Annotated in this window: 103 protein-coding genes and 1 tRNA gene (2 of these 104 running past the window's edge); 44 read left to right on the top strand and 60 right to left on the bottom strand. The window is 71.7% G+C overall.

The features are described 5' to 3' along the window. The 16 genes from IE244_RS16440 to IE244_RS16365 all read right to left on the bottom strand — a co-directional run. Positions 1–1,196, bottom strand: partial view of a cytochrome P450 gene (locus IE244_RS16440; RefSeq protein WP_191874267.1) — the 5' portion only. The gene continues 277 nt to the left of window position 1, outside the view; the window shows 1,196 of its 1,473 coding nt (coding positions 1–1,196); it begins with the start codon at positions 1,194–1,196; its stop codon lies off the left edge, out of view. A 48-nt stretch (positions 1,197–1,244) separates the two neighbouring features. Further along, the gene (locus IE244_RS16435) at positions 1,245–1,865 is read right to left on the bottom strand and encodes a GTP-binding protein (protein WP_191874266.1); all 621 of its coding nucleotides are present in this window, start codon (positions 1,863–1,865) and stop codon (positions 1,245–1,247) included. Further along, the gene (locus tag IE244_RS16430) at positions 1,846–2,262 is read right to left on the bottom strand and encodes a DUF742 domain-containing protein (protein WP_031162067.1); all 417 of its coding nucleotides are present in this window, start codon (positions 2,260–2,262) and stop codon (positions 1,846–1,848) included. The genes IE244_RS16435 and IE244_RS16430 overlap by 20 nt, the downstream gene beginning before the upstream one ends. After that, entirely contained in the window at positions 2,259–2,663 is a 405-nt protein-coding gene (locus IE244_RS16425; protein WP_031162069.1) for a roadblock/LC7 domain-containing protein, read from the bottom strand. The genes IE244_RS16430 and IE244_RS16425 overlap by 4 nt, the downstream gene beginning before the upstream one ends. Further along, a complete protein-coding gene (locus tag IE244_RS16420; RefSeq protein ID WP_229854151.1) occupies positions 2,660–4,318 on the bottom strand; it encodes a sensor histidine kinase in 1,659 nt (552 codons plus the stop codon). Before IE244_RS16420 ends, IE244_RS16425 begins: the two co-directional genes overlap by 4 nt. A 338-nt stretch (positions 4,319–4,656) precedes the next feature. After that, a complete protein-coding gene (locus tag IE244_RS16415; RefSeq protein WP_191874265.1) occupies positions 4,657–7,464 on the bottom strand; it encodes a DEAD/DEAH box helicase in 2,808 nt (935 codons plus the stop codon). 147 nt (positions 7,465–7,611) lie between these two features. Continuing rightward, positions 7,612–8,556 (bottom strand): twin-arginine translocase subunit TatC, encoded by a 945-nt coding sequence (gene tatC / locus IE244_RS16410; protein WP_191874264.1) that lies wholly within the window; start codon positions 8,554–8,556, stop codon positions 7,612–7,614. Between the two features lie 47 nt (positions 8,557–8,603). Further along, positions 8,604–8,891, bottom strand: a complete 288-nt coding sequence (gene tatA / locus IE244_RS16405; protein ID WP_191874263.1) for a Sec-independent protein translocase subunit TatA — start codon at positions 8,889–8,891, stop codon at positions 8,604–8,606. 240 nt (positions 8,892–9,131) lie between these two features. Further along, a complete protein-coding gene (locus IE244_RS16400; RefSeq protein WP_191874262.1) occupies positions 9,132–9,326 on the bottom strand; it encodes a hypothetical protein in 195 nt (64 codons plus the stop codon). Between the two features lie 10 nt (positions 9,327–9,336). After that, positions 9,337–9,597 (bottom strand): hypothetical protein, encoded by a 261-nt coding sequence (locus IE244_RS16395; protein WP_191874403.1) that lies wholly within the window; start codon positions 9,595–9,597, stop codon positions 9,337–9,339. Positions 9,598–9,763: 166 nt separating this feature from the next. Next, on the bottom strand, positions 9,764–10,783 hold the full coding sequence (locus tag IE244_RS16390; RefSeq protein ID WP_191874261.1) for a helix-turn-helix transcriptional regulator: 1,020 nt from the start codon (positions 10,781–10,783) through the stop codon (positions 9,764–9,766). Positions 10,784–10,797: 14 nt separating this feature from the next. Beyond that, entirely contained in the window at positions 10,798–11,751 is a 954-nt protein-coding gene (locus IE244_RS16385) for a helix-turn-helix transcriptional regulator (protein ID WP_191874260.1), read from the bottom strand. 168 nt (positions 11,752–11,919) lie between these two features. After that, positions 11,920–12,291, bottom strand: a complete 372-nt coding sequence (locus tag IE244_RS16380; RefSeq protein WP_191874259.1) for an FKBP-type peptidyl-prolyl cis-trans isomerase — start codon at positions 12,289–12,291, stop codon at positions 11,920–11,922. An 85-nt stretch (positions 12,292–12,376) separates the two neighbouring features. After that, positions 12,377–13,381 carry an FKBP-type peptidyl-prolyl cis-trans isomerase gene (locus IE244_RS16375; protein ID WP_191874258.1) on the bottom strand — a complete coding sequence of 335 codons (1,005 nt, stop codon included), beginning with the start codon at positions 13,379–13,381 and terminating at the stop codon, positions 12,377–12,379. A 142-nt stretch (positions 13,382–13,523) separates the two neighbouring features. Then, the gene (pafA, locus tag IE244_RS16370) at positions 13,524–14,885 is read right to left on the bottom strand and encodes a Pup--protein ligase (protein ID WP_191874257.1); all 1,362 of its coding nucleotides are present in this window, start codon (positions 14,883–14,885) and stop codon (positions 13,524–13,526) included. 9 nt (positions 14,886–14,894) lie between these two features. Continuing rightward, the gene (locus IE244_RS16365) at positions 14,895–16,154 is read right to left on the bottom strand and encodes an MFS transporter (RefSeq protein WP_191874256.1); all 1,260 of its coding nucleotides are present in this window, start codon (positions 16,152–16,154) and stop codon (positions 14,895–14,897) included. A gap of 124 nt (positions 16,155–16,278) precedes the next feature. Between IE244_RS16365 and IE244_RS16360 the strand changes: the two genes are divergently transcribed. After that, positions 16,279–17,301 (top strand): LacI family DNA-binding transcriptional regulator, encoded by a 1,023-nt coding sequence (locus tag IE244_RS16360; RefSeq protein WP_191874255.1) that lies wholly within the window; start codon positions 16,279–16,281, stop codon positions 17,299–17,301. 106 nt (positions 17,302–17,407) lie between these two features. Here IE244_RS16360 and prcA read toward each other — a convergent pair whose 3' ends face one another. From prcA to arc, 6 genes are all read right to left on the bottom strand, one after another. After that, positions 17,408–18,160, bottom strand: coding sequence for a proteasome subunit alpha (prcA, locus tag IE244_RS16355; protein ID WP_031162099.1), 753 nt, complete (start codon positions 18,158–18,160; stop codon positions 17,408–17,410). A gap of 62 nt (positions 18,161–18,222) precedes the next feature. After that, on the bottom strand, positions 18,223–19,068 hold the full coding sequence (gene prcB, locus IE244_RS16350) for a proteasome subunit beta (protein ID WP_191874254.1): 846 nt from the start codon (positions 19,066–19,068) through the stop codon (positions 18,223–18,225). Beyond that, positions 19,020–19,196 (bottom strand): endonuclease domain-containing protein, encoded by a 177-nt coding sequence (locus IE244_RS16345; RefSeq protein ID WP_229854160.1) that lies wholly within the window; start codon positions 19,194–19,196, stop codon positions 19,020–19,022. Before IE244_RS16345 ends, prcB begins: the two co-directional genes overlap by 49 nt. 239 nt (positions 19,197–19,435) lie before the next feature. Beyond that, positions 19,436–19,654 carry a ubiquitin-like protein Pup gene (locus tag IE244_RS16340; protein ID WP_191874253.1) on the bottom strand — a complete coding sequence of 73 codons (219 nt, stop codon included), beginning with the start codon at positions 19,652–19,654 and terminating at the stop codon, positions 19,436–19,438. A gap of 184 nt (positions 19,655–19,838) precedes the next feature. Beyond that, on the bottom strand, positions 19,839–21,350 hold the full coding sequence (gene dop, locus IE244_RS16335) for a depupylase/deamidase Dop (RefSeq protein WP_373305749.1): 1,512 nt from the start codon (positions 21,348–21,350) through the stop codon (positions 19,839–19,841). Between the two features lie 232 nt (positions 21,351–21,582). Next, positions 21,583–23,349, bottom strand: coding sequence for a proteasome ATPase (gene arc, locus IE244_RS16330; RefSeq protein ID WP_031162109.1), 1,767 nt, complete (start codon positions 23,347–23,349; stop codon positions 21,583–21,585). 530 nt (positions 23,350–23,879) lie between these two features. Here arc and IE244_RS16325 point away from each other — a divergent pair. After that, positions 23,880–24,182, top strand: a complete 303-nt coding sequence (locus tag IE244_RS16325) for a ferredoxin (RefSeq protein WP_191874251.1) — start codon at positions 23,880–23,882, stop codon at positions 24,180–24,182. Between the two features lie 19 nt (positions 24,183–24,201). Here IE244_RS16325 and IE244_RS16320 read toward each other — a convergent pair whose 3' ends face one another. The 3 genes from IE244_RS16320 to IE244_RS16310 form a co-directional block, all read right to left on the bottom strand. Beyond that, positions 24,202–24,783 carry a hypothetical protein gene (locus tag IE244_RS16320; RefSeq protein ID WP_191874250.1) on the bottom strand — a complete coding sequence of 194 codons (582 nt, stop codon included), beginning with the start codon at positions 24,781–24,783 and terminating at the stop codon, positions 24,202–24,204. A gap of 230 nt (positions 24,784–25,013) precedes the next feature. Further along, a complete protein-coding gene (locus IE244_RS16315; RefSeq protein WP_031162116.1) occupies positions 25,014–25,916 on the bottom strand; it encodes a tRNA (adenine-N1)-methyltransferase in 903 nt (300 codons plus the stop codon). Between the two features lie 162 nt (positions 25,917–26,078). Continuing rightward, positions 26,079–27,869, bottom strand: a complete 1,791-nt coding sequence (locus tag IE244_RS16310; protein WP_191874249.1) for a site-2 protease family protein — start codon at positions 27,867–27,869, stop codon at positions 26,079–26,081. Positions 27,870–28,047: 178 nt separating this feature from the next. Here IE244_RS16310 and IE244_RS16305 point away from each other — a divergent pair, with 178 nt between their 5' ends. Further along, a complete protein-coding gene (locus IE244_RS16305; protein ID WP_229854149.1) occupies positions 28,048–29,190 on the top strand; it encodes a RecB family exonuclease in 1,143 nt (380 codons plus the stop codon). A 53-nt stretch (positions 29,191–29,243) separates the two neighbouring features. Continuing rightward, a complete protein-coding gene (locus IE244_RS16300) occupies positions 29,244–29,915 on the top strand; it encodes a response regulator (protein WP_031162123.1) in 672 nt (223 codons plus the stop codon). Between the two features lie 84 nt (positions 29,916–29,999). Here IE244_RS16300 and IE244_RS16295 read toward each other — a convergent pair whose 3' ends face one another. From IE244_RS16295 to metH, 4 genes are all read right to left on the bottom strand, one after another. Beyond that, on the bottom strand, positions 30,000–31,580 hold the full coding sequence (locus IE244_RS16295) for an ABC transporter substrate-binding protein (RefSeq protein ID WP_191874248.1): 1,581 nt from the start codon (positions 31,578–31,580) through the stop codon (positions 30,000–30,002). A 98-nt stretch (positions 31,581–31,678) separates the two neighbouring features. Next, positions 31,679–33,283, bottom strand: a complete 1,605-nt coding sequence (locus IE244_RS16290; protein ID WP_191874247.1) for an ABC transporter substrate-binding protein — start codon at positions 33,281–33,283, stop codon at positions 31,679–31,681. Between the two features lie 433 nt (positions 33,284–33,716). Next, positions 33,717–34,418, bottom strand: coding sequence for an HAD family hydrolase (locus IE244_RS16285; protein ID WP_191874246.1), 702 nt, complete (start codon positions 34,416–34,418; stop codon positions 33,717–33,719). Positions 34,419–34,684: 266 nt separating this feature from the next. Beyond that, entirely contained in the window at positions 34,685–38,200 is a 3,516-nt protein-coding gene (metH, locus tag IE244_RS16280) for a methionine synthase (RefSeq protein WP_191874245.1), read from the bottom strand. A 328-nt stretch (positions 38,201–38,528) separates the two neighbouring features. Between metH and IE244_RS16275 the strand changes: the two genes are divergently transcribed. The 6 genes from IE244_RS16275 to IE244_RS16250 all read left to right on the top strand — a co-directional run bounded on the left by IE244_RS16275 (position 38,529) and on the right by IE244_RS16250 (position 45,667). Next, complete coding sequence (locus tag IE244_RS16275) at positions 38,529–39,293, top strand: IclR family transcriptional regulator (RefSeq protein ID WP_191874244.1); 765 nt, start codon at positions 38,529–38,531, stop codon at positions 39,291–39,293. Positions 39,294–39,643: 350 nt separating this feature from the next. Next, positions 39,644–40,438: an MIP/aquaporin family protein gene (locus tag IE244_RS16270; protein ID WP_031162136.1), complete on the top strand. Its 795-nt coding sequence runs from the start codon at positions 39,644–39,646 to the stop codon at positions 40,436–40,438. 64 nt (positions 40,439–40,502) lie between these two features. Further along, on the top strand, positions 40,503–42,041 hold the full coding sequence (glpK, locus tag IE244_RS16265) for a glycerol kinase GlpK (protein WP_191874243.1): 1,539 nt from the start codon (positions 40,503–40,505) through the stop codon (positions 42,039–42,041). Between the two features lie 40 nt (positions 42,042–42,081). Beyond that, positions 42,082–43,698, top strand: a complete 1,617-nt coding sequence (locus IE244_RS16260) for a glycerol-3-phosphate dehydrogenase/oxidase (protein ID WP_191874242.1) — start codon at positions 42,082–42,084, stop codon at positions 43,696–43,698. 210 nt (positions 43,699–43,908) lie between these two features. Next, the gene (locus IE244_RS16255; RefSeq protein WP_191874241.1) at positions 43,909–44,580 is read left to right on the top strand and encodes a FadR/GntR family transcriptional regulator; all 672 of its coding nucleotides are present in this window, start codon (positions 43,909–43,911) and stop codon (positions 44,578–44,580) included. A 166-nt stretch (positions 44,581–44,746) separates the two neighbouring features. Continuing rightward, positions 44,747–45,667 carry a PAC2 family protein gene (locus IE244_RS16250; RefSeq protein ID WP_031162144.1) on the top strand — a complete coding sequence of 307 codons (921 nt, stop codon included), beginning with the start codon at positions 44,747–44,749 and terminating at the stop codon, positions 45,665–45,667. Positions 45,668–45,898: 231 nt separating this feature from the next. On the opposite strand, the gene mshC is transcribed toward IE244_RS16250, so the two are convergent. The 4 genes from mshC to IE244_RS16230 all read right to left on the bottom strand — a co-directional run bounded on the left by mshC (position 45,899) and on the right by IE244_RS16230 (position 49,410). Then, positions 45,899–47,128 carry a cysteine--1-D-myo-inosityl 2-amino-2-deoxy-alpha-D-glucopyranoside ligase gene (gene mshC / locus IE244_RS16245; protein WP_191874240.1) on the bottom strand — a complete coding sequence of 410 codons (1,230 nt, stop codon included), beginning with the start codon at positions 47,126–47,128 and terminating at the stop codon, positions 45,899–45,901. Between the two features lie 102 nt (positions 47,129–47,230). Continuing rightward, positions 47,231–48,058 carry an SCO1664 family protein gene (locus IE244_RS16240; RefSeq protein WP_191874239.1) on the bottom strand — a complete coding sequence of 276 codons (828 nt, stop codon included), beginning with the start codon at positions 48,056–48,058 and terminating at the stop codon, positions 47,231–47,233. Beyond that, positions 48,022–48,612 (bottom strand): DUF3090 domain-containing protein, encoded by a 591-nt coding sequence (locus IE244_RS16235; protein WP_191874238.1) that lies wholly within the window; start codon positions 48,610–48,612, stop codon positions 48,022–48,024. The genes IE244_RS16240 and IE244_RS16235 overlap by 37 nt, the downstream gene beginning before the upstream one ends. Before the next feature lie 111 nt (positions 48,613–48,723). Further along, positions 48,724–49,410, bottom strand: coding sequence for a histidine phosphatase family protein (locus tag IE244_RS16230; RefSeq protein WP_191874237.1), 687 nt, complete (start codon positions 49,408–49,410; stop codon positions 48,724–48,726). A 62-nt stretch (positions 49,411–49,472) separates the two neighbouring features. Here IE244_RS16230 and corA point away from each other — a divergent pair, with 62 nt between their 5' ends. Continuing rightward, positions 49,473–50,468, top strand: a complete 996-nt coding sequence (gene corA / locus IE244_RS16225; protein WP_191874236.1) for a magnesium/cobalt transporter CorA — start codon at positions 49,473–49,475, stop codon at positions 50,466–50,468. 47 nt (positions 50,469–50,515) lie between these two features. Here corA and IE244_RS16220 read toward each other — a convergent pair whose 3' ends face one another. Continuing rightward, on the bottom strand, positions 50,516–51,304 hold the full coding sequence (locus IE244_RS16220) for a ferritin-like domain-containing protein (RefSeq protein WP_191874235.1): 789 nt from the start codon (positions 51,302–51,304) through the stop codon (positions 50,516–50,518). A gap of 245 nt (positions 51,305–51,549) precedes the next feature. Further along, positions 51,550–52,605 (bottom strand): LLM class F420-dependent oxidoreductase, encoded by a 1,056-nt coding sequence (locus tag IE244_RS16215; protein WP_191874234.1) that lies wholly within the window; start codon positions 52,603–52,605, stop codon positions 51,550–51,552. Positions 52,606–52,799: 194 nt separating this feature from the next. Between IE244_RS16215 and IE244_RS16210 the strand changes: the two genes are divergently transcribed. Continuing rightward, on the top strand, positions 52,800–53,783 hold the full coding sequence (locus tag IE244_RS16210) for an aldo/keto reductase (protein ID WP_191874233.1): 984 nt from the start codon (positions 52,800–52,802) through the stop codon (positions 53,781–53,783). After that, on the top strand, positions 53,780–56,125 hold the full coding sequence (locus tag IE244_RS16205; protein WP_191874232.1) for a helix-hairpin-helix domain-containing protein: 2,346 nt from the start codon (positions 53,780–53,782) through the stop codon (positions 56,123–56,125). The genes IE244_RS16210 and IE244_RS16205 overlap by 4 nt, the downstream gene beginning before the upstream one ends. Before the next feature lie 120 nt (positions 56,126–56,245). Here the strand turns inward: IE244_RS16205 and IE244_RS16200 are convergent, their stop codons facing one another. Continuing rightward, positions 56,246–56,983: a hypothetical protein gene (locus tag IE244_RS16200; RefSeq protein WP_191874231.1), complete on the bottom strand. Its 738-nt coding sequence runs from the start codon at positions 56,981–56,983 to the stop codon at positions 56,246–56,248. Positions 56,984–57,030: 47 nt separating this feature from the next. On the opposite strand from IE244_RS16200, the gene IE244_RS16195 reads away from it, so the two are divergent. Further along, positions 57,031–57,219, top strand: coding sequence for a DUF5703 family protein (locus IE244_RS16195; RefSeq protein ID WP_043407302.1), 189 nt, complete (start codon positions 57,031–57,033; stop codon positions 57,217–57,219). Between the two features lie 101 nt (positions 57,220–57,320). On the opposite strand, the gene IE244_RS42985 is transcribed toward IE244_RS16195, so the two are convergent. From IE244_RS42985 to IE244_RS16180, 3 genes are all read right to left on the bottom strand, one after another. After that, positions 57,321–58,307 (bottom strand): chaplin family protein, encoded by a 987-nt coding sequence (locus IE244_RS42985; RefSeq protein ID WP_191874230.1) that lies wholly within the window; start codon positions 58,305–58,307, stop codon positions 57,321–57,323. A 193-nt stretch (positions 58,308–58,500) separates the two neighbouring features. Then, positions 58,501–58,734, bottom strand: a complete 234-nt coding sequence (gene chpH, locus IE244_RS16185; protein WP_031162172.1) for a chaplin ChpH — start codon at positions 58,732–58,734, stop codon at positions 58,501–58,503. A 146-nt stretch (positions 58,735–58,880) separates the two neighbouring features. After that, positions 58,881–60,206 (bottom strand): M20/M25/M40 family metallo-hydrolase, encoded by a 1,326-nt coding sequence (locus tag IE244_RS16180; protein ID WP_191874229.1) that lies wholly within the window; start codon positions 60,204–60,206, stop codon positions 58,881–58,883. Positions 60,207–60,421: 215 nt separating this feature from the next. Between IE244_RS16180 and IE244_RS16175 the strand changes: the two genes are divergently transcribed. The 6 genes from IE244_RS16175 (at position 60,422) to polX (ending at position 71,206) form a co-directional block, all read left to right on the top strand. Beyond that, a tRNA-Leu gene (locus IE244_RS16175) sits at positions 60,422–60,509 on the top strand. Between the two features lie 75 nt (positions 60,510–60,584). After that, a complete protein-coding gene (locus IE244_RS16170; protein WP_191874228.1) occupies positions 60,585–62,693 on the top strand; it encodes a DUF8426 domain-containing protein in 2,109 nt (702 codons plus the stop codon). Beyond that, positions 62,677–63,960, top strand: a complete 1,284-nt coding sequence (locus IE244_RS16165) for an McrC family protein (RefSeq protein ID WP_191874227.1) — start codon at positions 62,677–62,679, stop codon at positions 63,958–63,960. Before IE244_RS16170 ends, IE244_RS16165 begins: the two co-directional genes overlap by 17 nt. A gap of 208 nt (positions 63,961–64,168) precedes the next feature. Next, on the top strand, positions 64,169–68,029 hold the full coding sequence (locus tag IE244_RS16160; RefSeq protein ID WP_191874226.1) for a Pls/PosA family non-ribosomal peptide synthetase: 3,861 nt from the start codon (positions 64,169–64,171) through the stop codon (positions 68,027–68,029). Positions 68,030–68,137: 108 nt separating this feature from the next. Beyond that, on the top strand, positions 68,138–69,475 hold the full coding sequence (locus tag IE244_RS16155) for a M1 family metallopeptidase (protein ID WP_191874225.1): 1,338 nt from the start codon (positions 68,138–68,140) through the stop codon (positions 69,473–69,475). A gap of 9 nt (positions 69,476–69,484) precedes the next feature. Then, a complete protein-coding gene (polX, locus tag IE244_RS16150) occupies positions 69,485–71,206 on the top strand; it encodes a DNA polymerase/3'-5' exonuclease PolX (RefSeq protein WP_191874224.1) in 1,722 nt (573 codons plus the stop codon). A gap of 16 nt (positions 71,207–71,222) precedes the next feature. Here the strand turns inward: polX and IE244_RS16145 are convergent, their stop codons facing one another. Further along, positions 71,223–71,534 carry a dsRBD fold-containing protein gene (locus IE244_RS16145; RefSeq protein ID WP_031162187.1) on the bottom strand — a complete coding sequence of 104 codons (312 nt, stop codon included), beginning with the start codon at positions 71,532–71,534 and terminating at the stop codon, positions 71,223–71,225. 154 nt (positions 71,535–71,688) lie between these two features. Between IE244_RS16145 and IE244_RS16140 the strand changes: the two genes are divergently transcribed. Next, the gene (locus tag IE244_RS16140; protein ID WP_191874223.1) at positions 71,689–72,063 is read left to right on the top strand and encodes a YchJ family protein; all 375 of its coding nucleotides are present in this window, start codon (positions 71,689–71,691) and stop codon (positions 72,061–72,063) included. A 14-nt stretch (positions 72,064–72,077) separates the two neighbouring features. On the opposite strand, the gene IE244_RS16135 is transcribed toward IE244_RS16140, so the two are convergent. Then, positions 72,078–72,779, bottom strand: a complete 702-nt coding sequence (locus tag IE244_RS16135; RefSeq protein ID WP_191874222.1) for a FadR/GntR family transcriptional regulator — start codon at positions 72,777–72,779, stop codon at positions 72,078–72,080. Between the two features lie 141 nt (positions 72,780–72,920). Between IE244_RS16135 and IE244_RS16130 the strand changes: the two genes are divergently transcribed. The 4 genes from IE244_RS16130 to IE244_RS16115 are packed head-to-tail and all read left to right on the top strand — an operon-like array spanning position 72,921 to position 76,693. After that, a complete protein-coding gene (locus IE244_RS16130) occupies positions 72,921–73,439 on the top strand; it encodes a gluconokinase (protein ID WP_191874221.1) in 519 nt (172 codons plus the stop codon). Between the two features lie 38 nt (positions 73,440–73,477). Continuing rightward, positions 73,478–74,875 carry a GntP family permease gene (locus IE244_RS16125; RefSeq protein WP_191874220.1) on the top strand — a complete coding sequence of 466 codons (1,398 nt, stop codon included), beginning with the start codon at positions 73,478–73,480 and terminating at the stop codon, positions 74,873–74,875. A 10-nt stretch (positions 74,876–74,885) separates the two neighbouring features. After that, positions 74,886–75,644, top strand: coding sequence for an SDR family oxidoreductase (locus IE244_RS16120; RefSeq protein ID WP_191874219.1), 759 nt, complete (start codon positions 74,886–74,888; stop codon positions 75,642–75,644). A gap of 14 nt (positions 75,645–75,658) precedes the next feature. After that, positions 75,659–76,693 carry an L-idonate 5-dehydrogenase gene (locus IE244_RS16115; RefSeq protein WP_191874218.1) on the top strand — a complete coding sequence of 345 codons (1,035 nt, stop codon included), beginning with the start codon at positions 75,659–75,661 and terminating at the stop codon, positions 76,691–76,693. Here IE244_RS16115 and IE244_RS16110 read toward each other — a convergent pair. From IE244_RS16110 to IE244_RS16100, 3 genes are all read right to left on the bottom strand, one after another. Beyond that, positions 76,690–77,316: a cytochrome b/b6 domain-containing protein gene (locus tag IE244_RS16110; protein ID WP_191874217.1), complete on the bottom strand. Its 627-nt coding sequence runs from the start codon at positions 77,314–77,316 to the stop codon at positions 76,690–76,692. The genes IE244_RS16115 and IE244_RS16110 overlap by 4 nt on opposite strands. Continuing rightward, positions 77,300–78,028 carry a molybdopterin-dependent oxidoreductase gene (locus tag IE244_RS16105; protein ID WP_191874216.1) on the bottom strand — a complete coding sequence of 243 codons (729 nt, stop codon included), beginning with the start codon at positions 78,026–78,028 and terminating at the stop codon, positions 77,300–77,302. The genes IE244_RS16110 and IE244_RS16105 overlap by 17 nt, the downstream gene beginning before the upstream one ends. 118 nt (positions 78,029–78,146) lie before the next feature. Continuing rightward, complete coding sequence (locus tag IE244_RS16100; protein WP_191874215.1) at positions 78,147–79,124, bottom strand: hypothetical protein; 978 nt, start codon at positions 79,122–79,124, stop codon at positions 78,147–78,149. Between the two features lie 329 nt (positions 79,125–79,453). Here IE244_RS16100 and IE244_RS16095 point away from each other — a divergent pair, with 329 nt between their 5' ends. The 4 genes from IE244_RS16095 to IE244_RS16080 are packed head-to-tail and all read left to right on the top strand — an operon-like array spanning position 79,454 to position 81,630. Continuing rightward, positions 79,454–80,350 (top strand): DMT family transporter, encoded by an 897-nt coding sequence (locus IE244_RS16095; protein ID WP_191874214.1) that lies wholly within the window; start codon positions 79,454–79,456, stop codon positions 80,348–80,350. Positions 80,351–80,377: 27 nt separating this feature from the next. Further along, positions 80,378–80,893 (top strand): NUDIX domain-containing protein, encoded by a 516-nt coding sequence (locus IE244_RS16090; RefSeq protein ID WP_031162213.1) that lies wholly within the window; start codon positions 80,378–80,380, stop codon positions 80,891–80,893. A 21-nt stretch (positions 80,894–80,914) separates the two neighbouring features. Beyond that, positions 80,915–81,307 carry a YidH family protein gene (locus tag IE244_RS16085; RefSeq protein ID WP_191874213.1) on the top strand — a complete coding sequence of 131 codons (393 nt, stop codon included), beginning with the start codon at positions 80,915–80,917 and terminating at the stop codon, positions 81,305–81,307. After that, positions 81,295–81,630, top strand: coding sequence for a DUF202 domain-containing protein (locus tag IE244_RS16080; RefSeq protein ID WP_191874212.1), 336 nt, complete (start codon positions 81,295–81,297; stop codon positions 81,628–81,630). Before IE244_RS16085 ends, IE244_RS16080 begins: the two co-directional genes overlap by 13 nt. 4 nt (positions 81,631–81,634) lie before the next feature. Here IE244_RS16080 and IE244_RS16075 read toward each other — a convergent pair whose 3' ends face one another. Further along, a complete protein-coding gene (locus tag IE244_RS16075; RefSeq protein ID WP_191874211.1) occupies positions 81,635–82,597 on the bottom strand; it encodes an NADP-dependent oxidoreductase in 963 nt (320 codons plus the stop codon). Between the two features lie 145 nt (positions 82,598–82,742). Here IE244_RS16075 and IE244_RS16070 point away from each other — a divergent pair, with 145 nt between their 5' ends. The 3 genes from IE244_RS16070 to IE244_RS16060 all read left to right on the top strand — a co-directional run bounded on the left by IE244_RS16070 (position 82,743) and on the right by IE244_RS16060 (position 85,456). Further along, positions 82,743–83,042: a hypothetical protein gene (locus tag IE244_RS16070; protein ID WP_191874210.1), complete on the top strand. Its 300-nt coding sequence runs from the start codon at positions 82,743–82,745 to the stop codon at positions 83,040–83,042. A 170-nt stretch (positions 83,043–83,212) separates the two neighbouring features. Next, positions 83,213–84,235 carry a phosphotransferase family protein gene (locus IE244_RS16065; protein WP_191874209.1) on the top strand — a complete coding sequence of 341 codons (1,023 nt, stop codon included), beginning with the start codon at positions 83,213–83,215 and terminating at the stop codon, positions 84,233–84,235. A 6-nt stretch (positions 84,236–84,241) separates the two neighbouring features. Further along, positions 84,242–85,456, top strand: a complete 1,215-nt coding sequence (locus tag IE244_RS16060) for an acyl-CoA dehydrogenase family protein (RefSeq protein WP_191874208.1) — start codon at positions 84,242–84,244, stop codon at positions 85,454–85,456. Between the two features lie 55 nt (positions 85,457–85,511). Here the strand turns inward: IE244_RS16060 and IE244_RS16055 are convergent, their stop codons facing one another. From IE244_RS16055 to IE244_RS16045, 3 genes are read right to left on the bottom strand one after another with little or no spacing between them, the layout of a single operon-like run. Further along, complete coding sequence (locus IE244_RS16055) at positions 85,512–86,105, bottom strand: TetR/AcrR family transcriptional regulator (protein ID WP_191874207.1); 594 nt, start codon at positions 86,103–86,105, stop codon at positions 85,512–85,514. A gap of 26 nt (positions 86,106–86,131) precedes the next feature. Beyond that, the gene (locus IE244_RS16050) at positions 86,132–87,811 is read right to left on the bottom strand and encodes a class I adenylate-forming enzyme family protein (RefSeq protein ID WP_191874206.1); all 1,680 of its coding nucleotides are present in this window, start codon (positions 87,809–87,811) and stop codon (positions 86,132–86,134) included. Continuing rightward, positions 87,808–88,581 (bottom strand): SDR family oxidoreductase, encoded by a 774-nt coding sequence (locus IE244_RS16045; protein ID WP_191874205.1) that lies wholly within the window; start codon positions 88,579–88,581, stop codon positions 87,808–87,810. Before IE244_RS16045 ends, IE244_RS16050 begins: the two co-directional genes overlap by 4 nt. A gap of 104 nt (positions 88,582–88,685) precedes the next feature. On the opposite strand from IE244_RS16045, the gene IE244_RS16040 reads away from it, so the two are divergent. Both IE244_RS16040 and IE244_RS16035 read left to right on the top strand, forming a co-directional pair. Beyond that, the gene (locus IE244_RS16040; RefSeq protein WP_191874204.1) at positions 88,686–89,906 is read left to right on the top strand and encodes an exo-beta-N-acetylmuramidase NamZ family protein; all 1,221 of its coding nucleotides are present in this window, start codon (positions 88,686–88,688) and stop codon (positions 89,904–89,906) included. An 83-nt stretch (positions 89,907–89,989) separates the two neighbouring features. After that, the gene (locus IE244_RS16035) at positions 89,990–91,288 is read left to right on the top strand and encodes a serine-threonine protein kinase (protein WP_191874203.1); all 1,299 of its coding nucleotides are present in this window, start codon (positions 89,990–89,992) and stop codon (positions 91,286–91,288) included. A gap of 26 nt (positions 91,289–91,314) precedes the next feature. Here IE244_RS16035 and IE244_RS16030 read toward each other — a convergent pair whose 3' ends face one another. Continuing rightward, positions 91,315–94,101: a penicillin acylase family protein gene (locus IE244_RS16030; RefSeq protein WP_191874202.1), complete on the bottom strand. Its 2,787-nt coding sequence runs from the start codon at positions 94,099–94,101 to the stop codon at positions 91,315–91,317. Between the two features lie 208 nt (positions 94,102–94,309). Between IE244_RS16030 and IE244_RS16025 the strand changes: the two genes are divergently transcribed. The 3 genes from IE244_RS16025 to IE244_RS16015 all read left to right on the top strand — a co-directional run bounded on the left by IE244_RS16025 (position 94,310) and on the right by IE244_RS16015 (position 97,069). After that, complete coding sequence (locus tag IE244_RS16025) at positions 94,310–94,912, top strand: hypothetical protein (protein WP_191874201.1); 603 nt, start codon at positions 94,310–94,312, stop codon at positions 94,910–94,912. A gap of 109 nt (positions 94,913–95,021) precedes the next feature. Further along, positions 95,022–95,750 carry a 3-keto-5-aminohexanoate cleavage protein gene (locus IE244_RS16020; protein WP_191874200.1) on the top strand — a complete coding sequence of 243 codons (729 nt, stop codon included), beginning with the start codon at positions 95,022–95,024 and terminating at the stop codon, positions 95,748–95,750. 251 nt (positions 95,751–96,001) lie between these two features. Beyond that, positions 96,002–97,069 carry an RNA ligase (ATP) gene (locus IE244_RS16015; RefSeq protein ID WP_191874199.1) on the top strand — a complete coding sequence of 356 codons (1,068 nt, stop codon included), beginning with the start codon at positions 96,002–96,004 and terminating at the stop codon, positions 97,067–97,069. A gap of 106 nt (positions 97,070–97,175) precedes the next feature. Here the strand turns inward: IE244_RS16015 and soxR are convergent, their stop codons facing one another. Beyond that, positions 97,176–97,634, bottom strand: a complete 459-nt coding sequence (gene soxR, locus IE244_RS16010; RefSeq protein ID WP_191874198.1) for a redox-sensitive transcriptional activator SoxR — start codon at positions 97,632–97,634, stop codon at positions 97,176–97,178. A gap of 105 nt (positions 97,635–97,739) precedes the next feature. On the opposite strand from soxR, the gene IE244_RS16005 reads away from it, so the two are divergent. Next, a complete protein-coding gene (locus tag IE244_RS16005) occupies positions 97,740–98,201 on the top strand; it encodes a MaoC family dehydratase (RefSeq protein WP_031162250.1) in 462 nt (153 codons plus the stop codon). Between the two features lie 12 nt (positions 98,202–98,213). Here the strand turns inward: IE244_RS16005 and IE244_RS16000 are convergent, their stop codons facing one another. From IE244_RS16000 to IE244_RS15990, 3 genes are all read right to left on the bottom strand, one after another. After that, a complete protein-coding gene (locus IE244_RS16000; RefSeq protein WP_031162252.1) occupies positions 98,214–98,837 on the bottom strand; it encodes a TetR/AcrR family transcriptional regulator in 624 nt (207 codons plus the stop codon). A 73-nt stretch (positions 98,838–98,910) separates the two neighbouring features. Next, complete coding sequence (locus IE244_RS15995; RefSeq protein ID WP_031162254.1) at positions 98,911–99,198, bottom strand: YiaA/YiaB family inner membrane protein; 288 nt, start codon at positions 99,196–99,198, stop codon at positions 98,911–98,913. A 75-nt stretch (positions 99,199–99,273) separates the two neighbouring features. Continuing rightward, the gene (locus IE244_RS15990) at positions 99,274–100,425 is read right to left on the bottom strand and encodes an acyl-CoA dehydrogenase family protein (protein ID WP_191874401.1); all 1,152 of its coding nucleotides are present in this window, start codon (positions 100,423–100,425) and stop codon (positions 99,274–99,276) included. Positions 100,426–100,538: 113 nt separating this feature from the next. Between IE244_RS15990 and IE244_RS15985 the strand changes: the two genes are divergently transcribed. The 3 genes from IE244_RS15985 to IE244_RS15975 all read left to right on the top strand — a co-directional run bounded on the left by IE244_RS15985 (position 100,539) and on the right by IE244_RS15975 (position 103,131). Continuing rightward, entirely contained in the window at positions 100,539–101,180 is a 642-nt protein-coding gene (locus IE244_RS15985; RefSeq protein WP_191874197.1) for a TetR/AcrR family transcriptional regulator, read from the top strand. A 46-nt stretch (positions 101,181–101,226) separates the two neighbouring features. Next, on the top strand, positions 101,227–101,934 hold the full coding sequence (locus IE244_RS15980; protein ID WP_191874196.1) for an ArsR/SmtB family transcription factor: 708 nt from the start codon (positions 101,227–101,229) through the stop codon (positions 101,932–101,934). A gap of 258 nt (positions 101,935–102,192) precedes the next feature. Continuing rightward, a complete protein-coding gene (locus IE244_RS15975; RefSeq protein ID WP_373305748.1) occupies positions 102,193–103,131 on the top strand; it encodes a DMT family transporter in 939 nt (312 codons plus the stop codon). Between the two features lie 43 nt (positions 103,132–103,174). Here the strand turns inward: IE244_RS15975 and IE244_RS15970 are convergent, their stop codons facing one another. The 7 genes from IE244_RS15970 to IE244_RS15940 form a co-directional block, all read right to left on the bottom strand. Then, positions 103,175–104,257: a Zn-dependent alcohol dehydrogenase gene (locus IE244_RS15970; RefSeq protein WP_191874195.1), complete on the bottom strand. Its 1,083-nt coding sequence runs from the start codon at positions 104,255–104,257 to the stop codon at positions 103,175–103,177. A gap of 15 nt (positions 104,258–104,272) precedes the next feature. Next, positions 104,273–105,661, bottom strand: a complete 1,389-nt coding sequence (locus IE244_RS15965) for an aldehyde dehydrogenase family protein (protein ID WP_191874194.1) — start codon at positions 105,659–105,661, stop codon at positions 104,273–104,275. Between the two features lie 132 nt (positions 105,662–105,793). Beyond that, positions 105,794–106,477: a class F sortase gene (locus IE244_RS15960; protein ID WP_191874193.1), complete on the bottom strand. Its 684-nt coding sequence runs from the start codon at positions 106,475–106,477 to the stop codon at positions 105,794–105,796. Beyond that, positions 106,464–107,174: a hypothetical protein gene (locus tag IE244_RS15955; protein WP_191874192.1), complete on the bottom strand. Its 711-nt coding sequence runs from the start codon at positions 107,172–107,174 to the stop codon at positions 106,464–106,466. Before IE244_RS15955 ends, IE244_RS15960 begins: the two co-directional genes overlap by 14 nt. Positions 107,175–107,420: 246 nt before the next feature. Continuing rightward, the gene (locus IE244_RS15950) at positions 107,421–109,652 is read right to left on the bottom strand and encodes a molybdopterin oxidoreductase family protein (RefSeq protein ID WP_191874191.1); all 2,232 of its coding nucleotides are present in this window, start codon (positions 109,650–109,652) and stop codon (positions 107,421–107,423) included. 121 nt (positions 109,653–109,773) lie between these two features. Beyond that, a complete protein-coding gene (locus IE244_RS15945) occupies positions 109,774–110,391 on the bottom strand; it encodes a TetR/AcrR family transcriptional regulator (protein ID WP_191874190.1) in 618 nt (205 codons plus the stop codon). 64 nt (positions 110,392–110,455) lie between these two features. Next, positions 110,456–111,001, bottom strand: coding sequence for a hypothetical protein (locus tag IE244_RS15940; protein ID WP_191874189.1), 546 nt, complete (start codon positions 110,999–111,001; stop codon positions 110,456–110,458). Positions 111,002–111,164: 163 nt separating this feature from the next. Between IE244_RS15940 and hmgA the strand changes: the two genes are divergently transcribed. The 3 genes from hmgA to IE244_RS15925 all read left to right on the top strand — a co-directional run. Further along, the gene (hmgA, locus tag IE244_RS15935) at positions 111,165–112,475 is read left to right on the top strand and encodes a homogentisate 1,2-dioxygenase (RefSeq protein ID WP_191874188.1); all 1,311 of its coding nucleotides are present in this window, start codon (positions 111,165–111,167) and stop codon (positions 112,473–112,475) included. Positions 112,476–112,523: 48 nt separating this feature from the next. After that, positions 112,524–113,270: a GntR family transcriptional regulator gene (locus IE244_RS15930; RefSeq protein WP_191874187.1), complete on the top strand. Its 747-nt coding sequence runs from the start codon at positions 112,524–112,526 to the stop codon at positions 113,268–113,270. 72 nt (positions 113,271–113,342) lie between these two features. Next, positions 113,343–113,354 carry the 5' portion of a type ISP restriction/modification enzyme gene (locus IE244_RS15925; protein ID WP_191874186.1) on the top strand. It continues 1,143 nt past the right edge of the window, so the window shows 12 of its 1,155 coding nt (coding positions 1–12); its start codon is at positions 113,343–113,345; the stop codon falls past the right edge of the window.

Raw genomic sequence — 113,354 nt, 5'->3', positions numbered from 1 at the left:
TCCGGGCAGTCGAGTTGCACGTCTGGCAGCCGCATCAGCAGCGCGTCGACGCCGACGTCGGCGATGGCACGGCCGATGTCCTGGCCGGGGCACTCGTGCGGGCCGCCGCCGAAGGCGAGGTGGGAGCGGTTGCCCTGCATGCTCGCGGACAGGTCCGGGCGGATGCGCGGGTCGAGGTTGCCCGGCGCGGGTGCGAACAGCAGGCCGTCGCCCTTGCGGATGCGCTGGCCGCCCAGCTCGGTGTCCTGCTTGGCGTAGTAGCCGAGGACGGTGCTGAACGGCGGCTCGTCCCACAGGGACTGCTCGATGGCCTCCGGCACGGTCATCTGGCCGCCGCTGAGCTGGGCGCGGAAGCCCGGCTCGGTGAGGACCATGCGCAGCGCGTTGGCGAGGAGGTTCGCGGTGGCCTCGTAGGCCGCGAAGAGGACGAGCCGCAGGTGTTCGCGGACCTCGTCGTCGCTGAGTCCGGCCGGGTGTGTGACCAGGTGAGAGGTGAAGTCGTCCTCGGGCCGGGCGCGGCGCCGGGTGGTGAGCCGGCTCAGCGCGCCCATGACGTAGGCGTGGCTCTGGATGGCGGTCTCGGTGCCCTTCAGGGCGTCCCGCGCGGCGTGCACCATGCGGTCGTTGTACTCCTCGGGCATGCCGAGGATCTCGCACATGACGGCCATCGGCAGATGCTCGGCGAACTGGGAGACCAGGTCGGCCCGGCCGCGTTCGCAGAAGCTGTTGACCAGGCCCTGGGTGTAGCGGCCGATGTGGCGGCGCATGCTGCGGTGGTCGATGGTGGACATGGCCGCGGTGACCGCCGCGCGCAGCCGCTGGTGCTCGTTGCCCTCGGCGTGCGAGCAGATCGGCTGCCAGGCGATGTGCGGCATGAGCGGGTGGTCGGGCTTGACCATGCCCTCGGTGAGCGGGCTCCAGATCCGGCTGTCGCGGGTGTAGAGGGAGGGGCTGCGCACCAGGTGCAGATTCTCGGCGTGCCCGAGCACCACCCACATGGGCACGTCGTCGTGGAGCAGGACGGGGGCCACGGAGCCGTGCTGCTCCCGCAGCCGCTCGTAGAGGTCGCCCAGGTCCTGCGCGTCGGGGCCGTAGAGCCGGTGCAGCCCGCCGGGGCCGAGGCCCTGCGCCGGGCAGCCCGGCGGCGGGACGCGGGTGGGGTCTGTGTCGGGCAGGGACGTGAATTCAGACGTCACGGTGTCGCTCCGGAACGGAAAAAGGGTGTGGGGGCGGATCGGCTGAGGTCAGGTGAGGGCGCCGGTCAGGGCGATCGAGTGCAGGAAGCGCATCAACGTCATCAGGACCTCCTTGCTGGAGGCCCGCCGGCGTACGTCACACTCCATGATCGGGATCTCCGGGGTGAGGTCGAGCGCGGTGCGCAGTTCCTCGACCGGGTAACGGGGCGCGTCCGGGAAGGAGTTGACGGCGACGACGAAGGGCACACCGCGTTCCTCCAGCCGGCCCATGACGTCGAAGCTGACCTCAAGGCGCCGGGTGTCGACGAGGACGACCGCGCCGAGGGCGCCTTCGAACAGGCCGTTCCACAGGAACCAGAAGCGCTCCTGGCCGGGGGTGCCGAAGAGGTAGAGCACCAGCTTGTCGGTGACGCTGATGCGGCCGAAGTCCATGGCCACGGTGGTGGCGGTCTTGGATTCGGAGCCGTAGTTGTCGTCCACGCCGATGCCGGCCTGGGTCATGGTCTCTTCGGTGGTCAGCGGTCTGATGTCGCTGACGGAGCCGACCATGGTGGTCTTGCCGACACCGAAGCCGCCCACGATCACGATCTTCACCGCGGCCTGGGCCGTGTGCGGCAGGTGATCCTCGGTGCGCGGGCCGGGGATGGTGTCAGAGCCGTTGAAGTCCATGCATCACCGCTTCGAGGAGTGAACGGTCGGGTACCGCCCGACGGACGATCGGGGCGCGCACCTGCACCAGTTCGGCCGTGATCAGCTCGGTGATCAGGACGGTCATCGCGCTGAACGGCAGGTTCAGATAGGCCGACAGCTCGGCCACGGACAGGGGGTTGGCGCAGAGTCGCAGGACGGCGGCCTGCTCGGGTGAGGCGGCCGGCTGGGGCGCGTCGCGCGCCACGATCAAGGTCACGAGGTCGAGTTCGGCGCGTGCGCCGTCCTCGGATCCGGCGACGGTGTACAGCCGTTCGGGGTTCTTGGGCTCGGCCTCGCCGTCCGCCGGCTGGGGCGCGGGTGGCTGGGGAGGCGGCGGAGGCTTCGGCTCGCGCCGTTTACGTTGCGGAGGAGTCATACGGTCTGCCCGTTCCGCCGGGGCGGACTGGTGAGATGGGCGCCGATCCGGACGACGAGGTCGCGCATCATGCCGCTCATCCGGCCCGGCTCGCAGGTGACGTCGGCGAGTACGGCGAGGTAGGCGTTGTCGCCGGCGTTCATCAGGTAGAAGTAGCCGCCGTCGATCTCGAAGACGACGACCTTCATGTCACCGGCGCCGGGGAGTTCCTTGATGATGGCGCCGGCCAGGCTCTGCACTCCCGCGCAGGCGGCGGCCACCCGGTCGGCGGCGTCGGGGTCGCCGCCGTAGCGGGCGATGCGCAGTCCGTCGGCGGAGAGGACCACGATCATCTCGATGCCCGGTACGCCGTCGTTCAGCTGCTTGAGCATCCAGTCGATGTTGCCTCGCTGCTGGATCACTTGAGGTCCCCCTCGTCGTCGGCCCGGGTGGTGGTGTCCGAGTCGTTGAGCAGATGCACGTACTTTTCCGGGTGCAGCGTGAAGTCGGTCAGTTCGGCGGCGGTGGCGTCCTCCGGCATGCCCTTGCGCAGGCCGGCCCAGAACTCCTCGATCCCCAGGCCGGGCGGCCGCTCCCGGAGTTTCCTGATCTCGGGGTCCATCTCGGGCTCGGGCTTCGGTTCGGACCTGGTCTGCGACCAGACGGTGGGCCTGCCCTCGCGCTCGGCCCGCTCGACCTCCGCCGCTTCGGCGTAGCGCTGGCTCAGCGGGGTCTTCATCCGGCTGCGGCGCTGCGGCAGTCCGCCCGCCGTCCACTCGGTGACCTCGGGTACGTCGTCCTCCATGGTGATCCCGGCGGGGATCTTGGGGCTGGTCGGACGGCGCCTCTTCGGCGGGCGCTTGGGGCCTTCGACGGCGCCGAGCGCGGGCACCGGCGCGCCCGTCGCACCGATGCCGTGGGCGGCACCGACACCCGGCTCGGTGGTGGTCATCACGCGCGGCACGATGAGGATCGCGCGGACGCCGCCGTAGGCGGAGGCGCGCAGCGAGACCTCCATGTCGAAGAACTTGCACAGGCGGCCGACGACGGCGAGGCCGAGGCGCGGGTTCTCGCCGAGGTTGTGGGCGTCGTCGCCGTTCTTGGCGTCCTCGATCATCTGCTCGATGCGGGCGCGGGACTCCTCGCTGAGGCTGACGCCCGCGTCCTCGATCTCGATGGCGATACCGGCCTGCACCTCGGCGGCGGTGACGTGCACCTTGGTCGAGGGCGGCGAGTAGCGGGTGGCGTTGTCGAGGAGTTCCGCGGCGGCGTGGATGACCGGCTCGACGGCGGTGCCCTTGATGTTGATGTTGACGATGGAGTTCAGCTCGATACGGCGGTACTCCAGGATGCGCGACATGGCGCCGCGCAGGGTGCTGTAGAGGGAGACCGGCAGCGGCCACTGGCGGCCGGGGCGGCCGCCGCCGAGGACGGCGATGGTGTCGGCGAGGCGGCCGATCAGCGAGGTGCCGTGGTCGATGCGCAGCAGGTCGTCGAAGACCTCGGGGTTGCGGCCGTGGTCCTCCTCCATCTCCCGCAGTTCGTTGGACTGCTGGTGGACGATGGCCTGGACGCGGCGGGCGATGCTCACGTAGGAGCGCTCGGTCGCGTCGCGCATGTTGATCTCGTGGTCGGCACCGCGCAGCGCGACGCGGAACATCTCGCGGTACATCTCCGGCAGGCCGCGCAGTTCGGGGTCGGCGTCGTAGGCGTGGACCAGCACGTCCCGCAGTGGTTCGCCGGCGCGCAGCCGCTGCAGGCCGTACGGGATGACGTCGCCGGCGAAGCGTGCGATCAGCTGGTCGTGGGCAGCGAGCCGGTGCTCCAGATACGCGGTGTGACGGGCGTACTCGGCCTGTTCCTCGCGGAGCCTGCGGCCGCGGCGGGCGGCCTCCGCACCCGTGGCGAGGACCAGCAGCAGGGCCAGTGCCCCGAGCGCGCCGACGGCGAGCCGGGCCGACGCCGGCGCCAGGGCGACGGCGGCTCCGGTCGCGGCGGCCATCACTATGGCCGGGGGCAACAGGACGCGCGCATAGGGACGTTCACGGCCACCGGGAGGCTTCTGAACACTCACCATGGATGCCTTCTGAGACGAATCGGCTGGGTGTCGGGGGAGCTTTTGGGGGGAAGGTTCATGGAACTGATGGGATCTGTCGCATGTTTGGGAACAAGCGCACGAATTGCCTCAACTCGGTGCGCCGCGGGCGAGCTTAGTCCGACCGGATCATCGCCGTGTCATATTCGGCAAGCACCTGAAATCGCCCGCGCAACAGGAGTACGCTCAGATTCATTTATACGCTGAGCTGCCTTTCGAACACGTTCGGTTACGAGGTACGGACATGCGAAAGTGACTCACCGTGATAAGTGAAAGGGGGGCCGAAACGGCCCCCCTCACTGACACCGGACAGGTGCCGGTCAGCCCACCGACGAGTAGGCCACCACACCCCGCAGCAACTGATCAACGGCCTTGCGCGCGGCCTTGGCCACGGTCGAGCCCTCGACGGGAGCCGCTGCCGAGATCTGGCCCAGCACGTCGATGACCTGCTTGCACCACCGCACGAAGTCCCCCGCGGGCATCTCCGCCTCGCGCAGCACCTCGTCGAGCGCCTTGTCCGAGGCCCACATGTACGCGGCCCAGGCGAAGCCGAGGTCCGGCTCGCGCTGTCCGACACCCTCGGTCTGGTTGATCCGGAAGTCCTCCTCCAGAGCGTCGAGCCGTCCCCAGATCCGCACCATCTCGCCGAGCGCCGCCTTCGCCTTGCCGGAGGGCAGCTTGGGCGCCATCGCGTCGTCGCCGACCCGCGCCTCGTACACCAGCGCCGAGACGCAGGCGGCCAGTTCGGCCGGGCTGAGCCCCTCCCAGACACGCTCGCGCAGGCATTCGCTGGCCAGCAGGTCGAGTTCGCCGTACAGCCGGGCGAGCCGCTTGCCGTGCTCGGTGACCTCGTCGCCGCGCAGGTAGTCCAGCTCGGTCAGCAGGGCCACGATCCGGTCGAAGGTCCGCGCGATCGTGTTCGTACGGCCCTCGATCCGGCGCTCCAGCTGCGAGGTGTCCCGCAGCAGCCGGTGGTACCGCTCGGCCCAACGGGCGTGGTCCTCACGGTCGTTGCAGCCGTGGCAGGGATGGGCACGGATCGCGGTCCGCAGCCGGGCGATCTCGCGGTCGTCGGCCGCCTGCGAACGCTTCTTGCGGGCCCGCTCCGGCGGGATGTGCCCCGCCTTGGTGCGCAGCGCGGAGGCCAGGTCGCGACGGGACTGCGGCGAGCGCGGGTTGAAGGACTTCGGGATCCGCATCCGGTCCAGCGGCTCGACCGGCACCGGGAAGTCCATCGACGCCAGCCGCTTGACCTGCCGTTCGGCCGTCAGCACCAGCGGGCGCGGACCGTCGTGGTGGTCGAAGCCGCGGTGGCCGTTGGAACGGCCCGCGGGCAGGCCGGGATCCAGTACCAGGGCCAGCCCGGCGTACTTGCCCGTGGGCACGTGGATGACGTCGCCGGGCTTGAGCCTCTCCAGGGCGCCGGCGGCCTCGGCGCGCCGCTGGTCGGCGCCCTGCCGGGCCAGCTCGGTCTCCCGGTCCTTCAGTTCGCGGCGCAGTCGCGCGTACTCCTCGAAGTCCCCGAGGTGACAGGTCATGGAGGCCTGGTAGCCGGCCAGACCCTCCTCGTTGCGCTGCACCTGCCGGGAGATCCCGACGACCGACTTGTCGGCCTGGAACTGAGCGAAGGAGGTCTCCAGCAGCTCGCGCGAGCGATGCCGGCCGAACTGCTCGACCAGGTTGACCGCCATGTTGTACGACGGCTTGAAGCTGGAGCGCAGCGGGTATGTACGCGTGCCCGCGAGCCCGGCGAGGTGCTCGGGGCTCATCCCCCGCTGCCACAGCACGACAGCGTGGCCCTCGATGTCGATGCCCCGCCGGCCCGCCCGGCCCGTCAGCTGGGTGTACTCGCCCGGCGTGATGTCGGCGTGCTGCTCGCCGTTCCACTTGACGAGCTTCTCCAGCACCACCGACCGGGCGGGCATGTTGATGCCCAGGGCCAGGGTCTCGGTCGCGAACACCGCCTTGACCAGGCCGCGCACGAAGAGCTCCTCGACGACCTCCTTGAAGGTCGGCAGCATGCCCGCGTGGTGGGCCGCGATGCCCCGCTCCAGGCCCTCCAGCCATTCGTAGTAGCCGAGGACGTGCAGGTCCTCCTGGGCGATGTGGGCGGTGCGCTCCTCGACCAGGGCGCGGACCCGGCCCCTCGCCTCCTCGTCGTTGAGCCGCAGGCCCGCGTACAGGCACTGCTGGACGGCGGCCTCACAGGCGGCGCGGCTGAAGATGAAGGTGATCGCCGGGAGCAGGCCCTCGGAGTCCAGGCGCTCGATGACCTCGGGCCGGCCCGGCGTCCACACGCGCGAGCGCTGTCTGCGCTCGCGCTCCCGGTCGGCCTCACGCATCGCCCTGCCGCGCCGGCGGTCCTGGTACGACGGCCTCGACGCCTCCATGCGGGCCAGCCGGACGAGGTCGGGGTTGACGGCCTTCTTGTGGCCCTCGCCCTCCTCGAACAGGTCGTACATCCGGCGCCCGGCCAGGACGTGCTGGAAGAGCGGCACGGGCCGGTGCTCGGAGACGATCACCTCGGTGTCGCCACGGACGGTGTCCAGCCAGTCACCGAACTCCTCCGCGTTGGAGACCGTCGCCGACAGCGACACCAGGGTCACCGACTCGGGCAGGTGGATGATCACCTCTTCCCAGACGGCGCCTCGGAAGCGGTCGGAGAGGTAGTGCACCTCGTCCATGACCACGTAGCCCAGGCCGAGGAGGGTCTGGGAGCCGGCGTAGAGCATGTTCCGCAGGACCTCGGTGGTCATCACGACCACCGGGGCGTCGGAGTTCACACTGTTGTCGCCGGTCAGCAGGCCGACCTTCGCCGTGCCGTAGCGGCGGCACAGATCGGCGTACTTCTGGTTCGACAGCGCCTTGATGGGGGTCGTGTAGAAGCACTTCTTGCCCTGTTCCAGGGCGAGGTGGACGGCGAACTCGCCCACGATCGTCTTGCCCGAGCCGGTGGGGGCGGCCACCAGTACACCCTTGCCCGTCTCAAGTGCCTGGCAGGCCTCGATCTGGAAGGGGTCGAGGCCGAAGTCGTACATCTCGCGGAAGGACGCGAGCGCGGTGGCCTGCTCGGCTGCCCGACTGCGGGCCGCCGCGTACCGCTCGGCCGGTGAGAGGTCCTCTGTCATCGTGCTTTCGAGCGTACCGGCCCCACTGACAACAGGACGATCATTATCCGGAACGTGCGCTGATCGACAGCGCGGAACCCACGAGGGGGGCGTGAAGACGGATGCCCCCGCCCGGCGGGGGCGGGGGCATCGTGCGCGGGCTCGGGCTCAGGTGACGTCGTCGTAGCCGTTGACCCGGTCCGTGCTCGTCTGCTCGGGCAGTGCCCGGGCGGCCGGTACGGGCTCGATCTCGCCGATGTCCTCGGGGGTGAGGTCCAGCTCGGAGGCCTCGTCGTCGGACAGGCCGTTGCCATCGCGGCGGGCCCGGCGCCGGTCGTTGAGCAGCGAGAAGGCCACGGCGATGAAGAACAGTGCCCAGATCGGCGCCGCCAGCGCCAGCATCGTGCCCGGGTCGGGGCTGGGCGTGGCCACGGCCGCGAAGGCGGCGATGCCGACGACCATGCCGCGCCACCAGCCGAGCATGCGACGGCCGGACAGGATGCCGGTGAGGTTGAGCATCACCAGCAGCAGCGGCATCTCGAAGGCGAGGCCGAACACGACGACCATGCGCGTGACCAGGTCGAGCAGGTCGTCCAGCGGGAGCAGGTTCTCCGCGCCACCCGGCGTGAGGTCGACCAGGAACTTCGCCGTCACGGGCAGCACGTGGTAGGCGAGGTAGCCGCCGACCAGGAAGAGCGGGAAGCCGAAACCGACGAACGCGTAGGCGTACTTCTTCTCGTGGCGGTGCAGGCCCGGCGCGACGAACGCCCACAGCTGGTAGAGCCACACCGGCGCCGCCAGCACCACGCCGGCCGTCAGGGCGGTCTTCAGAGCCAGGGTGAACGGCGCCAGCAGGCCGCTGACCGTGATGTGCGCACAGTGGGCGTTCTTGGTCTTGGCCAGCTGCCCGAAGGACTGTCCGCAACCGACCGACTCAAGCACCGGCCGGGTGATGAAGTCGATGATGTCCTTGTAGAAGAAGGCGGACACCACCGCGACAACGACGATCGCCAGGACGCCCTTCGCGAGCCGGTTGCGCAGCTCACGCAAGTGATCCGCGAGCGGCATCCGCCCCTCGGGATCCTTCTCCTTATTGCGGGCAGACTTGAGCAACCCACATCCTCATCTCGTGCAACGGACCGGATGTCCCGGTCCTCGCGTCAGCGCTGGGTCGTGTCCGTCGGCTCGTTGACCGGCCGGGAGCTGGTCACGTCGCCGGGCGCGGCCTGGATGGTGCGCTGAGCCGGGGTCTGCTCCTCGGCGGGCTGGGCGGAGGTGGTGGACTGCTTGTTGCCCTCGTCCTTCATCGCCTTGGCCTCGCTCTTGAGGATGCGCGCGGACTTGCCCAGCGAACGTGCCATGTCCGGAAGCTTCTTGGAGCCGAACACAAGGACGATCACCAGAACCAGGAGCACCAGGTGCCACGGCTCAAGTGCGTTGCGGAACATAAAGTCTTCACCTTCTCACTGAGGCGGGGCGGCGGGGCGTGTACGACCTGTCGGACAAGTGTCTGACCATCGTGCTGGCAGCGATCGTAACGCCCGGGGGTGAACGCAGGACAATCCCCGTACGTACTCCCGCCGCCTCTGCGGACCGCGCCTCGTACTCCGGGCCGCGACCAGCAGCGTACCTGGCTGGCCCGGCAAGGTGACAGGGCGAAGTGACCCAAAGCGCATGAGGTAAGGCAATCACAACGCGTCCACGGCCCGGCCCGCACTGACGGCCGCCCGCTCCAGGTCTTCCGCCGCCCTGCTGATACGGCGCCCGGAGTCCGCCACCTGCTGCCCGAGGCGCCGTGCCTCCACGAAGACACGGGCGGCCAGCACCCCCAGCACCACGAGACCCAGGAAACCCAGCACTACCGCGCACATCGGCCAGAACATGACGTCGAGACTAGACGGTGGAGTACAGCCTGAGCGTGCGGACCCCGCCGCCGGTGAGCAGCTCGACGATGCGCTCCCCGGCGGGCTTGCGGACGGCGGCCCCGCACTCGGGGCAGGTGAAGGAGTAGAACGTCGTCCGGCTGCTGGCTCCGATGGCGAGGCGCAGCGCGCTCGCGGCGAGCTCGACACGGCCCCGGCAGTCGGGGCAGCCCGCCTTGAACATCACGGGGGCCACTCTCTTCATCCCGGCGAAGGCGGCCGCCACCGTCATCTCACCCACACCGGACACCGGAGAGTCGCTCACAGGCCTCGCTCCTTCTCGTGGTCGTTCGCCGGCCGGCGCCGCACCGTCCTCGTCCGCGGCACCGTGGTGGCCGGCCGGGCCCCGGGGCTCAGCCGCACCTCCAGCCCGGCCCGCGCCCCGTGGGGGCGCCGCCTCAGGGGCACTGCCCCGCTTGTCCGGCGCCCGCCGGCGGCTGCGTTTCATACGCCGCCAGGGCCTCTGCGGCCGCCCTGCGGGCGCTGTCGGCCAGCTCCGGCGGGGAGACGATCCGGCCGTCCCGGCCGAGCCGCAGCGCCAGCCGGCGCAGGGACGCCGGATCGGGCGTACGCAGAGTGATACGCAGCCCGCCGTCGGGAAGCTCATCGGCGCTGTCGTGCGGGTAGTACTCGGCGACCCAGCGGCCGCCCGGGCCGACCTCCACGACGACCTCCGGGTCCTCGGCGGCCGGCTGCACCAGGGCCTCGGACAGGTCCCGCAGCTCGATCTCGGGCGGCGCGGAGGGCTCGTCCAGGATCCTGATCTCCGCGACCCGGTCGAGCCGGAAGGTGCGCCGGGCCTCGGAGCGGCGGCACCAGGCCTCCACATAGGTGTGGCCGACGCTCACCAGACGGATGGGGTCGATCTCGCGCTCGGTGACCTCGTCCCGGGCCGGAGAGTAGTAGCGGATCCACAGCCGGCGCCGCTCGGAGATCGCCCGGTCCACATCGGCGAACACCCCGCCCTCGGACTCGAAGGTCACCGACAGCCGGGAGCTGGCGCCGGCGGTCTCGCCTGCGGCGGTCTCCACCTTGGCGGTGGCCCGCAGCAGCGCCTGGCGGTCGCCCTCGCGCAGCCCGGGCAGCGTGGCGACCGCGCGGGCGGCCACCAGCAGGGCCGTGGCCTCGTCGGCGGCGAGCCGCAGCGGCTCGGCCGCCTCCTCGCCGAGCGCGGCCGGGTTGTGCCACCAGATCCGCTCCCCGTCGGTGTCGATGTCCAGCAGATCGCCGCCGCGGAAGCTGGTGCCGCACATCGGCAGCAGATCGAGGTCGGCGACCAGCTCGTCCTCGGTGATGCCGAAGGCACGCGCGACGTCCGCGATCCGCGCGCCCGGCCGCTCCCGGAGGTAGGTCACCAGGGAGAGCATCCGCCGGGTCTGGTCGATGGCGTTCACCTGCCTGACCGGTTTGCCTGCCACAGTCCTGCTCCCCCTCAGCCCTTCGCCACGGCACGCAGCCGGTCCATCACGTCCGCGCGCAGCTCGGCCGGCTCCAGGACCACCACGTCCGGTCCGAACTCCACCAGCCAGGCGTCCAGGCCGTGCCCGTACGGAATCTCCAACTCGTCCCAGCCGTCGCCGAGTTCCCGCACCCCGGTGGCCTTCGCCCGAAGCGGGTAACCGGCGCCGGAACGCAGCCGGATCAGGGCCGTACCGTCGGCGATCTCACCGGCCCAGCTCGCGACGGTCTCGCGCACCGTGACGACGTCGGGCACGGGAGCGGTGAAGCCCGTACCGCGCGCACGCACCCGGCCGGTGATCCTCGACAGCCGGAAGACGCGCTCGGCACCCCGGTCCCGGTCGAAACCGGCCAGGTACCAGTGCCCGCGCCAGCACTCCAGCGCCCACGGCTCCACGTGCCGGGGCTCAGGGTGGACGGCGGAGGCCTTGCGGTAGTCGAAGAGGACCGGCCGGCGGTCCCGGCAGGCCAGCATCAGCGGCTCGAAGGCGGCCTCGTGCACGGGGATACGGGGCTCCAGGGCGCCGTGCGCCTCGTACGGGTCGACGTCCTCGGGGAGCCCCGCGGCACGCAGCTTCTGCAGGGCACCGCTGGCGGCACCGGCGAGGCGGGCCTGCTGCCACACCTTCGCGGCCAGCCCGAGTGCCGCCGCCTCCTCCGCGTCCAGGGTGATGGGCGGCAGCCGGTTGCTGTCGCGGCGGGCGAGATAGCCCACCTCACCGTCCAGGTTCTCCACCGTCGCGATGACCAGGCCGAGCTCGCGCAGGTCGTCCTTGTCCCGCTCGAACATCCGGTTGAAGGAGTCGTCGCTTCCCGCTTCGAGGTAAGCCTCGATGGACTCGCGCAGCTCACGCTTGCTGAGCGGCCGCCGTGTGCCGAGCAGACACAGCGCGAGGTTCATCAGCCGCTCAGCCTTGGCAATGGCCATCGACGCCCTTCGCCTTTCCTCCGGTGCTTCCGACCGATGACCGTACCGCTCCGCGGTGCGGTGGCAAAGCCGAGGGCCCATGCCCGAGCAGGCATGGGCCCCAGGTGATCGGATCCGGTCGCACCCGGCCGGTCGACCGGGCGGGAGGCGGCGTGGATCAGGCCGGCGTCAGACGCCGAGCAGGTCCACCACGAAGATCAGCGTCTCGCCCCGCTTGATCGCCGGGGTCGGGCTCTGGTCGCCGTAGGCGAGGTGGGCGGGGATCGTCAGCTGGCGGCGGCCACCGACCTTCATGCCCTGCACACCCTGGTCCCAGCCCGCGATGACACGGCCCGCACCCAGCGGGAACCGGAAGGGGGTGCCCCGGTTCCAGCTGGCGTCGAACTCCTCGCCGGTGCTGAAGGCGACACCCACGTAGTGCACGGTGACGGTCTGACCCGCCTGGGCCACCGGGCCGTCACCCTCCCAGATGTCCTTGATCTCCAGGTCCGCCGGGGGCTCGCCACCAGGGAAGTCGATCTCGGGCTTCTCGATGCTCACGTCAAAAGCTCCTGCTTGTGTACGACACGAAACGCGAACAGTCTTTCATCTCCGCACCCGCGCCGCCCGCCACAGACACCCCCGGCTACATCGCCGCGAGAATGTCCACCGTGAACACCAGCGTCGAACCCTTCTTGATGACACCACCACTGGGCGGAGTGTCGCCGTAACCCAGCTCCGGCGGCACCACCACCAGCACCCGGCTGCCCACCTTCTTGCCGGTCAGCCCCTGTGCCAGACCCTTGACCGCCTGCTGCATCTGCTCCAGCGAGAACTGGCTCAGCCGTCCCGAGCCGTACGTCCGCTGGAAGGTCTTCCCGCCGTCCCACACCAGCCCCTGGAACTGGCACAGCACCGCCTGGTCCGCCTTCAGCTCCGGGCCGTCGCCCTCCAGCACATACGTCGACACCAGCTTCTTCGGCGGATCCGTCTTCGGGACGGTCACCTTGGGCACATCGCCGTCGGTGTTGGTGCCCACCTTGGGCAGCGCGGCGTCGGTCTGCGGGACCGGCTTGCCCGTGGCCGAGCTCTTGGAGTTGAACGACTCGATCACGTCGATCACGAACACCAGTGTGTCCGTGCCCTTGATACCCGCCTGCGCGTTGCCCTGCTTGCCGTACCCCCAGGTGGGCGGCACCGCGATCTGGACACGGCTGCCGACCTTCTTGCCCGCCAGCGCATACCGCCAGCCGTCGATCACGGTGCCCTGGGCGAGCTGCAGCACCAGCGGGCGCTTCTTGTCGTAGGAGTTGTCGAAGACCTTGGCCGTGTCCCAGATCTGCCCCAGATAGTCCGCCCGGACGAAGTCGTTCTCCGCGATCGTCCGGCCGCTGCCCGCGATCACCGTCTTCACCGCCAGGTTCTTCGACGGCTCACCCGGCCCCTTGGCCACGGTCGGCTTCTCACCGAACTTCGTGCCCGCCGTGATCGCCGGCAACGGCCCCTCCACGATCTTCGGCGGAGGCGGCGTGGACACCGACGGCGACGGTGAGGCACTCGCCTTGCTGGAGTCGGACTTGCCGTCACCGCACCCGGCGACAGTGACCAGTCCTGCGGGTACGGCAGCGAGGAGGAGGGAGCGTCGGCGCACGGAAGAGCCTCGTAATCGGTCGATCCTGTGATGGCGTGCGCGCAACTCTACGGTGTGAGAAGGGCGCCGTACGGGAAACGTACGACGCCCGTGTGGCGTTCCGGCATTTCACACCCGAAACGCTTGACTCACCCGCTTTCCCCTACATTCCGGCGATCAGCTTCTCCACCCGGTCGTCCACCGAGCGGAACGGGTCCTTGCACAACACGGTGCGCTGCGCCTGGTCGTTGAGCTTCAGGTGCACCCAGTCGACGGTGAAGTCCCTGCGCTGTTCCTGGGCCCGCCGGATGAAGTCACCGCGCAGCCGGGCGCGAGTGGTCTGCGGCGGAACCGACTTGCCCTCGAAGATCTTCAAGTCGTTGCAGACCCGGGTCGCCTGACCCTTCTTCTCCAGCAGGTAGTACAGACCACGACGGCGGTGGATGTCGTGGTAGGCGAGGTCTATCTGGGCGACCCGCGGATGCGACATGGTCATGTTGTGCTTCGCCCGGTACCGCTCGATGAGCTGGTACTTCATGACCCAGTCGATCTCGGTGGCGATCCGGTCGAGCTCCTCGCTCTCGATCGCGTCCAGCGTGCGGCCCCACAGCTCCAGCACCTGCGCGACCGTGCCCGTGCGGATCCCGCGGCGGTCGCAGAAGTCCACGGCCTTGTCGAAGTACTCGCGCTGCACCTCCAGCGCCGAGGCCTCCCGCCCACTGGCCAGACGCACCTTACGGCGGCCCGTGATGTCATGGCTGACCTCGCGGATCGCCCGGATCGGGTTCTCCAGGGTCAGATCCCGCATCACGGTGCCCGCCTCGATCATGCGCAGCACCAGGTCCGTGGCACCGACCTTCAGCAGCATCGTCGTCTCGGACATGTTCGAGTCACCGACGATGACATGCAGCCGGCGGTAGCGCTCGGCATCCGCGTGCGGCTCGTCACGGGTGTTGATGATGGGCCTCGAACGGGTCGTCGCCGAGGACACGCCCTCCCAGATGTGCTCCGCGCGCTGACTGACGCAGTACACCGCACCGCGCGGCGTCTGCAGCACCTTCCCCGCCCCGCACAGCAGCTGCCGCGTCACCAGGAACGGGATGAGGATGTCCGCCAGCCGGGAGAACTCCCCGTGCCGCGCCACCAGATAGTTCTCGTGGCAGCCGTAGGAGTTGCCCGCCGAGTCGGTGTTGTTCTTGAACAGGTAGACGTCGCCCGCGATTCCCTCCTCGTGCAGGCGTCGTTCGGCGTCCACCAGGAGTCCTTCGAGAATGCGCTCGCCGGCCTTGTCGTGGGTGACCAGTTCGATCACGTTGTCACATTCGGGTGTCGCGTATTCCGGATGTGAGCCCACGTCGAGATAGAGCCGGGCGCCGTTTCGCAGAAAGACATTGCTGCTGCGGCCCCATGACACGACACGGCGGAAGAGGTACCGCGCCACCTCGTCAGGAGACAGGCGCCGCTGTCCCCTGAACGTGCACGTGACGCCGTACTCGTTCTCCAGCCCGAAAATGCGGCGGTCCATGACTGAACATTACGCCCGATCCCCTGAGCTGAAACGGGGTTCGACAGCACGATTTGGATCATTTTCCGATGAAGACGCAACGACCCCGCCCCGCGCGGGAGCTGCGAGGACCCGTCCCGTGCCGAGCAGCACCAGCAGCGACACGGCCCCCGCCGCACCCGGAACCGCGAAACCCCACACCGTGCCACCGGCCTGGACCACCGGCCCCGCCACCCCCGTACCCACCGACGCACCCACCGTGAACGTCGTCACGAGCCAGGAGAAAGCCTCGGTGACCGTGCCGCTCGGCGCGTGCCGGTCCACGATGATGAACGCACACGCGATACAGGGCGCCAGGAACACCCCCGACACCACCGCCAGCAGCACCATGGCCACCGGACCCGGTGTCAGCGTCAACGGCAGATAACACACCGCCAGAAGCGCCACCAGCACCCGCAGTCGCCGCTCGGGCACCCCCGCCCACTGACGAGCCCCGTACACCGTGCCGCCGACCAGCGCCCCGAGCCCGAGCCCCGCCAGCATCCAGCCGTAGACCGCGTCACCTCCATGACCGTCCGCGTACGACACCGACGCCACCGTGATCGAACCCAGCGCGATACCGACGAACACGAACGCGCCGAGCAGCGCCAGCAGCCCCGGTGAGCGCAGCGCACCCAGCCAGTGCGCCTCACGCGGAGCCGACCGCCACGCGCGCGAAGGCGGCGAGGCCACCACCGACAGCGCGCCCAGCACCCCCAGGAGGTTCAGCACCAGCAGGGCGGCACGCTCGTCCCACAGCGCCGCGCACAGCGTCACCAGCAGCGGTCCCACCATGTACATGATCTCCTGTGCGATCGCGTCCATGGCGTACGCGGTGTGCACCTGCTCGTCCCGGCGCAGCACCGACGGCCACAACGCGCGCAGGCCGCCCTCCAGGGGCGGCGTGAACAGACCGGCCGCCGCCACCGCCCCGTACGCGAGCGGCAACGGATCGGTGCCACAGCACGCGAAGAGCGTCATCGACAGCGCCGCCAGCACGGCCGCCGGCAACTGGACGCGGGGCTGGCCGTACAGGTCGACCAGCCGGCCCAGCACCGGCTGGCCCACGGCGTTCGCCACGCCGTAGACCGCGGCGAGAGCGCCGGCGAGGCTGTAGGTGCCGCCCTCGGCCCGGACGAACACCACCAGGGCGATCGCGGCGGTCGCGTTGGGCAGCCGGCCCACCAGCGTGCCGGTGAGCAGCCGCAGCGCGTGCCTCGCCCGGAGTATCTCCAGGTATCCCGTGGCCATGTGTGCTGCCCTCCAGCGACTCACCCCGGGGCACTGGCTCGCCCCGACGTTGTACGTATAACTTCCTCTCCCATACGTACCATGAGCGCTGTTCCCCGTCCAGACGAACAGGAGCAGGCCCACGGTGGCACGCAGCAGCACGCGCCCGACCAGCCGGGACGTCGCCCAGGCGGCCGGGGTCTCCCAAGCCGCCGTCTCACTCGTACTCGGCGACAAATGGCGCGGCCGCGTCTCCGAAACCACCGCCGAACGCGTCCGCGAAGCCGCGCGCGACCTCGGCTACCGCCCCAACCTCGCCGCCCGCAACCTCCGCCTCGGCCACACCCGCACCGTCCTGCTGGTCGTCCCCGCGCTGACGACGGAGTTCTTCGCCGGCGTCTACACCGGCGCCGCACGGGTCGCCGCCGCACACGGCTTCGGCGTCGTCCTCTACCCCTCCCCCGAGGGCATCGGCCCCGCCCGCGACCCCTTCGCCTCCGCACAAGCCGCCCTGGACGGCGTCATCGCCTCCTCCATGGCCGCCGACGCCCTCACCGCGATCCGCGGCGACCAGCTGCCCCTCGTCATGCTCGACAGCGACCCCAGGGGCAGCCTCGGCGCCGCCACCGTCAACCTCGACATCACCGACGGCGTCCGCCAGATCACCGAACACCTCCTCGGCCTCGGTCACCGCCGCATCCTCCACCTCGCCGCCGACGTCCCCTCATGGACCTTCGAGATCCGCGCGAGCGAACTGGCCGCGCGCATGGCGGCCGTACCCGGCACAGAGATCCGCACCGCCCGGGCCCCCATCTCCATCGAAGGAGCCCTGGCCGCCACCGAGACCGCGCTCACCACACCGGGCCCCCGGCCCACCGCCGTCGTCTGCGACGACGACAAACTCGCCGCCGGCGCCTACAAGGCCCTGCGCCGCCTCGGCCTGCGCATCCCCGACGACATCTCCGTCACCGGCTTCGACGACCTCGGCCTCGCCACCGCCATCGACCCGGAGCTCACCACCGTCCGGCTCGACGCCGAACTGTTCGGGGAACGCGGCATGCGCGCCCTCCTTGCCGTCCTGGAGGACCGCCGGCCCGAGGCCGGGGACATCCCCGTCGAGCTCGTCGTACGGTCCTCCACAGCCCCGCCGAGCGCCGGCCAGGCCTGACCGCCGCGCCCGCCGCCCCGCCGCCCCGCCGCCCCGCCGCCCCGCCGCACAGCATGGTGCCCCGGCCGAAGACCGGCCGGGGCACACAAACGGGCGAGACCCGGGACTACTCCTCCTCGGAGTTCTCCTCCTCGGAGCTCTCCGCCTCCGTCGCCGCACCGTCCGCCTCCAGCAGACGCGCCAGCTGACGGCCGACGATCCGCTTGAACTTGCGCTTCTGCGGACGCGTCCGATCCAGCACCGCCACCTCCAGACGCTCCGCGGGAATCTCCCGCTCGCTGCCGTTGGTGTCACGCGACAGGGACTGGACGGCCAGCTTGAGCGCCTCCGCCAGACTCATGCCGTCACGGTGACGCTGGTCCAGGTAACCGCTGATCTGCTCCGCGTTACCGCCCACCGCGACCGAACCGTGCTCGTCCACGATGGACCCGTCGTGCGGCAACCGGTAGATCTGGTCGCCCTCCGGGGTCTCCCCCACCTCGGCCACGACCAGCTCCACCTCGTACGGCTTCTCGGCCGCCGAGGAGAAGATCGTGCCGAGCGTCTGGGCGTAGACGTTGGCCAGCCCACGCGCGGTCACATCATCACGGTCATAGGTGTAACCACGCAGGTCGGCGTAGCGGACACCACCGATCCGCAGGTTCTCGTACTCGTTGTACTTGCCGGCGGCCGCGAAGCCGATCCGGTCGTAGATCTCGCTGAACTTGTGCAGCGCCCGGGACGGGTTCTCACCGACGAACACGATGCCGTCGGCGTACTGCATGACCACCAGGCTGCGGCCACGGGCGATGCCCTTCCGGGCGTACTCCGCCCGGTCGGCCATGGCCTGCTGGGGTGAGACATAGAACGGCGTCGACACCGGTTATCCGTCCCTTTCTGTCATGGTCACTGGATCACCTCGATGAGAAGCGGGGCCCGCACTCAGAGCAGGGCGGCCTTGGGGCCGTCGGGCTCCTCCAGGCGCTTCTGCAGCACCGCGCGGGCGAGCTCTGAGGACTCGTCGTCCGTCAGCCGGCGGAAACCGTCCTCGGTGATCACGGTGATGATCGGGTAGATCCGGCGGGCGACATCGGGACCACCGGTCGCCGAGTCGTCGTCAGCCGCGTCGTACAGGGCCTGCACCACCAGCGTGGTCGCCTGCTCCTCGGTCAGGTCGGCACGGTACAACTTCTTCATCGCACCACGCGCGAAGATCGAGCCGGAACCCGTCGCCGCGAAGTTGTGCTCCTCGCTGCGGCCACCCGTCACGTCGTACGAGAAGATGCGGCCCCTCTCCCGGTCCACGTCGAACCCCGCGAAGAGCGGCACCACGGCCAGCCCCTGCATGGCCATGCCCAGATTGGACCGGATCATCGTCGACAGCCGGTTCGCCTTGCCCTCCAGCGACAGCTGGGCGCCCTCGACCTTCTCGAAATGCTCCAGCTCCAGCTGGAAGAGCTTGACCATCTCCACGGCCAGGCCGGCGGTACCGGCGATACCGACGGCGGAGTACTCGTCCGCCGGGAACACCTTCTCGATGTCCCGCTGGGCGATCACATTGCCCATGGTCGCCCGCCGGTCACCGGCGAGCACCACGCCCCCGGGGAAGGTGACGGCCACGATGGTCGTGCCGTGCGGCGCCTCCAGCACGCCCTGCGTGGGCGGCAGCTGCCGCTTGCCGGGCAGCAGCTCGGGCTGGTGCTCGGAGAGGAAGTCCATGAAGGAGGAGGACCCTGGCGTCAGGAAGGCAGCTGGTAGACGCCCGGTGCCACGAGTATTGGCTTCCACGAGTTTCCTTCCAGATAGGCGGCGGCCCGGCACACGGGGCCGGGGTTGTCACCCAACTTGCCGATGGCCGAGTTGCAGTTGAAGCACAGTACGCCTCGGACCCTACCCGTCTTGTGGCAGTGATCCACATGCACGGGCCGGGCATCTCAACAGATCGCGCACAGGCCCCGCCGAGCGGCGGTCATCGCGTCACGCCCGGCTTCGGTGAGGCCGCCGTGCGCTCACGGCGGGAGACCTGCGAACGGTCACGCATCGCCTTGTGCCGCGCGAACGCTGCCCGCGGCCTGTGCTGCCTGCACCGCGAACAGCGCTTCACGCCATCTTCGCTTCCCAAGCCCAGATTCCCCCGCAACCTTCAATACGAAGGCTACTGACCGCCCTTCTGTACGAACGAGCGGACGAAGTCCTCCGCGTTCTCCTCAAGTACGTCGTCGATCTCGTCGAGGACGGAGTCCACGTCATCGCTCAGCTTCTCGTGGCGCTCCTTGAGGTCCTCCGAAGCCTGCGCGTCCTGCGTCTGCTCCTCGACCTGGTCGGTGGAGTGCGTCGCCTTCTGCTGACCGCCGCCGGTGTCCTTGGTTGCCATAACCCTCACCCCGCTCAGTTCGCCTGCCGATCGGTGATGATCAGACCCTACAAGCCGGGTCCGACATCGGCCCCGCAGTTTCCACAACGTGCGGGGGCCATCTCGATGATTCCCGGGCGGGGGGATTTCCACCCTGTCCGCCCGGGGCGGTACGAGTACCCGCTGGTCTCGCCGTTGATCGCGCTCAGCCGCCCGACAGGACCCTGACCAGGTCTTCCGCCGTGCGGCAGCGGTCCAGCAGTTCCTTGACGTGATTTCGCGTTCCGCGTAGTGGTTCCAGGGTTGGGACGCGCTGGAGGGAGTCCCGGCCGGGCAGGTCGAAGATGACCGAGTCCCAGCTGGCCGCGGCCACGTCGTCGGCGTACTGCTCCAGGCAGCGGCCTCGGAAGTAGGCGCGGGTGTCCTCCGGGGGCTTCGTACGGGCCTGGTCGACCTCGGACTCTGCCAGGAGGCGCTTCATGCGGCCGCGGGCCACCAGGCGGTTGTAGAGGCCCTTCTCGGCGCGTACGTCGGCGTACTGGAGGTCGACGAGGTGGAGGCGGGCGGCGTCCCAGTCGAGGCCGTCCCGGCGGCGGTAGCCCTCCATCAGTTCGCGCTTGGCCACCCAGTCCAGCTCGCCGGCGAGACTCATGGGGTCGTTCTCGAGCCTGGTGAGGGTGTCCTCCCAGCGGCTCAGGACGTCCTTGGTCTGTTCGTCGGCGTCGGCGCCGTAGCGTTCCTCGACGTATTTGCGGGACAGCTCGTAGTACTCCATCTGGAGCTGGACGGCGGTGAGGGTGCGGCCGCTGCGGAGGGTGACCAGGCGCTTGAGGCCGGGGTCGTGGGAGACCTGGTGGAGGGTGCGTACGGGCTGGTCCACGGCCAGGTCCACCGCGATGAAGCTGTCCTCGATCATGGACAGGACCAGGGCGGTCGTGCCCAGCTTGAGGTAGGTCGAGATCTCGGAGAGGTTGGCGTCGCCGATGATCACGTGCAGGCGGCGGTACTTCTCCGCGTCGGCGTGCGGTTCGTCCCGGGTGTTGATGATGGGCCGCTTCAGGGTCGTCTCCAGGCCGACCTCGACTTCGAAGTAGTCGGCGCGCTGGCTGAGCTGGAAGCCGTGTTCGTGGCCGTCCTGGCCGATGCCGACGCGGCCGGCTCCGGCGAAGACCTGGCGGGAGACGAAGAAGGGGGTGAGGTGGCGCACGATGTCCGAGAAAGGGGTTTCCCGCTTCATCAGGTAGTTCTCGTGCGTGCCGTAGCTGGCGCCCTTGTTGTCGGTGTTGTTCTTGTAGAGGTGGATGGGCTGGGCGCCGGGGAGCTGGGCCGCTCGTTCGGCCGCTTCGGCCATGATGCGTTCGCCGGCCTTGTCCCAGAGGACGGCGTCGCGGGGGTTGGTGACCTCGGGGGCGCTGTATTCGGGGTGGGCGTGGTCGACGTAGAGCCGTGCACCGTTGGTGAGGATGACGTTGGCGAGGCCGATGTCCTCGTCGGTGAGCTGGCTGGCGTCGGCGGCCTCCCGGGCGAGGTCGAAGCCTCGCGCGTCTCGCAGCGGGTTCTCCTCCTCGAAGTCCCAGCGGGCCCGGCGGGCCCGGTGCATCGCCGCCGCGTAGGCGTTGACGATCTGGGATGAGGTGAGCATGGCATTGGCGTTGGGGTGGCCGGGGACGGAGATCCCGTACTCCGTCTCGATGCCCATTACTCGCCGTACGGTCATGCGGCCCTCCTTGCCCGGCGGCACCCTCGGTCGAGGGCGCCGCTCACGTACCGCTGGCGCTCCGGTGCGTGTGCGGTGCCCGTCCCCGCACTGCGCGACTCGGCGGTAGGAACGAGCCTAGAACGCCTTTGCGCTGGTGGGGAGATCATTTGCGTCATTGCCTGCTCCGGTCGTGGCCAGAAAAACAGTCGGCTGCGGGTACCCGGCGAGGGCACCCGCAGCCGCCCTGCTTTTACAGGTACTGACCGGTGTTCGCCACCGTGTCGATGGAGCGTCCGGTGTCCGCGCCCTGCTTTCCGGTGATGAGGGTGCGGATGTAGACGATCCGTTCACCCTTCTTCCCGGAGATGCGGGCCCAGTCGTCGGGGTTGGTGGTGTTGGGCAGGTCCTCGTTCTCCTTGAACTCGTCCACGCACGCCTGGAGGAGGTGGGAGACGCGAAGGCCCTTCTGGCTCTTTTCGAGGAAGTCCTTGATCGCCATCTTCTTGGCGCGTCCGACGATGTTTTCGATCATGGCGCCGGAGTTGAAGTCCTTGAAGTAAAGGACTTCCTTGTCGCCGTTGGCGTAGGTGACTTCCAGGAAGCGGTTCTCCTCGGATTCGGCGTACATCTGCTCGACCGCCGTCTGGATCATGCTCTGGACGGTGGTGGCCTTGTCGCCGCCGTGCTCGCCGAGGTCGTCGGTGTGCAGCGGGAGGCGTTCGGTGAGGTACTTGCCGAAGATGTCCTTGGCGGCTTCGGCGTCGGGGCGCTCGATCTTGATCTTCACGTCGAGGCGGCCGGGGCGCAGGATGGCGGGGTCGATCATGTCCTCGCGGTTGGAGGCGCCGATGACGACCACGTTCTGCAGGCCTTCCACGCCGTCGATCTCGGCGAGGAGCTGGGGGACGATGGTGTTCTCCACGTCCGAGCTGACGCCGGAGCCCCGGGTGCGGAAGAGGGATTCCATCTCGTCGAAGAAGACGATGACCGGGGTGCCCTCGCTGGCCTTCTCCCGGGCACGCTGGAAGACGAGGCGGATCTGCCGCTCGGTCTCGCCGACGTACTTGTTGAGCAGCTCGGGGCCCTTGATGTTGAGGAAGAAGCTCTTGCCGGCGGCCTGGCCGGTGACCTCGGCGACCTTTTTGGCCAGCGAGTTCGCGACGGCCTTGGCGATGAGCGTCTTTCCGCAGCCGGGGGGGCCGTAGAGCAGGACGCCCTTGGGCGGGCGCAGCTCGTGCTCCTTGAAGAGGTCTGGGTAGAGGTACGGCAGCTCGACCGCGTCGCGGATGGCTTCGATCTGGTTGCCGAGGCCGCCGATCTGCTCGTAGCCGATGTCGGGGACTTCTTCGAGGACGAGTTCTTCGACCTCGCTCTTGGGGACGACCTCGTAGACGTAGCCGGAGCGGGGTTCGAGCAGGAGGGCGTCGCCGGGCCGGATGGTGACGTCCAGCAGCGGCTCGGCGAGCCGTACCACCCGTTCCTCGTCGGTGTGCCCCAGGACGAGGGCACGTTCGCCGTCCTCCAGGATCTCCTTGAGGGTGACGATGTCGCCGACGCGCTCGTACTCCATGGCTTCGACCACGTTGAGCGCTTCGTTGAGCATGACTTCCTGGCCGCGCCGCAGGTCGTCGAGGTCGACGCTGGGGCTGACGTTCACGCGGAGCTTGCGGCCGCCGGTGAAGATGTCGGCCGTGCCGTCCTCGTTGGCCTGCAGGAAGACGCCGAAGCCGGCGGGCGGCTGGGCGAGCCGGTCGACCTCTTCCTTGAGGGCCACGATCTGGTCGCGGGCCTCGCGGAGGGTATTGGCCAGCCTTTCGTTCTGGGCGGACACGCCGGCCAGGTTCGTCTGCAGCTCGACGATCCGCTCTTCGAGAATCCTCGTGTGTCGCGGAGAGTCGGCGAGCTTGCGTCGCAGGACGGCGATCTCCTGCTCAAGGTAGGCGATCTGCCCGGCCGGGTCGTCGGACCCTCGTCCCGGGCGGATGCCGCGGTTCATGTCGTCGTCGTGGGCTGCCACGGTCCTCACCTCCTCCAAGGGGAGCTGGACGCTTCCAGACCCTACCTGGGTGGGTGTCGATTGAAACCCCTAGATCACAAAGACTGTCAAGGTGTGTCGTCGGTCACCCGGTGCGCTCTCCCTCGCACGGAGGGGATACCCACTCAACGTGATGGGGAAGCAGCTTGTTCCGGGCATTGCGTGGTCAAAACCCTTCAGGACTGGCCGGAGTTGTCCGGTGGGGCGGGTTGGGCCGGTGTGCGGGCAGCACTCGGGGCGCTCGCGCGTTCCTCACGCAGAGCGACGGTTCGCACGGGCGGTGTCACGGCCGGCCCGGCTGGAAGTGGTGGGTGCCGGGGCGCGGACGCCCTTGTGCTGGTCGGGCGCTGGTACCCGAGTGGGGTGGGAGGGAAACCCGTGGCGGTGGAGTCCGGGTGGAGCGTGGGCGGAGAACGGCCGGAGGTAGGGTCGGGGGTGTTCAACAGCCGCTGGTGCGGACCCGGCTGGCCCGTGCGGCGCCGGTTCCGTCCGGCGATTCGACGGCAGGAGAGGTGACCGTGCAGCAGGAGGCCCCGGGTGGGGAGGCGCTGGAGGTCTGGATCGATCAGGACCTGTGTACCGGCGACGGGATCTGCGCCCAGTACGCCCCCGAGGTGTTCGAGCTGGACATCGACGGGCTGGCCTATGTGAAGGGCGCGGACGAGGAGCTGCTGCAGAGCGCCGGGGCGACGACGCCGGTGCCGCTGCCGCTGCTCGCGGACGTGGTGGATTCGGCCAGGGAGTGTCCCGGCGAGTGCATTCATGTGCGCCGCGTCGGGGACGGGGTCGAGGTGTACGGGCCCGACGCGGAGTGAGTCCGGGCCGGGCCCGCTGTCAGACGCTGTGGGCGTCGGCGGGGGTGGAGCGGATGAACGCGCTGCCGTTCCAGTGCCATTCGACCGGGGTTTTCAGGTCGGGGCAGCAGTTGGGGACGGCGTCGGAGGAGTAGCCGAGCAGGGTGGCGCCGACGGTTCGTGCCCGCAGGGAGAAGTCGGTGACGGTGAGCCGGTCCTTGGGGTCGACGAGGGTGGCGACGATGCGTGGTGTGCCGTTGTCGGTGGACCGGGTGAGGACGTAGACGCCGTCGGGCGGGGTGCCCATGGCGGAGTCGCAGTGCACGACCGCGACTGTTTCCGGTCTGCCGTCGCCGTCGAGGTCTCCGGTGGCCTTCTTGGCGACCACGGCTTGCACGGGTCCGCACCGGAGCGGGAAATCCACGCCGGTGGTGCCGGGCGGTGGGACGGCGGCGTGGGCGGATGTGGTGTGTGTGCCGGGGGCGGCCTGGGCGGCCGTGGCCGATCCGGGCTGTACGACGGAGGAGAGGGCCACGACACCGGCGACGGCTGTGGCGGTGGCGACCCAGTGGATGGGCCGGGTGTGGGTGTGGGCGAGCTCCGGAACGGCGGATTGCTGCACTAGGAGTGTCTCCTGTGAGGAGGGCTGTGCCGGTGGGGGGTGGCCAGCATGGTGCCACACGTCACAGTGCGGGGGAACGGCGGGGTCCGGGATTTCCGCAGGCGGGGGGGGCTCACCGGCGGGGGCTGGGCGTCCTGGTGCCGTGTCAACGTGCGGGCGCCGTGCCCGAGTTCCCGTGGGTGCGGGGAACTCGGGCACGGCGCCCGTGCGTTGTGCTGTGTGGGGGTCGGTCAGCGGCCGGTGCCGCCGTCGGCGTTGGGGCCGGCGTAGTCCTCGCCGTAGGCGCCCTTGGCGGGGCGGCGGCGGCGCATGGGGGGCTCGACGCCGTCGGCGAGGCGACGGGCGGTGAGCAGGAAGCCGGTGTGGCCGATCATGCGGTGGTCGGGGCGGACGGCGAGGCCCTCGATGTGCCAGTTGCGGATCATCGTCTCCCAGGCGGTCGGCTCGTTGAAGCAGCCGATCTCGCGGATGGACTCGACGGTCCGGGCGAGCTGGGTGGTGGTGGCCACGTAGCAGCAGAGGATGCCGCCGGGGACGAGGGCCTTGGAGACGGCCTCCAGGCATTCCCAGGGGGCGAGCATGTCGAGGATGACGCGGTCGACGTCGGTGTCGGACAGGTTGTCCTGGAGGTCGCCGACGGTGAGCTGCCAGGCGGGGTGCGGGCCGCCGAAGTAGCGCTCGACGTTCTGCTGGGCGATCTCGGCGAAGTCCTCGCGGCGCTCGTAGGAGTGCAGCATGCCCTGGTCGCCGATGGCGCGCAGCAGGAAGCTGCTGAGCGAGCCGGAGCCGACGCCGGCCTCGACGACGCGTGCGCCGGGGAAGATGTCGGCGAAGGCGAGGATCTGCCCCGCGTCCTTGGGGTAGACGACGGCTGCCCCGCGGGGCATGGACAGGACGTAGTCGGGGAGCAGGGGGCGCAGCGCGAGGTAGGCGACGTTGCCGGTGGTGCGGACAACGCTGCCCTCGGGAGCGCCGATCAGTTCGTCGTGCGGGAAGGAGCCCTTGTGGGTGTGGAAGTTCTTCCCGGCTTCGAGCGTGAACGTGTAGTGGCGACCCTTGGGGTCGGTCAGCTGTACCTGGTCCCCGACCTTGAAGGGCCCGCGCCTGCGGGCGGCACCGGTCGGTTCGGACATGTGACCAGACTACCGGTTCCCTGCGGGGGTCTCCGACCAGTGGAGGGGGGCGGGGGCCTGCGGTGCGTGCGGAGGGCGCGGGCCGTGGGTGGCCCATCGCGCCGGTGACCGTACGGGGGCACCGCCCCGCGCCCGAGGCGGGGCGCGCTCCGGCCGGGGGTGCTAGGGGGTGGGCCTTGCCATCGCCTTGACGAAGGCCCGCTCCACGTCCGCCGCCGACAGGACGCCGTAGATCTCGCCGGTCTCCTCGACCACCAGGTACTCGGTGGCGGGGGTCGCGCGCAGGACGTCCAGGAGTTCTTCTCCGGCCAGCTCGGCGGAGACCCGCATGCCGTCGCTCAGTTCCTGGGCGAGGCCGCTGACGGGGACCCAGGGGCGGCGGTGTTCGGGTACGCCGACGATGGCGGACTCGCGGACCAGGGAGAGGGGGTTGCCGTGGGCGTCGACGACGACCAGGGCGCGGGCTCCGGCGGCGTTGGCGCGGCGCAGGGCTTCGGAGAGCGGGGTGTCGGTCTCGACCGGTACGGCGCGCCGGGTGAGGGCGCGGGCGCGCAGCTCGGGAAGGTGTTCGCGCAGGCGGGCCATGCGCAGGCTGTTGCCGGCACCGGTCCAGATGATCGCGGCGAGGATGGCCGCGAGCAGGGCGTCGGTGACGGTGTCCATGCCGCGTGCGTCCGCGCTGTCGCCGCCGAGGGCGCCGGACTGGTTCAGCAGGGGCAGGCCGATCAGGACGGTGACGGCGAGCGCGCGGCCGACCCAGGCGGCGGCGACTGTGCCGCTCATGGGTTTGCCGGTGATCTTCCAGACGACGGCGCGGAGCATGCGGCCGCCGTCCAGGGGCAGGCCGGGCAGGAGGTTGAAGATCGCCACGATGAGGTTGGAGATCATAAGGCCGGCGAGCAGGACGCCGGGGACGGTGCCGGGCTCGACGGGCTTCATGGCGAGGTAGAACAGCCCGGCGAGGACGAGGGAGAGCAGGGGGCCGACGAAGGCCAGGACGAATTCGCGGCCCGGGGTCTCGGCCTCCTTCTCGATCTCGGAGACGCCGCCGAAGAACTGCAGCTGGATGCGGCGGACCGGGAGTTTGAAGCGGATCGCGGCGACCGTGTGGGCCAGTTCGTGGACCAGGACGGAGGCGTAGAAGGCGACGGCGAAGAAGAGGGAGACCAGGTAGCGGGCGGCGCCCAGCTCGGGCAGCACGCGGTCGAGCTGGCCGCCGAAGACCCAGGTGATCAGGGCGGCGACGAGGAACCAGCTCGGCGCGACGTACACCGGCACGCCGAAGGGCCGTCCCATGAGGATGCCCCCACCGGGCTCCTTGGGCCGCGGCCGCGGGGGTTCGCCCTTGGCGATGCCGGAGTGGGCGAGCGACCTGTGCTCGGGTTCTGGTCCGCGCGGGGTGCCGGTACCGGGTGCCGGGGCGTCTTCGGGGTGGGTGGGGGGCGGGGCGGGCGTGCCGTGGGCCTCGGAGCTCGTGCCGTCCGCCTCGGAGCTCGTGCCGTCCGCCTCGGAGCTCGTGCCGTGGGCCTCGGAGCTCGTGCCGTGGGCCTCGGAGCTCGTGCCGTGGGCCTGGGATCCCGTGCCGCTGGTGTCGCCGGTCGCGGTGCCGGGCTCGTCGGCGCCCCCGAGGGTCCCGCCGGCGGTGTCGCCCGTCGCGCTGCCGGCGCCGGTGTCCTCCGGGCCGTCGCCGTCGGGGGTCCGCTCCGCGGGCGGGGCGTCGCCCGTACCCGTGGCCCTCGTGACGCCGGTCGTGCCGTCGGCGTCCGTGTCGGCGGTGGTTTCGGGGGCGGTCGCGTCACCGGTGTTCTCGGCGGCTGGGCGCGCGGCGGGTTCTTCGGGCTCCGGGCCGGCGTGGTGGGTGGGGCCGGTCGTCGGGGCCGTCGGACCCGCGGGGTGCTCGGCCGGCTCGTCTTTGCCGGACCGCGGCTGCCCGCTCCCGCCGCTCACGTCCACGGTGTCCCCTCGTTCGAAGCGTCTTCCGCACCTGCCGGACGGAAGGGTCTCTGGTCGATGGTATGCGGCCGTGGTGGCGCGTTTCGCCCCGGCACCCCTTGTGTTCGCCCCGCGGTCGCGTGGCCGGGGCGGGCGACGAGTGGGTGACTGTCAGTGGTGGGCCGTAAGGTCTGTGGACATGGACAGCAGCATCGAGGACGCGGGAGCCCTGCCGGGCCGCGCCGAGCAGACGGATCCGGGCGAGGGGCGGTCGGCGACCCCCATGACGGCTCCGGCGGCCCCCGCGCCGGTGCCGAGCACATCGGCGGCCGCGGAGGCGCACGGGGGGCCTGGGTCTTCGGACGGTTCCCCCGCTCCCGAGGGCGCGTCCGCTTCGGAGACCTCCCCCGCTTCCGGGGTGTGCCCGGCTCCGGAGGTGGCCCCTGACCCGGGTGCCGTAGCCGGGCCGGAGGTCGCGGTGGGGGGCGGGGCCGAAGGCGGTGCCGGGCGGGTGGCCGTGGCGCCGACTTCGCTGTCACCGTCCCGGGCCAGTGACTTCATGCAGTGTCCGCTGCTGTACCGGTTCCGGGTGATCGACCGGCTGCCGGAGAAGCCGAGCGCGGCGGCGACGCGGGGCACGCTGGTGCACGCGGTGCTGGAGCGGCTGTTCGACGCGCCGGCGGCGGAGCGGACGGCGCCGCGGGCCAAGTCGCTGATCCCTGGTCAGTGGGACCGGCTGCGGGAGAGCAGGCCGGAGGTCACGGAGCTGTTCGCCGACGATCCGGACGGGGAGCGGCTGGCCGGCTGGCTGGCCGAGGCCGGGCGGCTGGTCGAGCGCTGGTTCACGCTGGAGGATCCGACACGGCTGGAGCCGGCCGAGCGGGAGCTGTTCGTGGAGGCCGAGCTGGAGTCGGGGCTGCGGCTGCGCGGGATCATCGACCGGGTGGACGTGGCGCCGACCGGTGAGGTCCGGATCGTCGACTACAAGACGGGGAAGGCACCGAGGCCGGAATACGCGGAGGGCGCGCTGTTCCAGATGAAGTTCTACGCCCTGGTGGTGTGGCGGCTGAAGGGAGTGGTGCCGCGGCGGCTGCAGCTGGTCTATCTGGGCAGCGGGGATGTGCTGACGTACGACCCGGACCTCGCCGATCTGGAGCGGGTGGAGCGCAAGCTGCGCGCGCTGTGGGACGCCATCCGGCAGGCCACGGAGAGCGGGGAGTGGCGGCCACGGCCGACCAAGTTGTGCGGCTGGTGCGATCACCAGGCGCACTGTCCGGAGTTCGGCGGCACTCCCCCGCCGTATCCGCTGCCGGTGCGGGCGGCCGAGCCCGGGACGGTGTGAGGTACGGAGCACGGGCAGGGCAGAATGGTCCGGGACTAGCGAAGGAGTGTCACGTGGCCATCCGTGTCCTACTGGTCGACGACCAGCCCCTGCTGCGTACGGGTTTCCGGATGATCCTGGAGGCCGAGCAGGATCTCGCGGTCGTCGGCGAGGCCGGTGACGGCTTGCAGGCCCTCGATCAGGTACGGGCCCTGCAGCCGGACGTCGTGCTGATGGACATCCGTATGCCGCGGATGGACGGCGTGGAGGCGACCCGGCAGATCACCGGCCCGGGCCGGGACGGTCCGGCGAAGGTGCTGGTGCTGACCACGTTCGATCTGGACGAGTACGTGGTGGAGGCGCTGCGGGCCGGGGCGAGCGGTTTTCTGCTGAAGGACGCGCCGGCCAACGAGCTGGTGCAGGCGATCCGGGTGGTGGCGGCCGGTGAGGCGATGCTGGCCCCGAGCATCACGCGCCGGCTGCTGGACAAGTACGCCGGTCATCTGCCGTCCGGTGAGGAGCCGGTGCCGAACACGCTGAGCACGCTGACCGACCGTGAGGTGGAGGTGCTGAAGCTGGTGGCGCGCGGCCTGTCGAACGCGGAGATCGCGGCGGATCTGTTCGTCAGCGAGACGACGGTGAAGACGCATGTGGGGCATGTGCTGACCAAGCTGGGTCTCAGGGACCGGGTGCAGGCGGCGGTGTACGCGTACGAGAGCGGGCTGGTGCGTCCCGGCGCGCAGTAGCCGGACGGTCCGCCGTGACGGCGAAGGGCGCCCCTTCCGCGTGGAGAGGGGCGCCCTTCGGTGCTTCGGCGGCGTCAGCCGGGTTCAGCTCTTGCTGAGTTCCCAGAACCGGAACACGGTGGAGGCGTCGAGGCAGTACTCCAGGCCGTAGACGCCGTCGCGGACGACCGCGTACTGCTTGGCCTGCCAGACGGGCAGGACGGGCAGTTCGGCGGCGACGATGCTCTGCAGCCGTGCGAAGTCCTTGTCGGTGGCGGACCGGTCGCTCTGCGCGGCGGTGGCGGGGATGAGGGTGCCGGTGATGGCGCGGTTGCGGTAGTTGTTGTCCAGCACGTTGCCCTGGCCGAAGAACGGCGCGGTGAAGTTGTCGGCGTCGGGGTAGTCCGGCACCCAGCCCTTCACGTAGACGCCGTACTTGCCGGCCGCGATGTCCTTCTCGTACTGGTCGAAGGCGGCGGACTTCACGTCGGCGTCGAACAGGCCGCTGGCGTTGAGCTGTCCGGCGATGGCCTTGAGTTCCTCGTCGGTGGCGGGGCCGTAGCGCGACGGCGTGGACCACAGGGTGAGCTTGACCTTGCCGGTGATGCCGGCGGTGCGCAGCGCGGCGGCGGCCTTGGCCTGGGAGGGGCGGGCGCCGTAGGTGTCGAAGAACGCGGTGTTGTGGCCGACGATGCCCGCCGGGATGATCGAGTACAGCGGGGTGGCGGTGCCCTGGTAGACGTTCTTGATGAGGGCGTCGCGGTCGATGAGGTAGGCCATGGCCTTGCGGACGCCGAGTTTCCCGGCGACCGGGTCCTTCATGTTGAAGACCAGGTGCTGGACTTCGGCGCTGGTGCCCTCGATGACGTCGACGCCCTTGCTGCCGTCCTGCTGGTCGAGGCCGGCGATGTCGGAGGCGGACAGGCCTCGGTAGGCGAGGTCGATGTCGCCGTCGAGCAGGGACTGCTTCAGGGCGGTGCGGTCGCCGTGGAAGAACTTCAGCGTGACGCCGGAGTTCTTGATCTTGGCGGTGCCCTTGTAGTTGCCGTTGACGGAGAAGACCGCCTGGTCCTTGTCGAAGGAGTCCAGCTCGTAGGGGCCGGAGCCGACGGCCTTGTCGTCGGTGCGCAGGCCGTTCGCGTCGTACTGGCGGTGGTCGACGATCGAGCCCGCGCCGGAGGCGATCTTGCTGGGGAAGGTGGCGTCGGAGGACTTCAGGTGGAAGACGACCGTCTTCGCGTCCGGGGTGTCGATGCTGCCGAGCATCGGGAACATGATCGCGGGCCCCGCGGGGTCGTTGATCTTCAGCATGCGGTCGAAGGAGAACTTCACGTCCTTCGAGGTGAGGGAGTCACCGTTGCTGAATTTCAGGCCGTCCTTGAGCACGCACCGGTAGACCGTGGCGCGGGAGTCGGTGAAGGAGCACTCCTTCGCCAGCTCCGGCTGCGGTTCGGTCGCGCCCTTGGGGAAGCTGAGCAACGACTGGAAGACGTTGTCGAACAACAGCCAGGAGCCGGGGTCGTAGCCGGATGCCGGGTCCGTGGCGAGGACGTCGTCGGACATCCCCATCACCACGGAGGAGCCGGTCCCCCCGGAATCACCGCTCTCCGAGCCGCAGCCGGTCAACAGGCCGGAGGCCAGCCCCGCCACGATGGGCAGGACCGGCCACTGGTTGCGCATGTTCACTTGAAATGTGCCTTGTCGTCGGTTCGTCACCCCGGGGCCGCCGTCCTGGCCCCGGGTTGTCCGGGGCAGCCGTCCCCGGCCCCCGGATGAGAGAGCCGTCAGCCGCTCACACCGCGGCCGAGCTCCCACAGCTGGAGCGTCGAGGAGGAGTTGAGGGCGTAGGCGACACCGGTGATGTCGTCCCGCGCGGCGACGTACTGCTTGCCCTGCCACAGCGGCAGGACGGGCACGTCCTCGGCGACGGTGTCCTGGATCTGCGTCAGGCTCTTGGCCGCGTTGAGCCGGTTGGCCTCGCGGCGCGACGCGGGGATCAGGGTGCGCTGGATGGCGCTGTTGGAGTACGGGGAGCCGAGGAAGTTGTCCTTGTCGAGGAAGGGCGCGAGGAAGTTGTCCGCGTCGGGGAAGTCGGGGAACCAGCCCATGCCGTAGACGTCGTACTGGCCCTTCTGCTCCGCCGGGCGGAAGGTTTCCCAGGTGTGGCCCTGGATGGAGACGTCGAACAGGCCGCTGTTGTTGAGCTGCTGCTGCAGGACCTCGAACTCCTTCTTGGTGGCGGAGCCGTAGTGGTCGGTGGTGTAGTGCAGGGTCAGCTTGACCGGGGTGGTGATGCCGGCCTTGGTCAGCAGGTCCTTGCCCTTGACGACGCTGGGGTTGCCGTACTTGTTGAAGAACGAGTTGGAGTGGCCGGTGACGGAGGCCGGGACCAGCGAGTACAGCGGCTCGGCCTGGGTGCCGTAGACCTTGGAGACGAGGGCCGCGCGGTCGATGATCTGGGCCATGGCCTGGCGTACGGCCTTGGACTTCACGCTCGGCGCGTCGGTGTTGAAGGCCAGGTAGCGGATTTCCAGGCCGGGCATGTCGACGAGGTCGACGTTGTCGTCGCTGCCGGCGTCCAGCTTCTGGATCTGGGCGGGCGACATGGTGCGGCTCATGACGTCGATGTCACCCTTGTCGATGGCGGCGCTCATGGCGTCGGCGTCGGCGAAGGAGCGCAGTTCCACCTTGTCGTTGTTCACCTTCACGGCCCCCTTGTAGGCGGGGTTCTTGGTGAAGGTGGCGGTGGTGATCGCGTTGCCGCTGGTGTCGGCGTGGAAGGTGTACGGGCCCGAGCCGTCGACCTCGAAGCCGTCGCGCAGCTTGCCCTTCTGGTAGTCCTTCGGGTTCACGATGGCCGCGACCGGGGTGGACAGCTTGTACGGGAAGGTGGCGTCGGCGGTCTTGAGGTGGAAGACGACCTCGCGGTCGCCCTGCGTCTCGATGGTGTCGATGGTGTTCAGCAGGGAGGACACACCGCTGGTCGCCTTGATGCGCAGGGCACGCTCGATGGAGTACTTGACGTCCTGGGCGGTCACCGGGTCGCCGCCGGCGAACGTCAGGCCGTCGCGGAGCTTGCAGGCGTAGCGTTCGCTGCCGCTGTCGGTGAAGGAGCAGCTCTCGGCGGCGTCCGGGACGGGGTCGCCCTCGCCCTTGGGCTGGGCCATCAGCGTCTGCACGGTCTGGCGCAGGATGTTCCAGGTGCCGACGTCGTAGGCGTAGGCCGGGTCGAGGGGCGCCGGGGCGTCGCTGGTGGCGGTGAACCGGTCCGTGGTGCCGACGACGATGGCGTCGCCGCTCTTGCTGCCGCCGTCGGATCCGCCGCACGCGGCGAGAACCGGGGTGAGCAGGCCGGCCACCGCCGGCAGCACCAAAGTCTTGCGGTTCATGCGGGAGTTTCTCCAGAGCTGTTCGGCTCCGTGTATCCGACATGCATGGGTGGTGCGGCGGATCACGGGGGGTTGCGGCGATGTTCTCGCGACGAGATTAGTCCGCGCCCGCAGGGGCGCTCACGGCCCCGCGAGTTGACCCGCCATCACGCAGTGAAACCAGGTGCGGACACACCGAAAACCCGACAGCGGCAGGATTAGTGCAGCTTCCCACCAATCGGGACACAAAGCCCCGCCGGTCCCGCCCGAAGTGGGTCGGTCAGCACACTTGACCCGGCTTGTCGAGACCCTTGGAGGTGGGGAACGTCACACTCCCAACTGTGCGGCGAGTCAGTGGAATTCGGCCGGGCGGCCTGGCCGGAATTCCACTCGGGTGTACTTCCCCGGAAATTTGTCCACCCGGGCCAATGGACATGGCACGCAGTGTGAACGGCTAGCGCATTTCCGTCATCAGGCCGCGCAGAAATGCCAGGTCGACCTCTTCCAGTGAGGTCACCACGGTGCGCCCCTCGGCCGGGGTGATGGGGGTGACGGAGGGGACGGCGACGACGCGGCAGCCCGCGGCCTCGGCGGCGGCGACACCGGTCGCGGTGTCCTCGACGACCGCGCATCTGTCCGGCCGTGCCCCGAGCCCGGCGGCGGCGAGCAGGTAGGGGTCGGGGAAGGGCTTGGTGCGCGAGACCTCGTCGCCGGCGACGGACAGCGCGAAGTGGTGCGGGCCGAGCACACTCAGCACACGGTCGATGATGCGCCGGTGGGAGGCCGAGACCAGGGCCGTGGGGATGGCGTGCTCGTGGAGTTCGGCCAGCAGCCGCGCGGCGCCCGGCATCAGCGGCAGGGCACGGTCGATGCGGTCCTCGAAGCCCTCGTTGAGCAGCACGGTCAGTTCGGCGAGGGAGATGTCGGCGCCGGTGGCCTCCAGGAGGAAGCCCGCGCTGCGGGTCATGGGGCCGCCGACGACGACGTGCCGCCAGGACTCGTCCAGGGGGTGGCCGAGGCCGGCGAAGATCTCGACCTCGACGTCCCACCAGAAGCCCTCGGTGTCCACCAGGGTGCCGTCCATGTCGAGGAGCACGGCCTGCAGAGCTGAGCCTTCCGCCGTACGGGTTCCGAGCGCGGGGACCGTGCTGGTCATCCGGGCGCACCTCCTTGAGGGACGAGCAGGCCGGCTCCCGGACAGGGAACCGGCCTGTAGTGGGCCGACAAGTGTACGTCTCCGACGACCAAAACGCCTCGTTTACCACTCGTGTCCTGGGGTATCCCTGGAAACACCCCTGGCGCGGCCCAGAGGGCTTTCGGCATGCCCGGGAGACTGCACCCACGCACCCGTACCCGCACCCGCGCACGCCCGGACAGCGCAACGGCGGGTGGGGGCGACGAGCGGCCGAAGCCCCGGAGGGCTCAGCGGGCGTTGAAGTACTTCGCCTCCGGATGATGGATCACGATCGCGTCCGTGGACTGCTCGGGGTGCAGCTGGAACTCCTCGGACAGGTGGACGCCGATCCGCTCCGGCCGGAGCAGGTCCGCGATCTTGGCGCGGTCCTCCAGGTCGGGGCAGGCGCCGTAACCGAGGGAGAAGCGGGCGCCCCGGTACTTCAGGGCGAACATGTCCTCGATGTCGGCCGGGTCCTCGCCGGCGAAGCCGAGCTCGGAGCGGACCCGGGCGTGCCAGTACTCGGCCAGGGCCTCGGCCAACTGGACGGACAGGCCGTGCAGTTCGAGGTAGTCACGGTAGGAGTTGGCCTCGAAGAGCTTCGCGGTCTCCTCGCCGATGCGCGAGCCGACGGTGACGACCTGCAGTCCGACGACGTCGGTCTCCCCGGACTCCTGCGGACGGAAGAAGTCGGCCAGGCACAGCCGGCGGCCGCGGCGCTGGCGCGGGAAGGTGAACCGGGTCCGCTCGTTGCCGTGCTCGTCCAGGATGATCAGGTCGTCGTCCTTGGACACACAGGGGAAGTAGCCGTAGACGACGGCCGCTTCCAGCAGGTTCTCCGTCTGGAGCCGGTCCAGGAGGCCGCGCAGCCGGGGGCGGCCCTCGGTCTCCGCCAGTTCCTCGTACGAGGGGCCCTCGCCGGTGCGGGCCTGCTTCAGCCCCCACTGGCCCTTGAACAGCGCGCCCTCGTCGAGCCAGCTCGCGTACTCCTTGAGCTGGATGCCCTTGACGATCCGGGTGTCCCAGAACGGCGGGGCCGGCACCGGGTTGTCGGTGGCCACGTCGGAACGGACGTTCCCCTCCTCCGGGCGCTCCTCGACCTCGGTGGCGGCCGTCGCACGGACGCGCCGCTGCCTGAGTTCGGGCAGCTTGGCGCCGGGCAGGCCGCGCTTGACGCCGATGAGGGCGTCCATCAGGCGCAGGCCCTCGAAGGCGTCACGGGCGTAGCGGACCTCGCCCTCGTAGATCTCGTGCAGATCCTGTTCCACGTAGGCGCGGGTCAGGGCGGCGCCGCCGAGGATGACCGGGAAGCGGGCGGCCAGTCCGCGCTGGTTCAGCTCCTCCAGGTTCTCCTTCATGATCACCGTGGACTTCACCAGGAGGCCGGACATGCCGATGACGTCGGCCCGGTGTTCCTCGGCGGCCTCCAGGATCGCGGAGACGGGCTGCTTGATGCCCAGGTTGACGACGTTGTAGCCGTTGTTGGACAGGATGATGTCGACGAGGTTCTTGCCGATGTCGTGCACGTCGCCGCGGACGGTCGCGAGGACGATCGTGCCCTTGCCCTCGGCGTCCGACTTCTCCATGTGCGGTTCGAGGTGGGCGACGGCCGCCTTCATGACCTCGGCGGACTGCAGGACGAACGGCAGCTGCATCTGGCCGGAGCCGAACAGCTCGCCGACGACCTTCATGCCGTCCAGCAGGGTGTCGTTGACGATGTCCAGTGCCGGGCGGTCCGCGAGGGCCTCGTCCAGGTCGGCTTCGAGGCCGTTGCGCTCGCCGTCGATGATGCGGCGCTTGAGGCGCTCCTCCAGCGGCAGCGCGGCCAGCTCCTCGGCCTTGCCGGCCTTCAGGGACTTGGCGGTGGCGCCCTCGAAGAGCTGCATGAGCTTCTGCAGGGGGTCGTAGCCCTCGGACCGGCGGTCGTAGATCAGGTCCAGGGCCGTGCGGACCTCCTCCTCGCTGAACCGGGCGATCGGCAGGATCTTGGACGCGTGCACGATCGCCGAGTCCAGGCCCGCCTTCACGCACTCGTCCAGGAAGACCGAGTTCAGCAGGATGCGGGCGGCCGGGTTCAGGCCGAAGGAGATGTTGGACAGGCCCAGGGTGGTCTGGACGGCCGGGTGGCGCCGCTTCAGCTCGCGGATCGCCTCGATGGTGGCGAGGCCGTCCCCCCGGGACTCCTCCTGGCCGGTGCAGATGGTGAAGGTCAGGGTGTCGATGAGGATGTCGTCCTCACGGATGCCCCAGTTCCCGGTCAGGTCGGCGATCAGCCGTTCGGCGATCTCGACCTTCTTCTCGGGGGTGCGGGCCTGGCCCTCCTCGTCGATGGTCAGCGCGATCAGGGCGGCGCCGTGCTCCCGGGCCAGCTGGGTGACCTTGGCGAAGCGGGAGTCGGGGCCGTCGCCGTCCTCGTAGTTCACGGAGTTGATCACCGCGCGGCCGCCGAGCTTCTCCAGGCCCGCCTGGATGACGTCGACCTCGGTGGAGTCCAGCACGATCGGCAGGGTGGAGGCGGTGGCGAAGCGGCCGGCGAGTTCCTCCATGTCGGCGACGCCGTCGCGGCCGACGTAGTCGACGCACAGGTCGAGCATGTGCGCGCCCTCGCGGATCTGCTCGCGTGCCATCTCCACGCAGTCGTCCCAGCGGGCCTGGAGCATGGCCTCGCGGAACTTCTTGGAGCCGTTGGCGTTGGTGCGCTCGCCGATGGCCAGGTAGGAGGTGTCCTGGCGGAACGGCACCGACTGGTAGAGGGAGGCGGCGCCGGGCTCGGGGCGCGGGTCGCGCGCGGGCGGGGTGAGGCCCTGGACGCGCTCGACGACCTGGCGCAGGTGCTCGGGGGTCGTACCGCAGCAGCCGCCGACGAGGCAGAGGCCGTACTCGCGGACGAAGGTCTCCTGGGCGTCGGCCAGCTCGGGCGCGGTCAGCGGGTAGTGGGCGCCGTCCTTGCCGAGCACGGGCAGGCCCGCGTTGGGCATGCAGGACAGCGGGATGCGGGCGTTGCGGGCGAGGTAGCGCAGGTGCTCGCTCATCTCGGCCGGGCCGGTGGCGCAGTTCAGGCCGATCATGTCGATGCCGAGCGGTTCCAGCGCGGTGAGCGCGGCACCGATCTCGGAGCCGAGGAGCATGGTGCCGGTGGTCTCGACGGTGACCGACACGATGACCGGCAGGTCCAGGCCGAGGGCGGCGAGGCCGCGGCGGGCGCCGAGGACGGCGGCCTTGGTCTGCAGCAGGTCCTGGGTGGTCTCCACGAGCAGGGCGTCGGCGCCGCCGGTGACCAGGCCCTCGGCGTTGCGCTGGTAGGCGTCGCGCAGGGTGATGTACGGGGCGTGGCCGAGGGTGGGCAGCTTGGTGCCGGGGCCGATGGAGCCGAGCACCCAGCGGGGGCGGCCGTCCTTGGCGGTGAACTCGTCGGCGACCTCGCGGGCGACCCGGGCGCCGGCCTCGGACAGCTCGTGGACGCGGTCGGGGATGTCGTACTCCCCGAGGGCGGAGTGGTTGGCCCCGAAGGTGTTGGTCTCGACGCAGTCGACGCCCACGGCGAAGTACGCCTCGTGGACGGAGCGGACGATGTCGGGGCGGGTGAGGTTGAGGATCTCGTTGCAGCCTTCGAGCTGCTGGAAGTCATCGAGCGTGGGTTCCTGGGCCTGGAGCATGGTGCCCATGGCTCCGTCGGCGACCACCACGCGGGTGGCGAGCGCCTCTCGGAGCGCGGACGCACGGGTCCGGCTGTCGGCGGAAGGGGACGGCGGCAACGAGACCATGAAGGGGCTCCCTAGGTGCGACGGCTGTCGGCTATGCGGCGTCCCGGGCGGGCGGGGATGCCGCACGGCGCCAGAGTAACCGGGAGTCGGCGCGGATGGGCAGCGGCGTCCACGGGCCGGACGCGGGTGGCTGTGGTGCCACGGCCGGACCACGTGTGATGTAACAGGTGTCGACCGACCATTAGCGGGAGGTCGACATGGACCGGTAGTGTTCGACATTGCCGAACGGCGGGTAACGAGACGTACGGCGGTGTACGACAGGTGTCGGCACCGATGGACGGCACGACTGCGTTCGGCGGCAGTCATAGGGGACGGAGGCAGGACGGCGATGGCACGGAACATCCAGTCGCTCGAACGGGCGGCCGCGATGCTGCGGCTGCTCGCGGGCGGCGAGCGACGGCTCGGCCTGTCGGACATCGCCTCGTCACTGGGCCTCGCCAAGGGCACCGCCCACGGCATTCTGCGCACCCTCCAGCAGGAGGGGTTCGTCGAGCAGGACGACGCCTCCGGGCGCTACCAGCTGGGCGCGGAGCTGCTGCGCCTGGGCACCACCTACCTGGATGTGCACGAGCTGCGGGCGCGGGCCCTGGTGTGGACCGACGACCTGGCCCGGTCCAGTGGCGAGAGCGTGTACCTGGGGGTCCTGCACCAGCAGGGCGTGCTGATCGTGCACCACGTCTTCCGGCCGGACGACAGCCGGCAGGTGCTGGAGATCGGCGCCATGCAGCCGCTGCACTCGACCGCGCTCGGCAAGGTGCTCTCGGCCTACGACCCGGTGGCGCACAGCGAGGCGCTGGAGGCCGACCGCAAGCCCTTCACCGACCGCACGGTGTGCGACATGGACGACTTCGAGCACCTGCTCGACGTCACGCGTGCGCGGGGCTACGCGGCCGACGTGGAGGAGACCTGGGAGGGCGTGGCGTCCGTCGCCGCCCCCATCCACGACCGGCGCCGCATGCCCGTGGGCGCGGTCGGCGTCACCGGCGCCGTGGAGCGGCTGTGCCGGGACGGTGAGCTGCATCCCGAGCTGATCGCCGCGGTGCGCGACTGTGCCCGCGCGGTGTCCAGGGACCTGGGCGCGGGACGGTTCTGAGCCGCTGCGCGGCTCTCTGGGGGGACAAACCGGGACGCCGGGCGGCGTTCCGGTTGTCGCCATACCCTGAAATGGACATATGGAGCAAAATCCATACGTCTGCGCGCGAAGAGTGATAAGCGGCAGCGATCAATAACGATCCTGTTTTCGATAACAGAACCCTTGACGCATGCGTAACGCCGAAGCAAGACTCCCGTCCATCGGTCGGCATTGTCGAACACCTACCGGCAATACGCGCTAGAGTGTGACAACGCCAAGGACCGGCAATCGCTCTCACCCCCGAGGGCGCCAGAACCACCGGAGGGACCCGGGGTTCGGCTATCCCTGGACGAAGGACAAAGGAGTCGCGGGTGTCCAGCTCCGACATCTTCATCGGCGAGACCATCGGTACCGCCATACTCATCCTGCTCGGCGGCGGCGTCTGCGCGGCCGTCACACTGAAGGCCTCGAAGGCCCGTAACGCCGGTTGGCTCGCCATCACCTTCGGGTGGGGCTTCGCCGTCCTGACGGCCGTGTACATCTCCGGACCGCTGTCCGGCGCGCACCTCAACCCGGCCGTCACCGTCGCCCTGGCCATCAAGGACGGCGACTGGAGCAACGTTCCGACCTACCTCGCCGGCCAGCTGCTCGGCGCGATGATCGGCGCGACCCTGGTGTGGGTCGCCTACTACGGACAGTTCCACGCTCACCTGACCGACAAGGAGATCGTCGGCGGTCCGGGTGCGCAGGCCACCACGGCCAAGGCGGTCGAGGCCCAGGAGAAGGGCGCCGGCCCGGTCCTCGGTGTCTTCTCCACCGGTCCGGAGATCCGCAACGTGGCGCAGAACCTCGCCACGGAGATCATCGGCACCGTCGTGCTGATCCTGGCGGTCCTCACCCAGGGCCTGAACGACAAGGGCAACGGCCTCGGCATCCTCGGCGGTCTGATCACCGCGCTCGTGGTGGTCTCGATCGGTCTGTCCCTCGGCGGCCCGACGGGCTACGCGATCAACCCGGCCCGTGACCTGGGCCCGCGCATCGTGCACGCTCTGCTGCCGCTGCCCAACAAGGGCGGCTCCGACTGGGCTTACGCCTGGATCCCGGTGGTCGGTCCGCTGATCGGCGGCGCCATCGCGGCAGGCATATACAACGTCGCCTTCGCTTAGACACCGCCTCGAAGCACGCGCCGTACGTAAAGCCCCTTCACCACGGATCTTTCAGGAGCACACAGTGACCGACGCTCACACCGCAGGCCCCTTCATCGCGGCGATCGACCAGGGCACCACCTCCTCGCGCTGCATCGTCTTCGACCGGGACGGCCGGATCGTCTCCGTCGACCAGAAGGAGCACGAGCAGATCTTCCCCAAGCCGGGCTGGGTCGAGCACGACGCCAACGAGATCTGGACCAACGTCCAGGAAGTCGTCGCCGGAGCCATCCAGAAGGCCGGCATCACCCGTGACGACATCAAGGCCATCGGCATCACCAACCAGCGCGAGACCACCGTGCTGTGGGACAAGAACACCGGTGAGCCCGTCTACAACGCCCTCGTCTGGCAGGACACCCGCACCGACGCCCTCTGCCGGGAGCTCGGCCGAAACGTCGGCCAGGACCGCTTCCGCCGCGAGACCGGCCTCCCGCTGGCCTCGTACTTCTCCGGCCCCAAGGCCCGCTGGCTGCTCGACAACGTCGACGGCCTGCGGGAGCGCGCCGAGGCGGGCGACATCCTCTTCGGCACCATGGACACCTGGGTCATCTGGAACCTGACCGGCGGTGTCAACGGCGGCAAGCACGTCACCGACGTCACCAACGCCTCCCGCACCCTCCTCATGAACCTGCACACCATGCAGTGGGACGACAAGATCGCCGAGTCCATCGGCGTGCCGCTGCAGATCCTGCCGGAGATCCGCTCCTCGGCCGAGGTCTACGGCGAGGTCACCGGCGGCAAGCTGGGCGACCTGCTCGGCGGCATCCCGGTGGCCTCCGCGCTCGGCGACCAGCAGGCGGCCCTGTTCGGCCAGACCTGTTTCTCCGAGGGCGAGACCAAGTCCACCTACGGCACCGGCACCTTCATGGTCATGAACACCGGTGACAAGATCATCAACTCCTACGCCGGTCTGCTGACCACGGTCGGCTACAAGATCGGTGACCAGCCGACGGTCTACGCCCTGGAGGGCTCGATCGCCGTCACCGGCTCGCTGGTGCAGTGGATGCGCGACCAGATGGGCCTGATCTCCACCGCCGCCGAGATCGAGACGCTCGCGCTCTCGGTCGAGGACAACGGCGGTGCCTACTTCGTGCCGGCCTTCTCCGGTCTGTTCGCCCCGCACTGGCGCTCCGACGCCCGCGGTGTGATCGCCGGTCTGACCCGGTACGTCACCAAGGCGCACCTCGCGCGCGCCGTCCTTGAGGCCACGGCCTGGCAGACGCGGGAGATCGCCGACGCCATGGTGAAGGACTCCGGCGACGAGCTGGTGACCCTCAAGGTCGACGGCGGCATGACCGCCAACAACCTGCTGATGCAGACCCTGTCCGACGTCCTGGACGCGCCCGTGGTGCGCCCGATGGTCGCCGAGACCACCTGCCTCGGCGCCGCCTACGCCGCCGGCCTCGCCGTCGGCTTCTGGTCCAGCACCGACGAACTGCGCGCCAACTGGCGCCGGGCCGCCGAGTGGACCCCCCGTATGGACGCGGACACCCGCGACCGTGAGTACAAGAACTGGCTCAAGGCCGTCGACCGGACCATGGGCTGGATCGAGGACGAGGACTGAGCTGCCCCACGACAGCTCTGACGAGGAGTAAGTACCCGATATGACCAGTCAGTCCACCCTGCAGTCCGTGCCTGCCCTGGGGACGCACCCGGCCTCCGGCTCGAACCCGAGCCGGGCCGAGACCAGGGAGCAGCTCTCCAAGGCGTCGTACGACCTTCTGGTGATCGGCGGCGGCATCCTGGGCATCTCCACCGCCTGGCACGCCGCGCAGTCCGGCCTGAGGGTGGCTCTGGTCGACGCCGGCGACTTCGCCGGCGCCACCTCCTCCGCCTCCTCCAAGCTGCTCCACGGCGGTCTGCGCTACCTGCAGACCGGCGCGGTGAAGCTGGTGGCGGAGAACCACTTCGAGCGCCGTGCGGTCTCCCGCCAGGTGGCCCCCCACCTGGCGAACCCGCTCACCTTCTACCTCCCCGTGTACAAGGGCGGGCCGCACGGCGCGGCGAAGCTCGGCGCGGGCGTCTTCGCCTACTCCGCGCTCTCCGCGTTCGGTGACGGCGTCGGCCACCTGCTCTCCCCCGCCAAGGCGGCGCAGGACGTGCCCGAGCTGCGCACCGAGAACCTCAAGGCCGTGGCCGTGTACGGCGACGACCAGATGAACGACGCCCGCATGGCGCTGATGACGGTCCGCGCGGCCGTCGAGGCGGGCGCGGTCGTCCTCAACCACGCCGAGGTCACCGGCCTGCGCTTCACCAACGGCCGGGTCACCGGCGCCGACCTCAAGGACCGGACCTCCGGCGAGGAGTTCGGGGTCAACGCCCGTCTGGTGCTGAACGCGACCGGACCCTGGGTCGACCACCTGCGCAGGATGGAGGACCCGGGCGCGGCGCCGTCCATCCGCCTGTCCAAGGGCGCGCACCTGGTGCTGAAGCGCACCTCCCCCTGGAAGGCCGCGCTCGCCACCCCGATCGACAAGTACCGCATCACCTTCGCCCTCCCCTGGGAGGACATGCTGCTGCTCGGCACCACCGACGAGGAGTTCGAGGGCGACCCGGCGGACGTGTCCGTCAACGACAAGGACATAGCCCAGATCCTGGACGAGGCCGCGTTCTCCGTCCGGGACCAGCAGCTCAAGCGCGACCTGATCACCTACGCGTTCGCCGGCCTGCGGGTGCTGCCGGGCGGTCCCGGCGACACCGCCAAGGCCAAGCGCGAGACGGTGGTGACCGAGGGCAAGGGCGGCATGCTGTCCGTAGCCGGCGGCAAGTGGACCACGTTCCGGCACATCGGCCGTACGGTGATGCAGAAGCTGGAGGCGCTGCCGGGTCACCCGCTCGGCGACGACTTCGAGCCGATCTCGTCCCTGCCCAAGAAGCTGCCGCTGCCCGGCGTCGCCAACCCGCGTGCGGTCGCCCACCGCCTCCTGGTGGACCACCCGGCGCCCGGTCCGCGCATGGCCGCCGACACCGCCAAGCACCTGGCCACCCACTACGGCTCCCTGGCCTTCGACATCGCCCGCATGGCGAACGAGAACCCGGAGCTGGCCGAGCGGGTCCACCCCGACGCCCCGGAGATCTGGGCGCAGGTCGTCTGGGCCCGCGACCACGAGTGGGCCGAGACGGCGGACGACGTGCTGCGCCGCCGTACGACGCTGACCATCCGAGGCCTGGCCACGGACGAGGTCCGCGCGAAGGTGCAGGACGTGCTCGACAAGAAGTAGGCCCCGGTGCGGCCGGTCCGCCTCCCTGACCGGGACCGGCCGCACCGTGACGCCGGACCGCCGCACCGGGTCCGGACGCCCGAAAGGGGCGCCCCCGCGCCGACGGGGGCGCCCCTTTCGTCTGCCCGGAGAGCCGGGCCGTCCAGCCCGCATAATGGGGCAGAGACATCCGATGTCTGAGGCTTCGGGGCGGGCGACAGGAGGCCGGTCATGGCAGTCACCGATGAGGCGATCGAGAAGATCAAGGGCATGATCGTCTCCGGTGCGCTGCGGCCCGGGGACCGGCTGCCCAAGGAGAGCGAGCTGGCCGCCGAGCTGGGGCTGTCGCGGAACTCGCTGCGGGAGGCCGTACGGGCGCTGTCGCTGATCCGGATCCTGGATGTGCGGCAGGGCGACGGCACCTATGTCACCAGCCTCGATCCGCAACTGCTGCTGGAGGCGCTCAGCTTCGTCGTGGACTTCCACCGCGACGACACCGTGCTGGAGTTCCTGGCGGTGCGCCGGATCCTGGAACCGGCCGCGACGGCGATGGCGGCGTTCAGGATCAGCGAGCAGCAACTGGACGCGCTGTCCGCCCAGTTGGAAGCCCTCGGGGAGGAACCCTCGGTGGAGGAGCTGGTCGCCGCCGACCTGGAGTTCCATCGCGGCATCGTGGGCATCGCGGGCAACTCGGTGCTGTGCTCGCTGCTGGACGGACTGTCGGGGCCGACCACGCGGGCCCGGATCTGGCGGGGCCTCACCCAGGAGGACGCCGTCGGGCGGACCCTGCGCGAGCACCGGGCGATCCTCGCCGCGCTGCGCGACCGGGACGCGGAGGCGGCCCGCTCCTGGGCGACCGTGCACATCGCGAGCGTCGAGCAATGGCTGCGCAGCACTCTGTGAAACCCCTGTGCCGGGCGGCCCCCGCTCCCCGTTGACGCGGGGTGTTCCAGGGTGGCGAACGGGGCAGTGATGCGTTCACTCCCCCACGCAAGGGGGCTGCGGGCGCCCCCGCCGGACGCCGTAAGGTTGGTGAGTCAAGCGAGGGCACGTCGGAAGGAGGCACTGGGTGATCGAGCTGGAGGGGGTTCCCGAGCTGATCGACCCAGTCATGGTGGCCGCGTTCGAGGGCTGGAACGATGCCGGCGACGCCGCCTCCACGGCGGTCGCGCATCTGGAACGCGAGTTCAAGGGCGAGGTGTTCGCGGCGCTGGACGCCGAAGACTACTACGACTTCCAGGTGAACCGGCCCACCGTGTTCATGGACGGCGGGGTGCGCAAGATCACGTGGCCGACGACCCGGCTGTCGGTGGTCCGCGTCGGCGGCGACAAGCCGCGCGATCTGGTGCTGGTCCGCGGCATCGAACCGTCCATGCGCTGGCGCTCGTTCTGCAACGAGCTGCTCGGCTTCGCGCACGAGCTGGGCGTGGAGCTGGTGGTCATCCTGGGCGCTCTGCTCGGTGACACCCCGCACACGCGTCCGGTGCCGGTCAGCGGGGTGACGTCCGACGCGGACCTGGCGCAGCGCATGGATCTGGAGGAGACCAAGTACGAGGGCCCGACGGGCATCGTCGGCGTCCTGCAGGAGGCGTGCGCGCACGCCGGCGTCCCGGCGGTGTCCCTGTGGGCGGCCGTACCGCACTACGTCTCGCAGCCGCCCAACCCGAAGGCCACGCTGGCGCTGCTCAACCGTCTGGAGGATCTGCTGGACCTGCGGATCCCGCAGGGCGAGCTGCCGGAGGACGCGCGGGCCTGGCAGGTCGGCGTGGACCAGCTGGCCGCGGAGGACAGCGAGGTCGCCGAGTACGTCCAGACGCTGGAGGAGGCCCGGGACACCGCCGAGCTGCCGGAGGCCTCGGGCGAGGCGATCGCCCGCGAGTTCGAGCGGTATCTGCGGCGCCGGGACGTAGGCCCTCCGGGCGGTAAGCAGAGGCCTCCGGCCGGTGGCGGGGGGCCCAGGGAGGATGACGAGGACGGCTCGGAGGACTGAGGGCACGACTGCGGTACGGCGAAGGGGCGGTTCCCGTGCGGGGGACCGCCCCTTCTTTCGTCTCGGATGCGCTCCGGGGGGCCGGGACGTGCTTCTCGTCGTCGATGCGCTCCCAGAGGCCGGGACATGCCGTCGCGCGTCCGACGGCCCGTCGTGGCTCGTCGCGCCCACGCGGCGGAGCCGCATGTCCCCACAGCCCCGCGCCCCTGTCGGGCGCTTCCCCCAGGGTGCTTAGAGAGCCACCCCGAGCAGCGCGTCCACCGCCCGTGTGACCAGGCCCGGGGCGCCGGTGTCGGTGCCGCCCTCCTGCTCCTGCCGGGCCGCCCAGCGGTCCACGGCCGCGAGTGCGGCGGGGGCGTCCAGGTCGTTGGAGAGGGCCTCGCGGATCTCCTCCACCAGCGCGTCGGCGGACGGGCCGTCGGGGCGGGAGACGGCCGAACGCCAGCGGCCGAGGCGGGCCACGGCGTCCTGCAGGACCTGGTCGGTCCACTCCCAGTCGGCGCGGTAGTGGTGGGCCAGCAGCGCGAGACGGATGGCGGCCGGGTCGACGCCGTCGCGGCGCAGCTTCGAGACGAAGACCAGGTTGCCCTTGGACTTGGACATCTTCTCGCCGTGCAGGGCGACCATGCCGGCGTGGACGTAGGCCTTGGCCATGGGGAACGCGCCGGTGAGTACCTGGGCGTGCGAGGCGCCCATCTCGTGGTGCGGGAAGGCCAGGTCGGAGCCGCCGCCCTGGACGTCGAAGCCCATGCCGAGGTGGTCGAGGGCGATGGCCACGCATTCGATGTGCCAGCCGGGGCGGCCCCGGCCGAGGGTGCCGCCGTCCCAGCTGGGCTCGCCCTCACGGGCCGCCATCCACAGCATCGGGTCCAGCGGGTTCTTCTTGCCCGGGCGGTCCGGGTCGCCGCCGCGCTCGGCCGACAACAGCCGCATGGCGGCCGCGTCGAGGTTCGAGACCCTGCCGAAGTTCGGGTCGGACTCGACGGAGAAGTAGATGTCGCCCTCCAGCTCGTAGGCGGCGCCGAGGTCGCGCAGCCGCTCCACGAGCGGGACGATGCCGGGTATCGCCTCGACGGCGCCTATGTAGTGCTGGGGCGGGAGCAGCCGCAGGGCGGTCATGTCCTCGCGGAAGAGGGCCGTCTGCTGCTCGGCGAGGGCGACCCAGTCGACGCCGTCCCGCTCCGCGCGCTCCAGCAGCGGATCGTCGACGTCGGTGACGTTCTGGACGTAGTGGACCTGCCGCTTGGTGTCGAGCCACACGCGCTGAACCAGGTCGAACGCGTTGTAGGTCGCCGCGTGCCCCATGTGGGTCGCGTCGTACGGGGTGATGCCGCAGACGTAGATTCGGGCGACGGGACCGGGGTCGAGGGTGACCGGACCGCCGGTCGCGGTGTCGTGGATCCTCAGGTCGCGGCCCTGACCAGGCAGGGCGGGGACCTCGGAAGCGGGCCAGGCATGCATGTACATGAGCCTAACCGGCCACGAGCTGCGTATACGAACGGGATCGCGCTGGATGGCCGGATGGGCCCTCTTGCGTCTCGGCGCCTGATGTGCTCCCGGTGCTCATACCGGCGGCCAGGGGATGGCCGGCCACTCCCCGCCCGGCTCCGGGTGCACGGGCGTACTGAGCAGGGTGTCGACACGCGCGCGCGTGGCGTCCGTCTCGGCCGGGGTGATCAGTCCGGCCAGCCGCTCGCCCAGCGGCCCGCCGAGGGCGTCGCGCAGTCCTTCGAGGACCTCGACGGCCTCGGCGGTCAGGGGTTCCCCGGCCCAGCCCCACAGCAGGGTGCGCAGCTTGTTCTCGACGTTGAAGGTGACGCCGTGATCGATGGCGTAGAGCCGCCCGTCGGGCGTGGGCAGCAGATGGCCGCCCTTGCGGTCGGCGTTGTTGATCACCGCGTCCAGGACGGCGAGCCGCCGCAGCCGCTCGTCGTCCGCGTGCACGAGGAGCGCGGTGCGGCCCCCGCCGACGTCGGCGAGGCCGATCGCCTTCCAGCCGGGCTCCGGTTCCTCGGCGTCGACCAGGGCGAGCAGCTCCGCGTCGGCCTGGGCGTCGATCCACAGCTGGCACATGCCCTCGCCGTACGGCCCGTCGCGCAGCACGGTGGGCGGGACGAGCCCCCAGCCGGTGGCCTCGGAGACCTCGTAGGCGGCCACCTCGCGGCCGGCCAGGGTGCCGTCGGGGAAGTCCCACAGCGGCCGTTCCCCGGCCACCGGCTTGTAGATGCAGGACGCTTCCCGGCCGTCGAGGGCGACGGTGCAGAACAGCGCGGCGTTGGACGCCTCGCGGATCCGGCCGCGCACGGTCAGCTCGCCCCGCGCGAGCAGCTCGGCGGCGGCCGTGTCGGGGAGCGTCACGCCCCTCGGCGGTATCCGTTCTGGCGCGGACATACGTGTCCTTCCGGATCGAGCGGGAGGCTGCACAGCGGGCACGGCGGCCGCCCGGCGTTGACGACGTCGAGGGCGCGCTTGGCGAAGGCCCGGGCCTGCGCGCCGGTCAGCCGGACCCGCAGCATCGGGGGCCCGTTCTCCTCGTCCTGGAGCAGCCGCTCCTCGGCCTCGGCGAGGTCTTCCTCGGTGTCGGCGTCCAGCTCCACGAGAGCCTGCGCCTCCACGATCATGCGCTGTTCCTCGCCGTCCCAGGCCAGGGCCATGGTGCCGACGCGGAACTCCTCCTCGATGGGGGTCTCCAGGGGGGCGGAGTCGGCGATCTCGGAAGGCGCCACGGCGGGGACGGCGGCGCTGCCGCCACTCCGCCGCACGACCTCGTCGAGCAGTTCGTCCATGCGCTCGGCGAGCGCGGCCACCTGGGTCTTCTCCAGAGCCACGCTGGTCACCCGGGGGCCTGCGGTGGCCTGGAGGAAGAACGTACGGCGCCCGGGCAGTCCGACCGTGCCGGCCACGAAGCGGTCCGGCGGGTCGTAGAGGAACACCTGACGGGACACGTCCTGTCTCCATTGAGAGTGAGAGGGGGGAGAGGGTTCGGGGGTTGCAGCGGTGCGGACCGGTGCGGAGGGGCGAGTGTGTGGATCGCTTCACCCTACTGCGGCCGACGATCACGGTGCGCCCGCACCACCCCCGACCGGTGCGTCGCCCTCACCAGGTTCCTCGCGGGGGGCGAGCGAAGCGAAATCCCCGGTGTCCCCGAGGCGAACGAGGAACGGCCGCAGACGGGTGTAGCGGATCGCGGTGACGGAACACGGCTCCACGGAGATCCGCTGGAAGAGATCGAGGTGGAGGCCGAGGGCGTCGGCGACCAGGGACTTGATGATGTCACCGTGGGAGCACATGAGGTAGACGGCGTCGGCGCCGTGGTCGCGCTCCACGCGCGCGTTCCACTCGCGTACGGCCTCGGCGGCGCGGGTCTGCATGGCGCGCATGGACTCGCCGCCGGGGAAAGCGGCGGCCGACGGGTGGGCCTGGACGACCTCCATCAGCGGCTCGTCCTTCAGCTCGGCCAGCTTGCGGCCGGACCAGTCGCCGTAGTGGCACTCCCCGATCCGCTCGTCGGTGTGGGCGCGCAGGCCCGGGCGGGCCTCAAGCAGCGGCCGTACCGTCTCCTGGCAGCGCTGCAGGGGACTGGTGACGACCTCGGAGAGCGGCAGGGCGGCGAGCCGTCCGGGCAGCGCGGCGGCCTGGGCCGCGCCGCGCTCGTCCAGGGCGACGCCCGGCGTCCAGCCGGCGAGCATCCCGGAAGTGTTGGCGGTGGAACGTCCGTGCCTGACGAGGATCAGCGTGGGCATGCGGCCCAGGGTAGGCGTATCAGCGCCTGCACCAGTGACCGGCCGAAGGGAGAATGTGCTCCGTGATCGTCGACTGTGCGATTTACCGGCATGGGCACCGCACCGAGGGCCCGGAGGACCTGTCCGACGCGCTCAGCGAGGCGCGGGCGGCCGGCGGGTTCGTCTGGATCGGTCTGCACGAGCCGTCCGAGCGGGAGTTCGGACTGGTCACGCAGGAGTTCGGGCTGCATCCGCTGGCGGTCGAGGACGCCCTCAAGGCGCACCAGCGGCCCAAGCTGGAGGTGTACGACGACTCGCTGTTCATGGTGCTGAAGCCGGTCGTGTACGAGCCGGAGGGCGACACCGTCTCGACCGGCGAGATCATGGTCTTCATCGGCGACTGCTTCGTGGTCACCGTTCGCCATGGCGAGGGCTCTCCGCTGGCCGCCGTGCGGCGCCGGCTGGAGGAGGAGCCGGAGATGCTCGACAAGGGCCCGACCGCCGTGCTGTACGCGGTCTGCGACGCTGTCGTCGACCACTATCTGGAGGTGGCGACGGAGCTGGGCACCGATCTGGAGGAGCTGGAGGCGGAGGTGTTCCGCCCGGATGGCGGCGGCTCGCGGGGCACCGCGTCCCGGATCTACGGATTCAAACGGCAGATCCTGGAGTTCCGCCGGGCCACCGGCCCGTTGGCGCTGCCCCTGAGCCGGCTGGCGGGCACGGGGCAGACCGGTGGCGGGGTGCCGTTCGTGCGCGACAAGGCACGCCCGTTCTTCCGGGACGTGGGAGACCACCTGACGCGCGTGAACGAGTCCGTGGAAGCCCTTGACCGGCTGGTGTCGGACGTCCTGTCGGCGCATCTGGCGCAGATCAGCGTGCGGCAGAACGACGACATGCGGAAGATCTCGGCGTGGGCGGCGATGGCCGCGGTCCCCACGATGATCGCGGGAATCTACGGCATGAACTTCGACCACATGCCGGAGCTGCACTGGCTGTGGTCGTATCCGGCGGTGATCCTCGTGATGGCCGCCCTGGAGGTGCTGCTGTACCGGCTGTTCAAGCGGCGCGACTGGCTGTGAGGCCCTTTCACGGGTTCAGGGCTCACGCGGGCACGGGTCCACGGGGCTCAGGCGAACTCGTGGGCGGGGGTGGCGGGACCGCCGAGGGCGTCGCGGCGGCGGGGCATGCGGAGGCCGACCATGCGCCGCCAGCCGCCGAGGCGCTCATAGGCGTACACCGCGTGGATACCGGCCGCGAGCAGGGCGCACTTCGCCCCGGACCAGCCCAGGATGCGGCCCATGCGGGCCATGACGGCGAGGCTGACGTCCCGGTGGACGCGGATCTCGGCGAGGGCGCACGCGCGCAGGGTGCGCTGGATCAGCCGGCCGTGCCCGGCGGCGGCGAACCGCAGCAGTTCCTCGTGGGTGTAGGCGAGGTGGTTGTCCTCGTCGTGGGAGATCACGCGTACGGCCCTGCCGATGCCGGGGTGGTCGGCGAAGTGCCGCAGGAGCACCAGCATCTGGTCGGCGGCGCGCTGTTCGGTGACCCGGCTGTGCGCGAGGTAGACGACGATGTCCTCCGCGGTGAGCGGTTCGTCGCGCCGGAGCCTGTCGTGGGCGAGACCGATGCCGTGCCGCTCCAGGAGCATCGTGTAGTCGGTCTCGGGCGGTACGGCGACGGGGGTGAGCCCGCGCTTCTTCAGCAGGGCGGTGAAGATGCGTCCATGCTTGTCCTCGTCGGCGCCGTGGCGGGCGATCTTCGGGGCGAGCGCGCGTTCGCTCTGCGGGACCAACGCGGCGATCCGCCCGTTCTCCCAGCCGCCCTGGGACTCCCCGCCGGCGGCTATGGAACAGAAGAGCCGGAACGACTCGTCGTTGTCGAGGATCTCCTGGAACACACTCCTGGCCGACACCATGGACGCCACCTCTCCGCACGCTTCCCGGCATTCCGCAGCATTCCGCAAAGAAGAAGTCAAATGCGGGCGGAAAGGAGACGCAACACGGGTGTCGAAAGCATCGGCCGAACGGGTCGGCCGGCTCGGCCGTACGAGGGAAAGAAGGAGCGCCGGGGTCGTAACCGCGCGGCGCCCGCCGCGTTGTAACCGGTGACGGCCGTGGCGGGGAAGACCCCCCGAGCCCCCACCACGGCCGCTGAACTCCCCTACGCCAGACCGGCGCGCTCCAGGGCCTCGCTGCCGGCCCGCAGGGAGGCGATCCGCTCCTCCAGCGTGAAGCCTGCCGGGGCCAGGCTGAGCGTGGTGACACCGGCGGCGGCGTAGGCCTTCATCCGGTCGGCGATCCGGTCCACGGACCCCAGCAGCGTCGTCTTGTCGATGAGGTCCTGCGGGATCGCGGCCGCGGCGGCCTGCTTGTCGCCGGCCAGGTACTTCTGCTGGATCTCGGCGGCTTCCTTCTCGTAGCCCATGCGCTGGGCGAGCTGGTTGTAGAAGTTCTGCTTGGCGCTGCCCATGCCGCCGACGTACAGCGCGGTGTAGGGGCGGAAGGTGTCCGCGAGGCGGGCCACGTCCTTGTCGTCGCCGACGGCCAGCGGCAGGGTCGGGCACACGTCGAACCCGTCGAGGGTCTTGCCCGCCTTCTCGCGGCCCGCGCGCAGGTACTTCAGGGTGGTGTCCTCAAGGTGGTCGGCGGCGGGGAAGATCAGCAGGGCGCCGTCGGCGATCTCGCCGGTCTGCTCCAGGTTCTTCGGGCCGATCGCGGCGATGTACAGCGGGATGTGCTCGCGCTGCGGGTGCACGGTCAGCTTGATCGGCTTGCCCGGGCCGCCGGGCAGCGGCAGCGTCCAGTGCGCGCCCTCGTACGTGAGCCGCTCCCGCGTCATGGCCCTGCGCACGATCTCCACGTACTCACGGGTGCGGGCCAGCGGCTTGTCGAACTTGACGCCGTACCAGCCCTCGGAGACCTGCGGCCCGGAGACGCCGAGGCCGAGCCGGAAGCGGCCGCCGGAGAGGGAGTCCAGGGTGGCCGCCGTCATCGCGGTCATCGCGGGCTGGCGGGCCGGGATCTGGAAGATGGCCGAGCCGACGTCGATGCGCTCGGTCTGCGCGGCGACCCAGGACAGGACCGTCGCCGCGTCGGAGCCGTACGCCTCGGCGGCCCAGCACACGGAGAAGCCCAGCCGGTCGGCCTCCTGCGCCACGGCCAGATTGTCGCCGTCCATTCCGGCACCCCAGTAGCCGAGGTTGATCCCGAGCTGCATGCGCGCATCCCCTTACCCGTGAGTAACGTCCCTGTGGGGGTGACCTTAGCGCGGGGATGAGGGTCGGGTCAGTATCCGCGCGGCCGCGCGAGCGGAACCCGCCCCCGGCCGCCCGCGGCACAGGGCACCGGGCAGCCGGCCCCGTTATCCACAGGCAACCCACCGCACCGGTTCTGGCCAGTAATCTCGCCCGCATGGAGCAGAGGCATCTCGGCCGTACCGGCCTGCGCGTGTCCCGGATCGGACTCGGCACCCTCACCTGGGGCCGGGACACCGACGAGCACGACGCCGCGGACATGCTGAAGGCGTTCTGGGAAGCCGGCGGAAGCCTCGTCGACACCGCGGACGTCTACGGCGACGGGGAGGCGGAGTATCTGCTCGGGCGGCTGATGGAGGGCCTGGTGCCGCGCCGGGACCTGGTGATCTCCACCAAGGCGGGCAGCGTGCCCGACCCGGACCGCCGCTTCGACGGCTCCCGTGGCCATCTGCTCGCCGCGCTCGACGCCTCCCTGGCCCGCCTGGGCACGGACCACGTCGACGTGTGGCACGTCCACGCCTACGACCCCGACACCCCGCTGGAGGAGACGCTCCAGGCCCTCGACATAGCGGTGAGCAGCGGCCGCGCCCGCTACGCCGGCGTCTCCAACTTCTGCGGCTGGCAGCTCGCCAAGGCCGCCACCTGGCAGCTCGCGGCGCCCGGCACCCGCACCCGGCTGGCCAGCACGCAGTTGGAGTACTCGCTGCTGCAGCGGGGCGTGGAGCGGGAGGTGCTGCCCGCCGCGCTGGACCTCGGCGTGGGTCTGCTGCCCTCCTCCCCGCTCGGCCGGGGGGTCCTGACCGGCAAGTACCGGCACACCACTCCCCCGGACTCGCGCGGCGCCTCCGAGCACCTGGCCCCGTTCGTGGAGCCGTACCTGGACGACACGGCGACCCGCATCGTGGACGCGGTGACGACCGCCGCCGACGGGCTCGCCGTCACCCCGCTGCAGGTCGCCCTCGCCTGGGTCCGGGACCGGCCCGGCGTGGCCGCACCGATCGTCGGCGCGCGCACCGCGCAGCAGCTCACGGCGGCATTGTCAGTGGAGGCCCTTAGTCTTCCTGACGAGATCTGCCGGGCGCTGGACGATGTGTCGGCGCCCGTGCACCGCTATCCCGATCACGACTGGAGCACGCTGTGAGCACGGAGCCGGAGACCACGGAGGACGCCGGGCCGGGGACGCCGGACACACCCGGGACCCCGGACCGGGACACCGCGCCCGAGGAAGGCCGTGCCACCGGCCCCGGCGGCGAAGGCGGGGGCACGGACGGCGTGAGCGGGACCGCAGACACGGACGGTGACGGCGGCGCCGAGGGTGGCGAGGCGGACGGCGACAGCAGCGCGGAGGGCGGCCAGGGCACCGGCGGCGCCAGGGGTGGCGACGGCACCGACGGAAGCGGTGTCGGAGGCTCGCGCGACGGGAGCGGTGACGGCGGAGACGCGGACGGCCAGGGCGAGGACGCGGCCCGGTTGTCCGAGGCGGAGGCCGAGTTGGCCGCGCAGCGGCTGGAGCGGGAGCGGATCGAGCGGCGCAAGGCCGAGAAGACCGGCCCGATCCGGAGCGGCACGAAGCTCAGCGGCAAGGCGGCCGACCTGCTCGCGGCGGTGCGGGCCGTGGAGAGCGGCGAGAAACCGGTGACCACGGCCTTCGCCGAGCCCGCGCCGGCGCCGCGCCGCCCGGCGCCGGAGCCCGTCCGCCGGCCGCAGCCCGAGCCCGCCCCGGCCGTCGCCGCGACCGCCGCCCCGGCGCCGGAGTCCGTGGAGCGCGTCCGCCGGGTGCTGGCCGAGGGCGGTGCACCCGAGGCCCTGGCCGCGCAGGTGGCCGCGGCGCTCGGCGAGGGCGCCGACGCGGCACTGCGCGAGGATCCCTGGCAGTTGCTGCGGATCAGCGGTGTACGGCCCGACCAGGCCGACGGCTTCGCACGCGCGCTGCTCGGCGCCGCCTGCGGCCCGGGCGACGAGCGGCGCGGCCGTGCGGTCACGGTGTGGCTGCTGGAGCAGGCGGCGCTGGCCGGGCACACCGCGCTGGACCTGCCCGCGCTCATCGCGGCGCTCGGCCGGCAGAGCGTGCCGGACCCGGACGCGGCGGTGCAGGACACGCTCGCGGAGGGCGAGGCCCTGGCGTTCCAGGACGCCCTGGAGGAGCAGCCGGGAGTCGCCGCACCCCCGGCGGCGGAGGAGGAAGAGGGCGAGCAGGAGCGGCCGGTCCGCGTCCTCGTCGGCCTGGAGCGGTACGCGCTGGCCGAGGAGAGCCTCGCCGACGGTCTGGCCCGGCTGGTCAACTCGTTGTCCAAGGAGACCGAGCAGGCCTGGCGGACGGCCGCCGACGCGGTGTCCGGCGGGGCCGCCGAGCTGGTACGCGCGGTCGCCGGGCACGGGGTGGTGCTGCACACCGGCGGGGAGGCGGCCCGCGCCGAGCCGGCCGCGCTGCTCGCCGCCGCGCGTACGGCGGGCCTGCGGGTGTTCGGCGTCTGCCACACGCCCGACGGACGCCGCCGCTTCGCCGCGCTGCCGGGCGGCGAGGCGGCGGAGCAGGGCGTGGGCACGGTTGCCGGTCTGCTGTCCGGCGCCGAGGGACCGGGCCGCGACGCGGACGGCGCGCTGGAGCTGGACCTGCTGATCGTGCTGGACGCCCCGCAGCTCGACGTGGAGAGCGCCGCGATGCTGGTGGAGTCGCTGCCCGACGGGGCCCGGCTGCTGCTCAGCGGTGACCCTGCGGTGCTGTGGTCGGCCGGTCCGGGGCGGGTTTTCGCCGACCTGCTCGCCGCCCGCGTCTGCCCGCAGATCGCCTCCCGTGTCCCCGACCCGGGCCCGATCGGCGAGCTGGTCTCCGGCATCGGCATCGGCGAGCTGAACCAGGTCGCCGCCCCCGGCAAGGAGATCGTCATCGTCCCGGTGCGGGACCCGGGCGAGGCCGTGCACCGCACGGTCCAGCTGGTCGCGGACTCGGTGCCGCGGGCGATCGGCGTCCCGGCCGACCAGACGGTGGTGATCACGCCGGGGCACGGCGGCGCCGCGGGCACCCGTGCCCTCAACTCCGCTCTGAAGGAACGCCTGAACCCCGGTCCGGGCCGCTTCGGCGGCTTCGACCCCGGCGACCGGATCGCCTACTCCCCCGCTCCGGGCCGCACGGTGCCGGGCGTGGTCGTGCACGCCGACGCGGAGGGGCTGCACCTGACGTGCGCGGGGGCCCCGGTCGTCGTGCCGCGCGAGCGGGTGGAGGGCGCCGTACGGCACGGCTGGGCGCTGACCGCGCACCAGGCGGTGGGCACCCGCTGGCCGGCGGCGGTCGTGGTGCTGCCCGGCGACGCGGCGCAGGCGCTCAGCAGACCCTGGGTGTACACGGCGTTCGGCCGGGCGGAGCGGCACCTGTCCGTGGTCCACGGGGTGGAACAGGCCCTGCCGAAGGCGGTGGCGGAAGCCCCGGCCAAGCCCCGGACGACCCGCTTGCAGACGCTGCTGCGCACGCAGGTGCCGGCGTAGCTCTCCGCAGCCCGCCGACCAGCCACGTGCGCCAGCTCCGCCAGGGCGGCGCTCGGCCACGACGGCGGAATCCGGCGGTGCCGTACCGGGCTCAGGCCCCGCGGCGCCGCCGGGCTCCGCTCACTTGTCGGAGTCCAGCGGCTCCAGAGCCTCGTCCTCGACGAACTCGAGATCCTCGTCCTCGTCCGCTTCCTCGCCGTCGCCCTCGTCGTCCCCTGCGCCTTCTTCGTCCTCGTCGCCCTCGTCGTCCTCTTCGTCGAAGACGGCGCTGACGTCGAACCGGCACACGATCTGCTGCGGATCGACGTGCTCGAACGGCGTCTCCAGCCATTCCCCGGCCTCGGGCGCCTCGTCCGTCGCGGTGACCCAGAGCGTGGAGTCGCCCTCCTCCAGGCCGAACTCCTTGTGCCGGGAGGCGATCTCGTCCGGTTCGAACTCCCCGAACAGGATGCCCAGTGCCCCGGGAACCGTGCCGCCGGCGTCCTCGGCCAGTCCGCCGGCGGCCGAGTACTCCGCCGCCTCGACCCGCTGGGCCTGCGCCAGCAGCCGCTGGGGTTCCGCCACGGCGTAGTCGCGGCGGATCAGCACGCTGATCGCGTGGGGTTCCTCGGGACCCGCGTACGGCGGCAGCTCCTCCGCACCGGGGATCTCGAAGGGCGTGACCTCGTCGTAGCGGTCGTAGAGCAGCTCGTCGTACACCTCGGCGGCCGCGGCCAGCTGGTTGAACGCCTCCAGGACGGCGGGGTCGTCCTCACCCGACCTGCGTTCGACCGCCGCCAGATGACGGTCGAGCGCGGTCTTGATCGCCTCGGCGGCGGCGCGTACCTCGGCAGCGGTGGGCTGCGCAGCATCAGACATAGTGCAGACGCTATCCGTACCGGGCCCCAGCCCGCACAATAGATGCGATGCCGGAATACGAATTTGTCGACGTGTACGTGCCTCGCGGGGTGTCCCGCAAGGAGGCCACACGCCTGCTGACGGACCATGCCGAGTACGGACACTGGGAGTTGGACCGACTGAGCCTGCTGCGCGACGGCAGCCGCAAGGTGCGGTTGCGCCGGCGGATCATCCGCCAGGTGCGTGCCACGTGGTGAGGTCGGCGATCTGAACCGGAGCGGGCCCCGTCCGACATGGCGGGGCCCGCTCCGTTCACCGCGCTGTGTGCGTCACCGCACCGCGCGCTCGGCCGTGCCGGCTACGCCGAGGCACGGGCCTTGCGGTAGAGCACCGCGCCCGCGAGCAGCGCGCCCGCGCCGACCGGCAGCACGAGGTCCAGCGGCAGTTCGCTGCCGGTGTGCGCCAGCTGCGCGTTGGTCAGCGGCTGGGTGGAGCGACCGCCGTGCTGCGTGACATGGGTGGACCCATGGGGCCCCTGGGGCGTGTGACCACCCTTGCCGGGCGGGGTGGTGGGGGTTCCCGGGTGACCGGGATGTCCCGGTTGACCAGGGTGACCGGGCTGACCCGGATGACCGGGCTGACCCGGCTGGCCCGGGTGACCGGGCTGGCCCGGATGACCCGGGTGACCGGGCTGGCCCGGGTGGCCCGGCTTGCCGGGCGGGTTGCCGTGACCGCCGCCGCCGTTGGTGCAGTCGTTGCCCGCGGCGGCGTTGCCGACCCCGATGACGTCCACGCTGTTGCCGCAGACGTTCACCGGGACGTCGATCGGCACCTGCACCGTGTTGCCGGAGCCGACGCCCGGCGAGCCTCCGGTGTGGCCGCCCGCGTGCGAGCCGCCGGAACCGCCGGAGCCACCGTGGTTGGCACACGTGTTGCCCACGGCCGGGTTGAACAGCCCGACGACGTTCACGCTGTTGCCGCAGACGTTCACCGGTGCGTCGATCGGCGCCTGCACGGTGTTGCCGGAGCCGACGCCGGGCGAGCCGGCGGTGTGGCCGCTCGCGTGCGCGCCACCGGAACCGCCGTGTCCCCCCGAAGCTCCGCCGTGGTTGGCGCATGTGTTGCCCGCGGCCGGGTTGAGCAGCCCGACGACGTTCACGGTGTTGCCGCAGACGTTCACCGGTGCGTGCACCGGTGCCTGCACCGTGTTGCCGGACAGCACGCCGGGTGAGCCGGCGGCCGCACCGGCCGCGCCCGCGTCGGCGTGGGCATAGCCGCTCGCGGCGGCGATCACACCGGTGGCGGCCGCCATCGTCATCAGGCCCTTGCGGGTGCCCTGTCGCATTCTGGTTTCCCCTGCCTTCGATCCTGCTGTGCCTGCCTCGCGGATGCGTTGCGCCTGGCGAGGCATTGCGTTGCGTTGCCTTGCGAACCTCGCGGCTCATGTCTCCGCGTGAGAGACCAGTCGGCCCCGGAGCGCATGGCGCGCGCTCCGGGGCCGACGGCTCGAAAAAGACGCCCCCCTCAGGAGGTCGTCGTCACTTGTTGACGCAGGTGTTGCCGAAGGCGGGGTTCAGGAGCCCGATCACGTTGACCGTGTTGCCACAGACGTTCACCGGGACGTGCACGGGCACCTGAATGACGTTGCCGGAGACGACGCCCGGCGAGTGCACGGCGGCACCCTGGGCTCCGGAGTCTGCGACGGCGAGGCCCGCGCCCGCGAGAACCAGCCCACCGGTGGCAGCCGCAGCAGCGACGACCTTCTTGATCATTATTCCTCCTTGTTGGCAATGCGACCCCAAGGTGCGGAGTCACATCACCTGTAACGAGGAGGAACTAATGAAGCTACGAACCGATCGTCGCATTCACCCGTTCCAGGCGATCTCGTACGCTCGGCCGAATACCTCGGCCCAGGGCCTCACGACGCGTCGATGAACCGGTCCAGCACGCGCACGCCGAACTGCAGCCCGTCCACCGGCACCCGCTCGTCCACGCCGTGGAACATCCCGGCGAAGTCCAGCTCCGGCGGCAGCTTCAGCGGGGCGAAGCCGAAGCCGCGGATGCCGAGGTCGTCGAAGGACTTGGCGTCCGTGCCGCCGGAGAGCATGTACGGGATGGCCTTGGCCGTGGGGTCCTCGGCGAGCAGCGCGGACTGCATGGCCTCCACCAGCGCCCCGTCGAAGCCGGTCTCGACCGCCTTGTCGGCGTGCACGTCCTCGCGGCGGACATGGGGTCCGAGCAGCCGGTCGAGGTCGGCGAGGAACTCCTCCTCGTGGCCCGGCAGGAAGCGTCCGTCGATGTGCGCGGTGGCCTCGCCCGGGATGACGTTGACCTTGTAGCCGGCGTTCAGCTGGGTGGGGTTGGCGGTGTTGCTCAGGGTCGCGCCGATCAGCTTGGCGATGCCGCCGAGCTTGGCGAGGGTGGACTCCATGTCCTCCGGGTCCAGCTCGGTGCCGAGCGCGTCGCCCAGTTCGTCGAGGAAGGCCCGGGTGGTCTTGGTGACCCGCACCGGGAACTTGTGCCGTCCGACCCGGGCCACGGCCTCGGACAGCTCGGTGATGGCGTTGTCCCGGTGGATCATGGAGCCGTGCCCGGCGGTGCCGGCCACGGTCAGCTTCATCCAGTGCATGCCCTTCTCGGCCGTCTGGATCAGATAGAGCCGGCGCTGCTCGTCCACCGTGAAGGAGAAGCCGCCGACCTCGCTGATCGCCTCGGTGACGCCCTCGAACAGCTCGGGGTGGTGGTCGACCAGGTACCGGGCGCCGTAGGTGCCGCCCGCCTCCTCGTCGGCGAGGAACGCGACCACGACGTCCCGCGGGGGACGCCGCCCGTTCCTGAGCCGGTCGCGCACGACCGCGAGGGTCATGGCGTCCATGTCCTTCATGTCGACGGCCCCGCGCCCCCACACGCACCCGTCGGCGACCTCGCCGGAGAACGGGTGGTGGGTCCAGTCGCCGGCGTTGGCCGGTACGACGTCCAGGTGGCCGTGGATCAGCAGTGCGGGCCGGGACGGGTCCTCGCCCTCGATGCGGGCCACGGTGGAGGCGCGGCCCGGGTGCGACTCGTAGATCTTCGGCTCCAGCCCGACCTCGGCGAGCTTCTCGGCGGCCCACTCGGCGGCCTGGCGCTCGCCGGGGCCGGAGTGGTCGCCGTAGTTGCTGGTGTCGAACCGGATCAGCTCGCGGCAGAGGTCCACGACCTCGTCCTCGCCGGTGACGCCCCTGGCCGTGTCCGTCTCGCTCACGTGCTTCCTCCCGCGCTGTCGCTGCTGGTGGTCCTCCTCATCCTCCCTCTCCCCCGCCCGCCGCCCAAGACCGGTCCCGGCCCGTCACACGCCGTTCATGCGCGACCGGTCCGGGGGCGGGGTGTGATCAGCCACCCCCGAAAGCCTGGTAATGTTTCCTTCGTCGCCGCGAGGGAAACCCCGCCGAGAGGAATCTCCCGCACGACAGACACCTTGTCCGGGTGGCGGAATGGCAGACGCGCTAGCTTGAGGTGCTAGTGCCCTTTATCGGGCGTGGGGGTTCAAGTCCCCCCTCGGACACCAGTGAGGACCCCTGCGAAAGCAGGGGTCCTTCGCGTTTCCGCCCCCCGCCGCGCCGCCTGGGTGGATCATGGCCCGGTGGCGGACGAGAAGCGTGTGGAAGCGACGGCGCGGGAGTTCGACCGGAGCGTGGTCTCGGAGGCACTGGCGCGTGCCGAACAGGACCGGCTCAAGGTCGTCGAGCGATTCCCGCTCGAACACTGGCCCCGTCTGCCCCTGCACCGGTACGCGCTCGGCACGCCCGACGACCTCGGAGACGGCCCCCCGTTCTGCTGGCTGATGGAGTACGGGACGGACGCGCTCGGCAGCATGCGCGGGGGCAGCGCGGCGAAGCACATCATCTACCGGAGCAGGCGCAGCGGTGAGTGGCGCCTGCCGGGGCCGCTGCAGTACGCGAGCCCGCAGGAGGCGTGGGAGGAGGTGCGCGGGGAGTTCGTCGCCGCGTTCGCCGCAGCGGGCAGCGGGGACTTCCGCGCCCTCGACGACCTCCATGTCCTGTCCTACGGGCAGGCGCTGGTCACCAAGGCCCTGGCCGCCTACTTCCCGGACGCCTTCCTGCCCATCTACTCGGCCTCCCACCTCCGCCACTTCACCGACCTGCTGGGCGGCACCGGGCACCAGGCCTACGGGAACGTCCGCTCCTGGCAGGCCAACCGGGATCTGCTCGCTCTCGTGCGCGGCCGGCCGGAGTTCGAGGGCTGGCACCCCGTGGAGGTCATGCGTTTCCTGTACGGCGCGTTCTCGCCGAAGCCCCGGCGCCGGGACGTCTGGAAGATCGCCCCGGGGCCGGGCGCCCGCCTGTGGGAGGAGTGCCGGGAGGGGCGGCACATCCGGGTCGGCTGGGACGAGGTCGGCGATCTCGGCGACTACGAGAGCGACACGGAACTCAAACAGGCGCTGGACGGCCTCTGGCCGCAGTCGGCGGGCGGGAACCTGCGGCTGGCCCGGCAGCTGCTGGCCTACCGCGACCTCGAACCGGGGGACGTCGTCGTCGCCAACCGCGGCAAGTCGGAGGTGCTCGCGCTCGGCGAGGTCAGCGGCGGCTACACCTATGACAAGTCGTACGCCGAGTACCGGCACACGGTTCCCGTCGCCTGGGACGAGAGCTACGCCCAGGTCTTCCCGTCGCCCGAGAACGCCTGGCAGCCGACGTTCGCGAAGGTCCCCGAGAAGCTCCTGCGGCGCATCCGGGACGCGCGCGAGGCCGCGGCCCCGCTGCCGGCGGAGGCTCCCGGCGCGGTCCAGGACGTGCTCGACGCGCTGAGGCACAAGGGCCAGGTGATCCTGTTCGGTCCGCCCGGCACCGGCAAGACCAGGCTGGCCCTGAGTGCCGCGCTGGCGCTGGCCGGGCGGGCCGACGCCATCGACGCACCGCCCGCCGAACGCGCGGCCGCCGTGGCGGGACTGCTTCCCGCCCCCGGGGCCTTCGAGGTGACGGAGCTCTCCCTGGTCACCTTCCATCCGTCGTACGGCTACGAGGACTTCGTCGAGGGATACAAGCCCGATGCGGACTCCGACCAGGCGGGGCTGAACCTCAAGTGGCGCGCGGGGATCTTCCTGCGGATCTGCGCGGCGGCCTGGAAGCGGCCCGACCAGACGTTCCTGCTGATCATCGACGAGATCAACCGGGGCGACCTGCCGCGCGTCCTGGGCGAGCTCGTCACACTGCTGGAGACCGACAAGCGGGCGATCCCGGTGACCCTGCCCATCAGCGGACGGCAGGTCGCCGTTCCGCACAACGTCCGGATCATCGGCACGATGAACACCGCGGACCGCAGTGTGGGCCATCTGGACGCGGCGATCCGGCGGCGCTTCGCGTTCCTGGAGGTGCCACCGGACCTGGACGCGGTCGAGGGTTCCGTGGGCGCGCTGGACCTCGCCGCGTTCCTCGCCGGACTGAACACGCGGCTGGTCCGCGAGTTCGGCCCCGACCACCAGATCGGTCAGGCCTTCCTGCTGCGGGAGGACCGGCCCGTGAGCACGGAGGAAGAACTCGCCGCGGTCTTCTACCACGACATCGTGCCGCAGATCGAGGACCACGGGATGGGCCGGCCAGAGCCGTTGCGGGCGGTTCTGGGCGACCTCGTCGACCCGGAGTCCGGCCGCATCGCCCGTGTCCCGGCGCAGGACCTGCCCAGGAAGCTGGCGGCCGAGTTCACGGAGCCGGACGATGCCGTCGAGCGGTGAACGCCCTCGGGGGCCCAGGGACGTGCCCGTCGAGGAGCACCGGTCCGTCTTCCTCGCACGCGACGAACTGACCGAGGCCGACCGGCGGGTGCTCGCTCCGCTCGTGGCCGGCCGACGGCTCGTGCTGCGCGAGACCCGCACCGGCTGGCAGCTGGAGGCCGTCTCCACGGTCGGGATCCTCCGGCTGGAGCGCGTGCGTCTGATCGTCACGCCGAAGATGGCCATCTCCGGTGCCCGGCTGATGTCCTGGCTCTGTTACGCCCGCGGCATCCCCGTGCCGCACGATCCCACGCCCAGGAAGTGGCTGACGGGCCGGGCCGGTTACGCGGCCGTCGTCCCGCACGCCCTGCTCACCGAGTGCCGGGCGCTGCTCCAGGAGGGGCTGCGCCGCGACTACCTCCGCACGGAGCAGGTGCAGCCGGTGCTGCGGGGGCAACTGGACCTGCGGGCGCAGCTGTCGCGGCGGTACGGCGCCGTGGACCGGCTCCATGTGCGGACCTTCGAGCGGCGCGCGGAGACCTGGGAGAACCTGGTCTGCTCGGCGGCGCTGCACGCGGCGATACCGCTGGCCGCGGACCCGGCGCTGGCCCGGGCCCTGCGGGAGACGGCCGGGCACTTCCCCCGGCCACGGCCCGGGGTGGCGGCGTCCCGGCTGCTGGCCCGCGCCCGCTACACCCGGCTCAACTCCCGCTACCGCAACGCCCACACGTGGGCGCGGTTGGTGCTGGGCGGTGGTGGGGTCACCGACCTGCTGAGCGACCGGGGTCTGCCGTCGGGGAGCCTGCTGCTGTGGATGGACCGGCTGTGGCAACTGGTCGTGGAGCGGATGGCGGCGCGGGCGCCGGCCGAGTGCGGCGGGCGGAGCGTGACCGTCACGGGCGGGCGCGCCATCAGGACGCGGGACGAGGCGGGCCCGTACCGCAAGCCCTTCGAGCCGGACGTCCTGCTGCGGTTCGAGGATCCGCGGGAGCGTTTTCTGCCCGTCGACGCCAAGTACATCGGGTACGACGGCAGGCGGCTGAGCGCCGGGAACCGTCATCAGCTCCTCACCTACATCGCGGGGTACACGACGTCCGACGCCCCCCTCGCCGTGCTCGTCCACCCCTCTCCGCAGGACGCGACGAGCCGGACCGTGCGCGTCGACGGGCCGCGCGGGCACCTGGGGACGATCAGGGTCCTGGGCATCGACACCCGGCTGGGCCCCGAGCAGGCGGCACAGCCGCTGCGGGACCTCGTCGCGGAGTTCGCGGCGGGCGGCGGCAGTTGACGGTCCGCACGGATCGCCCGCTGTGACCGTCCCCTGACGGTGTGTGGGGCATCTCTCGTCCGCCGTGAAGACCGGCAGGTCAGCGTCCCCGGGCGGGCAGGTCCGCCTCACCCGGACGGCCCTCCCGGGCGGCTGCTCGCGGGGCCGGAGCCTAGCGTCGTACTAATATTTCCGGCTTGTCACTCAGCCGGACCGACGTGAGGACCCGATGGCAGCCACAGACGAGAGCAGCGCTCTCGGCCTGCTCGACGAAGAGATCCGCGCGCAGTTCGGCGACAGGGCACGTTTCTCGGCCGGGCCCGCCGCCTCGCCACGCACGCTGGTCGACGTCTTCGACGCGACCGTGCGGTCACACCCGGACGAGCCGGCGCTGGACGACGGTACGACGTGTCTGACCTACCGTGCGCTGGCCGGCGAGGTGGAGCGGCTGCGGCAGCGGCTCGCCGCCGCCGGGGTCGGGCGCGGGGACCGGGTCGGGGTGCGGGTCCCCTCCGGGACCAACGAGCTGTACGTCGCGATCCTCGCCGTACTCGCCGTCGGCGCCGCCTACGTGCCCGTCGACGCCGAGGACCCGGACGAGCGGGCCGCGCTGGTGTTCGGGGAGGCCGAGGTGCGGGCCGTCCTCGGGGCCGGGCACAGCCTCACCGTCCAGGGGGCGTCCGGCTCCCCGGCCGCCCGCCCCGGCATCGAGGAGGACGCCTGGGTCATCTTCACCTCCGGGTCCACCGGGAAGCCCAAGGGCGTGGCCGTCACGCACCGCGGCGCCGCCGCGTTCGTGGACGCCGAGGCGGCCCTGTTCCTCACGGAGGAGCCGATCGGGCCCGGCGACCGGGTCATGGCGGGGCTCTCCGTCGCCTTCGACGCGTCCTGCGAGGAGATGTGGCTGGCCTGGCGGTACGGCGCCTGTCTGGTGCCCGTGCCCCGGTCGCAGGTCAGGAGCGGTGCCGATCTCGGGCCCTGGCTGGTCGAGCAGGAGATCACCGTCGTCTCGACCGTGCCCACGCTGGCCGCGCTCTGGGAGCCCGAGACCCTGAACGACGTACGGCTGCTGATCTTCGGCGGCGAGGCCTGCCCGCCCGAGCTGGCGCAGCGGCTGGTCACCGAGGGGCGCGAGGTGTGGAACACCTACGGGCCGACCGAGGCGACCGTCGTGGCCTGTGCGGCACTGTTGACCGGCGAGGAGCCGGTCAGGATCGGGCTGCCGCTGAACGGCTGGGAGCTGGCCGTCGTCGACGAGGCCGGGGAGCCGGTGCCGATGGGCGGCAGCGGGCAGCTCGTCATCGGCGGTGTCGGGCTCGCCCGGTATCTCGACGCCGAGAAGGACTGCGAGAAGTACGCGCCGCTGCCGGCCCTGGGCTGGGAGCGGGCCTATCGCAGCGGTGACCTGGTCCGGGCCGACCCGGAGGGGCTCGTCTTCCTCGGGCGGGCCGACGAGCAGATCAAGCTGGGCGGGCGGCGGATCGAGCTGGGTGAGGTGGATGCCGCGCTGCAGGCCCTGCCCGGCGTCGCCGGGGCCGCTGCCGCCGTGCGCACCGCCCGCAGCGGCAACCAGCTGCTCGTCGGTTACGTCGTCACCCAGGACGGCTGGGACCAGGCGGCCGCCGTGCAGAGGCTGCGCGCCGAGCTGCCGGCCGCGCTGGTGCCGCTGCTCGCGCCGGTCGCCGAGCTGCCCACCCGTACGTCCGGGAAGGTGGACCGCAACGCCCTGCCCTGGCCCCTGGAGGGCGTGGAGGCCCCCAGGGCCGAGCTCTACGGCACCGAGGCGTGGCTCGCCGAGCAGTGGGCGGAGGTCCTCGGCATCCCGGTGACCAGCGCCTCGGACGACTTCTTCGCGATCGGCGGCGGCAGTCTGGCGGCCGCCCAGCTCACCACCCGGCTGCGCACCCGCTACCCGAGCGCCGCCGTCCTCGACCTCTACCAGCAGCCCACCCTGCGCAAGCTGGCCCGGCGCCTGGAGGCCTCGGTCCAGGACGACGGCAGGGCCCGTACGGTCGCGCGGGTCCCGGTCCGCGCCCAGGCGGTCCAGCTGCTCCTGCTTGTCCCGCTGGTCACCCTGCTCGGGCTGCGCTGGACGCTGGTGCTGGCCGCCGCCGGGAACCTGCTGCCCGGCTATGCCTGGCTGCCGACCGCGCCCTGGTGGCTGCTGGCGGCCGGCGGTCTGCTGTTCTTCACCCCGCCCGGCCGGATCGCGCTCGCGGCGGGCGGCGCGCGGCTGCTGCTGCGCGGTGTCGCGCCCGGGCGCTACCCGCGCGGCGGGAGCGTGCATCTGCGGCTGTGGACGGCCGAGCGGCTGGCCGAGGTCAGCGGGGCCACGGAGCTCACCGGATCCTGGCTGGAGCGGTATGCGCGGGCGCTGGGCGCCAAGGTCGGCCAGGACGTGGACCTGCACTCGCTGCCGCCGGTCACCGGCATGCTCAAGCTGGGCCGGGGCGCGGCCGTCGAGTCCGAGGTGGACCTGTGCGGGTACTGGCTGGACGGCGACCGGCTGGAGATCGGCGCGGTGAAGGTCGGCGCGCACGCCACGGTCGGCACCCGCAGCATGCTCTTCCCGGGCGCCCGCGTCGGCAAGCGGGCCGAGGTGGCCCCGGGCTCGGCGGTCGGCGGGCAGGTCCCGACCGGTCAGCGGTGGGCGGGCGCGCCCGCGGTCAAGCTCGGCAAGGCCAAGCGCAACTGGCCGAAGGAGCGGCCGCAGCGCGGCACGTACTGGCGGGTGATGTACGGCGTCGCGGGCATCGGGCTCGGTGCCCTGCCGGTGTGCGCGGGAGTGGCCGCGCTGCTGGTCGCCGGGGTCTTCGTGACGCCCGGCGGCTCGCTCGCCCAGGCTCTGCGCGGGGCCGCGGTGGGGCTGGTCCCGGCCACGCTCGCCTACGGGCTGGCGTACGCGCTGCTGATCCTGGCCGGTGTACGGCTGTTCAGCCTGGGGCTGCGCGAGGGCACACATCCGACGCACAGCCGGGTGGGCTGGCAGGCGTGGACGGTGACACAGCTGATGGACCGGTCCCGGCAGGCGCTGTTCCCGCTGTACGCGGGGCTGGTCACGCCGGTGTGGCTGCGGCTGCTGGGGATGCGGATCGGGCGGGGCGCCGAGGTGTCGACCGTGCTGGCGCTGCCGAGCCTGACCACGGTCGGCGACGGGGCGTTCCTGGCCGACGACACGCTGACGGCGCCGTACGAGCTGGGCGGCGGCTGGGTGCGGGTCGGGCGTGCGGAGATCGGCCGGCGGGCCTTCCTGGGGAACTCCGGGATGACCGCGCCGGGGCGGAGCGTGCCGGACGGCGGTCTGGTCGGCGTGCTGTCGGCGACGCCGAAGAAGGCGAAGAAGGGCACCTCGTACCTGGGGCTGCCACCGGTGAAGCTGCCGCGCAGCGCGTCCGGCGGGGATCAGAGCCGTACGTACGACCCGCCCGCCCGGTTGCTGTGGGCGCGCGGGCTGGTGGAGCTGTGCCGGATCATTCCGGTGCTGTGCGGTGCGGCGCTGGCCGTGCTGACGGTGGCGGCGCTGTGCGCGCTGGGCCGGTGGGCGTGGGCCCTGTCGGGTGGGGTGCTGCTCGGGGCGGGTGCGGTCGCGGCGGTCGTCTCGGTGCTCGCGAAGTGGCTGCTGGTGGGGCGGCACCGGGCGGGGGAGCATCCGCTGTGGAGTTCCCTCGTGTGGCGAGGCGAGCTGGCGGACACGTTCGTCGAGGTGCTGGCGGTGCCGTGGCTGGCCGGGGCCGTGCCGGGGACTCCGGTGATGACGGTGTGGCTGCGCGGGCTCGGCGCGCGCATCGGCAGGGGCGTGTGGGTGGAGAGCTACTGGCTGCCCGAGGCGGACCTGGTGACCCTGGAGGACGCGGCCACCGTCAACCGGGGCTGTGTGCTGCAGACGCACCTCTTCCACGACCGGATCTTGCGGACGGATACTGTGGTCCTCCGTGCGGGCGCCACACTGGGCCCTGGCGGGATCGTGCTGCCCGGCAGCACGATCGGGGCTCGTACGACCCTGGGTCCCGCGTCGCTCGTCATGGCCGCGGAATCCGTCCCGGAGGACACCCGCTGGCTCGGCAACCCGATCGAGGCATGGCGTCCCTGAGCGCGGGCCGCCGGGGGTCACCCGCCGAAGGGACGCGCCGGAGGCGTAAGGCGTCCGGGCGGGGCGCCGGCACGCAGTGGTGGCACAGCGCAGGGAGCAGACACAGCAGTGGCAGTTCAGCAGCCGGCCGGTCCGGACCCGTACTTCCCGGACAACGGTGACGCCCGCTACCGGGTGCACCGCTACGAACTCGTGCTGGACTACCGCCCCGGTCCGAACCGGCTGTCCGGCACGGCCCGGATCAACGCCATCGCCGGCCCGGCACCGCTCGCCGAGTTCCAGCTCAACCTCGCGGACTTCAGGATCGGCCGGGTGCGGGTGGACGGCCGGCAGCCGCACTACACGCACCGGGGCGGCCGGCTGCGCGTCCGCCCGGCCAAGCCCCTGCGGGCCGGGGCGGCCTTCACCGTGGAGGTGCACTGGTCGGGCAACCCCGGGCCGGTGCCCAGCCCCTGGGGCGGGCTCGGTTTCGAGGAGCTGGCGGACGGGGCGCTGGTGGCGAGCCAGCCGGTCGGGGCGCCGTCCTGGTATCCGTGCAACGACCGGCCCGCCGACAAGGCGTCGTACCTGCTCTCGGTCACCGCGCCGTCCGCGTACGCGGTGGTCTCGGGCGGGCGGCTGCTGACCCGCACGACGAAGGCCTCGACGACGACCTGGGTGTACGAGCAGTCCGCGCCCACGTCCAGCTACCTCGTCGGCCTGGCGATCGGCAGGTTGCAGACGGTGCTGCTGGGCGACCCGGGCCCGGGGGGTGTGCCGCAGCACGGGCACATACCGGCGCAGCTGCTGCCCCGGTTCTCCCGGGACTTCGCGCGGCAGCCCGCGATGATGGAGCTGTTCCAGGAGCTGTTCGGTCCGTACCCGTTCGACGAGTACGCGGTCGTGGTGACCGAGGAGGACCTCGATGTGCCGGTCGAGGCACAGGGGTTGTCGCTGTTCGGCTCCAACCACGTGGACGGCGCCCGGGGTTCGGAACGGCTGGTGGCGCACGAGCTGGCGCACCAGTGGTTCGGCAACAGCGTGTCGATCGCCGACTGGCGGCACATCTGGCTGAACGAGGGCTTCGCCAAGTACGCGGAATGGCTGTGGTCCGAGCGTTCGGGCGGCCGCGGCGCCCAGCAACTGGCCGCCGCGGCACACCGGTCGCTGGCCGGGCTGCCACAGGACCTGCGGCTGGCCGACCCGGGCCGCAGGTCGATGTTCGACGACCGGCTCTACGAGCGGGGCGGCCTGACCGTGCACGCGGTGCGCTGCGCGCTGGGTGACGACGCGTTCTTCCGTATGCTGCGCGACTGGGTGCGGCTGCACCGGAACGGGTCGGTGACGACGGGGGCGTTCGCCGAGCATGTGGCCCGGTTCGCCGACGAGCCGCCGGCGGGGCTGTTCGAGGCGTGGGTGTACGGGACGGCGCTGCCGCCGCTGCCGGTGCTCGGGGACCGTCCCTAGACTTGAGGGGTGGCCCGGCCCAATGACGAGGTCGAGGCGCTCCTGCGGGAGTACGCGGACCTCATCGCGATCACGGGAGGCGACGCCTTCAAGGCGCGCGCCTACGAGAAGGCGGCGCGTGCCATCGGCGGGTATCCGGCCGACATCGCGAAGCTGGACGAGCACGGGCTGAGGGAGATCCCGAACGTGGGCCGGTCGATCGCCGACAAGGTGATCGAGTACCTGCGCACCGGGAAGATGGCGGTGGTCGAGGAGCGCCGGGCGAAGATCCCCGCCGGGGTGCGGGAGCTGATCACGATCCCCGGTCTGGGCCCGAAGAAGGCGCTGCGGCTCTACGAGGACCTGCGCATCTCGTCGGTGAGCGAGCTGGCCGCGGCGATCGAGGCGGACGCGCTGGCCGATCTGAAGGGCTTCGGCGTGAAGACGCAGGACAACATCCGGCACGGCATCGAGCTGCTGCGGCAGGCGGGCGCCCGGGTGCCGCTGGCGCTGGCCCTGGACACCGCCGAGGAGATCGTCGCCGAGCTGGCCGGGGTGACCGGGTGCAAGCGCTGTGCGTACGCCGGGTCGCTGCGCCGGATGCGGGAGACCGTCGGGGATCTGGACGTCCTGGTCGCGGCGCAGCGGTCGGAGCCGTTCATGGCGGCGCTGTGCGAGCTGCCGGCCACCGCGGAGGTCGTGGCGCGGGGCTCGAAGAAGACGTCCGTGCGCACCGCCAGGGGCCTCCAGGTGGATCTGCGGGTGGTGCCGCCACCGTCGTGGGGGGCCGCGATGCAGTACTTCACGGGTTCGAAGGCGCACAACATCCGTACCCGCACCCTCGCCGTGCACCAGGGGTTGAAGCTCTCCGAGTACGGTCTGTTCCACGCGGAGAGCGGGGACTCGCTGGCCTCCCGCACCGAGGAGGAGGTGTACACGCGGCTCGGGCTGCCGTGGATCGCACCGACGCTGCGGGAGGACCGCGGGGAGATCGAGGCGGCCCTGCACGGCGAGCTGCCGGCGGTCGTGACCGAGAAGGACATCCGCGGGGACCTGCACACCCACACCGATCTCACGGACGGCCTGGCCCCCTTGGAGGAGATGGTGGCGGCCGCCGCCGAGCGCGGTTACGCGTACTACGCGGTCACCGACCACGCCCCCGGCCTCTTCATGCAGCGCATGACCGAGGAGAAGATCCTCACCCAGCGGGAGCGGCTGCGGGAGCTGGACGGCGCGCACCACGGGATGCGGCTGCTGCACGGCGCGGAACTCAACATCGATCCCGACGGCGGCGTGGACTGGCCGGCGGACTTCCTGGCCGGCTTCGACGTGTGCGTGGCCTCGCTGCACTCGCACTTCGACCTGGGCCGCGAGGCGATGACCCGGCGGCTGGTGCGGGCCTGCGAGAACCCGTACGTCCATGTCATCGGGCACCCGACGACCCGGCTGATCGGCAGGCGCCCGGGCGTCGACGCCGACTGGGACGAGGTGTTCGCGGCGTGCGCGCGCACCGGCACCGCGCTGGAGGTCAACGCCCAGCCGGACCGTCTCGACCTGCGCGACGAGGACATCCTGCGGGCCAGGGAGCACGGAGTGAGGTTCGCCGTGAACACCGACGCGCACTCCGTTCCGCATCTGGCGCAGCTGCGCTACGGGGTGGGCACGGCGCAGCGCGGCTGGCTCACCCGGGACGACGTGATCAACACCTGGCCGCTGACCCGGCTGCGCCGGTTCCTGCGCAAGGGCCGGTGAGGGAGGCCGTCAGGGGTCATTCCCGGGCCAGCCACAGGGGCGTGGCGTCCTCGATGTCGTCGGCTCCCACCGCCTTGATGTCCCCGTCGGCGGCCCGCAGCAGCCGGCGGCCCATCGCGATGAGCGCCCGTCCGGCCGCGAGTTCGTCGCCGATCTCCGGTACGTCCGGGTCGTAGGGGTTGCGGCGGGCCTCGGCGTGGCTCTCCAGGACGTTCTCGCCGGTGTCCAGGATGATCCGGGCGGTGGTGTCCGGGTCGTGCTCGGAGAGGTACAGGTTCAGCCGCCATTCCTTGACGGCGGGGGGACGGCTGCGCACGGGTCGGGTCATGGTCCGCCTCCTGCTCCGTGGTGCACCACGACGGGCGGTCGGTCGTCTGCGGTCCGTCGTGGCCGCTCGCGCCCACGCGGCGGAGCCGCACACCGATACGGCCCCGCGCCCCCGCGGGACGCTGCTCTCCCACTGTACGGGCAGAATGTCGGCCATGACCTCGCGTGCCTGCCCCTGCGGACTCCCCCAGCCCTACGACGCCTGCTGCGGCCGCTTCCATGCGGGGGCCGCCGCCGCGCCGACCGCCGAGCTGCTGATGCGCTCCCGGTACAGCGCGTTCGTGACCGGGAACGCGGGGTATCTGCTGCGCACCTGGCATCCGCGGACCCGGCCCGAGCAGCTGGACCTCGACCCCCGGATGTCGTGGACGGGCCTGGAGATCCTGGAGGCAGCCGACGGTTCCGCCTTCCACACCACGGGCACGGTGACCTTCCGCGCGTCCTACCGGGGCGGTGCGCTGCACGAGCGGAGCCGGTTCGAGCGGGTGGACGGGGCGTGGGTGTACGTGGACGGGGACTTCCTGGACTGACCGGCACCGGCCGGCTAGGGCGCCAGGATGTCCAGTTCCTGCAGGGCGCCCACGGTGATCTCCCTGGTCAGCTGTTCGGCGCGGGTCGCGTCGCCGGCGCGGACCGCTTCCGCCACCTGCACGTGCAGGGTGACCGCCGCCGGGTCGGGGTCCTCGAACATGACCTCGTGATGGGTGCGGCCGGCCAGCACCTCGGCGACGACGTCGCCGAGCCGGGCGAACATCTCGTTGCCCGATGCGGCGAGGACGACCCGGTGGAAGGCGACGTCGTGGACCAGGTACTCCTGCAGGCGGTGGCCGCGTGAGGTGGCCACCATGCCGAGCGCGCACTCGGTGAGTTCGGCGCACTGCTGTGCCGTGGCGTGCTTGGCGGCGAGGCCGGCCGCGACCGGTTCCACGGCCGAGCGCAGCACGGTCAGCGAGCGGAGCTGGTGCGGGCGGTCGGCGCCGGCCAGCCGCCAGCGGATGACCTGGGGGTCGTAGACGTTCCACTCGGCCTTCGGGCGGACGGTCACGCCCACCCTGCGTCGGGACTCGACCAGGTGCATGGACTCCAGCACGCGGACCGCCTCGCGCATCACGGAGCGTGACACCTCGAAGTGCTGAGCGAGTTCGTCCGTGCGCAGAACGCTGCCCGGCGGGTACTCGCCCGCAGTGATCGCGGGGCCGAGGGTGTCCAGTACATGGCCGTGCAGCCCCCGGCCCGGTGTGGTCATGCACTCAGCGTACGGCGTGGATCACAGAGACAAAAAGTCAGACTTATAAGTCACAGAGTCTTGAATTCGTCGTACCTAATGGGTTTCAGTGTGGCGACGCCGTCGTGGCGTCGGATGTCGAGGAAGACAGCGAGGCAGTACATGCGAACCCCCCAGGTCGTCGTCGTGATGGGCGTCGCGGGGACGGGCAAGACCACGATCGGTCCCCTGCTCGCCGCGCGGCTGGGCGTCCCGTACGCCGAGGGCGACGACTTCCACCCGCAGGCCAACATCGACAAGATGTCGGCCGGGATCCCGCTCGAGGACACCGACCGCTGGCCCTGGCTGGACGCCATCGGCCACTGGGCGCACGAGCGGGCCGGACTGGGCGGGGTGGTCAGCAGCTCGGCGCTGAAGCGGTCGTACCGCGACCGGCTCAGGGCCGCCGCTCCCGGGGTGGTGTTCGTGCACCTCACGGGCGACCGGGAGCTGATCGAGGGCCGGATGAAGCAGCGTCAGGGGCACTTCATGCCGACGGCGCTGCTGGACTCCCAGTTCGCCACGCTGCAGCCCCTGGAGCCGGACGAGGCGGGCGTCGCCGTGGATGTCGACGGCAGCCCGCAGGAGATCACCGAGCGTTCCGTACGGGCCCTGGACGCGCTTCCCGTCGCATCCGAGTAACACCTCACCCCCGTCCCCGTCACCGCAAGGGATCCCCCGTGACCAGACTCAGCGTCGAGATGCTGGCAGCGGACGCACCTCCGCCGATCACCTCCGCCGGACACGCCCAGCTGGGCATCGCCGTCCTGGTGGGCATCGCCGTGATCGTCCTGCTCATCACCAAGTTCAAGCTCCATGCCTTCCTGGCCCTGACCATCGGTTCCCTGGTGCTCGGGGCGGTCGCCGGAGCACCGCTCGACAAGGCCATCACCAGCTTCACCACCGGGCTCGGCGCCACCGTCGCCGGCGTGGGCGTCCTGATCGCGCTCGGGGCGATCCTGGGCAAGCTGCTCGCCGACTCCGGTGGCGCCGACCAGATCGTCGACACGATCCTCGCCAAGGCCGGGGGCCGTGCGATGCCCTGGGCGATGGTCCTGATCGCCTCCGTGATCGGTCTGCCGCTGTTCTTCGAGGTCGGCATCGTGCTGCTGATCCCGGTCGTGCTGATGGTCGCCAAGCGCGGCAACTACTCCCTGATGCGCATCGGCATCCCGGCCCTGGCCGGTCTGTCCGTGATGCACGGCCTGATCCCGCCGCACCCCGGCCCGCTGGTCGCGATCGACGCCGTCAAGGCCAACCTGGGCGTGACCCTGGCGCTCGGCATCCTGGTCGCCGTCCCGACGGTGATCATCGCCGGTCCGCTGTTCTCCAGGGTCGCGGCCCGCTGGGTGGACGTCCCCGCCCCCGACCGCATGCTGCCGCAGCGCGCCTCGGACGAGCTGGAGCGCCGCCCCGGCTTCGGCGCGACCCTGGCGACCGTGCTGCTGCCGGTGGTGCTCATGCTGGCCAAGGCGCTGGTGGACATCGTCGTCGACGACCCGGCGCACCCCACCCAGCGCGTCTTCGACGTCGTCGGCTCCCCGCTGATCGCGCTGCTCGCCGCCGTGATCGTCGGCTTCTTCACGCTGGGCCGGCCCGCCGGGTTCGGCAGGGACCGGCTGCAGCAGACCGTCGAGAAGGGGCTGATGCCCATCGCCGGCATCCTGCTGATCGTCGGCGCGGGCGGCGGCTTCAAGCAGACGCTGATCGACTCCGGCGTGGGCCAGATGATCCTGGACGTCTCCAAGGACTGGTCGATACCGGCGCTGCTGCTGGCCTGGCTGATCGCGGTGGCGATCCGGCTGGCGACGGGCTCGGCGACGGTGGCGACGGTCTCGGCGGCCGGCCTGGTCGCACCGCTCGCGGCCGACATGTCGACCACCCACACCGCCCTGCTGGTCCTCGCGATCGGCGCCGGCTCGCTCTTCTTCAGCCATGTCAACGACGCCGGTTTCTGGCTGGTGAAGGAGTACTTCGGGCTGAGTGTCGGGCAGACGGTCAAGACCTGGTCGGTCATGGAGACGATCATCTCGGTGGTCGCCGGCGGCCTGGTCCTGCTCCTCTCACTGATCATCTAGGGGCAGGGGCATGAGTCACCCGCTCTTCGACGTCAGCGGCCGCACGGCCCTGGTCACCGGCGCCGGCCGGGGCATCGGCCACGCGCTGGCCCGGGGCCTGGCCGAGGCGGGCTGCACGGTGGTCCTCAACGGGCGCGACGCCGGCCGGCTGGCCCGGGCCGCGGCGGACCTGCCCGGTGTCACGCACACGGCGGTGTTCGACGTGACCGACGGCGCCTCGGTGTCCGCCGGGATCGCGGACGTCGAGGAGCGGGTGGGCCCGCTCGACATCCTCGTGAACAACGCGGGCATGCAACTGCGTGCCCCTCTCCTGGAGTTCACGGACTCCGACTGGCACCGCGTCCTGGACACCAACCTCACCGGCGCGTTCCTGGTCGGCCGGGAGGCGGCCCGCCGGATGACCGCGCGCGGCCACGGCAAGATCGTCAACATCTGCTCGCTGCAGAGCGAGGTCGTCCGGCCCGGCATCGCGCCGTACGCGGCGACCAAGGGCGCGCTGAAGATGCTCACCAAGGGCATGTGCGCCGACTGGGGACCGTACGGCGTCCAGGTCAACGGCCTCGGCCCCGGCTACATCGAGACCGAGCTGACCCGCCCCCTGGTGGCGGACGAGGAGTTCAGCGCCTGGGTCCGCCGGCGTACCCCGGCCGGCCGCTGGGGCCGTACCGAGGACCTGGTGGGCGGCCTGCTCTTCCTCGCCTCACCCGCCGCCGACTTCGTGAACGGGCAGATCCTGTACGTCGACGGCGGCATGACGAGCGTGCTCTGAAAGGGGCTGCGGCAATGCTGGGTTGTGTGATCCACGGGGCCGGCGATCTGCGGGTGGCGAAGCTGCCGGTGCCCCGGCCCGGGCCCGGCGAGGTCCTGGTGGCCGTCCGCTACGGCGGGATCTGCGGGTCCGACCTGCACTACTGGCGGCACGGCGGGGTCGGTGACTTCCGGCTGCGCGAGCCGATGGTGCTCGGGCACGAGGTGGTGGGCACGGTGCTGGCCCACGGCGCCGGGGCCGAGGGACCGGCGCCGGGTACGGCGGTCGCCGTGCACCCCGCCACACCGTGCGGGCGCTGCCCGGAGTGTGCCGGCGGGCGGGCGAACGTGTGCCGGGACACCCGGTATCTGGGCAGTGCGGCCCGCTTCCCGCATGTCCAGGGCGGGTTCGCGGCGCGGATCGCCGTACCGGCCGGGCAGATGAGGGCGCTGCCGGAGGGGCTCGGGCTGCGGCGGGCCGCGCTCGCCGAGCCGCTGTCGGTGGCGCTGCACTCGTTGCGGCGGGCCGGGGACGTGTCCGGCCGGCATGTGCTGGTCACCGGGGCGGGACCGATCGGGTGCCTGGTGGTCGCGGCGGCGAAGGCGGCCGGCGCGGCACGGGTGACGGCGACGGACCTGGTGCCCGAGGCGCTCGGGTACGCGGCGGTGGCCGGAGCCGACACGCTGGTACGGGCCGACGACCCGGGCGACGCCGGGTGGCCCGAGGAGGTGGACGTGGCCGTCGAGGCGTCCGGGGTCGCGGCCGGGCTCGGCACCTGTCTGCGGCTGGTGCGGCGCGGCGGTGTGGTCGTCCAGCTCGGGATGCTGCCGCCGGGGCGGAGTCCGTTCGCCGGGAATCTGCTGGTGAGCCGGGAGATCGAGCTGCGCGGGGCGTTCCGCTTCGATGTGGAGTTCGACGACGCGCTGCAACTTCTTGCCGCGCAGGGGGAGTTCGACGGTCTGATCAGTTCCGTGGTTCCCCTGCGGGACGCGGGCACGCTCGGGGCCGCGTTCGAGCTGGCCGCGGACCGGGGGCGGTCCTGCAAGGTGCTGCTGGAGTTCACGGGTTAGGGCCGCCACAGCGGGTGTTCCCGCTCGGCCCACTCCCGGCTCACCGTCCCCGTCCGCAGGCCGCGCCTCGCCTCCGGGTCGCCCAGGGCCATGCCGACATGGCCGGCCAGGACCACGCCGATGGTCAGGGCGAGCCAGTCGTGGACGAAGGTGGCCGAGGTGCGCCACATCAGGGGGGCCAGGTGGGTGAACCACATCATCAGGCCGGTGCCGAGCATGACCAGCACGGCGCCGGCGATCCACGCGGCGTAGACCTTCTGGCCGGCGTTGAACTTGCCGGCCGGGCGGGAGGAGCGGCGCTTGTCCCGGCTCAGCGCGGCCCACAGCCACACGCGGTCGTGCGGGCCGAAGCGGTTGAGGAAGCGCAGGTCGGCGCGGAAGGCGCGGGAGGCGAGGCCCAGCAGGACCGGCACCGGGAGGGCGATCCCGGCGCACTCGTGGATGCGCACGACCAGTTCGCGGCGGCCGACCATGACCGCCAGCTGGGGGATGTACAGGACGGCCGCCGTGACCACGCACACGCCCATGAGCACGGCCGTCGCGCGGTGCACCCAGCGTTCGGCCCGGCTGAAGCGGCGGATGCGGGCAGCGGGCGGGGCCGGGGCGTCAGCTCGTAGGCTCATCGGTCCGTCCGTTCGACCGGCCGACCCAGGCGTCGACGTCGTAGCCGAGGCGCTCCCAGTAGCCGGGCTCGACCCGGTCGGTGACCGTGATGCCGGAGAGCCACTTGGCCGACTTGTAGAAGTACATGGGGGCGACGTAGAGGCGGACCGGGCCGCCGTGGTCGTGGGAGATGTCCTTGTCCTGCATGCGCAGGGCGACGAGGATGTCGGGGCGGCGGGCCTGGGCCAGCGTGAGGCTCTCGGTGTAGGTGCCGTCGAAACAGGTGAAACGGATCGCCTTGGCGGTGGAGCGCACCCCCGCCATGTCCAGCAGGTGGGAGAGCCGCACGCCTTCGAAGGGGGTGCCGGGGACCCGCCAGCCGGTGACGCACTGGACGTCCTTGACGAGCCGGGTCTGCGGCAGGGCGCGCAGCTCGGCCAGCGTGTGGGTGCCCGGGCGGTCGACCAGTCCGTCGATCGTCAGCCGGTAGTCCGTGGCGTCCTTGCGCGGCACGGACGCGGCGACGGAGTAGTAGCGGAAGCCGCCGCCGTTGGGCAGCAGGCCGGTCAGTCCGGTGGGATCCTTGCCGGCGACGGCGCCGAGGAAGCCCTCCAGGCCGCTTTGCAGCGCGGGCGCGGCGACGACACCGAGCGCGCCCAGGCCGAGGGTGCCGAGGAAGACGCGGCGGCCGACGGGTGTGCCGTCCCGCTCCTCGGATCGTTCAGGGTTCACGTTGCCATTCGAGCACTCGGGGCCTTGCGGGGCCAGGGAACCGGGTCACAGGTAAGACTTCCGTCATCACTTCTCATGTGGGTCTCGCCCACCCGTACGGCTGGGCGGCCCCCGCCGTTCAACGCCCGAGCGCGCGGGCGCGGGCCGCGTGGAAGGCCGCCAGCGGGTCGCGGTGCAGACAGGACCAGGGCGCCGGGGTGGCGTGGCGGCCGATGCGCTGGAACAGGGCCGCGGCCTCGGCCGGGCGGCCGGCGCAGGACAGGGCGAAGGCGAGGTGGTTGAGGTCGACGTGGCGGCGGGGGTGTTCGTCGTGTTCCCACTCCAGCCACCAGTCGAAGCCGGCGCGCAGGATCCGGCGGGCCCGCGGGCCGGACCAGTGTCCGCGGGCCGCGGGGTCCGCGGGGGCCAGGCCTGCGGCGACGAGGACCCGGTGGCGCTCGGCGTGGGCGACGACCGGCAGGAGGGCGAGCGGGGAGTCGGCCGGGGCCTCGGCGGCGGCCAGCTCGGCGAGGTCGTACACCTCGTGGTCCTCGGCGGCCCGGCCGCCGGAGGGCCGTTCGGCCAGGCGGGCGAGGAGCAGATGGTGGGCGTGGTGGTGTTCGGGGTGGCGGTGGCGCAGCTCGGCGAAGACGCCCAGAACCTCGTGTTCGGGGCCGAGGGTGCGGGCCAGCAGGAGTGACCCCAGCCAGGGGGTGGGGTCCGCGGGGGCCACGGCGGCGGCGTCGGCGCAGGCCGCGCGGGCCCGGTCGGGCTCTTCCTTGCCGCGCAGGGCGCGCTGGACCTGGGCGAGGGCGTACAGCGTGGCGGCGTCGGCGGAGCCGGGTTCGGCGTGCAGCCAGTCGTCGGCCCAGGCCGCGGCGTACGGCTCCTGGGCGAGCACGGTGAGGCGGTGGCCGCGGCGGTCCCAGTCGTCGCCGGTGTGCAGCAGCAGGGAGCGGGCGGCGTGACGCCTGCCCTGGGCCAGCGCGGCGCGCGCGGTGTGCAGTCCGGCGTCGCCGAGGGTGCCGTCGAAGGCACCGGAGTCGTCCGGGGCGGTGTCGCCGGGCTGGTCCGTATGGGCCCGGTGGGCGCCGAGCACGGGTGGGAGAGGGGGCACCGCGGGACTTCCTGTTTCTCGGGCTGCCATCGGCCGATCACGCACAGCAAACCCTCAGCCAAGGGTCGCGTCAAGCGGAACGGGCCTGTTGCCGCGTTCAACCACCGTTGCACGCAAGGAACTTGGGGAACTCCACGCAGGTGGGCCGGGGCGCCGCGGGGGTGGCCGGCGGATCGCTGTGGCGTACGCCATGGCGCCGGGCCGCCCGGCCACCCACCATGGCGAGTCAACCGCCCGGTTCCGGGTACTTCCGGGTGCATCGAGTCCCCGGAGCGCTACAGTCGGCCACTACGCACCCGTGGTCCGGCCGGATGATCGAGGTACGCAGCGTGTCCGTTCTGGTTCTCCTTCTCGCCGTGAGTGCGGCCTGCTGTCTGGGCTTCGGATTCGTGCTCCAGCAGAACGCCGCGGAGAAGGCACCGCTGAGCGACTTCCTGTCCTTCCGTCTGCTGCTCGACCTGATGCGGGTGCCGCGCTGGCTGGGCGGGCTCGGCCTGATGGTGGCCGGCATGGTGCTCGGCGCGATCGCCCTCGGCAAGGGGGAGATCTCCCTGGTCGAACCGCTGCTCGCGACCAACCTGCTGTTCGCGCTCGCCCTCTCCCGGCACCAGACCAGACAGCCGCTGGGCCGCCAGGGCTGGGCGGGGCTGGCCCTGCTCGCCGGTGGGGTGAGCGCGTTCATCCTGGCGGGCGAGCCGCGCGGCGGCCACGCGATCGCCGATCCGCTGCGGCACTGGCTGATCATCGGCGCGATGGTGGGCGCGGCCCTGGTGCTCACGACGTACGGCAAGCGTTCCCGGCTGAGCTGGGGCCCGGTGCTGCTGGCCACCGCTGCCGGGCTGCTGTACGGCGTGCAGGACGCGCTGACCCGGGTGAGCGGCACCCGCTTCGCCGAGGGCGGCCTCACCGAGCTGTTCACCGGCTGGCAGCCGTACGGCGTGCTGGCGTGCGGGGTCACCGGGCTGGTCCTGGTCCAGAGCGCCTTCGAGACGGCCCCGCTGCGCATGTCGCTGCCCGCGCTGACGGCCGCCGAGCCGCTCGCCGGGATCCTGTGCGGCGTGGGGTTCCTCGGCGACCGGCTGCGCACCGACACCGGGGCGCTGGCCTGGGAGGCGGCCGGGCTCGCGGCGGTGGTGACGGGCATCGTGCTGCTCGGGATGCACCCGGCGATGCCGTGCGGCGCGGCGCAGACGGAGCCGTCGGCCCGGGACCTCCAGCGGCGCTGAGCAGCGGTCGCCTGCTTGGATGGGGCCATGAACCCCGCGGACGAAATCCTCGACATCGTCGACGAGAACGACCAGGTCGTCGGCCGGCACCCGCGCGGCGAGGCGTATGCGAAGGGCCTGCGCCACCGCTGCGTGTTCATCCAGGCCCAAGATGCGGCCGGCCGGCTCTTCGTGCACCGGCGCACCGCCACCAAGCTGGTCTTCCCGGCCCTGTACGACATGTTCGTCGGCGGGGTGGTCGGAGCGGGCGAGTCCTACGACGAAGCGGCCCTGCGGGAGGCCGAGGAGGAACTGGGCGTACGCGGACTGCCGCAGCCGGCCTTCCTCTTCAAGTTCCTGTACGACGACGGGGCCGGGAACAGCTGGTGGTCCGCGGTGTACGAGGTGCGCTGCGAGCTGCCCGTGAACCCCCAGGCCGAGGAGGTCCAGTGGCATGACTTCCTGCCCGGTGAGGAGGTCGAGCGGCGGCTCGGCACCTGGGAGTGGGTGCCGGACGGGCTGGCCGCGTACGAGCGGCTGAAGGCGTTCCGAAGCGGCCGGTGAGGCGCCGGTAGGGTCGGCGGCGTGAGCGACTTCGTGAGGAACGTCCGGCTGTGGTTCGCGCCTGAGCAGGTGCGCGACGAGGGTGGCACGCCCGACTACCGGTTCTCGCTGGCCAACGAGCGCACCTTCCTCGCCTGGCTGCGCACCGCGCTCGCGCTGATCGGCGGCGGGTTCGCGGTGGACCAGTTCCTGCCGGACCTGCGCTGGGCCTGGCGGGTCGGTCTCGCGCTCGCGCTGCTCGGAGCCGGTGTGCTGTGCTCGCTGCGCGCGGTGAACCACTGGGTGCGCTGCGAGCGGGCGATCCGGCGCGGCGAGGACCTGCCCGCGTCCCGGTTCCCGGCACTGCTGAGCCTGGTCGTCGCGATAGTGGCCGTGGCGATGGTCGTGGTGGTGCTGGTCGGATGGGCGGGGTGAGCCCCGCGCCGGGGCCCGTGGACCGGGACCCCGGACTGCAGCCCGAGCGCACCCGGCTGGCCTGGCGCCGTACGACGCTCTCGGCGACCGTGGCGGCCGTACTGGCCGTGAAGACCGCGCTGCACGGCCGGGCCTCGACCGCCGGGGCCGTCGGGTGCGCGGTGTGCTGTGCGCTGTGGCTGGGGTTCCTGTGGGTGGCCCACCGGCGGATCCGCACCCTGGCCTCCGGGGCGCGGCCGCCCGCGCTGGTGCCCCGGCAGGCGACGACGGCGGTGCTGTGCACGGTGGCGCTGGCGGTCTGCGCCGCCGTACTCGTCGCCTAGCCGGCTAGCCCGCCGCGCCCGCCGCGCCCTCTTCGGACTCCCGGTCCACCGTGACCACGATCTTCCCCCGGGTGCGGCCCTCCTGGTTCAGCCGGTGCGCGTCCGCCGTCCGCTCCAGCGGGAAGCTCTCCTGGACGTGCACGGAGACCACCCCCGCCTCGGCCAGCCGGACCAGCTCGGCGAGGTCCTCGGGGTCCGGGCGGACGAAGCAGTAGCGCCCGCCGTAGCCCACCACCTCCGGGTCGGCGATCGAGGCCAGCCGGCCCTCCGGGGCGAGCAGGTTCGCCGAGGTCTTCAGGGTGTCGCCGCCGACGGTGTCGAAGACCGCGTCCACGCCCTGCGGGGCGAGCCCGCGCACCCGCCCGGCTAGGCCCTCGCCGTAGGTCACCGGCTCGCCGCCGAGACCGCGCACGTACGCGTGGTTCGACTCGCTCGCCGTACCGATGACCCGGGCGCCGAGGTGGGCGGCGATCTGGACGGCGAGCGAGCCGACCCCGCCGGCCGCCGCGTGCACCAGCAGGGTCTCGCCTCGCCCGACCTCCAGCGCCCCGACGAGCACCTGGTAGGCGGTGAGGCCGGCGAGCGGGAGGCCGGCGGCCTCCTCGAAGGACAGGGTGCGCGGCTTGCGGGCCAGCGTGCGCACGGGCGCGGCGACGTACTCGGCGAAGGTGCCGCGGGACAGGAAGTCCTCGCGGCAGTAGCCGATGACCTCGTCGCCGGCGGCGAACTCCGTGACCGCGGCGCCGGGCCGGACGACGACCCCGCTGACGTCCCAGCCGGGGATCACTGGGAAGACCGCGTCGAGAACCGCGTCGAGATGGCCCTCCCGGCACTTCCAGTCGACCGGGTTGACGGCCGCCGCGCGAACCTTGACCAGCACCTGGTCCGGGCCGACCTTCGGGTCGCGCACCTCGCCGTACTCCAGCACGTCGGGGCCGCCGTAGTGGCGGTAGCTGATGGCCTTCATGCCCTAGACCCTCCGGGGTACTCGTGCGCCACGCAACCGGTATGTACCGATATGCGCCGTTCGCGCGCGTAGCCTGTCCGTCGCCACACCTCCGTACCCCGCCGCACACCCCCGTACCCCGCCATCCGTACCGAAGGTGAGCACCATGACCACCCTTCACCAGGAACACACCGCACACGGCACGCACAGCCACGGTCCGGGCTGCGGGCACAACGCCGTGGCGCACGGCGACCACCTGGACTACGCGCACGACGGGCACCTGCACCGCGAGCACGACGGCCACTGGGACGAGTGCGAGCCGGCCGGGCACACCGTCCACGAGGGCCACGAGCACGTGCACTACGACGAGTGCGGACACGCCCAGGTGCCGCACGGCGACCATGTCGACTATCTGCACGACGGACACCGGCACGCCGAGCACGAAGGTCACTGGGACGACCACTGACCGACCGCACAGCACGGGCCGGCGGCTCCCCGGGCGGCGCACCGGGGAGCCGTCGGCCTTATCGTGGCTCCGGTCACGTTTCACCTCCTCTTGGGCAGACACACTGGACGACATACCGACCGGTCGGCATCATGGGTCGGGTCCTGTTCACCCGTTCGTAGGAGTGATGTATGAGCGCCGACCACCCGCCCGGACTCGACCTGGACCGGCTGCGTGCCCTGCTGCAGCGCGAGCGCCCCGGTCTGGTGACCGGCCCCCTGACCGGCCGGCTGATCGAGGGCGGACGGTCGAACCTCACCTACGCGGTCTCCGACGGCACCTCGAAGTGGGTCGTGCGCCGGCCCCCGCTCGGCCATGTCCTGGCCACCGCGCACGACATGAAGCGCGAGCACCGTGTGATCAGCGCCCTGCACCCGACCTCCGTACCGGTGCCGCGTCCGGTGGTGCTGTGCGAGGACGAGGAGGTGCTCGGGGCGCCGTTCTACGTGATGGAGTTCGTCGACGGCACCCCCTACCGCACCGCCCAGCAGCTCGCCCCCCTGGGTGCCGAGCGCACCCGGAACGCGGTGCTGTCCCTGGTGGACACGCTGGTCGAGCTGCACGCGGTCGACCCCGCCGGGGTGGGCCTTGCGGACTTCGGCCGGCCCGAGGGCTTCCTGGACCGGCAGCTGCGCCGCTGGGGCAAGCAGCTGGACGCCTCCCGCAACCGTGAGCTGGGCGGCATCGACGAACTGCACGCGGCGCTCGGCCGGTCCCTGCCCGTCTCGCCCGCCCCGGCCGTCGTCCACGGCGACTACCGGCTCGACAACGTCCTGATCGGCGACGACGACACGATCAAGGCGATCCTCGACTGGGAGATGTCGACCCTCGGCGATCCGCTGACCGACCTGGGCCTGCTGGTGATGTACAGCCGCCCGCTCGGCATGCCCGATTCCCCCGTCTCCACGACCGCCGAGGCACCGGGGCACCCCTCCCCGCAGGAGCTGATCGAGCGCTACGCCGCACGCTCGGGCCGTGACGTCTCGGCCGTCGCCTGGTACGAGGCGTTCGCCTGGTTCAAGCTCGCCGTGATCCTGGAGGGGATCCACTACCGGTACACCCTCGGCCAGACGGTCGGACAGGGCTTCGACCGGATCGGCGACCTCGTCCCCGTCTTCATCGACCACGGACTGACCACTCTTCAGGAAGGCTGACCGGTCATGGACTTCGCGTTCGACGCCCGCACCGAGGAACTCCGCGCCAGGCTCCTGGCCTTCATGGACGAGCACGTGTACCCGGCGGAGGCGGTGGCGGAGGAGCAGCGTGCCGCGCTGGCCTCCCCGTGGGACACCCCGGCCGTGGTGGCGGAGCTGAAGGCCGAGGCCCGCAGGCAGGGCCTGTGGAACCTCTTCCTTCCCGACGCCGAGCACGGCGCCGGGCTGACGAACCTCCAGTACGCGCCGCTCGCCGAGATCACCGGCCGCTCCCCGCATCTCGCGCCCACCGCGACGAACTGCGCGGCGCCGGACACCGGGAACATGGAGGTGCTGGCGCAGTTCGGCAACGAGCAGCAGAAGAAGCAGTGGCTGGAGCCGCTGCTGGCCGGGGAGATCCGCTCGGCGTTCGCGATGACCGAGCCGGAGGTGGCCTCCTCGGACGCCACCAACATCACCACGCACATCGAGCGGGACGGCGACGAGTACGTCATCACCGGCCGCAAGTGGTACATCTCCGGCGCGATGAACCCGGAGTGCGCGATCTTCATCGTGATGGGCAAGACGGACCCGGACGGCGCCGACATCCGCCGGCAGCAGTCGATGGTCCTGGTGCCGCGCGACACGCCGGGCGTCACCATCCGGCGCGCGATGCAGGTCTTCGGCTACGAGGACCACTCCCACGGCGGCCACGCCGAGGTGGTCTTCGACCACGCGCGGGTGCCGGTCAGCAACCTGATCGGCGAGGAGGGCGGCGGCTTCGCCATCGCCCAGGCACGCCTCGGCCCCGGCCGTATCCACCACTGCATGCGGCTGATCGGCATGGCCGAGCGGGCGATCGAGCTGATGTGCCGGCGGGCGGTGTCCCGGACGGCCTTCGGCAAGGCCCTCGCCCAGCAGGGAGTGGTCCAGAACTGGATCGCCGACGCCCGGGTCACCGTCGAACAGCTGCGCCTGCTGGTGCTGAAGACGGCCTGGCTGATGGACACCGTCGGCAACAAGGGCGCCCACACGGAGATCCAGGCCATCAAGATCGCCACACCGCGCGCGGTGGTCGGCATCCTGGACCGCGCGATCCAGCTGCACGGCGCGGGTGGCGTGAGCCAGGACTTCCCGCTGGCCGAGCTGTACGCGAGCGCCCGCACCCTGATGCTCGCCGACGGCCCGGACGAGGTGCACCAGCGGTCACTGGCGCGGCGGGAGCTGAAGAAGTACCTGTAGGAGAGCGCGGGTGAGGGGCGGTCGCCCTGGGCGACCGCCCCTCACCCGGTTGCCGTCACGGCCGCAGCGCCCGCAGCAGCAGGTCGGCGAGGTGGTCGGCGACCTGCTGGGGGGTGAGGGGGCCGTCGGGGCGGTACCAGGTGGACAGGTGGTGGACGGAACCGAAGTGGTAGTCCACGACCAGGTCGGCCGGCGTCGCCGTGGAGAAGACGCCCTCCTTCTGGCCCTCCTCGATGAGCGCGCGGAACCGTTCGTGGTAGCGCCGGCGCTCGGCGCGGACCTGCTTGTTCTTCTCCGGGCTGAGATGGTGCATGGACCGGAAGAAGATCATCGCGTCGTCGAGGTTCTCGATCGTCGTGACGACCACGTCCGCCGCGGCGCCTCTGAGCCGCTGGTCCACCGGGGCGTCCATGCCGGCGAAGTGGTCGAGCCGCTCCTGCTGGACACGCAGCACGCGCGCGTACACCTCGTGCAGGAGGTCGTCCTTGGAGCCGAAGTAGTGGTACAGCGCCCCCTTGGTGACACCGGCCGCCTCCACGATCTCCTGCACCGAGGTGCGGTCGTACCCGCGCTCGGCGAAGAGCCGGGTGGCGGCGGCCAGCAGCCGCTGCGGAACGGGCGTCCCGTCCCCGTCCGTCGTCCTGGGCACTGCCGCCACCTGCCTTTCCTCTTCGCCTACTGACCGGCGTTGCTGTTGTCGTGCGCGCGGGAACGCAGTTCCCGACGGAGGATCTTCCCACTCGCCGTCTTGGGCAGGTCGGGCAGGATCTCCACCTGGCGCGGGTACTTGTACGCGGCCAGTCTCTCCTTGCAGTACACCGCGAGTTCGTCCGGGGCCGCGTCGGCGCCCGGACGCAGACTGATATAGGCCTTGACGGTCTCGCCACGATAGCCGTCGGGGACACCGACGACGGCCGCCTCGCGCACCGCCGGGTGGGTGTACAGCACGTCCTCGACCTCACGGGGCCACACCTTGAAGCCGGACGCGTTGATCATGTCCTTCTTGCGGTCCACGACGTACAGCCAGCCCTGGGCGTCCATGAAGCCGATGTCACCGGTGCGCAGCTCGCCCGCCGGGAAGGTCTCGGCGGTCGCGTCCGGGCGCCGCCAGTATCCGGGGATGACCTGGGGCCCGCGTACGACGATCTCGCCCTGCTCCCCGAAGGGCACCTCCGCGCCCTCCTCGTCCACGATCCTGACGAGCGTGTCGGCGCCGGGCACGCCCACCGACAGCGTCCCGGAGACCGGGTCCACGGGCGCTTCCAGGCCGGGCGGGACGGCGGCGCAGGGGCCGGAGCACTCGGTGAGGCCGTAGCCGACGCGGATGTACGGCCCGAAGCGGTCGCGGAACCTCTCCACCAGGGCCGGCGGCACGGGCGCGCCGCCGGAGGACAGGTTCACGAAGGAGGCGAAGTGCGCGGGGCCGGCGTCCGGGTGGGCGGCGAGCGCCATGTAGGCGGTGGAGGGGCCGACCGTGTAGTGCGGGCGGTGCTCGGCGAAGGCCTCCAGGACGAGTGCGGGCTCGAAGCGGTAGGTGAGCACCAGGGTGCCCGCGCTGTTCAGACAGGCCGCGAACTGGCACACCATGCCGGTGATGTGGAACAGCGGCGCGAGCGCGTAGTAGACGGGCGCCTCGGGCAGCGCGAGCCCGGTCCGCTGCCGCTCGGCGTTGTGCATGATGTTGCCGTGGGTGTTGGTGGCGCCCTTGGGTGTGCCGCTGGTGCCGGAGGTGTAGCTGATCAGCGCGACGTCGTCCGGGCCGGGGACGCCACCCTCGGGGGCCTTGCCGCCCTGGCGGGCGACGGCCACGAGGTCGTCGGCGTCCGGCGCCTGCGGCAGCCGCTCGAAACCGAGCACGCGCGCGTCGTTGCGCGTCTGGAAGTCCAGCTCGCACGCGGTGAGGACGATCCGCACGGGCGAGTCGGCGGCCGTGGCGCGCAGATACGACTCCCAGGCCCGGTCGGAGCAGACCAGCGCGGCCACCTCGCCGTCCCGCAGGACATGCCCGACCTCGCCCGACTTGTACATGGGGTTGACCGGGACGACGGTCGCGCCGGCCTTCCAGGCGCCGAGGACGGCGAGCACGAAGTGCGGGGTGTTCTGCAGCAGCACCGCCACCCGGTCGCCGCGCGCCAGCCCGCGTGCGGCGAGGTGGGCGGCGACGGAGTCGCTCAGCTCGTCCGCCTCGCGGTAGCTGAGCCGGGCGTCGAAGTAGGCGAGGAAGGTGCGGTCGGGCGCCTCGGCGACGGCGGCCCGCAGGGCGTGCACGAGGGAGTCGGCGGGGTCGACCGGACCGCGCTGGGCGTCGTCGAGCAGGGCCAGCCAGGGCCGGTCCGTGTACCGGGCGGCGCTCACCGGGCCTCCTCCCACCGGCGCTGGAGGTGGTTCATGCCGTCCAGCCAGCGGTCCGGCTCGGTGGCACGCGCCTGGTAGTACTCGGCCACCTCGGGGTGCGGCAGGATCAGGAAGCGGTCCTCCTCGATGCCCCGGAACAGGGCGTCGGCGACGGCCGCCGGCTCGATCGCGGTCGGCTGGAGCACCAGGTCGCCCGCGCTGCCGGTCGCGGCCAGCATGTCCGTCCGCACGCCCTGCGGGCAGATCGCGTGCACCTTCAGACCCCGGTGGCGGTAGGTCAGCGACAGCCACTCGGCGAAGGCCAGGGCGCCGTGCTTGGTGACGCTGTAGGAGGGTGCGCCGATCATGGTGAGCAGTCCGGCCGCCGACACCGTGGACACGAACCGCCCGGCGCCCCGCTCCAGCCAGCCGGGCAGCAGCGCGTGGGCCGCCCGGACGTGCGCCATGACGTTCACGTCCCAGGACGCCGCCCAGGACTTCTCGTCGAGCGGGCCGCCCGCGCCCCCGTCCTCGAAGGCGACACCGGCGTTGGCGCAGTAGACGTCGACCGTGCCGCCGAGCGCGTCCCGGGCGTCGCCGACGATCGCGGAGGCGTCGCCCGGCACCGCGATCCCGCCGATCTCCTCGGCCACCGCCTTGGCCTTCTCGGCGTCCAGGTCGTTCACGACGACCCGGGCTCCCTCGGCGGCGAACCGCCGGGCCAGCGCGGCCCCGATCCCACCGCCGGCCCCGGTGACGACCACTCCCGCATCCTGCACGGCTTCCACCATCGGTCTCCTTCGACACGACTTCGCGCGACGCGCATCGGCTCTGACCGGGTCAGACTAACCGGTCGGTATGTGTGAAGGAAGGGCCACGGCACCAACCTCCAGCCATGGACCTGTCCCGACGCAACCTCCTCACATCGGCGACGGTGGCCGCCCTTCCGGCCACCCCCGGACACCGCGAAGCCCTGCGCACCGGCTTCGACAGACTCGCGGCCGACGGCTACTCCCTGCTGCAGGGCCGGCGGGTCGGCATCGTCACCAACCCCACCGGCATCACCACGGACACCAGCCACATCGTCGACGTGATGCACAAGGACCCCCGCGTCAGGCTGACGGCGGTCTTCGGACCCGAGCACGGCTTCCGCGGCACCGCCCAGGCCGGCGGCTCGGAGGGCCGCTACGACGACCCCGCGACCGGCCTGCCGGTCTACGACACGTACCTGAAGAGCGGCAAGCCGCTCGCCGACATCTTCACCACCTCCGGTGTCGACACGATCGTCTTCGACATCCAGGACGTCGGGGCGCGTTTCTACACGTACATCTGGACGCTCTACGACTGCATGGAAGCCGCGCAGCTCGCGGGCAAGCGGTTCGTCGTCCTCGACCGGCCCAATCCGGTGACCGGCCGCGAGGCCCAGGGGCCGGTCCTGCACAAGGAGTTCGCGACCTTCGTCGGCCGGCAGCCCGTCGCACAGGCGCACGGGATGACCGTCGCGGAGCTGGCGCGGCTGTTCAACGGGGAGTTCCTGAGCAAGCCGGTCGCGCTGGACACGGTCCTGATGACCGGGTGGAAGCGGTCGGACTGGTACGACGCCTCCGCGCTGCCGTGGGTGCCGCCGAGCCCGAACATGCCGACCCCGGACACGGCCCTCGTCTACTCCGGCACCTGCATGTTCGAGGGCACGAACGTCTCGGAGGGGCGGGGCACGACCAGGCCCTTCGAACTGCTCGGCGCCGAGGGCCTCGACGGCCGGTGGGCCGCCGCCGTGAACGGACTCGGGCTGCCGGGGGTGCGGTTCAGGGAGGCCTACTTCGCGCCCACCTTCTCCAAGTTCCAGGGCAAGACGGTCGGCGGGGTGCAGATCCATGTGGCCGACCGGGCCGCCTACGACCCCGTGCGCACCGGTGTCGCGCTGCTGGTGACCGTCCGCAAGGCCTGGGGCGGCTTCGCGTGGCGCCCGGACAACTGGATCGACAAGCTCACGGGTTCCGCCCGGGTGCGCACGATGATCGACGCCGGGGCGGACACCGACGAGGTGACCGGCGCCTGGCAGGAGGAGCTGACCGCCTTCCGGCGGATCCGAAAGGAATATCTCCTCTACAGGTGAGGCGCGGTGTATGGCCAACCTTGCCCCCGAGCAGGACGATACGTCCGCAACGCATCGTTTCAGGGGGGACGAGGGAGCCTGACATGGCGGATCCTGGGATGAGCGTGACTCCCTACTGGGAGCTGACCTTCGACGCGGACGGGGACGTGGAGGGCCCCGAACGCGACCGTCTGCTGACACAGGTCACGGAGCACGGCGTCCGTGACCTGGTCGTCTTCGCACACGGCTGGAACGACGACCGCTCGGCCGCGACCGCGCTCTACCGCCGTTTCTACGCGCCGTTCCCGGCGCTCGCCCCGCGGGGCCGCCTCGGGTACGTGGGCGTGATCTGGCCGTCGATGCGGTTCAGCGACGAGCCGATCCCCGACTTCCCGAAGTCGGCGGCGGCCACGGCGGCGGAGGCCGCACCGACGCCGGCGCTGGACAAGGACACCCGGCGCGCGCTGCTGAGCACCTTCCCGGACCGGGCGTCCGTGATCGACCAACTGGCCCGGATGCTGGACGAACGGCCGGACGGCACCGAGGGGTTGACGGAGTTCGGGCGGCTGGTGCGGCTGCTGGTGGACGCGGAGCCGCCCGGTGTGGCCGACGCCGGGGAGGAGGGCGAGCCGGCCGTGTTCACCGGGGACCCGGTGACCGTCTGCGCCGCGTTCGCCGAGGCGCTCGCCGCGGTCCGGTCGTCGGGCGCACCGGCCGGGTTCAGCATCCCGAACCCCTGGGAGGGGGCCAAGGAGCTGCTGCGGCAAGCGGCGTACTACACGATGAAACGGCGCGCCGGAACGGTCGGCGAGCACGGGCTCGGGCCGGTGATCGGGCAGTTGGCGCAGGCGGCGCCCGGGCTGCGGGTGCATCTGACCGGGCACAGCTTCGGCGGGCGGCTGGTGTCGTTCGCGCTGCGCGGGCTGCCCGACGGAGTGCGTGCGGTGAAGTCCGTGACCCTGCTGCAGGGGGCCTTCTCGCACTACGCGTTCGCCGACGGGCTGCCGCAGGACCCCGGCAAGGCGGGCACGCTCAAGGACCGGCAACGGCGGATCGACGGGCCCCTGGTGTGCTGCCACTCGCACTTCGACGCGGCCCTCGGCACGTTCTATCCGCTGGCCTCCCGGCTGGCCGGGGACGACCGCTCCTGCGCGGGCAGTGAGATCGCGGCCGTGCTGGGACCGCGGTGGGGCGCGATGGGCCACGACGGGGTGCAGGCGGTGCCGGGGACCCGCCGACTGGACCTCGCGGCGGCCCTGGCCGGACCGCTGCCGGCGTCGGGGTGCGTGAACGTCGACGCGGCGGCCGTGGTCCGGCGCGGGGGTCCGCCGACCGGGGCGCACAGCGACATCCTGCACCCCGAACTCGCCCGGCTGTTGCTGGCGGCGGGCCGTGTCACCTGACCCGCCGCCCGCGTCAGCCGGTCGGCTCACCGGTGCGAGGTGTACTCCACCACCTGCTGGAACGTCGGCCGGTTCTGCCAGCTGATCTTGCCGTGCTTGATGCCGCCCAGGGTGCGCTGGACGATCGAGTCGGCGCACCACTGGTCGCCGGCCGAGCACTGGTCGTCGCCCGGGTAGACCTGGGCGGCGGTCGCCTGGGCCGCCTGCTTCAGCGTGCTGATCAGAACGTCCCTGCAGGCGCCGAGACTGCCGCCGCCGCAGTACTTCCCGGCGAGCCCGCCCTGCACGTTCTCACCGAGAACGGCCCGGATGTCCTTGTCGACATAGCTCCACCAGCCGTACTGGAAGGAGCTTCCGGCGTGCGAGCCGGTCGGGCCGTGCCCGGCGGACGGTGCCTCGTCCACGGGGATGTCGTTGGTGAACGCGGTGTACAGGCCGCTGCCGAGACCGGGCTCGAACTCGGCCTTGACGAGCTGCGGCCACCAGGCGTCGAGGATGCGGATCGCGTCGGCGTCGGCGTACGTCTTCGAACCGGCGGACGTCTCCGTGCGCTTGGCGCCCGCGGTCACCCAGGCCTGCAGCTTCTTCACCGCGTCGGCGGCCGTGGAGTCGGTCACCGGCGAGGAGTTGATCACCTTGAGCAGCTTGGGCAGCACGTCCTCGGCCCGCAGGTCGGCGAGGGCCGCGTCCGCCATGGCCTGCACCAGCTTCGCGCGGGTCACCCCGCCCGCCGCGACCAGCTTCTTCACCCGGTCCTGCAGCAGGTTGCCGCGGTGCACGGACCCGTCGCCCCAGGACGCGGTCGTGTAGTCCTCGGCCTGCTTGTTGTTCCAGGAGACGTAGTAGTCCTGGTCGATGGAGTTCGGGTGCGCGGAGGCCGGGGTGTAGTCGGCGGTGTTGCCGGCCGGGTCCCAGTTCCGCCACTCGTACGCCGGCTGCGCCCAGACCGGGAACTCGGCGTCGACGCCGTCGGCCCGGACCGGGTTGTCACCGCTGTTGTAGTACGCGGTGTGCTGGGAGTCGGCGTAGAACCAGTTGAAGGTGTAGTTGATGTGCTGGGCCGCGCTCTGGAAGTCCTTCGGGCCCTTGACGTAGCCGGGGTCGTTCAGCATCTGGAAGCCGATGATCGAGTCGGCCTCGTGCAGGTAGGAGGAGCGCAGCGAGGTGTAGGCGACCTTCTTGCCGCCGACGGTCGCGCGGTACTCCACCGGGCCGTACTTCGTGCGCCAGACCCGCATGGTGTACGACCCCGCCGGCGTGCTGTCCGCCATGGTCGGCGACCAGGAGTTCTTCTGCTCGATCTTGTCCATCGCCGTACAGGTGCCGTGGTAGAGGTAGTGGTAGTCGTCCTGGCACAGTTCGACGGCGTAGGTGTCGATGATGTCCTGGCCGGAGGTGGTCGCGCTCCAGGAGTAGTCCTGGCCGCGGCCGAGTTCGACGTACATGCCCAGACCCGCGAAGGAGGCGCCGCGGGCGCTGATGCCCGGGCCCTGGATCTCCTGGAGCATGAGCAGCTGCGGGGCGAAGTAGCCGGTCTGCGGCCCGAAGACGGCGATCGGATGGCCGCTGGCGGTGTACTTTCCGCCGACCACGAGCGCGTTGGACATGCCCCGCTTGGCCGAGCCGAGCGTGGTCTTCGCGGCGCCGGCCGAGGTGCTCCTGGCGGCCGCGGTGGCGGCGCTGCCCGTACGGTCGTAGACCAGCGGTTCCTCGGTGACCGAGCCGGGGTCGGGCAGCGCCTCGCCCTTGGCGTCGGCGGGTTTGGTGGCGTACGGGAAGCTCTCGCCGTCGTGGACGGTCAGGGCGGCCTCGGGGTCGTTGCGCTCCCGGAAGGACTCCCAGACCCTGGTGCCCTCCTCGACGCCGTACTTGGACTGGGCGGCGATCAGGGAGAGGGCGTTGCTGACCTCGCCGCCGCCGCCGGAGCCGAACAGCGAGCCGATCACGGAGGCCAGCGCCACGAGGTCGGTGACCTTGAAGTGCTCGATGGTGCCGGAATTGGTGATCGGGTCCTTGTGGCCGGTCAGGTCGTACTCGCCGGGGAAGTAACGGCCGCTGTCGGAGGCGTCGATGTAGGCGTTGACACCGTCGAGGTAGGCCTTGACGTCGCCGAGGGCCTGCTGGCCGCGGGCGCCGTTCTTCGCCACCGCGTTGTCGATCTGCGCCTGGAGGTCGGCCTCGGTGTAGGGCGCGTTGCGGTAGAACTGCTGCTCCAGGCCCTGATTGGCGGCGGCGCCGCCGGCGAAGGAGGTCAGCTGGCCGCGGCCGACGTGCCGGAAGACGTCCATCAGCCACAGCCGGTCCTCGGCGGCGGCGTAGCCCGCGCCGTACTCCGTGCCGTACCGGGTGGTCCCTGTGATGTGCGGCACACCGGTCTTCTTGTCCCGGACGATCGTCACGTCGCCGCGCCCGCCCGGTTTCTCGCTGGAGGCGACCTGGTCGGACGGGACGCCGAACGAGGCGTCGTCGAAGAAGGAGTTGATCTTCGCATCGGTCAGGCCGGGGTAACCGGTGGCGAGGCCGGCGTACGGGCCGAGCTGGTCCTCGGCGTGCGCGGGCTGGGTGCCGAAGGCCTGGTTGAGCAGGATCTGCGCGAGGGTCGCGTTGCCGTTCTCGCCGGGCGGCAGGATGTCCGAGCACTGGCCGCCGCAGTAGTCGTTCGACGCGGTGGCGTCGGCGGCGGCCGGGGTCTGGGTGAGGGGAGAGAGAAGTCCGGCGACGAGGACGCATATCGACGCGGACTTCAGGAACCCGGTGAAGCGGCGGGACGTTCTCAGTCTGACGAAGGCGGTACGTGGGGTTCGCCGTGGCATGGCGGCTCCTAGCGACAAGGGTGGCCGAACGTTACCGCCGGTATCCCCAGGATTAAAGATGAGCATGCGTCACTTTCCGGAGTGCACAAGCAGGATCACGAGAAGAGATGGAGCCGATTCGCCTGTCGATACGTCTATTCGGCGACGTCCGTGCGACGACGCCGAAGTGACCGAAGTACAGGTGCAGGTGTGACGGAGGTGCAGGGCGATGGCCGGTTTCCGGAGTCTGGCGAGACAGGTACGCGATCCGGGCTGCGATCTGGCACTGCGGCGGTACTCGCTGCGCAAGTGCCTTGAGAAGTTCGCCCCTTACGGGCATCGGGCGACCTGGGACCATCTGTGCTCCCGGGCGGGCTTCGGTCCCGAGGACCGCTCCCCCGACCCGGTGCGGCTCGTGGCCGCGCTGGAGGAACTGGAGGAGGCCCGTTCCGTCTGGCTCGCCTACGAGACCGATTTCACCGAGCGGCGCAGGAAGGAGAAGCACGACGGGCTGCGCAGGCCGGGCAGCGTGGACGACTGGCACCGGCTGACCTGGGGCGGCTTCGGGGTCGCCTGGTGCGACGACCCGCGCATCCACCCCGGCGAGGCGCTGGCGGAGGTGCTGCGCCGGCTGATCGCCGCCCTGGAGCGGGAACCGGGCTCGGGATGCCCGGTGTGCGAGGGTGACCGTCTGATCTGGCGGTACGGTCTGGACCACGAGCCGTCGTCCGGCCCGGTCTGCACGGAATGCGGGATACTCGTCCCGCGTCCCGTGCTCACCGCGCGAGCGCTGGAGTACGCGCGGCGGGAGCGGCTGCTGATGTCGGCCTGAGCGGTGGTGTTCCAACGGGGGGTTGTTCCGGGGGGTGCGTAGGGGATGCCGCGCCCCCTGTCGTGCGGCGGCCGGGACCCTTGTCCGCGGCGGCTGGCACCATCGAGGCATGGTGCAGGTGTGTCTGAACGGGAGCCGCTGCGCGGCGGACGGCGTGAGCGTACCGCTGTCGCCCCAGGACCTGGCTCGTTCCGCGGCGGATGCCGTGACGGCCGGAGCCACCTCGGTCCATGTCCATCCCAAGACGCCGTGCGGCCACGACAGTCTCTCCCCGAGGGTGCTCGCACCGGCGCTGGAGGCGATCCGGGCGCGGGTGTCCGTGCCGGTCGGGGTGACCACCGGCGCCTGGGCGGAACCCGATCCGGCGGCCCGGCTCGCACGGGTGCGTTCCTGGACGGTGCTGCCCGACTTCGCCTCCGTCAACTGGCATGAGCCGGGCGCCGAAGCGGTCGCCGAGCAGCTGCTCGGCAGGGGCGTGGGCGTCGAGGCGGGCATCTGGTCCGGCACCGACGGCGCGGCCCGGTTCACCGCCTCGCCGCTCGGGCCGAGGGTGCTGCGGGTCCTGGCGGAGGTGACCGACCCGGACCCGGCGAGCGCCGAGGCCTCGGCGCGGGCCCTGCTGGCCGGCCTGGGCGAGGCGTTCGGCCGCCCGGTGCTGCTGCACGGCGAGGAGGGCGGCACCTGGCCGGTGCTGCGGCTGGCCGGCCGGCTGGGCCTCGCCACACGGATCGGCCTGGAGGACACGCTGTTCCTGCCGGACGGCCGACGGGCGGTCTCCAACGCCGAGTTGGTGGCGGAGGGGCTGGCCCGGTACGGGTCGGTCCAGCGCTCGTCGTAGGGCACACGGGGTCCCGGTCCCACCGGGTGAACGGCGACTCGTCACCCGCCGGGTCGCATCGGCGGGAGTCCGCGCAGCCGAGGCCACCGGGCGAGGACGAACGCCTGCGGCGCCGAGGCCCGTTCGGCCCGCGGGGCGGGCCTGGGCTGTAGAAGGGGCCGACGCTACCACCGGCAAATCCGCTCGCTCCAGCCGTTTCCCGTCCGGACAGTGGAGGCGATGAAACCGAACCGATGAACACGGGGAGTCCCATGTCCACCCTGCGGGTCACCGCCGAAGTGCTGACCGTCCACGAGCATCCGAACGCCGACGCGCTCGAACTGGCCCAGGTGGGCCTGTACCGGGCCGTCGTCGCCAAGGGCGCCTACCGGACCGGTGAGGCCGCCGTCTACGTGCCCGAGCAGTCCGTGCTCCCGCCCGCGCTGATCGAGGAGCTGGGCCTGACCGGACGGCTGGCGGGCGGCGAGGCCAACCGGGTCAAGGCGGTGCGGCTGCGCGGCGAGCTGTCGCAGGGCATCGTGTGCCGGCCGAAGGCGCTGGCGGACGTGGACCTGGCGCGGGCGGCGGCCGAGGGGACGGACTTCGCCGAGCGGCTGGGCATCACCAAGTGGGTGCCGCCGATCCCGCCGACCATGGCCGGCGAGGTCGAGCCGGCGCCGGATCTGCTCCCGTGGGTCGACATCGAGAACATCCAGCGCTACCCGGACGTCTTCACACCGGGCGAGCCGGTCGTCCTGACCGAGAAACTCCACGGCTCCGCCTGCCTGTTGACGTATGTGGCCGACGAGGGGCGGGTGTACGTCTCCTCCAAGGGCTTCGGCGCCAGGTCCCTGGCGCTGAGGGAGGATCCGCGGAACCTGTACTGGCGGGCGGTGCGCGGGCACGGCGTCGCCGAGGTGGCGGCGCGGCTGTGCGAGCGGCTGGGCGCGCGGCGGGTCGGGATCTTCGGCGAGGTCTACGGCGCCGGGGTGCAGGACCTGTCGTACGGCGCCGACGGACGGCGGGACACGCTGGGGTACGCGGCGTTCGACGTCTCGGCGGAGGTGGACGGCGCCGTGCGCTGGCTGGACGCGGCGGAGGTGCTGGACGGGGAGCTGCCGGTGGTGCCCCGGCTGTACGCCGGGCCGTACGACATCGAGCGCGTGCTGGAGTTCGCGAGCGGGCACGAGACGGTGTCCGGACGGGGGCTGCATCTGCGGGAGGGCGTGGTCGTACGTCCCGCGGTCGAGCGGCACAGCGCGGTGACCGGCGGTCGGGCCATCGCCAAGGCGGTCAGTCCGGCGTACCTGACACGCAAGGGTGGCACCGAGTACGAGTGAGGTGCCGGCGGCGGGGAACGCCCCGAAGGGGCGCGGGGGAACCGCGCGACGAGCCACCACGCCCCGCGTGGGGCGGACGGCGGCCCCCCTTCCCCGCAGCCGGATGTCAGCGGCCCTCGGCCAGCAGCCTCGACCCCGTCAGCCGCTCGCCGAACACGTCGTCCGGGTTGGACAGGACGCAGTTCTCCAGGGACAGGCACCCGCAGCCGATGCAGTCGGTCAGATGATCGCGCAAACGGTTCAGCTGCTGGATGCGTTCGTCGAGCTCCGCGCGCCACTTCTCCGACAGCCGCGCCCAGTCCTCCCGGTTCGGCGTCCGTTCCTCGGGCAGCTCCGCCAGGGCGTCCCGGATCGTGGCCAGCGGGATCCCGACCCGCTGCGCCGCGCGGACGAAGGCGACCCGGCGCAGGGTGTCACGCGTGTAGCGGCGCTGGTTGCCGGAGGTGCGGCGGCTGCTGATCAGGCCCTTGGCCTCGTAGAAGTGCAGCGCGGAGACGGCGGCGCCGCTGCGCGCGGACAACTGGCCGACGGTCAGCTCGTGGATCTTCTCGGGAATCTGCGGCACTCCTCAGAGCCTAGCGGCCCGCAACCGGTCGCGGTCCGTTGACAGGCGCCCCGCACCCGACCATGCTAAGCAGTTGCTTAGACATGCGAGCGAGAGGCCGGGAACATGGCAGAACCGAGGACCTTCACCTCCCCCGACGAGCTGCGGGCCGCCGTGGGCGAGCAGCTGGGCCACACCGAGTGGCTGGAGGTCGACCAGAAGCGCATCGACCTGTTCGCCGAGGCCACCGGCGACCACCAGTGGATCCACGTGGACCCGGAGAAGGCCGCCGCGGGGCCGTTCAAGACCACCATCGCGCACGGCTACCTGACCCTCTCGCTGCTCCCGCTCTTCGGCCCGCAGCTGATCCGGGTCGAGGGCGTGAAGATGGGCGTGAACTACGGCACCAACAAGGTCCGCTTCCCCGCCCCGGTCCCCGTGGGCTCCCGGCTGCGCGCCACCGCGACGATCACCGGCGTCGAGGACGTCACCGGTGGCGTCCAGGTGACGGTCGCCTTCACCGTGGAGCGCGAGGGCGGCGACAAGCCGGTGTGCGTCGCGGAGTCGGTCGCCCGGTACTACCTGTAGCCGGGCGGGCGGCTACTTCGCGCCCACCATCCGCAGGACCAGGTCGGCGTAGAGCGCGCCGACCTCCTCCGGGGTGCGCGGGCCGTCGACGGTGAACCAGCGGGCCACGTCGATGCACAGCGACAGCACGGCGAGCGTGGTGCCGTGGACGTCCAGCACGTCGAACTCACCCGAGGCCACGCCGTCCTCGACGATCCCGCGCACCTCGGCGTCGACCTGGCGGCGCAGCGCGACGATCTCGGCGCGCGCCTCGGGACCGAGCGCGTCGAGTTCGTACTGCACGACCCGCGCGGTGGTGCGCCGGCCGGCGTGCCAGCGGACGAAGGAACTGACCGCGTCGGCCAGCCGCTCGGCCGCGGTGCCCTCCCGCCGCGCAGCCGTGCGCAGGATGTCGAGGGCCTTGTCGTGGCCGATCCGGCTGATCCGGTGGAGCAGCTCTTCCTTGGTCTTGTAGTGGATGTAGAGCGCGGCCGGGCTCATGCCGGCGCGGCCCGCGATGTCGCGGGTCGTCGTCGCGTGGTAGCCGCGCTCGGCGAAGGCCTCCACGGCGGCGATCAGCAGTCGCCGGGCCGCGTCCGGGGTGACCTCGTCCCACGGCTCCACTTCGCCGCCGGTCGTCTCCTCCGCCGTACTCATCGCTTGCTCGCCCCTCTCGGTGACAGGAGCACCACCATACCGCCGACGGTGAGCGGGCGCTTAGTGCGGCCGGTCAGAGCTTCTCGAAGGGGTCGTGTTCGGCCAGCAGCTTCTCCAGGCGCGCCTGGTCGACGCGGCTGACGATGCGCCCGGCCTCCTGGCGGTCGCGGATGACCTTGGCGAGGGTGAAGGCGGAGGTGACCAGGTACAGGACGGCGATGGCGAGGAAGGCCCGCACCCAGGCGTCGGCGTCCAGCCGGAAGATGCCGATGGCGGTGGCCGCCATGGCGATCGAGAAGGAGGCGACGGCCTGCCCGTAGAAGGCGGCCGTGCTCTGCTGCTTGACCGGTGTGTCGCTCATGACAGACAGCATCGGCGGATGTGGCACACGCCACATCCGCCGACGTACTCAGACGCGTACTCAGCCCGAGCGCGCTCAGAACGCCGAAACCCCGGTCAGCGAACGGCCGATGAGCAGTTTCTGGATCTGGCTGGTGCCCTCGTACAGGGTCATCACGCGGGCGTCGCGCAGGAGTTTGCCGGCCGGGTACTCGTCGATGTAGCCGTAGCCCCCGAAGACCTGCAGGGCGTTGTTGGCGGCGCGGACGGCGGCCTCGGAGGCGAACAGCTTGGCCTTGGAGGACTCCACGGCGAACGGCAGGCCGCGGTCGATCAGGTCGGCGACCCGCCAGGTGAGCAGCCGGGCGGCGTCCACGTCGACGGCGATGTCGCTGATCAGCTCCTGCACCAGCTGGTGACGGGCGATCGGCTTGCCGAACTGCTCGCGCTCACCGGCGTACCGCACGGCCGCGTCCAGGGCGGCCTGGGCGATGCCGACACAGCCCGCGGCCACCGACATCCGCCCCTTGGCCAGCGCGGACATGGCCACCGAGAAACCCTTGCCCGGCTCCCCGACCATCGCCGATGCGGGCACCCGCACGTCCTCCAGGACGAGTTCGGCGGTGGCCTGGCCGCGCAGGCCGAGTTTGCCGTGGAGGGGGCGGCGGGTCAGGCCGGGGGTGTCGGTGGGCACGAGGAAGGCGGACACGCCCTTGTGCCCGGGGGCGTCGGTGGAGCGTGCGAAGAGCAGGACGACGTCCGCCCATGTGCCGTTCGTGATGAACATCTTGGTGCCGTTGATGACGTAGTCGTCGCCGTCGCGCACGGCACGGGTGGTGAGGTTGCCGGCGTCGGATCCGGTGCCGGGCTCGGTCAGGCCGAAGCAGCCGACGTACTCGCCCGCGGTCAGCCCCGGCAGCCAGCGCCGCTTGTGCTCCTCGGTCCCCCAGGCGGCGATCGTCTTGGCCACGAGCCCGAGGGAGACGGACACGATTCCGCGGACCGACGAGTCCCCGCGGCCCAGCTCCTCGGTGACCAGGCAGTACGCGAGGTGGTCGCCGCCGGAACCGCCGTACTCCTCGTCGACGGTCAGACCGAGGAAGCCGACCTCGCCGAGCTTCTTCACGATGCCCCGGTCGACCTCCTCGGCCCGGTCCCAGGCGACCACGTGCGGGGCTATCTCGCGCTCCACGAAGTCCCGGGCGAGCTGCCGTACGGCGGCCTGTTCCTCACTCAGTTCCAGGTTCACCACGCGATCACCCCACAGAAGACGACGGATACGGCGGGGACCCGGAGGACCTTGAAAGCCGTACATTTAAATTAGCACTGCTAGTTTCTGTTCGCAGCCCTACTATGTGCGCCATGGCCCGACCGCGCAAGCCTCTCCTCAGCACCGACCGGATCGTCGAGACGGCCCGGGAACTCGTGGACCGGGAGGGACTGGCGGCCGTATCCACCCGCCGGCTCGCCGCCGAGCTGGGGGTGAGCGGGCCCTCGCTCTACAACCACTTCCGCACCAAGGACGAGATCCTGGAGGCGGTCGCCGATTCGGTGAGCGGTCTGGTGGACCTGTCGATGTTCGAGGACGGCCGCGACTGGCGCACCGCGCTGCGCGACTGGGCCGTCTCCTACCGGGCCGCCCTGCGCGACCACCCGAACATCGTCCCGGTCCTCGCGCGCGGGCCGGGCCGCCGCCCCGCCGCGCTGCGGCTGGCGGACGCGGTGTACGGCGCGATGGTCGGCGCGGGCTGGCCGCCGGCCCAGGCGACCTCCATCGGGGCGCTGATGCGGTACTTCATCATGGGCTCCGCGCTCGGTTCGTTCGCCGGGGGCTTCGTGGACGACGCGAGCGCGTACGACCCGGCCGACTATCCCCATCTGGGCCAGGCCCATCTGCTCGCCGAGCAGCAGGAGAAGATCGACGAGCGGGCCTTCGAGACCGGTCTGGCGGCGCTGCTGGACGGGCTGACGCAGCAGTACGAACAGGCGCGGCAGAGCGTGTGAGAACAATTCGGTGGGCACCGAAGCGTCGGTGCCGCATGCTGGCCGCATGACCACCAGGGATCCCCGGGCGACCGGGCTCGCCTCGCTGGCGGCGCTGCTCGCCGACGAGACCCGGGCCGCGTGTCTGCTGGCGCTGCTCGACGGACGGGCCTGGACCGCCGGTGAGCTCGCCCGGCACGCCGGGGTCGCCGCGTCGACGCTCAGTGAGCATCTGGGCAAGCTGGTGGCCGGCGGCCTGCTCGCGGAGGAACGGCAGGGCCGGCATCGGTATGTACGGCTGGCCGACGCGCGCGTGGCGGAGCTGGTGGAGGAGCTGGCCGCGCAGGTGCCTCCGGCGGCCGTACGGCCGCGTTCGCTGCGGGAGTCGAGCGCCGGGTCCGCGATGGCGCGCGGCCGTACCTGTTACGACCATCTCGCCGGGCGGCTCGGGATGGCGGTCACGGACGCGCTGACCCTGCGCGGGCTGTTGCGGCAGGACACGGGGTTCGCGCTCACCGAGGCGGGGGTGGAGTGGTTCGCCGCGGCGGGCATCGCGCTCGACCTGTCCGGCCGGCGTCCGCTGGCCCGCGCGTGCCTCGACTGGACCGAGCGGCGTCCGCATCTCGCGGGGGCGGCGGGGGCCGCGCTGTGCGGGCACGCGCTGGATGCGGGGTGGTGCGCGCGGATCGGCTCGGCGCGGGCCGTGCGGGTGACTCCGTCGGGGGAGCGGGAGTTGTCGGCGCTGCTGGGTATCCCGCCGGGGGCGCTGCGGTGAGGTTCGGCCATGGAGGTGGGGGGTCGTGCCGTGCGCCGCGTGCGGGTCCGGTCCGGTCGCGCGGTTCCCCGCGCCCCTCAGGGGCACTCCGCCACCGCCGCGGCCTGCGGGCAGTCGTGCCGCCGGGGCGCCCCGGGTGGGCGCGGGCGGCGCCCCACGAGCGCGGTCAAACGCATCGCCGCACGGCCCGCAGCGGCACCAGCGCCCTGTCCGATATCCGCCAGCCGTCAGCCGGCTCTTCCACCTAGCCTCGGGAGCATGATGAACGCCGCCCCCCGTCACCGTCTGCTGCCCGCCGGCGCAGCCGTCGTCAGCGTCGTCCTGTGGGCGTCGGCCTTCGTGGCGATCCGGAGCGCGGGCCAGGAGTACTCCCCCGGTGCGCTGGCCCTCGGCCGGCTGGCGTCGGGCACCCTCGCCCTGGCGGTCATCTGGGCCGTACGCCGGGAAGGACTGCCTCCCAGGGCCGCCTGGCGCGGGATCCTGCTGTCCGGGGTGCTGTGGTTCGGGTTCTACATGGTCGTCCTGAACTGGGGCGAGCAGCAGGTGGACGCCGGCACCGCGGCCCTCGTCGTGAACATAGGCCCCCTGCTGATCGCCCTGCTCGGCGCCCGCCTGCTCGGCGACCCGATGCCGCCGCGGCTGCTGGCCGGGATGGCCGTGTCGTTCGCCGGCGCGGTGACCGTGGGCCTGTCGATGTCGGGCGGGGGCGGTTCCTCCGTGCTCGGTGTGGTGCTGTGCCTGCTCGCCGCGGTGACCTACGCCGCCGGCGTCGTCGCGCAGAAGCCGGCCCTGGGGCACGCGAGTGCCCTGCAGGTGACGATGTTCGGGTGCCTGGTCGGCGCCGTGTGCTGTCTGCCGTTCGCCGGGCAGTTGGTGCACGAGGTCGCCCACGCGCCCGTGTCCGCGACCCTGAACATGGTCTACCTGGGCGTCTTCCCGACCGCGCTCGCCTTCACGACCTGGGCCTACGCGCTCGCCCGCAGCACCGCGAGCCGGATGGGCGCGACGACGTACGCCGTGCCCGCGCTGGTGGTGCTGATGTCGTGGGTGGTGCTCGGCGAGGTGCCGGGCGTGCTCACGCTGGCCGGCGGTGTGCTGTGTCTCGCGGGCGTGGCGGTCTCGCGGTCCCGGGCGCGCGGGGGCCGGACGGTCCGGGTCGCGGCCGGCGAGCAGCCGCGACCCGAGAAGGTCACCTGAGGCGCCGGGAACCGGAGGATCACCGGCACCCGGACGACCGGGGTCAGAACACCACCAGCGCCCGGCCGCCCTTGCCCGCGAGCATGTTCTCGAAGGCGGCCGGGATGCCCTCCAGGGCGATCCGCTCGGTGACGAGCGCGGAGAGGTCCAGGCGGCCCTCCCGCACGTGCTCGGCGAGCACCGGCAGGTCGCGGGCCGGGTCGGTGTTGCCGTAGACGCAGCCGGACAGGGTGCGGCCCCAGTGGAAGATCTCCAGGGCGTTGAAGGTGACCTCCTGGTCCTTCCCGCCGATCCCGACGACCGTCGTACGGCCGCCCCGGCGGGTGGAGTCCCAGGCGGCGCGGATGCTGACCGCGCGGCCCACGCACTCCACGGAGACGTCGACGCCCTGCTTGCCGGTGAGGGCGCGGATCTCGCGGGGGGTGTTCTCGGAGGCCAGGACGTAGTCCGTGGCGCCGGCCGCGCGGGCGAGCTCCTCCTTCTCCGGCGAGACGTCGACCGCGATGATCCGGGACGCGCCCGCGATGCGGGCCGACTGGAGGGTGGCGAGGCCCACGCCGCCCGCGCCGAAGACGGCGACCGTCTCGCCCCCGCGGACCTTCGCCGAGTGGTGGACGGCGCCGTAGCCGGTGAGGACGGCACAGCCGAGGAGGGCGGCGTCCACCAGAGGCACCCCCTTCGGCAGGGGCAGCACGCAGGAGGCGGAGACGACGGTCTCCTCGGCGAAGGCGGCCACGTTCAGGCCGGGGTGCAGCTCGGTGCCGTCGGTGGTGCGGGCGTAGACCTCGGCGGCGCCGTTGAGGGCGTTCGCGCACAGCCAGACCTCGCCGAGCGCGCAGGCGTGGCAGCGCCCGCAGGAGGGGGCCCAGTTGAGGACGACGGGGTCGCCCTCGCCGACGTGGGTGACGCCCTCGCCGACGGCCAGGACCGTGCCGGCGCCCTCGTGGCCGAGGACCGCCGGGACCGGCACCCGCATGGTGCCGTTGGACAGGGACAGGTCGGAATGGCAGACGCCGGCGGCGGCGAGGCGGACCCGGACCTGTCCGGGGCCGGGGTCGGGCAGCTCTATGCCGGTGATCTCCAGCGGAGCGCCGATGGCGGGCAGGACGGCGGCTCGTACGGCCATGACTCGCGTACTTCCTTAGAACTGGAGGGACTTGGTCTGGAGGTACTCGGCGAGTCCGTGCGTGCCGAGTTCCCTGCCGACCCCGGACTGCTTGTAGCCGCCGAAGGGGGCGAGGGGGTTGAACCGGCCGCCGTTGACGTCGACCTGTCCGGTGTCCATACGGCGGGCGAAGGCCACCGCCTCCGCCTCGTCGCCGGCCCAGACGGCGCCCGCGAGGCCGTAGACCGTGCCGTTGGCGATGCGCAGGGCGTCCTCCTCGTCCTCGTAGCGGAGGATGGTGAGGACCGGGCCGAAGATCTCCTCCTGGGCGATGGTCATCTCGGGCGTCACGTCGGCGAAGACCGTCGGGCTGACGAAGTAGCCCTTCTCGCGCGGGGATTCGGGGCCGCCGGCCACCAGCCGGGCGCCCTCGGCGACGCCCTTCTCGATGTAGCCGCGCACCCGCGTCCGCTGCTTGGCGCTGACCACGGGGCCGATCCGGTCGCCGTACCTGGCGGCGGCCGTCGCGGCCAGCTCGACGGCCTCGTCGTACTGGTCGCGGTGGACCAGCATGCGGGTCCAGGCGCTGCACGTCTGGCCGGAGTTGGCCATCACGTTGGCGACGCCGACGTTCACCGCCTTGGCGAGATCGGCGCTCGGCAGGATGACGTTGGCGGACTTGCCGCCGAGTTCGAGGGCGACCTTCTTGACGGCCGCGCCCGCCACCGCGCCGATCTGCCTGCCGACCGCGGTGGAGCCGGTGAAGGAGACCAGGTCCACGCCCGGGTGCTCGGCGAGGGCCTGGCCGGCGACCGGGCCGAGGCCGGTGACCAGGTTGAACACGCCGGCCGGCACGCCCGCCTCGTGCACCGCCTCGGCGAACAGCTGGGCGGTGAGCGGGGTGTCCTCGGCGGGCTTGAGGACGACCGTGCAGCCCGCGGCGAGCGCCGGGGCTACCTTGGCGACGATCTGGTGGAGGGGGTAGTTCCAGGGGGTGATCGCGCCGACCACGCCGACCGGCTCGTGCAGGACGGTGGAGTTGCCGACCTTCTCCTCGAAGGGGTGGGCGGCGGCCAGCTCGGCATAGGACCCGGCGACGGCGATCGGCACCGCCGCGTGCACGGCCTGGGAGAACTGCGGCGGGGAGCCCAGCTCTTCGGTGACCGTCTCGGCGATCTCGTCCTTGCGGGCCACGAGGACGTCCCGGAGGGCGGTCAGACGTGCGGCGCGCTCGGCCGGGGGCGTGGCCGCCCAGCCGGGGAGGGCGGCGCGGGCGGCGCGGACGGCGGTGTCGATGTCGAGGGCACCGCCCGCCGGGACCCGGGCGACGAGCTGCTCGTCGGCCGGGTTCACGACCTCGATGATTTCCGTGCTTTCGGCGGGGCGCCAGGCGCCGTCGATGTACAGGCCGTCGTGTGCCTTCATGCTGCTTCCTCCCGGCGGGTCCGCGTCGTCCGGCACACAAACTAGCGGCGATAGTTTTTCGGCGCCAGACGTACCAGGACATCATCGCCGGGGCGGCCGGCGCTCGTGCACCGGGCCGGGTGGTCCGTGGTGTCACTTGGTGGCGGTCAGATGGGCGAAGACCACGACGTTGCTGGTGTAGCCGGTCCGCCGGCTGTAGAGGCCGCCGCAGGTCAGCACGCGCAGTTCCGGCCGCCCGACCGGGCCGTAGACCTCCTTGTCCGGGAAGCCCGCCTTGTCGAAGACCTTCATCCGGTCCACGGTGTAGACGGCGGTGCGGCCGTCGGCGCGCCCGACCTCGATGAGCTTGCAGGGTTTGACCTGGGCGAGCGCGGCGAAAACGGCCGGACCGGTCAGGGTGTCCCGGTGGCCGACCGCGATCGCGGTGCCGGACTCGCCGGGTGTGGGTCCGGCCTGGTACCAGCCGACCAGCGTGGGCCTGTCCACGGGCGGGGTCTCCAACTGCCGGTCGCCGTCGAGCCGGAGGGCCGTGATCGGGGCGTCGACACCCAGGGAGGGGATACGGAAGGACGTCGGCCGGGACCGGGGCAGCGGTCGGGGCGACGGGCCGGAAGGAGGCTTGCAGGACTCCTCCCCGCTCGAGCCCCCGCCGGCGGCCGCCACCGCGTCAGGGTCGTCCGCCCGGCCAGGCCCGGCGTGCCCGCCCCACCACCGGTTCCCCACCATCACCAGGACGGTCACCAGCAGGGCCGTCCTGATGAGGCGGTAGGCGCGGGTCCGGTGCCAGGGCCTGCGTCTGCGCCTACGCGGCACCATGGGGCCGCCGGCGGATCAGCCGGATGTACGCGACACCGCTGACCGCGACCAGGCCCACGGCCGCCGCGGCGGCCAGCGGCGAGTATCCCGCGGCCGTGTCGATGAGACCGCCTCCGCCCGCGTGCACGCCGCCCTTCGGCGGGTCGTGGTCACCCTGGCCCCAGCCCGGACCGTCCTGGTCCTGACGGTCGTGGTCCTGGTCCTGACGGTCGTGGTCCTGGTCCTGGCGGTCGTGGTCCTCGATCTGGCCGTTCGGACCGTGCGCCCCGTCCTGCCGGCCGTCGTGGCAGTTGACGCGGAAGAGCTTCTCCTTGGGGGCGCCCGCCGCGACCCAGGTGAGCTTGTACTGCCCGTCCGTCAGGCTGATCGGGTCGGTGTGCCCGGCGCCGCCGGCGAGCTGGATGATGCCGGTGATCGTGGCGGCGGTGGGCAACGGGGGCTGCGCCTGGATGATGTAGGCGATGTTGGGCAGGATGTCGAAGTTGACGGCGTCGAGGTAGAACCTGCAGACCGCCGGGTCGTCCTTCGAGACACCGTAGGGCACGCCCTCGCGGTGCACCCTGATGTCGCCGTTTTCGCCTTGGGCGGCCGCGTTCGGCGCCGAGACCCATGACGCGCCCGCCACGGCGAGGGCGGTGAGGACGACGGCGGCGCCCGCGCGGGAGCCGACGGCACGTGGGAGTGTCAGGCTGGGCATGCGCAATCCTCCGCGAGTTCAGACGATTTTCATACAAATCGCTCTTTCGTCTGGACTCTCCGTCATACGCACCGCCCGTCCGGGCAAAAACGCCCGGCGCGTCGTCAGATATCGCTCGTGCGGCGCAACACCGAGCGCCTCGGCCGCTCCCGCGCCGCCCCCGGCGACCGCAGCGCCACACCCTAGGTCGCGTCGGCTGGCGTCAAGAAGATGACGACGTGTGAGCAATGAGCACGAAAGTCCAGGTCACAGACTTGCGGCGAGCTGGACGGGAACGCCGTTGAGGACCGCGTTGCCCGAGAGCGGGTCGAGCAGGCTGCCGTCGAGGAGCTGGTTGACGTTGACGCCGGGGGCGGTGCTCGCGTGACCGAGACGGGTTCCGGGGCGGTCGTGGCCCCAGCCGTGCGGCAGACTCACCACGCCGGGCCGCACGGCGTCGGTGACCTCGGCGGGCGCCACCACCTCTCCCCCGGCTCCCTTGACGCGTACGTCCGCCCCGTCCCGGACCCCGAGCCGGGCCGCGTCCACGGGGTGGATGTGCAGGGTGCAGCGGTTGGAGCCGCCGGTCAGCGCGGGCACGTTGTGCATCCAGCTGTTGTTGGAGCGCAGGTGGCGGCGGCCGACGAGGACGAGCTCCGCGGGGCGTTCGCGCAGGGCCTCACCCAGCCGGGGAAGGTCGGCGGCGATCGGCGCGGGCAGCAGCTCGACCTTGCCGCTGCGGGTCTTCAGCGGCTGGGGCAGGCGCGGGCGCAGCGGGCCGAGGTCGATGCCGTGCGGGTGGGCGAGCAGCCGGGCCAGGCTCAGGCCCTCGGGGCGGGCGCCGAAGCCGTCCCCGTACGGGCCGAGGCGCAGCATCATGTCCAGCCGCCGCTCGGGCCCGCTCTCGCCGGTGAGCTGCCCGGCGAGTTCGCGCGGGTCGCGGCCGTGCACCGGGGAGTGCGGCTCGGTCACGGCCTTGCCGAGGGTCTGGTCGATCACCAGGGCGTCGACGGCGGCCGGGTCGGCGCCGTGCATGCCGGTGGCCGCGAGGACCAGCCGGGCGAGGATCTCGCTCTCGGCCATGCGGCCCGGCTCCAGCGGGACGGCGGGGCGGGTGTAGCGGACCTGGTTGCGCACGGCGAGGGTGTTGAAGGCGAAGTCGTGGTGCGGGCTCTGGGAGGGCGGGGGCGGCGGCAGGACGACATCGGCGTGGCGCGAGGTCTCGTTGAGGTACGGGTCGACGCTGACCATGAAGTCCAGGGAGCCCAGGGCCTTGTCGAGGCGGTTGCCGTCGGGCGCGGACAGCACCGGGTTGGCGGCCACGACGATCAGCGCGCGGATCGGTTCGCCCTCTCCGGTGGCGGTGTCGATCTCCTCGGCGAGCGCGGAGAGCGGCAACTCGCCCTTGGCCTCCGCGAGTCGCCGTACCCGGGAGTGCCAGCGGCCCAGCGCGAAGCCGCGGCCGGGCCCCGCCGGGCGGGGTGTCCGGTCGGTGGCGGCCTGCGGGAAGAGGGCGCCGCCGGGCCGGTCCAGGTTGCCGGTGAGGATGTTGAGGACGTCCACCAGCCAGCTGGCCAGGGTGCCGTGCGCGACGGTGCAGCTGCCGATGCGGGCGTAGACGGCGGCGGTGGGGGCGGCGGCGAGTTCGCGGGCGAGGGTGCGGATGACGTCGGCGTCCAGGTCACAGGCCTCGGCGACGGCTTCCGGGGTGAACTCCCCCATGGCCACGCGAAGTTCGTCGAGGTCCTGGACGTGCGGGGCGAGGTGGGCGAGGTCGGCCAGGTCCTCCGCGAAGAGGGTGTGGACCATCGCCGCGAGCAGCAGGGCGTCGGTGCCGGGGCGGATCGCCAGGTGCCGGTCCGCGAGCTTGGCAGTGCGGGTGCGTCGCGGGTCCACCACGGTCAGGTGTCCGCCGCGGGCCTTGAGCGCCCTGAGCCTGCCGGGGAAGTCGGGGGCGGTGCACAGACTGCCGTTGGACTCCAGGGGGTTGGCGCCGATGAGGAGCAGATGGCTGGTGTGGTCCAGGTCCGGCACCGGGATGGCGTTCGCGTCACCGAAGAGCAGGCCGCTGGAGACGTGCTTGGGCATCTGGTCGACCGTGGAGGCGGTGAACAGGCTGCGGGTGCGCAGTCCGGCGAGCAGGACCGGCGGGTAGAGGGCGCCGGCCACGGTGTGCACGTTGGGGTTGCCGAGGACCACGCCGACGGAGTCGGAGCCGTGCTCCTCCACGACCGGGCGCAGGCCGGCGGCGACCGCGTCGAAGGCCTCCGCCCAGGTGGCCTCGCGCAGCTCGCCGTCCCGGCGGACGAGCGGGGTGCGCAGCCGGTCGGGGTCGGAGTCGACGGCCCCGAAGGAGGCGCCCTTGGGGCAGATGAAGCCCTTGCTGAAGACGTCCTCGCGGTCACCGCGGGCGCCGGTGACACGGGTGCCCTCGATGGTGAGGGTCAGGCCGCAGGTGGCCTCGCACAGGGGGCATATGCGCAGGGCGGTGCGGGACACGGGTCCTCCCGGGGGTCGGCGGCGGTGCCGGGCGTGCGCGAACGGCTCGGGGCGAGCATACCGACCGGTACGCACGAAGGGGAGGTGTCTCGTGTGAAGGGGGGACGACGACTGCCGAAGGTCAGTCCAGCACGCGCGCCAGATACGCCCGCAGCAGTTCCCGTGTCTCCGCGATGATCGCCTCGTCCCCTTCCGGGTCGGCGCGGAAGGCCAGCTGGACGAGGGCGTCCGCGCTCTCCACGGCGACCAGGAAGACCCGGCCCAGCGCCTCGTCGGGGGTACGGTCCAGATAGCCGGAGAGCAGCTTGGTGAGCCGGTCGGCGACGCGGGTGTTGGGCTCGCACCGGCGGGCGCCGACCGGTATCTGGTTGCCGAAGTCGACCAGCGAGAACCCGGGCGCGGTGCGTTTCATGGCCAGGTACTCGTCGAGGACCGCGTCCATCGCGGCCCGCCAGTCGCCCTGCTGCGCCTTCTTCAGCCGCTCGGTGACGCGCTCGGTGTACCACTCCAGGTTGCGCTGGGCGAGGGCGTCGGCCATCTGCCGTTTGTTGCCGAAGAAGCGGTAGACCGAACCGATGGGCACCCCGGCGCGCAGGGCGACCGCGCGGGTGCTCAGGTCGTCGTAGCCGACCTCGTCGAGGAGTTCGGCGCAGGCGTCGAGGATCCTGGTCAGCCGTTCGGCGCTGCGCCGCTGGACGGGCGCGCGGCGGAGCGTTGTCGCATGGGGCACGGGCTTCATGATGCCTCTCCGCCGCGGTCCGGTGAACCTCGCCCTCCCGTACGGACGCGGGTGGCCGGTGCACTCATTTTCCGGCGGGCGGGGCCGACGGCTGGGCCGTCGCCGTCTCCACGTCCGAGACCGTTATGTCGGCGGTGCTCTGCACCGGCTTGCCGTGTACGGCCCACACGGTGCCGTCGTCGGCGTACAGGCGCGCGGTGACGTGGTGGGTGCCGTGCGGGACGAGCCGGCCGGCCAGCTGGTACCGGGGGGAGCGCAGCCGGGTGACCCGGTGGCCGTCGACGAAGAGGTACGCGAGCCCGCGCCCGGTGACCGCCGCCGGCCCGGCGCCGGACGCGGAGCAGCGGAAGCGGTGGAAGGCCAGCCGGACGTCCCAGCCGCCGCCGGAGTGCGGGGTCACCTCGACACCGACCTCCGGCGCGCTCTTCGGGTCGACCTCGCGCAGATGCCGGCCCGTGTCGTCGGTGTCGTCCAGGATCTGGCCGACGGGGGAGGTCGTGACGGTGCCGGCTTGGGCGTGACCGGTCGTACAGCCCGCCGCGCCGAGCGGCAGCAGGACGCACGCCGTGAGCGCGGCGAGCGTCCTGCGGGTCCATGACGTACTTGGCATGTCCGCGAGAGTAGAGCAACGCTCCGGTCCGCCGAATCCGTCTGAAGTCGGGTTCCGCCCGTCCCGCGACGTCCCTCCGAGGTCGTACCCGGCGCCCTCTTGCGCCCACCCCCACTCATTCCTACGGTGTTCCATAGGAATCGGGAAGCGCAAGGGAGCGATCATGAGCGGGGACGCGCGGAAGACCGCCGCGGGACTGTCGTATCTGACCGGGTTCGGCAACGAGCACGCCTCGGAGGCGGTGCCGGGCGCCCTGCCCGAGGGCCGCAACTCGCCCCAGCGGGCACCGCTCGGGCTGTACGCGGAGCAGCTGAGCGGTACGGCGTTCACCGAGCCGCGGGCGCACAACCGCCGCTCCTGGCTGTACCGCATCCGCCCGTCGGCCGCGCACCCGGCGTTCACCCGCACCGACAACGGCGCGATCCGCACGGCCCCCTTCACCGAGGCCGTGCCCGACCCCAACCGGCTGCGATGGAACCCGCTGCCCGAGCCCGGGGCGGGCACCGACTTCCTGGCCGGCCTCTGGACGCTCGGCGGCAACGGGGACGCGACCCAGCGCGCCGGGATGGCCGTGCACCTGTACCACGCCAACACCTCGATGGAGCGCGTCTTCTCCGACGCCGACGGCGAGCTGCTGATCGTGCCGGAGCGCGGCGGGCTGCTGCTGCACACCGAGTTCGGCCGGCTGGCCGTGGAGCCCGCACATGTGGCGCTGATCCCGCGTGGGGTGCGCTTTCGTGTGGAGCTGCTGGACGAGTCCGCCCGCGGTTATGTGTGCGAGAACTACGGGGCGCCCTTCCGGCTGCCCGACCTCGGCCCGATCGGCGCCAACGGCCTCGCCAACAGCCGGGATTTCCGGGCGCCGGTCGCCGCGTACGAGGACGTGACCGGCCCGGTGGAGGTCGTGAACAAGTTCTGCGGCAACCTCTGGACGGCCACCTACGACCACTCCCCGCTCGATGTGGTCGCCTGGCACGGCAACTATGTGCCGTACGTCTATGACCTTCGCCGTTTCAATGTGATCGGCACCATCTCCTACGACCACCCCGACCCCTCCATCTTCACGGTGCTGACCTCACCCTCGGACACCCCCGGCCTGGCCGGCGTCGACTTCGTCGTCTTCGCGCCGCGCTGGCTGGTGGGCGAGGACACCTTCCGGCCGCCGTACTTCCACCGGAACGTGATGAGCGAGTACATGGGCCTGATCGAGGGGGCCTACGACGCCAAGGCGGAGGGCTTCGTGCCGGGCGGCGGCTCGCTGCACAACATGATGTCGGCGCACGGCCCGGACCGGGAGACGTTCGACAGGGCGAGCGCGGCCGAGCTGAAGCCGCAGAAGATCGACGACGGGCTGGCGTTCATGTTCGAGACCCGCTGGCCGGTGACGCTCGCCCCGCACGCGGCCGCCGCCGACCACCTCCAGCGGCGCTACGACGAGGTGTGGCAGGGGCTGGAGCGCCATTTCCGCGGGTGACGCCGCCGCTGTTGCGCCGCACGTTCATCGACAGGTACGGATAGCCGCGTGACCTCCTTCGCTCCGGATTCGATCGTCCTGAACCGCAAGCTGCCGCTGTGGTACCAGGTGTCGCAGTCGCTGCGCGCCTCGATACTCGGCCGCTCCCCCGAGGACCCGCTGCGGCTGCCCACGGAGGAGCAGCTGGCGGAGCACTACGGCGTGAGCGTGCTGACCATGCGGCAGGCGCTGAAGGAGCTGGAGGACGAGGGGCTGATCAGCCGGCACCGGCGGCGCGGCACGTTCATCGAGCCGGACGCCCGGCGGGGGGCACCGGTCCGCCTGCTCGGCTCGGTGGACGCCATCGTGGCCCAGCAGTCCGGGATGACCACGGAACTGCTGGACCACGGCCCGGTGCCCGTGCCGGTCCATCTCGCCGAGTACTTCCCCGACCTCCCGGAGGTGGCGGCCTACCACCGCCTCCGCTGCGACGAGAAGACCGGCGAGCCGACCAACCACGCCGTCAACCACATCCGCCCCGACCTCGCCGCGCGCATCGACCTGGACGACCTGATCCGCTGGCCGATGACCAAGGTGCTGCGGGACGTCGTGAAGGCGGACATCAGCCGGATCACGGACACCGTGCAGGCCCGGCTCGCCGACCCGGAGACCGCCCGGCTCCTCCAGGTGCCGCTGCTCAGCCCGATCCTGCACTACACGGGCGTGACGTACGACAGCGGCGGGCGGGTGCTGGACGTGGCGGTGATCCAGTACCGGGGGGATCGGTTCTCGTTCACCGTCACGCTGGAGGCGTGAGCGCGCCGGGGTGCCGCTCCGTGCCGCGGGGCGGCCGCGGGCCCCTTCGGGGGCTCGGCCCGCTGTCGTAGCATGCCCTGCGTG

The organism is Streptomyces filipinensis (genome assembly GCF_014649495.1).
Classification (GTDB): domain Bacteria; phylum Actinomycetota; class Actinomycetes; order Streptomycetales; family Streptomycetaceae; genus Streptomyces; species Streptomyces filipinensis.
This window is presented reverse-complemented; position numbering and strand designations above follow the sequence as displayed.

Excerpts from the sequence above, each read along its gene's own strand:
- IE244_RS15980 (WP_191874196.1), top strand. The coding sequence starts at position 101,227 with ATGACCACCAGGGATCCCCGGGCGACCGGGCTCGCCTCGCTGGCGGCG.
- IE244_RS15995 (WP_031162254.1), bottom strand. The coding sequence starts at position 99,198 with ATGAGCGACACACCGGTCAAGCAGCAGAGCACGGCCGCCTTCTACGGG.
- IE244_RS16075 (WP_191874211.1), bottom strand. The coding sequence starts at position 82,597 with ATGAAGGCCATCAGCTACCGCCACTACGGCGGCCCCGACGTGCTGGAG.
- IE244_RS15940 (WP_191874189.1), bottom strand. The coding sequence starts at position 111,001 with ATGCCAAGTACGTCATGGACCCGCAGGACGCTCGCCGCGCTCACGGCG.
- IE244_RS16240 (WP_191874239.1), bottom strand. The coding sequence starts at position 48,058 with ATGTCCGCGCCAGAACGGATACCGCCGAGGGGCGTGACGCTCCCCGAC.
- dop (WP_373305749.1), bottom strand. The coding sequence starts at position 21,350 with ATGACCGTACGGCGAGTAATGGGCATCGAGACGGAGTACGGGATCTCC.
- IE244_RS16015 (WP_191874199.1), top strand. The coding sequence starts at position 96,002 with ATGTCCACCCTGCGGGTCACCGCCGAAGTGCTGACCGTCCACGAGCAT.
- tatA (WP_191874263.1), bottom strand. The coding sequence starts at position 8,891 with ATGTTCCGCAACGCACTTGAGCCGTGGCACCTGGTGCTCCTGGTTCTG.
- IE244_RS15960 (WP_191874193.1), bottom strand. The coding sequence starts at position 106,477 with ATGGTGCCGCGTAGGCGCAGACGCAGGCCCTGGCACCGGACCCGCGCC.
- IE244_RS16420 (WP_229854151.1), bottom strand. The coding sequence starts at position 4,318 with ATGGTGAGTGTTCAGAAGCCTCCCGGTGGCCGTGAACGTCCCTATGCG.
- IE244_RS16395 (WP_191874403.1), bottom strand. The coding sequence starts at position 9,597 with ATGACGGTGGCGGCCGCCTTCGCCGGGATGAAGAGAGTGGCCCCCGTG.
- IE244_RS16080 (WP_191874212.1), top strand. The coding sequence starts at position 81,295 with ATGGGCGGGGTGAGCCCCGCGCCGGGGCCCGTGGACCGGGACCCCGGA.
- IE244_RS16110 (WP_191874217.1), bottom strand. The coding sequence starts at position 77,316 with ATGAGCCTACGAGCTGACGCCCCGGCCCCGCCCGCTGCCCGCATCCGC.
- IE244_RS16195 (WP_043407302.1), top strand. The coding sequence starts at position 57,031 with ATGCCGGAATACGAATTTGTCGACGTGTACGTGCCTCGCGGGGTGTCC.
- IE244_RS16385 (WP_191874260.1), bottom strand. The coding sequence starts at position 11,751 with ATGGCCATTGCCAAGGCTGAGCGGCTGATGAACCTCGCGCTGTGTCTG.
- mshC (WP_191874240.1), bottom strand. The coding sequence starts at position 47,128 with ATGCATGCCTGGCCCGCTTCCGAGGTCCCCGCCCTGCCTGGTCAGGGC.
- IE244_RS15955 (WP_191874192.1), bottom strand. The coding sequence starts at position 107,174 with ATGCCCAGCCTGACACTCCCACGTGCCGTCGGCTCCCGCGCGGGCGCC.
- IE244_RS16030 (WP_191874202.1), bottom strand. The coding sequence starts at position 94,101 with ATGCCACGGCGAACCCCACGTACCGCCTTCGTCAGACTGAGAACGTCC.
- IE244_RS16230 (WP_191874237.1), bottom strand. The coding sequence starts at position 49,410 with ATGCCCACGCTGATCCTCGTCAGGCACGGACGTTCCACCGCCAACACT.
- IE244_RS16040 (WP_191874204.1), top strand. The coding sequence starts at position 88,686 with ATGGACCTGTCCCGACGCAACCTCCTCACATCGGCGACGGTGGCCGCC.
- hmgA (WP_191874188.1), top strand. The coding sequence starts at position 111,165 with ATGAGCGGGGACGCGCGGAAGACCGCCGCGGGACTGTCGTATCTGACC.
- IE244_RS16215 (WP_191874234.1), bottom strand. The coding sequence starts at position 52,605 with ATGCAGCTCGGGATCAACCTCGGCTACTGGGGTGCCGGAATGGACGGC.
- IE244_RS16315 (WP_031162116.1), bottom strand. The coding sequence starts at position 25,916 with ATGTCCGAACCGACCGGTGCCGCCCGCAGGCGCGGGCCCTTCAAGGTC.
- IE244_RS16090 (WP_031162213.1), top strand. The coding sequence starts at position 80,378 with ATGAACCCCGCGGACGAAATCCTCGACATCGTCGACGAGAACGACCAG.
- IE244_RS16210 (WP_191874233.1), top strand. The coding sequence starts at position 52,800 with ATGGAGCAGAGGCATCTCGGCCGTACCGGCCTGCGCGTGTCCCGGATC.
- IE244_RS16025 (WP_191874201.1), top strand. The coding sequence starts at position 94,310 with ATGGCCGGTTTCCGGAGTCTGGCGAGACAGGTACGCGATCCGGGCTGC.
- IE244_RS16140 (WP_191874223.1), top strand. The coding sequence starts at position 71,689 with ATGACCTCGCGTGCCTGCCCCTGCGGACTCCCCCAGCCCTACGACGCC.
- IE244_RS16060 (WP_191874208.1), top strand. The coding sequence starts at position 84,242 with ATGGACTTCGCGTTCGACGCCCGCACCGAGGAACTCCGCGCCAGGCTC.
- IE244_RS16400 (WP_191874262.1), bottom strand. The coding sequence starts at position 9,326 with ATGTTCTGGCCGATGTGCGCGGTAGTGCTGGGTTTCCTGGGTCTCGTG.
- IE244_RS16045 (WP_191874205.1), bottom strand. The coding sequence starts at position 88,581 with ATGGTGGAAGCCGTGCAGGATGCGGGAGTGGTCGTCACCGGGGCCGGC.
- IE244_RS16365 (WP_191874256.1), bottom strand. The coding sequence starts at position 16,154 with ATGGCCACGGGATACCTGGAGATACTCCGGGCGAGGCACGCGCTGCGG.
- IE244_RS16135 (WP_191874222.1), bottom strand. The coding sequence starts at position 72,779 with ATGACCACACCGGGCCGGGGGCTGCACGGCCATGTACTGGACACCCTC.
- IE244_RS16130 (WP_191874221.1), top strand. The coding sequence starts at position 72,921 with ATGCGAACCCCCCAGGTCGTCGTCGTGATGGGCGTCGCGGGGACGGGC.
- IE244_RS42985 (WP_191874230.1), bottom strand. The coding sequence starts at position 58,307 with ATGCGACAGGGCACCCGCAAGGGCCTGATGACGATGGCGGCCGCCACC.
- IE244_RS16285 (WP_191874246.1), bottom strand. The coding sequence starts at position 34,418 with ATGACCAGCACGGTCCCCGCGCTCGGAACCCGTACGGCGGAAGGCTCA.
- IE244_RS16435 (WP_191874266.1), bottom strand. The coding sequence starts at position 1,865 with ATGGACTTCAACGGCTCTGACACCATCCCCGGCCCGCGCACCGAGGAT.
- IE244_RS16115 (WP_191874218.1), top strand. The coding sequence starts at position 75,659 with ATGCTGGGTTGTGTGATCCACGGGGCCGGCGATCTGCGGGTGGCGAAG.
- IE244_RS15965 (WP_191874194.1), bottom strand. The coding sequence starts at position 105,661 with ATGAAGGCACACGACGGCCTGTACATCGACGGCGCCTGGCGCCCCGCC.
- IE244_RS16290 (WP_191874247.1), bottom strand. The coding sequence starts at position 33,283 with ATGAACCGCAAGACTTTGGTGCTGCCGGCGGTGGCCGGCCTGCTCACC.
- IE244_RS16065 (WP_191874209.1), top strand. The coding sequence starts at position 83,213 with ATGAGCGCCGACCACCCGCCCGGACTCGACCTGGACCGGCTGCGTGCC.
- IE244_RS16020 (WP_191874200.1), top strand. The coding sequence starts at position 95,022 with ATGGTGCAGGTGTGTCTGAACGGGAGCCGCTGCGCGGCGGACGGCGTG.
- metH (WP_191874245.1), bottom strand. The coding sequence starts at position 38,200 with ATGGTCTCGTTGCCGCCGTCCCCTTCCGCCGACAGCCGGACCCGTGCG.
- IE244_RS16260 (WP_191874242.1), top strand. The coding sequence starts at position 42,082 with ATGACCAGTCAGTCCACCCTGCAGTCCGTGCCTGCCCTGGGGACGCAC.
- IE244_RS16005 (WP_031162250.1), top strand. The coding sequence starts at position 97,740 with ATGGCAGAACCGAGGACCTTCACCTCCCCCGACGAGCTGCGGGCCGCC.
- IE244_RS16070 (WP_191874210.1), top strand. The coding sequence starts at position 82,743 with ATGACCACCCTTCACCAGGAACACACCGCACACGGCACGCACAGCCAC.
- pafA (WP_191874257.1), bottom strand. The coding sequence starts at position 14,885 with ATGGACCGCCGCATTTTCGGGCTGGAGAACGAGTACGGCGTCACGTGC.
- IE244_RS16305 (WP_229854149.1), top strand. The coding sequence starts at position 28,048 with ATGGACAGCAGCATCGAGGACGCGGGAGCCCTGCCGGGCCGCGCCGAG.
- chpH (WP_031162172.1), bottom strand. The coding sequence starts at position 58,734 with ATGATCAAGAAGGTCGTCGCTGCTGCGGCTGCCACCGGTGGGCTGGTT.
- IE244_RS16430 (WP_031162067.1), bottom strand. The coding sequence starts at position 2,262 with ATGACTCCTCCGCAACGTAAACGGCGCGAGCCGAAGCCTCCGCCGCCT.
- IE244_RS16120 (WP_191874219.1), top strand. The coding sequence starts at position 74,886 with ATGAGTCACCCGCTCTTCGACGTCAGCGGCCGCACGGCCCTGGTCACC.
- IE244_RS16200 (WP_191874231.1), bottom strand. The coding sequence starts at position 56,983 with ATGTCTGATGCTGCGCAGCCCACCGCTGCCGAGGTACGCGCCGCCGCC.
- IE244_RS16145 (WP_031162187.1), bottom strand. The coding sequence starts at position 71,534 with ATGACCCGACCCGTGCGCAGCCGTCCCCCCGCCGTCAAGGAATGGCGG.
- IE244_RS15975 (WP_373305748.1), top strand. The coding sequence starts at position 102,193 with ATGATGAACGCCGCCCCCCGTCACCGTCTGCTGCCCGCCGGCGCAGCC.
- IE244_RS15945 (WP_191874190.1), bottom strand. The coding sequence starts at position 110,391 with ATGAAGCCCGTGCCCCATGCGACAACGCTCCGCCGCGCGCCCGTCCAG.
- IE244_RS16340 (WP_191874253.1), bottom strand. The coding sequence starts at position 19,654 with ATGGCAACCAAGGACACCGGCGGCGGTCAGCAGAAGGCGACGCACTCC.
- IE244_RS16255 (WP_191874241.1), top strand. The coding sequence starts at position 43,909 with ATGGCAGTCACCGATGAGGCGATCGAGAAGATCAAGGGCATGATCGTC.
- IE244_RS16165 (WP_191874227.1), top strand. The coding sequence starts at position 62,677 with ATGCCGTCGAGCGGTGAACGCCCTCGGGGGCCCAGGGACGTGCCCGTC.
- IE244_RS16220 (WP_191874235.1), bottom strand. The coding sequence starts at position 51,304 with ATGGTGTCGGCCAGGAGTGTGTTCCAGGAGATCCTCGACAACGACGAG.
- IE244_RS16035 (WP_191874203.1), top strand. The coding sequence starts at position 89,990 with ATGGCGGATCCTGGGATGAGCGTGACTCCCTACTGGGAGCTGACCTTC.
- IE244_RS16160 (WP_191874226.1), top strand. The coding sequence starts at position 64,169 with ATGGCAGCCACAGACGAGAGCAGCGCTCTCGGCCTGCTCGACGAAGAG.
- IE244_RS16000 (WP_031162252.1), bottom strand. The coding sequence starts at position 98,837 with ATGAGTACGGCGGAGGAGACGACCGGCGGCGAAGTGGAGCCGTGGGAC.
- IE244_RS16275 (WP_191874244.1), top strand. The coding sequence starts at position 38,529 with ATGGCACGGAACATCCAGTCGCTCGAACGGGCGGCCGCGATGCTGCGG.
- IE244_RS16415 (WP_191874265.1), bottom strand. The coding sequence starts at position 7,464 with ATGACAGAGGACCTCTCACCGGCCGAGCGGTACGCGGCGGCCCGCAGT.
- IE244_RS15985 (WP_191874197.1), top strand. The coding sequence starts at position 100,539 with ATGGCCCGACCGCGCAAGCCTCTCCTCAGCACCGACCGGATCGTCGAG.
- IE244_RS15970 (WP_191874195.1), bottom strand. The coding sequence starts at position 104,257 with ATGGCCGTACGAGCCGCCGTCCTGCCCGCCATCGGCGCTCCGCTGGAG.